Origin of the sequence: Paenibacillus sp. SZ31 (assembly GCF_012912005.1) — a bacterium.
GTDB lineage: Bacteria > Bacillota > Bacilli > Paenibacillales > Paenibacillaceae > Paenibacillus.
Window position 1 is genome coordinate 57,672 of record NZ_JABBEA010000007.1, and the last position, 115,343, is coordinate 173,014.

Below are 115,343 nucleotides of genomic sequence, written 5' to 3' on the forward strand. Positions count from 1 at the left end.
ACACGGAAGCCACGTTTGAGATCCGGGTTATTTTTACGCAACACGATAATGCCCAGACTTACGACTGCAAAAGCAAACAACGTTCCGATGTTCGTCAGCTCCGCCAGATGTCCCAGTGAGATGAACCCGGAGAACAGAGCAACGATAATGCCCGCAACCCATGTCCCTACCGCTGGTGTCTGGCTTTTGCCACTAATCTTGGAGAAGACCGGAGACAGTAGTCCGTCACGAGACATGGAATAGAGCAAACGCGTCTGACCATACATCATAACCAGCAATACGGTCGTAATGCCGGTAATCGCTCCAAGAGATACAATCCAGGACAATCCCTTCAATTGAACAAATTCAAATGCAAACGCAACGGGATCACTTACATTCAACATGTTATAAGGCACGATGCCTGTGAGGATCAACGATACAACGATGTAGAGAACGGTACAGATTGCCAGTGATGCAATAATTCCGATCGGCAAATCCCGTTGTGGCCGCTTAACCTCTTCTGCAGCAGTGGAGACCGCATCAAATCCGATGTAGGCAAAAAATACCGTAGCTGCCCCTGCAGTTACACCCGAGATACCAAAAGGCAAAAATGGCTGCCAGTTGGTTGGCTCTACATAGAAAACTCCTACACCAATAAAGATCAGCACCACGATAATTTTAATCGCGACCATGATGCCGTTCGCACGAGCCGCTTCCTTCACTCCTCGAGTAAGCAGGAAAGTAATAATTAACGTAATGATTGCAGCTGTGATATCAAAATAAGTACCCTTTTCCGGACTAAACGCACTCGTCAGCGCATGGGGTAACTCTAACCCAAATCCGGACAATAACGTTTGAAAATATCCAGACCATCCACTGGCTACCGCCGCACTCGCGAATCCATACTCTAATATCAAATCCCATCCCAGGATCCAGGCAATCACTTCGCCAAAAGCCGTATAGCTATACGTATACGCACTACCTGATGCCGGTATGCTTGATGCGAATTCCGAGTAACACAAGGCAGCGAAGGCACATATGATACCTGCCAGCAAAAATGATAATACAAGTCCGGGTCCGGCATACGTTGCGGCAGCTACACCGGTCAGTACGAAAATGCCTGTACCAATAATGGCACCTACCCCGAGTGTGGTTAAGTCCAACGGACCGAGTGCCCGTTTCAGTGCACTGTTGTTATCGCCCCCGGAGGCAATTGGTTTTTTACGAAATAATGAAGATCGTTGTTCGTTCTCACGCATAGTCATGTTCCTCTCGTCATGAATCTTGAATGTGCTATGGATGTAGCAGAGATTGGATGGCTTCCCATCTGTTCTATGAAAAAGTCATTTGTTCTATCTTATCGATCACCTATAAAAACCTAGCGAATTCTACACGTTATCGCGTTGCTTGGGTAAATTTATTTTTGGAGATCACTTATTTTGTTCTTTTTCCGCGAAAATTATCATGATCTGTTGCACGTGGTTGAATATGAAAATGGATTTAAAACAAAACTGCGTATAATTTATATTATGCGCAGTTTTTATGAGCCTATTTTCCCGCAAAAAACATCTTTAGTTCCTTGTTATCTGAAGTTAAGAAAAAGAGAGCTCTTTTCGTCTTTTTCCGCTGTATCTTCCTCCCTTATCCTGTCTAATTCCACGATATGAAGGCATGTCAAAGAGCCACATATCATTATGCGGCCCTTCATTTCTTACTATAGGTAGAATTGTATATAAAAATACAAACTGACTTCATTTCAGGTTTCTATGAAAAAGTAAATTATGAGAACGTAATTCTCTCCGCGTCCGACATCCGGTATTGGGATAACAGATAATCTTTGCTCTGCATCGCCGTATGACGGATTGCGTCCAGATCAACATGAAGCAGCTTGCCCTCTCGCTTCACGAGTCTGCCTGCCACAAATACCGTATCGACGTTGGACGGATTGGCAAATTGAACGACAGCACCGATCGGATCATGGACAGGGAATAGATTCAGATCGGTGGTACGAATCATGATCAGATCCGCTTCCTTTCCTGGTGTCAACGTTCCAACCTTCTGCTCTAGTCCCAATGCTTGGGCGCCAGCTGAAGTTGCAAATCTCAGTACTTGGCTGGACTGCAAGTTCAACTCACCGGGCATCTCACCCTGCTGCAGAAGTTGTTCATTCGCTCTCGATCGTTCAGCCTGAAGTGCAAACTTCATCTGTGAGAACATATCCCCGCCTGTTGACGTGACCACATCTACACCGAGTGTAGGGGTTCCTCCATGTTCGAGAAAATAGCCGGTTGCCGGATATCCATGACCCATCATCATTTCAACCTCTGGTGTGACCGACAGAGAAGCACCGCTATCCGCCAGCATTTTGTATTCATCCATGCCCATGGTGTTACCGTGAACAATATTCACTCGTGGACTTAACAGCCCCACTTCATACAAATGACTAACAGAGCGATCTACAGACCCCCAACTGCCAAATCCGGCATGCATGGAACAGATGGCATCCAGTTCTTGAGCTAACTCAATCTCCTTCACCGTTGTATCCCAATGACTGAACTCCGGACCACGAATAGCAAGTCCATAAGTAAGCAATTGATCCCTTGATGAAAAATATCGTTCTTTGACTCTTCTCACATCATTCGAATACGTGAGCAGACTATCCCGATTCCAGTAGTTCGTCTCACCAGGTACTCCATGAGCAAATACCGCCCGAATCCCGGCATCCTGAAGTCCACGAATCAGTTCATCCGTGTGCTCGGAAGAATACGGCATGCTCCAATCCAATACTGTCGTCACTCCTGCGTTAAGCGCTTCCAAGGAACCGAGCAGGTTGGCAATATAACTATCTTGTGGACGGAGCTTGCTTCCCATCGCACCATAATAGAGATTTTGCAAATAAACGGGCAACGACCAGTTGGTTCCCGCTGTTTTGACCAGTGATTCCCACACATGCCGATGTGTGTCCACCAGCCCAGGCATAATAATCATGGATGAAGCATCAATGACCTCCGCATCCGGAATATCCAGATCGGGCTGAACCGCCGTGATCAACGAATCTTGAATCAGAACGTCCGCCCTCTTATACTGTCCAACTCGAGCATCCATCGACAACACACAGCCATTTTTCAACAGATAACTTGTCCGCACAAGACACATCTCCCATCTGATTTGTTTTGAAAGACGATCACATCCTGCTTACGAATCCGCACTGCTTCTGACTATTGTTTCACTAGTATATATACATTATATAGTTTATGTTAATATTTTTCAATTTTGGGTTTTGCGTTTCGCTCGAAATCTTCTGACCTTCATCAGGTTTCCACACATCTTATCATCACAGTACTTCTGTGTTCTGCTTCGGGTATCATCATAGAACATCCAGCGACAATCCGAATTATCACAGATGCGAATCCTGCCCGCTTCTCCCTCCACCAAAGTCACAGCAAAGTCAGCAGCTACTTCAGCCATAACCTGATGCCAATGGGCTTCTACAGCTACCAGCTGGAGCTTCAGTCCCTGATCAATTGTAGTCAATCTTCTTCTCACATGCCCTGCTTCCATAAAGTCATTCAACCAATTACGTTCCTGTTCTGTTAAGGATGCTCCGGAAGATACACGAGATCCGAGAGCCAACAATTCATTTCTGAAGTTTCTCATCGACAACTCATCTTCTGGGGATGCGGGGACAGAAGCATGAAGTTGCCATCGATCCAAGAAATCTTGCTGCCAGCTTGCCTTTCCGAGCCTGTCCTCCGATCGATCTCCCCCACGCCAATCATGATAATCACTGTTTACAAAATCAGTCCATAACCTGTTCATATATACCTCCGCCCTATGTAACCACCTTAATTCAACAAAGAAGGTTACACTCAATCCTTGATGTGTTATATTAAGTGTAACCTTATTACGATGGTTTAGCTAGTTACATCAAAACAGCACTCAAGGAGGAATACTTGGATGACGAAGACAACAGCACTAGATGTGTTACTTATTCAAAAGGATGACACCTGGGATCAATGCAATTGGATTGTACCTTTGTCAAAGTCCTTGGAAGGACTTACAGCGGAGCAAGCAGCTTGGATTCCACCCGTAGGGGGATTAAGCATCTGGCAGTTGGTTAACCATATGTATTATTACAACCATCGCTTATTATGTCGCATCCAAGGTAAAGAGCCTGCACTTCCAGCCGTAGACTCCAATGAGTATACGTTTGGGAACCCCGGAGATTCAACGGATGCAGACGGATGGAATACATTACTGAAGGGTACAACTCGATTAGCCCAACAGTTGAGAGATCAAATGGCGACACTACAGGAGTCAGATCTTGAAGCCGTTTATATGGATACCGAAGAGAAATGGGCACACGAACTAGCTCGCTGGGTACTCCATGATGCGTATCACGCAGGACAGATCGTGCTTCTTCGCAGACAGCAAGGAAGCTGGAATATCATTTATTAAAAATAATGCTTGAACTGCTAGCGCTTACAGGAATAAGATGAACTTATTAATGTTACAGCTTGTTCAACACACTATATAATTGAATAGGATCTTCGGGGTAGGGTGCAATTCCCGACCGGCGGTGATGTTCTTCGGAACCAGCCCGCGACTCGCTATTTGTTCTTCACGAAGGACATGTAGCGACTGACTTGGTGTGAATCCAAGGCCGACGGTACAGTCCGGATGAGAGAAGATCAACACATTGACATGCCGTTCACGGGAAGGCCTCTTTCCTGACGCATGTCCTTGGATGAGCCCCCGTTTATTTGGTATATACCGAAACGGGGGCTTTTGTCGATTTTGCCAACTGAAGATTCCGTGTTCTGACGAAGGAGTCCTGAATATGGAAAAGACATCATCTGCATCAACCGTTTACCGCAAAGAACGAAGTAATACCGGATTCTGGCTTGTTGTTCTCGGCGCCGCCCTCTGGGGTGTGGATCCACTCTTCCGCATTATTTTGCTTAATACGATGACATCCACGCAGATTGTACTGGTGGAACATATCATCGTTAGTCTAATAGCGATTCCCGTGCTGTGGAAATTCCGGGCTGATCTGAAAAACCTGCGCGCTCGCCACTGGATTGCCGTGATCTTTATCTCATGGGGAGGATCAGCGCTCGCAACGGTATTGTTCACCATGGCACTTACACATAACGATCCGAACACTGTACTTTTATTGCAAAAAATGCAACCACTCTTCGCCATTGTACTTGCTAAGCTGTTATTGAAAGAAACGTTACCACGTCGCTTCGGCGGACTGTTCTTCATAGCATTAGCAGGAACGTACCTGCTTACATTTGGCTTTACACTGCCACTAGGTAACTGGGACAACTGGATTCATGCTGGCAGCTTGTTATCCCTTGGGGCTGCTGCCTTATGGGGAGGCTCAACCGTCATGGGCCGACTGATGCTAGGACAGGCGCGGTACGAAACAGTCACCTCCCTTCGCTTCGTCGTTGCTCTCCCACTCCTGATCTTTATGACGTGGAACGAAGGTGCAGCATGGACGTTTCCGTCCGGAACGGGTGAACAGACTGCTGTTATCCTCAACATTCTTGGTCAGGCATTGTTACCAGGTTTGCTCAGTCTTCTGTTATATTATAAAGGTCTGTCGTCGACCAAAGCTTCTGTTGCAACTCTCGCGGAACTTAGCTTCCCGATGGCGGGTGTGTTGGTGAACTGGATTGCTTTCCGTACGCTGATTACATGGGAGCAACTGCTTGGTTTTATCTTGATCTGGGTGGTCCTCTTCGCCATCTCCAGACAGCAGGAACGATCATCAACTGCGTCCGATGCAGCACCTAAGCTTCGAACTGAATAAGCGGATATATCCGAGGATCACATTTAAACAAATAATCAAATATAAAATAAAACCATTGCACATCGCATTTGATGAGCAGTGGTTTTTTATTTCCACTACTAATATCTCCAATCTTCTGCTCTTTTCCATCCCCTCATAGCGAATATCCAATTCATCGCACTACGTCCCTTCTATGTTTTGTCTTTTATCTAATCCGGTGGTACGATGACATATGGAATAACAGATGAACTATATTCAGAGAGGAACGATCACTAATGTCTTCATTCTCATATACCTCATACGACGCCGTAGGTTTGGCTGAACTGATCCGATCCCGGGAAGTATCCCCGGTTGACTTGCTGGAAGCGGCGTTTGCACGCCTTGAAGAAGTCAATCCGCAGCTTAATGCGGTCATTCGTACATATGAAACCCGTTCACGGGAGGAAGCCGGCTTGGTTCGCCCTGGAGAACAACCATTTGCCGGTGTGCCCCTGCTTCTGAAAGATATTTCGCAATCCTTGGAAGGTGAATTTCTAACTTCAGGTTCACGTTTGTTCAGCGAGCATCGCGCATTACGCAATTCCAATTTTGTCACTCGACTGCGTGATGCAGGCTTTATCATCATAGGACATACCAATACGCCTGAATTTGGTTTGAAAAATATTACCGAGCCCCGTCTTCATGGGCCAACTCGCAATCCATGGAATATCAATCACTCCCCAGGGGGTTCAAGCGGCGGTGCTGCCGCCGCTGTAGCTTCGGGTATTGTCCCTCTTGCCGGAGCCAGTGACGGAGGCGGTTCAATCCGTATTCCCGCTTCATTTAGCGGATTGTTTGGATTGAAACCAACCCGCGGACGCACACCTGTAGGACCGGGAGTTGGTCGTCAATGGCAAGGCGCATCGATTGATTTTGCACTATCCCGCTCGGTTCGGGACAGTGCAGCCCTGCTCGATACTTTGCAAGTCATTCAGCCTGAAGCTGCATTTCATGCTCCACTCTTTCCAGGCAGTTACTTGGCAGATATGAGCTATCCACATCAACGCAAACTGAAAATTGCGTATACAACGGATTCGCCTGTCGGCACACCTGTCAGCGCAGAAGCCAAAGAATCGGTATATAAGCTCGTTCGCTGGTTGGAAGACCAAGGTCATCATGTTGAAGAAAAACTGAGTCCGGTGAACGGAGTCCGGTTGATGGAGAACTACTATATGATGAACAGCGGTGAGATGGCCGCGATGATCTCTTCCATGGAACGATCCATGGGCCGGGCGCTGACTTCCGATGATATGGAGATTGAATCCTGGGTTCTGGCTGAAGCTGGAAAAAAGGTGTCCGCTGCGGAATTTGTTCATAGTCTGGCTGAATGGGATGTAGCTGCCGCTCAGATGTCCACTTTGTTTGAGCGCTATGACTTCTACGTCACACCCGTTAATGCTTTTTCTGCACCTAAGATTGGAGAGTTGACACCTCATGACGAACAGATTCGTAATCTCATGCGGATTAGTGAATTGGACAAGACCCAGCAGCAGCAACTCATCTATGAGATGTTTGAGCCAAGTCTTACGTATACTCCGTTCACCCAGCTCGCGAATTTAACAGGTCAGCCTGCGATAAGTTTACCTCTGCATATGACACCTGAAGGTTTGCCAATGGGCGTTCAAGTGATGGCAACCAAGGGACGTGAGGATTGGTTATTACATCTAGCTGCACAGCTGGAACAATCAGATCTCTGGATCGGGATGAAAGGTAATCCAATGTTTCCAGCTTAGAACGTTCAGCGTGTATCTACCTTTATCATTGAACGTTACCCACCTGAGTATGATGTGTTGCCAAAATAGTGCATGAAAGCCTCGTTTGCTCCGCATACTGAAAGCAAAAAATAGCGGAGGAATGTGACGAATGAATACCAAACAGCCTCATAAACAGTCTTTTCGTATCCCTCCCAAAACGGGATATGCCCTAAAAGTAAGCAAGGGTTCTTTATTACGTATAACAGATCTGGAGGGGCAGCAAGTCATTGATTTTGTGGCATACGATGCGCAAGATGCTAACCATCGCTTGGACCCGGGCGTGACAATGGATGTATTGCGCACTTACAGGATCAAGCCGGGACAGTTTGTGTATTCCAATCAATATCAACCCTTACTTAAGATTGTCCGTGACACCGTTGGGGTACATGATTTCTTCAACTCTGCTTGTCGCCCAGAGATGTATGAGGTGTTATACGACAAAAAGGATCACGCCAGTTGTTATCACAATCTGAATACGGCACTGGAACCCTTCGGCATCTTACCACCGGATCAACACTATCCGTTTAATCTGTTTATGAAATCTGTTGTAGACAGTCAAGGCAAAATTGATGTTGTAGCACCCGACTCACGTGCAGGTGATTATATCGAAATGGAGGCATTAATGGACCTTACAATTGGGCTCTCCGCTTGTCCTTGTGAGGAAAGTTCGTGCAACGGCTACCACTGTACTCCAATTCAATTGGATGTCGAATCTTCAATAGATTAACAAGGCCATAGGCAATATGATATAAATAGTTTGTTCTAATTCACTCCTTGCGGGAATACGATGACTTGTACCCATTTTCTGTGAGAACTGGTACAATTCATCGAACCCGTTAAGGAGTGAACGTGTTTATGTCTGTACTGTTCAGTTATATTATTCTGGGAATCTCATTGTCTGCTCCAATCGGTCCGATTAACGCCGCTCAACTTGACCGCGGAGCCAGGCACGGATTCATGCACGCATGGATTTTAGGACTCGGCGCCATGTTTGCAGACTTGGTGTATATGCTATTGATTTATTTTGGAGTTGCCCATTTTCTGGACACGCCGTTTATGCGCTCTTTTCTCTGGTCATTCGGCAGTTTTATTCTCATTTACACGGGAGTGGAAACGCTCTCGAAGCTGAAACAGGGGATTCAAGGTACATCTACTGCGGAAGCGACTGTTCGAAAATCGTTTATATCCGGCTTTTTGATGGCCCTGTCCAATCCACTGAATATTTTGTTTTGGCTTGGTATCTATGGCTCCATTCTCGCGACGACTGTGAAACATACGGATACCGCTCATTTGCTGCTCTACAGTTCAGGCATATTCATTGGCATCTTGTTGTGGGATGTTATTATGGCTGGCATGGCCAGTCGATTCCACAAACATAGCAGTGAGAACGTATTGCGCTGGATCTCCATTATTTCGGGAATCTGCCTGATCGGATTTGGTTTGTATTTCGGGTACGAAGCTGTGCGTTCCATATTTTTCTGACAACAAAATCAGGCTGGACAGTCACCCAACATCCTCCACATTAATACTTTAACGGTATCATGTGGAATGGAGTTGGGAATCAATGGCGGAGCTGTATAGTGCCGACGAAATAAACACCTTGTTTGAGCGTCTTCCATCTTGGCAGCAGGACGCTTATTCGCAATTTGGTAAAATGATCGCCGACGATGATAATACGTATCCATGTGTACCTGGACGAATGGGATTTCTGTCAGGACATTTGAGGTTCGGCTTTACGTGTGATCCCCGATCTGAACAAGCTGCCGAAGATATGGCGGATCTGCTTAGACAGTATGGTCCTGTATCCAGAGACACAGGTCATTACGCTTCCATGGTGGTCATCTGTGAGACGCCAAATGATCTCAAAGATCATACAACGGTAGAGCAATATCAGACCTTATTCTGGCAAATGCTTAATCGGGTAAGTTCACACGATACCGAGCCGTGGCCTGAACATATTTCAACCGATCCTCATGATTCATCGTGGGAGTTTTGCTTTGGCGGAGAGCCTTACTTTTGTTTTTGCGCAACTCCCGCACATGAACTCAGAGCTAGCCGACATTTTCCTTATCTCATGTTTGCTTTTCAACCACGGTGGGTATTCGAATCCATCAATGACAACACCCCTCTTGGCCGCAAAATGAAAACCTTGATCCGCAAACGTCTCGCTGCCTATGATGCTGTTCCTGCTCACCCTTCGCTGATGTGGTACGGTCAGCAGGATAATCTGGAGTGGAAACAATATTTCCTGCCTGATGATGAGCAGACACCTTCCAAGTGTCCATTCATGCGGATGAAGCAAGCTTTAGGCAAGTTGACGAAATAATCTTACAACACTTATTACGTACTCTTAGTACGCTGGGTAACCTCCACGAAAGCTACTTATGGCTTGGCTGGTGCAGACTGCGGCGGTTTGGAGCCACGTACTTTGTGAACAATATACGTGATGATGCCAAGGAACACCACAAGTCCCACACTTGCCAGCAGACCCGTTCTGCTGGCTTTTTCCATTGCTGTCCCAGCCACAGCAGCCACAATTAATACCATGGCAGTCCATACTTTGATGCGATTCCACTTCACAGGCTTCATTTTTTTAATATACGTGATGCAGATAAGCAGCCATGTATACATCAATACCAGACTACCTGCTGTCGTCACATATTCAAACAGACTCTTGGGCATCCATAATGCCATCAACGTAGACAGGAGTAATCCGGCCGCTGTGCAACATAATGCCTGAAGTGGCATGTCCTTTTTCCCCCAGGTCTTCGTAAACAGCTTCGGTGCATCTCCATCTTCTGCGAGTTTCACCAACATGGACGTAATGGCATATAGCGAAGCCACCATCGTTGAGAATCCAGCAATAATCAGAATTCCGTTGAGAATGTGGACCACTACGGTGAATCCAATGGTTGACATGGCTTTGACAAGCGGACTTTCATCTGGAGTTAACTGAGCTGAAGGCACAAGCAACAGGATCAAAGCAATCGCAATGACATAGAGTGTACTCACCGATAATAGCATTACACGACCTGATTTCACTGCATCTTTCGGTTCTTTCAGGTTAGCTGCCATCAAGCCCATAACCTCGATCCCGGCAAAAGCAAAGAATGCATAGATGAAACCGGTCCATACCCCTTTACCTCCATGGGGGAACCATTCATTCTTCAATTGTTCTGGCGTCACTTTTACAGGTAACCAACCCAGACAAGCCGCTCCTGCTATAGCTATAAATGCAACCGTTGCGGCAAGCTTAATTACCGCAAGAATATTCTCCGTTTTGGTTAATCCCTTCGCTCCCAGTGCAGCAATGAACAGACCTATAGCAGCATAGATCGCAACAAATGCCCATAGGGGAAACTTGGGAAACCAGAATTGGGAGAAGAGCCCAAGTGCTGTCAAAGAGCTGCCCATAATGAGCATTTCGGAAGCCCAGTACATCCACCCACTTCCAAAACCAGCCCAAGGTCCGAATGCTTCACCTGCATAGGTTCGAAAAGCACCTTCCTTAGGATCATCTGCTGTCATCTGCGCCAGCGCGCCAAATACAAAGTAAGTACCCGCCGCAGCGAGCACCAATAATACGAGTACGGATATGCCGGCCCAATGAATCGCGAGACTGGTTCCCAGGAAAAATCCTGTTCCGAGCGTGCACCCCGCGCCAAACAAAGATAGGCTGACCCAACTTAGCTTATCGTCGTCCTTTTTACCGTGTAGCTGACTTTTCATGAAGCTCCTCCTTCTGCCTTATCCCCTTACGATTTACAGGTCATGGAGGTTTTATGTCTGCATTACCAAAAGAATTAATTTTAGTTTACATAATAAATATTAAGTTATTTTATTCTGACGATGAATTTAAGCTGTACTTTCTTAAGCGTCATTTCTAAAAATTTATTTTCAATCCCATGTGAAATCTGTAAAAAAGTTTGTTGACTTCTATCGCTTATAATGATTTTCCTTTTTAACATGAAGGAGTGGTATCGAATCTCAATGTGATGTGGGAACTAAGGTGAGAAAATGATCTTTCTATTTTGAAATTTTCATATGTTGAATTATTATAATATAGTAGTTATTTCTTTCATTTCGAACGCTGGGCACCTCTATTTTTGCGAATCATTCTACCAGCTTCTTATTTTCGTGAAATTTCCGGTTGGCTAAAATTGAATGGCTCAATTTTGGGATTTTTCCTCTTTTCTCCGGTCTCATCGGTTTTTCGGGGACTGATGTATAGATATTCTTCTCTAGAAATTTTTCGCAGTCTCTGGTGCAATCATTATTATGAATTTTTCATATGATGAAAATATAATATATTAGCTAAAAAAAAAGCCGCCTTGATGGCGACTTTGGTATTATCCCCTCAAGGTAGACAGTGAAAAAAAGAGATCATGTTAAAATGAACTTAACACTGAAAACCGGAGGGGATTTTTGCTATGCCAGCGAAAAAGGGCCAAACTTTTAATCAATATAGTGAAGAAACGAAGAAAGAGGCTGTTCGTCTGCGATTGGAAGAAGGTTGGACATACAGTCGGATCATGGAGAAGTTTGGTATTAAGAGTGAGAGCCAGATTATTACTTGGGTACGGAAAAGCCAAAATGGAGAGAGCTTTGAGGATTACCCTGGACGTTGGACGAAGAAGCATTTTAGCAGTGCAGAAGAAGAAAATGCTTATCTGAAAGCGCAGGTAGAATATCTAAAAAAGCTCAATCCGAATTTGCACGGAGAGGGAAGCTGGATTTCGAAGCCCGGTGCCAGTCCATTCGAGAAATAAGTAAGTGGGCACCTGTGGTTTGGTTGTGTAAAATTGCTGAAATTTCTCGTGCGGGTTACTACAAATGGAAGAAGAATATCGTTCTCCGAGAGAAACGAGCAGATCGGGATGCAGATCTAAAAGCACATATTTTAGGCATTCATCGGCTTCGTCCTTATTTCGGCTACAAACGTATGCGAACCGCGTTAGGAAAAGAAAGCCTCGTGGTGAATCACAAAAAGGTACGCCGCTTAATGAGAGAACTCCAGATTCGTTCCGTGATTCGCAAGAAACGTCCATTTGCTGGCCGGAAACCGTCAGTTCTATTCCGTAATGTCTTAAATCGGGAATTCTCGGCGGCAGCTCCTGTGCAGAAACTCGTGACGGATATTACGTATGTCCGGATCGGGCATGATTTTGCTTATCTCTCGGTTGTGATGGATCTATACAACAACGAGATTGTAGCTTGGGAACTCTCCGAGCGAAATGACTTAAAACTTGTGATGGAAACGGTAAAGAAACTGAAATGTGGACCGGCCTTACTCCATTCCGACCAGGGATTCCAGTATACAACACAGAGCTATGCCAAATTGCTTGAAGAGAAGAAGCTAACAGGAAGCCATTCTCGGCGTGGGAACTGCTATGACAATGCATGTATTGAGTCGTTCTTCTCCCACTTAAAGACGGAGAAGTTATATTTGGAGAAGCCTCAGAATCTGGAACAAGCAAGGAACCAAATTACAGAGTATATGTTGTTTTACAACAAGGACCGTTTCCAAAACAAACTCGGCGACCTCTCCCCAATTGAATTCCGGGAAAAAGTCGCCGCTTAATGGAGTTTCTCTTTTTTTATTGTCTACTTGACGGGGCTATGACCACTTCACTCATATTTTTATAATTTTTTAAGTCCGGCCAGTCCAGTCAGCGCCGGCGATTTCGTTCCATCGTGCTCTAATTTCATCATATAGGTTCTGCGGAAGTGCCCCTTTAGCCACAAGATCGGCATTTTGCTGCCAGCGATTGGGCTTGGCTGTTCCTACAATAGCCGTGTCTACGCCTTCGGTACTTAGCGTAAAACGTAGTGCTGTTTCCACCGCTGCCTGGGCATCTTCACCCAGAAAACCATAGTTAAGTTCGCTTAAGCGTTTCCAGTATATAAATGGATAAGCCTCTTCTGAAAGTGTTTCATACGTCCAGGCCGCATTGGCAATAGGTCTTTTGGCGATGACACCCATGTTTCTTTTTCTCGCCTCAGGCAAAGTAAGTTCAATTGCCTCCTGATCTGCGATATTTAATGAGGTCTCCAGGCTGTCAAATACTCCGGTCTGAATCGCATATAGCGCATCCGTTGTATCCCCACTATATCCGATGAACCTGGTTTTCCCTGCTTCCTTGGCACGCTGTAGCACTTCGATAACTGCCCCTTGCCGAAGCACTTCTTCAGAACAGCTATGCAAATGGATGACATCCACATAGTCCGTTTTCAACCGCTTAAGACTACGGTCAATCGTTTGCTCCAGTACTTTGGCATCCCAATCGGGACCTTCGATCCCGGCAGCATGTCCACATTTGGTGAACAAATAGTAATCATCACGCCGATGTGACAGCACTTCACCGATTAATTGCTCGCTATCACCATAACATTCAGCCGTATCAATCACGTTTAAGCCTGCATCCAGCGCACTGTTCAGTAATGTCGCTACATCCGTTTTGGATACATTTTTGCCTATTTCCGCTCCGCCAAATCCAAGTGTACTTACGTTCATTCCAGTATTTCCGTACTTGCGCGTTTCCATGGTTATCTTCCTCCAAGTTCAGTGAATTGGGTACAGATAAATAGAAATACAGATTAGGGCGTGTCTGAACCTCCGCAGAAGTAAATTTTGCCGATTTTTCGTTCCAAACAAGGAAGTTTTCCGCAGTTGTGCCGGGGCACGTCAAGGAAAAAGTAACGCAGCAGGGGGCGAAAAGACGGTAAAAGATGCACTTCAGCGAGTTTTAGACACGTTTTATCTTCCAATATGTTATTACCCATACATTCGTTATGCCACCCACTTTTCCAGACTGCTACCAACTCAACTCATCTAGAATCCGTAGATGGACATCCCACCGTCAACCAATAACGTCTGACCCGTTATGTATCCGGCTGCATCCGATGCCAGGAACACGACAGGTCCTACCACTTCCTCCAGTTCTCCCACTCGCTGAAGCGGTGTGCGACTTACGATTTCCTGCAAATACTGGGGATCATCCAGCAGCTTTTCGGTCAAAGGTGTTCGGAAATACCATGGGCCTACTGAATTGACACGGATTCCATAATTGCCCCATTCCAGTGCGAGAACTTTGGTCATATGAATTAATGCAGCTTTGGTCGCACCATATACAACCCCTGTTCGAAGAGCCGTGTGCCCACCTACCGAAGAGATGTTGATGATCTTCCCAGTCCCACGTTCTTTCATATGCTGACCCGCCAGTTGTGAAGCGATGAATGCCGACTTCAGATTCGTTTGCATGATGGTCTCCCACTGCTCGTCCGTGACTTCAAGTGCGGGTGTCCGGATGTTCATACCTGCATTATTCACCAAAATGTCCAGACTGCCCATCTCCGAAATCGCCTCTCGAAACGTCTCTTCCAGTTGCTCTCTTGATGTCATATCCGCAGTTAGTGCGAGTGCTTTACGCCCTGTCTGTTCGTAGATGTAGGCAGCTGTCTCCTCAATCTCTCTCATCGTTCGGGATACAAGTACAACGTCACTGCCTGACTGGGCAAGTCCAATCGCAATTGCTTTTCCAATCCCTCTCCCCGCGCCTGTCACTAGTGCTGTCTGTCCATCGAGATGGAATGTAGGTACGTTCATGTCACTCACTCCCTTTATCAAATTTCAATATTTCAGCAATCATGCAAATACTTTATATGTAAGTGAAGCCCCGATTGGGATCAGGTTACAAAATACTGGCTTGGATTGCCCAGCTCTGGATGGAACTTTTCTCGAAAGCGGCCTCCTGTATACTCCCCTATAATTTTTCGCCAGAACGCCTGCGCAATGACATTGTTACGAACCTGAGTCACTTTCCATCTTCCTGGGAAACGTTTAAACAATTCATAGGCTGCCCGTGTGCCCACGCCACTGCGCCGATATTTTTGCATTACAAAAAATTCAGTCAAATAGTAGTCATTATCCTTACTTCCAGGCTCCAGTTTCTCCACCAAAGCAAACCCTGCAGGTGCCCCATCACTTGTAATCAAAAAAGGAAACTTGCGGTCCTCTTCTGTCCAGAATGCTTCCAAACCCGGATATTCCGGAAAAATACCGTTACTGTCCACATCAATATTCAGATATTTGGTAAAATCATAGAGATAAAATTGCATTAAATGCCGAATCACCTGACTGCGTTCCCGGGGAACCAGTTCTATTTGCATATTCATCCGGTTCACCTCCTCTGCTCTACGTATACTGATTACTTTAAAGGTTTACGCGCTGAAGGGCAAGGAAGCATCCGCTACCTGCTGCCTGCTTCAGTGAACAAGTTGTGAGCATGTAAATTATGGTACACTAGAGCATAGAATACTAACACATTGAATATTAATTTATATGTTTTTCACATGGAGGTGTCGAACTTGACCAACGTGCAAAAAGAGATTGATCGACGCAAGCTGGATGACAAACTACCTTCCATGCCTTGGTTCGTTCAGCAATTCATGGACTACAAGCTGCCTGACCTGTCCCCCTCTACCCTGCTCGAATATTTAAGAGATTACGAAGCTTTCTTCGGTTGGTTGCGAGCAGAAGGGCTATCCGACGCAAGCTCTAATAAAGAAGTTACGTTGACTGAACTTGAAGTCCTACGAATGGATTCGGTTACGGCCTATCGATTATTTCTAACAACCAAACGAGAAGGAACTAATTCCAGAATTACCGTCTCTCGCAAACTCTCTTCCCTTCGCTCCCTTTTCCATTACCTGAGCCAGATTGCGGAAGATGAAGACTTTTATCCTTTGTTGAAGCGGAACATTATGGCCAAAATCGAGATCAAGCGTACCCATAAACCCAAGGACACCGCTGCCAAACTCAAAGGTAAAATTCTGGAGGAAGAGGAACTTCTCGAATTTATCGGATATATCCTTGAAGGTTACGCTGTCGATATGGAGAAGAATAAGCAGGCCTTGTACTCCCATGAAATCAACAAAGAACGGGACGCCTGTATTGCCAGCCTGATTTTGAATTCCGGCTTACGTGTGTCGGAGGTCGTGAACCTGAACGTCGATGACCTCGATCTGAACAACAAACTCCTGTATGTTTATCGCAAAGGTAACAATGATGAGACGTACAAAACTCCCGTTTATTTCAGGGAACAGGCCAAGGACGAGCTTGCAACTTATATGAACCTGCGGCAATCACGTTACCGCACGCCCAAGCGGGAGAAAGGTCTGTTCATTGCCATGCGCAACGGAGATTCCGAAGGCAGCCGAATGACCAAGAGAGCAATTCAGGCCATGATCATGAAATACGCCAAGCGCTTTGGCAAACCATTCTTGACCGTACACAAATTACGCCATTCATTCGCAACCGACTATTATCTGCAAAATGATATCTACAAAACGAAGGAGCAGCTTGGACACGCTTCTACGGAAACAACCGAGATCTATGCTCACCTTACCGACAAAACGATGTCCGAAGCCATCGAACGTCGTACTGACGATGGGATGTAACATTCCTAACATAATAAAAGCAGCAAACCGCATCAAGGACTTCGATCCGAGAAAGGTCTGCTGCTTTATTTTGTTTTTTTACAACATTCAAGGAAAAGAAGCACCAATAATTTTAGTTTACATAATAAATGTTACGTTATATTAGAAATGGATCAATAATGCTCTCTGTACATTCAATCAGGTTTCAATCATGTGCAGCGACGATAATGTCCCACTTCTTTACGTTTCCACGATTCGATTTCAGCATTCTTCCTTCACTTGCTCTCAACCATCTGTAACAACGCTTGGGCTATATACTCCGTTTCATGAACCGAGTACCATGTTATATCCCTGTTTACGCCGCTTAGCTCCATCACCTGATCTAGAGATAACCATGAGATCATACCCACTACCCTTTCAAGGCGATCCACTAGTGTCAGATCTTTCTCTTCTCGAACCATCACCAACTTCGGATAAGAAGCCTCTTTGAATCCCTCTATAACAATCCAATCATACCCGGATAGACGACTTAACATATCCTCCAGCCTGGTTGCTTGTCGCTCCATAATGGCAGTGCGTTTCTCTGACATAACAACCACCGCCGCGGCCCCTGCCTCCCCAAATCGATACGAATCCGTTCCTTCTTGATCTATCTCGAAATGGTCGTGTCCATCATGCTTAATCGCGGCTACCTTTAGTCCCATGGAAGAAAAGTGATCAATTAGCGCGGCTGTCATGGTCGTCTTGCCCGTGTTCTTGTATCCAACTATCTGTATGATATGTGGTTTTGTTCCACTCATTTTAGTCATATACCAACTACCTCACATGACCTGAGGGCAGTTTGAGAATGCGCACCTGTTCCCCCGCAGGAATGCCTTTTTTCTCAGGAGGAATAACAATTAGACAATCACTGTCCTTAATCGTAATCATCACGCTGGATTCATCTACACGGGCAGCAGCGGGTATGGCATACACCATTCCGTTGCGGATCTCTGTGCGTCCACGTACGAATCGTGTGAAATTGTTTACTTTGGCGTACCCTTCTTCCAAGGTCGCAGTCCATTCTTCCAAATAAGGATGAGCATCGGCTTGCATGGAACGAATGGTTGGACGAACAAATAGACCAAAACCCACAAAACAAGCCCCTGGGTTACCCGAAAGCGCAAAAAGTAATTTGTCTTTGTACACAGCAGCTGTGGTTACACTGCCTGGTCGCATCGTCACTTTGTTAAACAACATCTCCACATGTTCTTCCAACACAAGTTCACCCATAATATCATAATCCCCGACAGACACTCCGCCTGTGGTCACCACGATATCATTATCTTGAATGGCTTCTTCCAGCTTCACCCTTGCTGTGTTCACATCGTCAGCAATGGAACCATACATTACCGGCTCTCCACCTGCTTCAACGACTAGAGAACGCAACATATAACTGTTGCTGTTCCGAATCCGACCTGGTTGCAGTGGCTCATCTACATCAAGCAATTCCGTTCCTGTGGCGAATATCGCAACCTTAGGACGTTGAAATACAGGTACTTCTGCAATGCCAAAAGTCGCTAACACGGACTGCTCTCCTGCCCTGATGATCGTTCCTGCTTCAAGCAGTTTCTGACCCTCCTGGACTTCCAGTCCGATTGGTGTGATGTTAGCGCCCGACAATATCTGTCGTTTCAATGCAATCCACTGTTCTCCGTTCTCTTCCTTACTCTCAGTCATCTCCATCATGACCACGGCATCCGCACCTTCAGGAACCTGTGCTCCTGTCATGATGCGAGCCGTTGTACCTGAAACAATGGTGTGGTCCGAGGTGTAACCGCAAGGAATTTCGTCAATTACCCGAAACCAGATTTGATGATCACTCGATGCATCTAGGGTATCTGTACTTATAATTGCGAATCCATCCATACCCGATCTGCGGAAGAATGGATACGGATGAGGTGCCTGAATAGTCTCTGCAAGTGTACGTCCATGGGCAGATTCGAGGCCAACTTTCTCTATGGAGCCTGAAGTCACGCGTGCAGCTATTTTGGCTTGGGCATCCGGTACCTGTACAGCTGTACGATTGAACTTGGCAGTTGTCATATCATATGAATGTGAGTTTAGTTTCAAAAGTATTCTTACCTCCTAGAGACATATCATCGTTTAAGAAAAGTGTAGCCCGAATGCGGTAAGATGACAAGTACATCGCTCACATCCAACATGAAAGCAAGCGTATATGCCCATAATACAAATGCAAAGGGAGGCGATACATCATGAGTGAACGATGTGAATTATGCGGAAGAGAACCTGTGGACACGACCATTCATCATCTGACACCCAAAGAAATGGGCGGAACTTTTCTGCCTACGGCCAATCTGTGCATCCCCTGTCACAAACAGATTCATTCGCTATACACCAATCGCGACATTGTAACTCTCGGTCTCACGGACCTGCAATCCTTGAGACAGGATGAACGAATGATGCCATTTATCCGCTGGATTCGCAAGCAGCCTGCTTCAACGATTCCCCGCGTACGCAAATCCAATCATGTTCGCAAATCGTAAACCAAAAAGAACAGCTCCAAGGTAATGTGCCGGCGAGATGAATCCGCCTTCCCTTTTCGCTGTTCTTAAATAAACTATTCGCTTGACAGCGACGCTTACGATTAAATGTTATCTACGCCTCATAATGCGGCCGCCGCCCACTCTGGTTTTTGGTTTTTTATAAGATTTCTTAGGTGAATCAAACAATCCGCCCAGGCCACCACTGCTTTTGTTGCGATCAATGGTTCCCTTGCTCTGATCCTTGTTACGGTTGAATAATCCTCCGCCAGATCCCACGCTTGAATCTTTATCGCTTCCGCGCCTTGTAATTGTACCTTTCCGATCCACAGTAATGGGTGGAGCAACCTTCTTGTCATTACTCGTTGGTGTACGGTAAGATCCTGCACTCGGTTTATACGTATCTTTATTGGTATAACCCCGATAATTACCATTGCCCCGTCCACCAAAAGAATCGAACAGATTACCTATTAATGTAGCAGTCAGGTAACCTTGTAAAAAAGATGAATCGTAGTTCTGCCGAACATACTCCTTTGAGTCCACCTCAACCAAGGTATCCTCCGGCTTATTCGGATCTTGTTGCAGATGATAATACTCGTCCTGATACACCAGGAACATACGCTCTGTGTTCTCTGCCGAGATCTGATCCGATTGCCTTTGGTCAGACAATTCCTGAGCCACTTCCGGAACCGTTCGGTCCGAGGCCCGGTACACATAGGACGTTGAGTTACCACTGCCACTAACCGATTCAAGCGGATATGTGTCCTGAACAGAAGGTGCTCCGCACGCGGACAACAGAGACATCACAAGGCTGAGGACCAGCATTAATTTTAATCCATGTGCCAAGCGTTTTTTCATTGGAACCTCTCCTAGCTCGAACGAATCACTTTGATATCCGCAGGAATAATGGACTCACCCTCATACAATGTAAATCTTCTGTCTTGCCACTCTACGCGAAGAAGCATATTATCATCCGACTGATACTGCCATACCAATTGTTCTCCTGCCTGGCCATACGGAGTTCTGCCTGCCGTAGATACCATGCCATCATATTCTTCCTCCAGATGATATGCGCGTCCATCCAGGTCCAGCAATGTAGGCACCTCATCAGGTGCATCTAGTCTGCCATCAATTGCTATATATAAGGCATAACGGGTAATTTCCCGTTCTTCGATATGCAAATATCGAAAGGCGGTACCATCCTGCAGCGTAAGCACAACTGCATTTCGAGCGCGATTTTGTACCCGACCAACGACTTCATAAGTGACGAGAGAAACCTCACAGATATCACCAGGTGCAAGCTGTAGCATGGTTTTCTCTGCCTGCGGCGGTTCAGGTTTCGTTAGTATTCCTTTAATTCGTTTCCATACACTCATGAGAATTACTCCTGTTCCTTATCTTATAAACAAGCTGCAATAATCAGTGCGCCCACGATATGTAAAGCGCCAGAGAACAACCCATATCCTGTTTTTCCTTGCTGAATTCCGGTATCCAGATCCAAAGTGGCCCATTTGCGAATCATAAAGTGTACGACACTCTCCAGAATCAACAAAATGATAAAGGATACAACGGAGACCAACAGTGCTTCTCCCAGGTGACCAGCCGTAGAAATAGACGTAGCGAGTACATACCCTTGTGCAAATAACTTCATAACCATACGTGTAGTAACGGCCATATTGCCAGCCTTAACTTCAGCAAAATCCTTATATTTCGTGAACAGTGAATCAACATACATCAGGACAAACAGCAAAACCGAACCAGATACGGTCCAGACCAGCATCGCCAAAATGTTCAAATCCATTTACACAGCCCCCACATATCAACATGAACCGCATTTAAAAGCGAAGGAGAAACGCTCTTCTCCTCCGCTGGTTAACCCTGCTGACAACCAAGGTGTTAGTTCTTATTATCGTACTGTTTCATCAATGCTGCGAGTTCGTCTTCAACAGCCTGGTCTTTACCCAACTTCTCGAACTCTTCGTCCAAAGACTTGCCTTTGGAGGACATTTCGTTGCTTGCTTCTGCCTGTGCTTCCATCTGCATCATTTTCTCTTCCATACGCTTCATGCCAGCACTTGCCGTATCAGAGCCAAACCCATTCAACGCTTTGTTGATTTCCGTTTGAGCTTTTGCTGCATTGTAACGTGCTACCAATGTCTCACGTTTGTTCTTCATTTGAGTCAACTGCTTACGCATCTCGTCGAGCTTGCCACGCAGGTTATCTGCAGAAGCCTTGTTCTGATCATAGCTGGTTTTGTACTCAGCCATCTTCTCTTCAGCAACCTTTTTCTCTTCTAAAGCACGTCGAGCCAGATCCAAATTCTGAGCACGAGCCGCCGTATGCGCCTGCTCTTCACGTTTCTTCACCAGAGCTTCCTGCTCTTCGAATAGCTGCTTGAATTTCTTCTCAATGGCAATCTGTGCGGCTACTGCTTTCTCCGCATCTTCCAGATCCTCTTGCATATCACGGATATATTGGTCCGTCATCTTGATTGGATCTTCCGCCTTGTCAATAATGGCATTGATATTAGACATTGTTAAATCACGCAATCGTTTGAAAATGGACATTATGTTATTCCTCCTAGTCGATATTACATCGTATATAAACATACATACGTAACAATCTACAACTCGTTTCAATTTTAGCAAATAAAATCAAAACTTGCGATTGCTCTTCATGTTAGGAAGATCCTTTATCCTTGTTCAGATGATCCTCCATTAGCCTCTCTGCAGTCTGCACGATTTCGTCGATCTGCATCCGTGTAATGGAATCAAAATGGATACCCATGATCACCGTAACGGTTACTTTCAGCTGCAGGGCGGCCTTTCGGGCAAGCCGCTCACACAGCTCTTGTTCCTTGTGACCCGGAATATGTACCGTCGTCCCGCTTACGCGCTCATGATCCACGTAGAACGTGGCTACAGCGCCAATATGCGCCTTTCCTCCGGTAACGAGAAAAACCTTATCATCTCCTGCCTCAATCACTTGTAAACGTATCGATTTCAAATCATATGTACTCATAACCATCCACCTATCCTTCTCTATATGTTATATATGGAGGAATTATGGCTTTAACAAGATAAATCCGCAATGAAAATTCTCACACTACGCATATTTTATGGACACCTCGGACATACCAAGGAGAACATCATTTTTGGAAAAGGAGGCCGTTATTATGCGCGTACGCCTCATTATGCTGATGGTTATCGTTATTTTTTTCGGAGGATACCATGCTCCAGCTTCATCGCGGGATGCTTCAAGCCCGCCAAGTGAATCAGTATCAGTTTCAGATTCCGCGGAAGAAGAACAACTGACATTGGGACAATTACGTCAAAAATATGCGGATACGTTCAAAACGAATGGTCCTTCAACGAAGCAGGTTGCCCTGACTTTTGATGACGTGCCCGATCCACGATTTACTCCACAGGTATTAGATGTATTGAAGAAATATAAAGTCAGAGCTACATTCTTTATCGTTGGTAGTCGTGCTGAGAAACATCCGGATCTGGTGAAACGTATAGTTAAGGAAGGGCATATTGTTGGCAATCACAGCTACAATCATCCGGAATTCAGTAAGCTGTCGATGAATGCCTTTCGCAAACAAATTTTACATACTGGGGATATCATTCATCACCTAGCAGGATATACGCCCAAGATGATCCGGCCACCTTACGGAGATATTAATGAAGAACAGCTGCAATGGGCTGCCAGACAACACTATAGCATTGTGAACTGGAACGTTGACTCACTGGACTGGAAAGGCCTCTCCAAGGAAGAGGTGAAGGATAACATCCTATCTGCCGTAAAACCCGGTTCCATCGTTCTGCAACATGCCGGGGGCGGTGTGGGTTCGAACTTGAATGGCACGATTGAGGCTTTACCTGAAATTATTGAGGAACTGCGTAATCGGGGGTATGAACTGGTCACCTTGGACGAGATGTTGGGGTTGCCAAAAGCCAAGGATTAGGATGTCCATGTAGGAAATGATGACGATGTTAAAAGGGTGCCTGTTCAATCGCAAGTAGCGACTGGCAGACACCCTGTTTGATTTCGGTTAGATGTAATTAATTTTCTACTTCAGAATATACAGCTCGATATCCTGGAAACCAAATGTGCTTACGGACTGCTTGCTACCAGGGATAAAGATATCAATCCGGTGACCCTTGATTGCACCACCAATATCACGTGCTGTCGCTACAAAAGCCTGCTTTGGCAATCCCGGATGGCTGTGACCGGTTACCAGTACTTTGGTTCCCAGTGGAATCACACTGGGATCAACCGCAATCGTACCCAATTCAAGATCATTCCCGAAGTAATCCACAGCACCCCATCCCCCATTTTCGGACGGATCTGCAGAGTATGCCGTTGCTTTCACGTTCACTGCTTTACTGTAATCGAACGTTTTTCCCCAGGCTTGAACAACTTTGTTATCTGCGTTAACGTCCAAGCTTGCTGTAGTAACAGTCTTCGCTTGGGTCTTGCTCTCCGTAGCCGCAGCAGCTGCTACATTGTTTGCCTTACCGGGAATCTTAATTTTTAAACCACCATAAATGTTGTAAGGCGAAATGTCGTTGTTTGCTTTAACCAACGTGTTGAGTGCTACTCCATACTGTTTCGATAAGGTGTAGAAGGTATCCCCTTCTTTGGCCACATGAACTGAATCTGCGTGAGCCGGAACGGCTTGAATGAGCATTGCTGTTGTCATTAATGCTACTGCTGTTTTGGCTATACGTTTCTTGTTAATCATGGTCTTCCTCCCTCATTATGCCTGCGAAGTTAGTTGTCGGATTCGGATGAGGAGCCACCCTATAGGTTCTTCGTTACATGTGAAACGTTATGTACCCCTAATTCACCCCAAGCAGTGTGCCTTAGATCTTCCCCCTGCACGGTCTGCATCGTTACATCCCCCGCACTCCCTGTCCGGAAGTTTCGGCAGAGTTCAATATATCACAATTTTGTAACCTGAACTTGTAGTAATTCTTACCAAATGGTTTTCAGCATGTCATCAACTGTAAGAATACTGGATAATTCAGAATAGTTTGACGAACCGATTTCTTTATATTTGGTAACAGAAAAGTTACTTTTCGAATCCTTAAGTGATTATTTCGCATAAAAAAATAGCGTCACCGACTCGAAGTCAGTAACGCTATTTGATCAGTTCTTTTAGAGTACTTTCGCAAGAAAATCACGTGTACGTGAATTTTTCGGTGCTCCAAACACCTCATCTGGTGTTCCCTCTTCTACAATAACCCCGCCATCCATGAACAGGATCCGGTCTCCCACTTCACGTGCAAAACCCATCTCGTGCGTCACAATGACCATGGTCATCCCGCCTTCTGCAAGACGTTTCATGACATCCAGCACTTCACCGACCATCTCGGGGTCCAGTGCTGAAGTAGGCTCGTCAAACAGCATCACATGCGGTTGCATGGCCAACGCTCTTGCAATGGCGATCCGCTGCTTCTGTCCACCGGACAGCTGATTTGGGAATGTATCTTTTTTATCGTACAAGCCTACCGTGTTAAGCAGATCAGCAGCAATTTTCTCCGCTTCCTGCGTGGATTGCTTCTTCACTTTAATTGGAGCAATCGTGATGTTTTGCTGAACCGTTTTGTGTGGGAACAGGTTGAAATGCTGGAACACCATGCCCATTTTTTCACGAGTCGCATTGATGTTGTGCTTCGGATCGGTGATTGATACGCCTTCAAAATCAATCTCTCCCGAGGTAGGCTGTTCCAACAAGTTCAGACAACGCAAGAATGTACTTTTACCTGAGCCGGAAGGACCGATAACCACGACAACCTCACCTTTGCCAATCGTCACGTTAATGCCCTTAAGTACATCGTTATTACCATAAGATTTGTGTAATTGTCTAACGTCTATCACTTGCACTCAACTTCCTTTCCAGTCGTCCCAGCAGCTTGGACAAAATGAACGTCATTACAAAGTAGATGGCTGCTGCAATTAGAAACGGACTCAACCCTTGGAACGTAATGTTCTTGACCACGCTAGCCTGATACATAATATCCACCATACCGATAACGGAGATAATGGAGGATTCTTTGATAATAGTCACGAATTCATTACCGATCGCTGGTAATACAGCTTTGAAGGCTTGCGGCAATATAATGTAACGCATTGCTGCCCCTCTGCCCATTCCGAGGGAACGCGCTGCCTCCAACTGACCACGATCCACACCTTGGATACCTGCACGGAAAATCTCAGCCAGATAGGCACCACTATTAATGGAAAGTGTGAGAATACCCGCTTGAAGAGCAGAGAAATTAATTCCAAACGTCAAGGAAATACCATAGTAGATAATCATCAGCTGTACCAGCATCGGTGTACCACGGATAACTTCAACATAAGCCGTACCGATCCAGCGCAAGATTGCAGCGTCATGCAAACGGAACAAACAGATGATCAATCCGATGATAACCCCAAATATTACACCAAGTGCAGATAACAGGAGCGTGTATCCTACACCTGTTGCATAGAAACTTTTGTACTCCCAGAATACTTGGAAAATATTTTGTGATTTGTTCGCTTTATCCGCCATCAAGAGGCTGGCGTCCGTCACCATCTGATTGATTTTATCTTCACTTTTCAGTCGCTCCAGTGTTCCATTTACTGCAGCTAGCAGCTCGGTATTACCTTTACGAATCCCGATTGCCGCTTCTGCTTGCTCTTCGTCCGGAACAGCAGCAGCAAGTCCAATGATATCGTCCAGATAACCTGCAGCAACCGTATCTTCAACGATTGCCGCGTCAATTCGTTTTGTTTGAAGTTGAAGCACGATATCCGAGATTTTATCCAGCGCAGTAAGCTTCGCTCCTGGAATACTCTGTCCGATCGTTTCCTGAATGGAGCCTTTCTGAACGCCAATCTTCGCATTTTCAAGTTCTGCCATGGTTGGATATTTGTCTTTATCCACATTGCGAACCATAATCACTTGTTTTGATTTATAATAGGTGTCGGAAAAATCGATACTTTTCTTCCGCTCATCCGTCGGCGTCATACCTGAAACCACCAGATCAACACGCCCGCTCTGCAATGAAGGCAGAAGACCGTCGAAGCCCATATCCTCAATCACAAGCTCAGCGCCAAGATCTTTGGCAATCTCTTTGGCGATCTCAATATCGAAGCCGACGATTTCATCTTTGCCATTAATCACTTTATGGAATTCATATGGTGCAAAATCGGCACTTGTACCGAGCACCAGCTTTTTACTGCTTGAATTATCTGTAGTTCCACTTGCAAATGCCACAGGAACGGCAGTCGTCAGCAGAATAACAAAGGTCAACAGCATCATGGTGTAACGACTTATCAATTTCAACCTTTTTCTCTCCCCTTACAATACTTTGTATGCTTCTCATGTTGATGACTGAGTCATTATAAAGTACAATGCATGATTATGCAATGCATTTTGACATTACAAATCTTGACTTGTTTCTGAAAAAATGAAGCAAACATGATATAATCAATGGATTATTTTCATTTTTGCATAAGGAGTTTACTAATGACATCTAATAAATCACAGATCCTGACGGTTATTGATCAATATACTTCCCGTTTTAAAGCCATTTCATCATATATCGGTGCCAACCCCGAACTGGGAAATGAAGAGTATCTCGCTTCTGCCCGTTTGAAAGAAGAATTGCTCTTCCATGGTTTCACTGTAGAGGCTCCAATTCTGGGACTGGACACAGCCTTTATCGGAACCTATTCGGCCGCCAAACCCGGCCCTACCATCGCATTACTGTGTGAGTATGACGCTTTGCCGGAGATCGGTCACGCCTGTGGTCACCATCTAATCTGCATGATGAGTCTTGGTGCTGCTGTTGGGCTGAAATCCATTCTGGATGAAGTAGGTGGAACGATTAAAGTGTTTGGTACACCAGCTGAAGAGACACGAGGTGCGAAAGTTCCGATGGCAGAAGCAGGCTTGTTCGATGACTGCGATGTCGCTCTCATGGCGCATCCGTATTATGCCTACGAAAAGTCCGGCAGTTCACTGGCTATTGATGCTGTACAATTTGAATTCCATGGCCGCTCTTCACATGCTGCTGCAAGTCCGCACGAAGGCATTAATGCACTTGATGCTGTCATTCAAACGTTCAACGGGATCAACGCATTCCGGCAACAAGTGAAAAGCACCGTTCGCATTCATGGTGTGATTAACAACGGAGGGCAGGCAGCAAATATCATTCCTGACTATGCTTCAGCCCAATTTTATGTACGTGCAGCAACTCGCAAAGAACTGAATATCCTCACAGAACGTGTGATTCAGATCGCTGAAGGTTCTGCTCTCCAGACAGGTTGCAAGCTGGTGACATCCAACTATGAAACGTCCTACGATGAGATGGTCACCAATGAAGCATTCTCAGCTGCTTTTAGTCAAAATCTAATGGAACTCGGCATCCCGCAAGAAGAGATTGTGAGTGGTAACGATCATGGCTCCATGGACATCGGTAACGTCTCCCTGAAATGTCCTGCCATCCATCCCTACATTCGTGTTGTAGACGAAGTGCACACACTGCACTCCATAGCCTTCCGTGATCTTGCACTCCAAGAGCGTGCGCTGGACGGGATGATTTTGGGAGCCAAGGCACTCGCTACAACAGCCTACGACGTCCTGAGCCAGCCGGAGTTGCTTCAATCCATCCGTACAGAGTTCGAGCAAGCTATTCGCTAAGAATCGCTTCAACATGCTATACAGGGGTGCCCTGAACAGACTTGAAATCCAAGCTTGTTCAAGGCACCCTTTTCTTGATTTAGCTGTGAGTATATTCAGTAAGAAGCTGGATATGCTGTGAAAGAAACCCTTGAAAACACTGAAAACAATACATTTTATTACAGGAATTGTGTTTCGTTTGCTGGCTAACTTGGTTAATTATAACTATAAGTGCGTGTTCAAAAGACCGGTTTTCAGTACCGAGAAGATGGGATAAAGCTAGAAATGGAGTAGCGGAGCGTAGGCAAAACTACGTGAGCAACGGACATTTCGGCTGAATTCCATATTCGATGCCAATGATGCCGATAGGCATCACTTTTAATCAAAAGCGGGCTTTTGAACAACCTCTATAACTTATCCTATATTCAGGAGGTGCTGTCATGCTGCTTGAAGCCATGTATCATGTTCCTCGTGACAAGTGGGCCTATGCCTATGATTCGTCTACCATACATCTACGCGTACGAACCAAGCGAAATGATGTGCAATACGTGACTGCACTGACCGGAGATAAGTACAATTGGAATGGAACTTACAAGGAAATTCAACTGGAGAAGGCTGCTGCCGATAGCATGTTTGATTATTGGGAGGCTGCCGTCAAACCTCAATTCAAACGCCTCACCTATATATTTCGGATAACCGCCGGTTCGGAAGATGTTTTCCTCGCGGATAACGGCATTCATTATGAGGCCCCCTATCCAACCGGAGGATATTATGAGTTCTCTTATATACATGAGATCGATGTGTTTAAGGTACCCGAGTGGGCCAAAGAAGCTGTATTTTATCAGATCATGACCGAGCGGTTTGCCAATGGAGATCCCAAGCTGAATCCTCAAGGAACCCACGACTGGGGTGGCAAACCTGAGCTGGACAATTATTTTGGTGGAGACTTGCAAGGTGTGCTGGATCATCTACATGACTTGACTGAACTTGGCGTGAACGCCATTTACTTTACCCCGTTATTCCAGGCTAATTCCTACCACAAATACGACACCATTGACTATAAAAAAGTTGACCCCCATTTCGGTGATAACGCCATGCTCAAACAAGTGACAGAAGAATGCCATCGCCTGGGTATCCGTGTCATGTTGGACGCGGTGTTCAACCATTGCAGTGAAGACTTCCCTCCTTTTCAGGACGTACTCCAACATGGAAAAAATTCAACGTATGCCGATTGGTTCCACATCAATGAATATCCGGTTCAGATCAAGGATGGTATACCCACCTACGATACGTTTGGGTTCTATGGCAACATGCCCAAGTTCAATACAGCCAATCCTGAGGTTAAGGCATATCTACTCGATGTGGCTGAGTACTGGATAAAGGAAATCAAGCTGGATGGCTGGCGTCTGGATGTAGCGAATGAAGTGGACAACCATTTTTGGCGTGATTTTCGCAAAGTTGTTAAAGCCGCGAATCCCGAAGCCTATATTGTTGGTGAAGTATGGAGCGATTCCTTGACCTGGCTTATGGGGGATCAATTTGATTCCGTCATGAATTATCCTTTTGCCGACAAAGTGCTTCAGTTCTTCTGTGGATCAATGGATGGTTATCATTTTGCCAACGAAATGGGTTCATTGATTATGCGATACCCACAACAAACGAATGAGGTCATCTTCAATATGCTGTGTAGCCATGATACCCCTCGCCTGCTCACCCGGTTAGGAGAAGACAAACGCCGATTAAAGTTGTCAGTTGTATTTCTCTTCACCTATATCGGTACACCTTGTATTTTCTACGGCGACGAAGTTGGAATTAGTGGTGATGCTGACCCCGATTGTCGAAAATGTATGGAATGGGACCCGGCCAAGCAAGACAGAGAACTTTATGATTTTTATCGTCTAATGATCGATTTACGCAAAAGCAATGAAGCCCTGCGCAAAGGACGTTTCCGTTTCCTCAAGGCTGATCATAATGATCCCTGTATCGTGTACGAACGCGTAGATGACAACCTCCACTTTACTGTTTGGATGAACAATACACCTCAAGATCGTACGCTCTCACATCCCATGGAGACGAAAGACTGGAAAGATGCGTTAACCGAAGAGCCTGTGTTTCCAACCGATGGATTGATGAATATTAAGCTCGACCCCTATGGGTACCGCATTTTGTACAGGCAGCTCGATCCGGCGACCATCCATTTTAACGATTCAGTCCAAGCATAATCATGGCAAAGGGAAAACACTTCTACCACTTTCAGATAAATGGAGTACGTTCATTCTGAAGTCTGGAAGTGTTTTATTGCATAAAAAAGCCACAGCATCACATGCTGTGACTCATTCACGACTGCATTAATTTACAGGTTCAAGCGTAATCCGGCGATAGATATCCATATATTCCTCAGCTGAGACGTTCCAGCTATATTCTCCGCCCATGGCATTCTTCACAATTTTCTTCCAGTGTTCTGGCTGTTTGTAAATCTCCTCTGCACGCCGAATGGTATTCATCATGTCATGTGCGTTAAAGCTCGTGAACGAGAAGCCATTCCCTTCTCCTGTAAACTCGTTATATGCCTGCACGGTATCGTTCAGACCACCTGTTTCCCTTACGAGAGGCACACTGCCGTATCGCAGAGCCAGTAGCTGGCTAATACCACATGGCTCGAATCTGGATGGCATCAGGAAGATATCACTGCCTGCATAGAACCGACGGGATAACCCATCGTTGAATTTAATCTGGGCAGACATTTTGAGCGGATAACGATTCGCAGCTTCACGGAACCAGTGTTCATACGCCTGCTCCCCTGTTCCCAGTACCGCAAATTGAATGTCATCATAGTATAACAATTCATCCAGGATGCGGCAGACCAGATCAAGCCCTTTGGAATCCACGAGCCTTGTGACCATGACCATGAGAGGTACATCCGGGCGAACAGGAAGTCCGAGTTCCTTTTGCAGCTCAATTTTGTTCTCCGTTTTCTTGGACAGACTCGTTCTGTATTTCACTGGTATCTTAGTGTCCGTTGCCGGGTTGTAGCTCTTGGTATCAATTCCGTTCACTATCCCGCTGAAGCGATCTCCAAGAGAACTGAGCAGTCCGTCCAGGCCATACCCATAGTAGGATGTCTGCACTTCCTCTGCATACGTTGGACTCACGGTCGTTACATGATCTGCGTACACAATTCCTGCTTTCAGGAAATTGACATTACCATAATATTCGGCCCCATCCACAGTGAAATATCGATCGTCCAGCTCAAGGATTTCACTGAATAACTCATGCGGGAATACCCCTTGGTACAACAAGTTATGTATGGTGAATACTGTACGTATCTCACTATAGAATGAGTCGTGTCTATAGTGAGCTTCAAGCAACAAAGGAATCATCCCCGCATGCCAGTCATGACTGTGCAGTACGTCAGGCTTGAACTCAATCTGTGGCAACACTTCGAGCACTGCACGGTTGAAGAAGGCGAAGCGCTCGCCATCATCCATATACCCGTACACTCCGTCACGCCCAAAATAATACTCATTATCCACAAAGTAAACTGGAATTCCATCAAAAACCAGCATTTCTATTCCACAATAGGGTCTACGCCAGCCAAGGGGCACATCTGTTGTAATGACTGGCTGTAATGCGTCTTTATACTCATCGGGAATTCCCTTGTATTTAGGCATAATCACACGCACGTCTGCCCCGCCCTTCTTCAAAGCGAACGGGAGAGCACCGATTACGTCAGCAAGGCCTCCTGTTTTGATAAATGGATGTACTTCAGCAGCAGCAAATAGAATATTCATGCCTTTGTCCTCCTCTTCGGTTTGAGCGTATTACTTTCATTCTTATTCTTCGTTTTTGAACTGACGGAAGTTATACTCGCAGGCGATTCATCCGTTTTCCGACGCGTGTTCTTTTTTAGAATCACGATGCTCAGCGGAGGCAAAACCAATTCGAGACTATATGGATGCCCATGAAAAGGAATCTTTTCGGTAGGTAGCTGCATATCATTAGTAATGCCTGAACCGCCGTAAACGGAATGGTCACTGTTCAGTACTTCGGTATACATACCGGGACGCATGACACCAATCCGGTAACGCTCCCGCTTGACCGGCTGAAAGTTAATGAGCACAAGGAGTGTATCCGCAGGTTTTTTTCCTTTGCGTACATATGAAATGACACTCTGGTCCTGATCATCCGGAGTGATCCATTCATAACCGTCCAAGGAATGATCAAGCTCCCACAAAGCTTTTTCGCCCAAGTACAGGTTAGACAGCTCACGCTCAAACTTATGCAAATTGCGGTGACTGTCATAATCCAGCAAGAACCAATCCAGTTGATCTTCATCTTTCCATTCGATGAACTGGCCAAAGTCTCCACCCATAAACAGCAGCTTTTTCCCTGGGAAAGTCATAAAATAGCCCAGAAAAGCACGCATGCCGGCAAATTTCTGTTCATAGGTTCCTGGCATTTTGTCGAGGAGTGACTTTTTGCCATGAACAACCTCGTCATGAGACAGAGGTAGCACATAATTTTCAGCAAAGGAGTATACGACCGGGAAAGTCAGCAAATGATGTTTGGAAGGACGCTCATGAAAATCAGATTCCATGTAATCAAGCGTATCATTCATCCAGCCCATGTTCCATTTGTAGTTGAAACCCAGGCCACCCTCATCTACAGGTAACGTCACCATTGGCCATGCACTGGATTCTTCAGCCATCATCAATGCATAAGGGAAATACTTGAACACTGTCTCATTCAGCTGCTGCAAAAAAGCTACAGCTTCCTTGTTCTCGAGACCCCCTTCATCATTGGTACGGTATTGTCCTGGCTGCTTCTCAAAATCAAGCCGAAGCATACTCGTAACCGCATCAACACGAAGTCCGTCAAAATGATACATCTCCATCCAATACAGTGCATTGGAGATCAGAAAGGAACGAATCTCAGGTTTCGAGTAGTCAAAACTGAGCGTACCCCAGCCTGGTTTCTCCGCTAACATCGGGTCTGCATACTCATATAAAGGCGTTCCATCGAACATACGCAACCCATGAGCATCTTTGGCAAAATGTGCAGGTACCCAATCCAGCAATACGCCAATTCCAGCCTGATGCAGTGTATCCACAAGATACATCAGATCTTGCGGGTGCCCGTAACGGCTCGTTGGCGCGTAGAATCCCGTATTCTGGTATCCCCATGAAAGGTCATAGGGATGCTCACTGAGAGGCATCATCTCAACATGTGTATATTTCATTTCTAATAAGTAAGGAACGAGCAAGTCAGCCATCTCACGATAACTAAAGAGGCTACCATCTTCTTTGCGCTTCCAGGTTCCCATATGCATTTCGTAAATATGTAGAGGTTTGTTATACATGGCACGTTGTTTACGTCTCCAAGCTCCATCATTCCATTTGTAACCTTCGATTGAACTGGTGACAGAGGCTGTCTGAGGTCGAACCTCCGCTTGAAACGCGTAAGGGTCCGCTTTGAGCAATTCTGTTCCATCTTCCGTTAATATACGGAACTTGTATAAAGTTCCTTCACTGATTTCCGGAAAAAAACGACTCCAAAATCCTGATTCGGGTATCTTATATAAAGGTTCCTGTTCGCCTTTCCAACCATTACGGTCCAGAGCGAGCCCTACTTCTGCGGCATTTGGTGCCCATACGGTAAAGCGATAACCCTGACGGCCATCGCAAGTCTCAGGCTGCGCGCCCAACATTCGATAACTGTGATGAAGGTTACCTTCATGAAATAAATAAATATGCTCCGGCAATATGTCCGGGTGTGCTAACGGTTGAATGGCCAAAAGATCACCTTCTTCTCCAGAAAATAGATATAACAGTAACCATTACCCCATTCTAGCCAAGTTGAAAAGAAAAATGCGGTGTTTTAAAAAATGTTGTATATTTTCAGAATTTTTACAGCAATCATCGTTTCACTTGCTACACTTTGCGTTAATGATGTACTACAATGCACAATATTTTGGGAGGGAAACGATTATGTTTAATAAAGATTGCATCGCTATGCTGTTGGCGGGAGGAGAAGGGAAGCGATTAGCCCCTTTAACCTCAAGTATCGCAAAACCCGCTGTACCGTTTGGCGGGCACTACCGGATCATCGATTTTCCTCTCAGTAACTGCGTTAACTCAGGGATCGACACTGTAGGTGTACTAACGCAGTATCAAGCGGATTCATTACATGATCATATCGGTGGAGGAGAACCATGGGGACATGGTAACTCAAGTGAGGCAGGAATCTCCTTGCTTCCATCTTATCATACAGGAAATGACGAATACTTGGGAACGGCGGATGCTATTTATAAAAATATCGACTATATTGACCAACAAAACCCCGAAAATGTTCTAATTTTGTCGGGTGACCATATTTATCATATGAATTATCGCGAAATGTTGGAGGCTCATCAAGCCAATAATGCCGCAGCAACGATTTCAGTTATGGAAGTTCCGTGGGATGAAGCACATCGCTTTGGGATCATGGCTGCCGATGCTGATCTGCGTGTAACCGAGTTTGCCGAGAAACCGGCTGAACCAAAAAGTAATCTGGCTTCAATGGGCATTTACATGTTCAACTGGGAGTACCTGAAACGCCATCTCTTGGAAGATGCTGCTAACTCTGAATCCAGCCATGACTTCGGTAAAGATGTGATTCCTCAGATGTTGAACGAGAATAATCCCCTCTTTGTCTATAACTTTAATGGTTATTGGAAAGATGTAGGTACAGTTAAGAGTCTGTGGGATGCACATATGGATCTGCTCTATAACGAAGAAGACTGGAGTCTTCAAAAAGAAAACTGGCCAATGTTTACTCGCGACTGGCGCTCCAAGCCAAGTGCTTACAAAGCTAGACATACGAAGATTGAACATGTGACGTCCATGATTCACGACTCTTGTGCCATTGAAGGTCGTGCAGAACGTTCCGTAATCTTCTGCGGTGCTGAAGTGGGTAAAGGCTCCGAGATTAAAGACAGTGTCGTCATGCCTAACGCACGCATAGGTCGTGGCGTTCACATCGAACGTGCCATCATCGGTGAAGGTGCGATTATCAAAGACGGTGCAATTGTGAAGGGTACGGCGGATGAAATTGTTGTCGTTGGACCTAACGAGATCGTCTCTGCTAAGCCGGCTGTCCGTACGCAACCTGTCCGTATATTGAAAGAAGTATATGAAAAAAGTGGGCGCCTGCGCGCTGGTGAACTTTCTTCATAATTAAATAAATAATATAAGAAAGGCGAGCCTCGGATGGCTCGCCTTTTTTTGTGTTGATATGAGTGTTATGGAGCGTGCATGCTCGATCATCACGTAGAAAAATCTCTTATCTTTTAAAACCTTAAGACTTTTCTAGATCCAATTTCACATCGCTTGCTGTTCGCTCATCTGCGACTTCAGCATCACCAGACTGGGTTACAGATTCCTCTGTACCCATCTCCTCAGCCACAGCCGGTAACGTAACCGTAACGGTTGTCCCCGATCCGAGTTCACTCTGCATCGTAATGGTTCCCTCATGCAGTTCTACCAGTTCCTGCGTAATCGCAAGCCCCAGTCCCGTTCCCCCATTCTGATGATTGACCTGGAAGAAGCGGTCTCGCACTTTAATTAGGTGTTCCTCACTGATTCCGATACCGGTGTCCTGAACAGCTGCAATAATCTGACCATTCTCCTCTTTGACGGATAAGAATATCCAGGAATTTTCATGTGAAAATTTGATCGCATTATCCACAACATTCAAGAAGACTTGTTTCAGTCTGTTGCCATCTCCATGGACATTATAAGCACGAGTCTCATCCGTTTCCAACTTGAGATGAACCTGTTTTTGTTCCGCTTTGGCCCAGACATTCAACATCGTTTCCTGTACAATTTCACGAATGTTGACGGTTCCTTTGACCAGCTTCATCTGATTCTGCTGCAATTTGGAGAAATCCAGCATCTCTTCAACAAGTCCAATCAGTCGTTCGGTTTCCTTGGAAATAATACCCATCCCGATACGAGTTTCTTCCGGATCATAACCGCCTGAGTCCAGTGTCTCACTCCAGCCCTTGATGCTGGTCAGAGGTGTTCTTAGTTCATGTGAGATCGAAGAGATAAAATCATCCTTGATCTGATTACTACGCACGATTTCATGTGCCATAAAGTTAAGTGTCGATGCCAATTCGCCCAGTTCGTGCTTATAATTCCCTTTAACCCGGACATCGAGCCGTCCCCTGGCCATTTGAGCAGATACTGCAGTGATGTTGTTAATTGGACGCACAATGGAATTCGCCATACCTATACTGATAATTAAGACAATCGTAAGCACGGCAACACCGACCGCAGCGGCTAGCAATCCCATATTCAGCAGCTTGGAGTTCACATCTTCGAGTGATGTCAGATATCGAATAACATACGTGTTTTCGCCGCCCAGATCAAACTTGTGTGAAACGGCCATGACGGATTCTCCAGTACCTGGTTGTCTTCCAATCCAGCGTCCCATATCCCCGTTCAAAGCCTGCATAATATCACTGGTTTGCAACACAGCACGGTCAGATTCAAAAGCAGTCGAACTCGCCAATACGCGCCCGTTCAGATCCAAAATTTCCAATTCAGTATTGGATAATGCCAAATTCACAATCAGTCTGGACAGATTATTACCGTCCTCCGTATTATTCTCACGGGCGATCGGTTCGAAAAAGTCCTTTGAATTGGAAATATGGGTACTAATCGTATTGTAGATACTTTCATAATAATACCTTTGTACTGCCAACATAAATACGAATTCGACCAACAGCAGAGCAAGAAAAACTACGAAGAAATAGTGTAGTACGATCTGCCGTGTAATGCCTTTTTTAATCATTGCTCCCGGCCCTTCCATTTGTACCCGTGACCCCATACAGTCTGCAGGTATTCGGGCTCGGAAGGATTGTTCTCAATTTTTTGACGGAGACGACGAATGTTTACATCCACAATTTTGGGATCACCCATGTATTCTTTGCCCCATACGTGATCTAACAACACATCACGGCTGAGCGGTGTATTTTCTTTTTCCAGGAAAAACTGAATCAATGAAAACTCCGTGGGAGTTAACTCAATGGCTTCATTCTGTTTTTTAAATTGTTTCGAGATCAGATCCAGTGAAAATGGTCCGGACTGGAACGTAACCTTTGCCGCAGTTTCCCGATGCACGTTCACACGACGTAACAAGGACTGAATACGTGCAATCAACTCTGTTGGGCTGAAAGGCTTGCTTACGTGATCATCTGCACCAACGGAGAGGGCGTATACTTTATCCTGTTCCTGAACTTTGGCGGTCAAGAAGATGATACCCAGACGTTCATTGGTTTCACGTATGCGTCGACAGACCTCAAATCCATCAATACCTGGTACCATGACATCCAGCAGAGCCAAATCAATATCCGGTACCGTTTGCAGTATGCGAAGCGCTTCATGGCCGTCTCCCGCTTCAAGCACTTCGAATCCGTTTCTCTTTAAATTAATCACTATAAAACTGCGGATGGATTCTTCATCCTCAAGAATAAGTACTTTACTCATTAAGTTCTCCCTTTCTATTCAGCTGAGAAGTATTACTCAGTGCATCTTTACCCGCCTCTGATTGTGCTACTCGTGAAGCAATAACTCGATCTTTGGTGCGCGTAATTTCCTTCCAGCTTTTACCCTTCTCCTGTTCCCACTGGGAAAGGGTGAAATATTTGATCTCTGCCACGGTTTCGTCCGTATCAATCATTTTAAATCGAATATATTTTTCCTTTTCCGATTTGGTATCAATAGTGATTTTACCGTACCACTCTGGCTTAAGGTTTAGATGAAATAAATCAGCATCATCCCGGAATTGGAATGAGACAAATTTCTTGCCGTCTTTGCCATCCCATTGATAATAGGTATAGAACCACAACCGAGAGTCAAAAACGTAATGCTCCCAACCTTTTGGAGTCTCTTTGAGTCCAAACTCAATAATACCATCATTATCAACATCACCGCTTAAAATTTTGTCATCTCTGTACGTTTGATCCGGTGATTTGAAAGCATTGACTAACTTATTATCCTTAACATACATAATCTGTGAGAAGGAACTCCGATCATCCAGCTCTGCATCCAGTACAATGCCCATTTGTCCTTCTGCGATCTCTCCGCCCAGAGCATTATAAACTTCTTTAACGGTATAATCGGTCTGTACCCGATCAACTTCCTTGAAGCTTCCATCTTCGTACTGGTATAACGCAATCGTTGCAAAACCACTGTTGTTCAGTGAAATGATAACAAAATCACTCTTGCCATCTCCGCTCAAATCCAGCGTGTTCCCTTGTGCATCATCAATGATATATTGATTATACGGGACTCCACCCAGAACCTGTTCCAGTGCCCCGCCCTTGTACGAATAGGCAGTCAAAGCTTTTTGCTCCTGTAAACTAACCCCAAGTATAATATCGGGATTACCATCATTCGTAATATCCAATACTTTAAAGGATTGCAGCTCATTTCCAGGCACATCAAATGTAAGCTTTTTAACCCATGTGCCTCCCTGCTCTTCCAAAATCATGCCATGGATTCGAACATTCTCATTCGGCGTTTCATAAAATACAATCGCTTCCCGAGTCCCATCCCCATTCAGGTCTTCCACTCGAATCATACTGGTATTATTCATATCCTTGGGACGAATCAACGTGCTCTCTGGCGGCAGTTTAACCTGAACCACGTTGTACAGTTTTTCCTTATCTGTAGACATCATTGGTTTTCTCATCAAACCCTTGGGGTCACTTATGACAGTACATCCGCTTAGAACAGAACCAAGCATAATCGCCATCGTTCCTGCTGCAATGAAGCGTCCCCACCGTGAATTAAACAATCTCATCACTCTTTTCAATAGTTTAAATCTGGTTTTTTTCTTGCTGTGTCAGTCTGCGTCCACGAATATCAAAAGCAATCTTGCCGTCTGCCAATCCCCAGATCCGTGTGGCATGTTTCTCAGCAAGTTCAATAGGCAATACTGCAATAACCGTTGCACGTTCTTCTTCACATAATTTGCGTAGCGTTTCCAGCACCGAATCCGCTGTGTGAGGATCAAGACCAATCACAGGTTCATCGGCCAGAACCACTTTGGCACCATGAGCGAGCGCTCTTGCAATGGCCACACGTTGCTTCTCGCCACCACTCAGCTTCTCTGCAATCTGATGTGCTTTATCGAGTAATCCCAAGTTTTCGAGATAATCCATCGCACCCATATAATCATCGGAACGTACCATACCGGTCACCATTCTCCATACGGGAGTCTGACCCGATCGTCCGATTAATACATTTTTAAGAGCTGTACGTCTAGGAAATAATTCTGGATTTTGTTCCAAGTATGCCCATTCCCGTTTGATTTTCCGTTTACCTGACCAGCCTTCTTTTAAAATCTCGGCACCATCCACCGTAAACCGACCAGAATCCCATTTTTCCATCATGGCCAAACATTTGAGCAACATGCTTTTCCCACTACCGCTTGAGCCAACTACAGCAATCATCTCACCTTGTTGCATATCAAATCGAATATCCCGTAGAACGGGAACGCGGTCCACGCCAACGGATTTACTCAAGTTCTCTACTCTGATCATCGCGATGTCTCCTCTTGTCCATGTTTTTCCCTACCACTAGTGTACTCGGAAATGGACATCAATTTCCATGCGAACACCAGCTTCTATTTTAACACAGATTCGAACTCAGGTTTACGACGAAATAATATACCTGCCGCGCCGAAAAGAAGGTACATGATTCCCAGCAACGTAAACATGCTTCCAGGTGAAATCCAGTTGATCATCTGACCGCCCAGATTCGGTCCAATAATACTTCCAATCGTGAAATGAAAGGAAGCCACGACGTTGGCTGCAGGCAGCAATACTTTAGGCAAAATATCTGCGGCATAGGCAAGTCCCAGTGAGAAAAATGAACCGACCAGGCCACCTGCGATCGTTAACAATACAAGTGTCCACCAAAAATGCGTACCTGCGACTGGAACCAGCATGAAGATGATTCCTCCGCTGATGCCCGCAAACATTAACACCTTCTTTCGCCCATATCGGTCACTCAACATACCCAGAGGCAATTGAAGGAACAACCCTCCAATTCCGATAAAAGGAAGCAACGAGGAAATCTGATTGGTATCGAATCCAATACGTAGACCATACACGGGGAAGTTACTATTCATACCCGCCTCCATATATCCGTATAAGAGTGCTGGTAAAAGTGCATACCAAGCCCATGCCAGACTACGACGGAAGCGACGTTCCGGCAGTTGGCCATGCTCTGCTTTTTCCGGCTTCGTATCTGGAAGCTTCATTAATACCAGTATAAGCACTGCGGCAATACATACGAATAACACCCAGAAAGGCACTGCATCACCGAATCCAAGCAGCTTGATGCCCAGCGGACCAATGCTGAATCCCAGACCATAGGACATGCCATATAGCGATATGTAGCGTCCACGCTTTTCAGGTGCAGTAACGAGCAGCACCCAGAGCTGAGCCGCATAATGAAGTGCGCTGTCTCCTATTCCAACGACCAGACGCAAAATGAACCATATTTTAATATCTGGTAAGTACGGAAACAATATTAAAGGGACCATGACCAATATCAGGCCACCCACAATCAGCTTTTTGAACCCGAGTGCTCCCAATAGTCGCTCCGCAACTAAAGTCATGGCAAAAGAGCCAATGTACAACGCGGCGGCATTTAAGCCGTTTAAACCTGGTGAAACCCCTTTTTGCTCCAAAAAAATCGAAAGCACAGGCAGCAGAAGCCCCTGACTAATTCCCGCTACCACAATAACCATAATCAAAATCAGATAATTGGCTGTCGAGTGTGATAGTTTGGGGCGAGTAATCGATGACACGAATTCATTCCTCCTGCGAGCACACAAAGAAAAATCGCCATCGCTGACGACTTTCGTATGGTATACATATGGTTTTGAACTGCTATTCATGGATCAGGGCTTTGCCCCGGACTTGAACATTATAGTGGACAACGCCCTGCAAAACAAGCCATAATAGAGGTTGTTCAAAAAGTTCACTTTTGATTACGAATCATGCCTAGTGGCATCATCAGCTTCGAAGATGAAATTCAGCCGAAATGTCCGTTGCTCACGTAGTTTTTATACGCTCCGCTACTCCATTTCTATCTTCATTCCATCTTCTTGGTACTGAAAACCAGACTTTTTGAACACGCACTAATCGTACTTAAGTCGCTGCGTACATTTAGATGTGACGGGAGGATTCTGCAACATTATGGCTTATCATGTTAAAATTGATGTTTCACCGATATATGAAATGCTCAACAGCTTTCTGGTTTATGTCACGAAAAAATGGATTCAGCATCTGGATATTGGTCCTGAATGGATTCTGGAAGTGGAAGGTAAACTAAGTTCCAATGTCCGAGCTGCGCTCGCACCTGCTGCCACTTGGCCCTTTGATGATTTTGATGTCTTGTTTGCATGGGCAGCATATCAAAATGATACATCGGAGAATCGTGATTTTCTGGACATGCTTGCCGGAATGACAGCGGAAGACCTATATGCACGGGTCTCTCCACTTTTGCCCGCTCTTACAATAGAAGAATCTACGCGTATTCGGAACAGTTATGTCCCATTATTGCGACTATGGGATCAACACTACTGTCAGAATATGAGTGAAGATCAGCGCGTATGGCTAGAAGAAGATGCCGAAGAAAAACGCATTTTGCTTGATAAAATGGGACCCGAACTGCTTATTGAATATGCTACAGCCGGCGTTCTTGTTGAACCGATGCCTGGACTGAACGAAGTCATCCTCTTCCCCACAGTGCACAATCGTCCTATTAATATGTACTGCTTCTATGAGGGTATGATGATCATTCAGTATCCCGTAGATGTCCCCGAAGAGAATGAAGACCAGCCGCCAACATGCCTTTTACGTTTCACCCACGCACTGGCTGATCCCGAAAGACTTCGTCTGCTTCGTTACGTATCGGATGAACCCAAATCCCTCGCTGAGATGTGTGAAGAATTGGGTAAAGACGAAGACACGGTCAAAGACCAGGTGATGGCGCTACGTATCGCTGGCCTGCTACGAACTCATTTGCTCGGAAGTAACCGTAAAGAGAAATACAGTATTCGACCGGATGGCGTATCTGAATTGAATATGTTCCTTGAATCTTATATTCGCATATAATTTAGTTGAACCATTGTGGAGTTACTGGCTACAAGGAGTGAGTTAGAACATGAAAATAATGAAGCAACATATTTTGTTTGACCTTGATGATACACTCGTATATTGTAACAAGTATTTTAACCTGATTTTGGGGGAATTCTTCGAGAATATGCAGGAGTGGTTTGATGGACATTCTCTGACAACGCAAGAGATTCGCGAAAAACAGCTGGAGATTGATGTAACTGGAGTGAACAAGCTTGGATTTGCAAGTCATCATTTCCCGCAATCCCTGATTGATACCTATCGTTACTTCTCCGGCAAGTTCGCGAGATTAACTTCTCCCAGAGAAGAGTCCTATCTGAGCAAGTTGGGCATGAGTGTGTACGATCAGGAGGTTGAACCCTACCCTCATATGGTTGAAACGCTTGAGAACCTTAAAGTAGCTGGACATTCCCTCTACTTATATACGGGCGGCGAAACCGTGATCCAACAGCGAAAGATTGATCAGATGAAGCTCTCAGCTTATTTTGATGATCGGATCTATATCCGACAACACAAAAACATCGAGGCACTGGAAGGCATTCTGTCTAACGGTCCGTTTGATCGTCGTACAACATGGATGATCGGCAACTCACTACGGACAGACATTATGCCCGCGGTAAAAGCCGGAATTCACAGCATATATATCAAACAACCGAATGAATGGCAATATAACATCGTAGAACTTCAGCCTAATCCGGAAACATCGATGTATACCATCACTGCACTGGAAGAGGTACCGAAGGTCATACACGAAAATATACAACAGCAGCAACAGAAAAGGACCCTTGGTTAAGGGTCCTTTTGCTTTATGTTAACTGTTAACTAAGATCAAGCATCCTGCTTCTCGCCAGATAACTTGCCTGTTACTACGTCCTGCAAAATAATACGAGCTTTCACCGTACTTCCGTCTTTTCGTTTGAAAGACAGCACTTGCGTACTCCCCTTCTCAATCAGCGATTTTAACATCGTACTGGTAATTTTTTTGCCCGCATACTCTTTCCAGACCACAAATGAGCAGCCTTCCTTGAAACGAGAACATCCATAGCCCTTCTTGCCCTCTATGATCTGGCCTGTGCATCCGGGAGAAGGACAAGGTGCCAGTAACTCTCTCACTCCGGATGGACTCGCAGTTGAGGATGGCGCCTTGGTTATCGCGCTTTTCCCACTGCCAGATCTGGACGAAGATACCGAAGTCTGACGGGACGTTTTTACACTTGAACCGCTACCAGCTGTCTTGGCAGATGTCCTCGTATTGCCAGCCTGGGTTCTGGCTCCCTTGCCTTTTCCCCTACCTGCACGCGAATCTTCTCCAAAAGCATCTGCTGGAGCCGGAGCTTGTACACGCACTTTCTCAATGATGGACAAGGTGAATTTCTTGACGTTCTCCATGAACTTGTCCTGACCCGCCTCACCTTTGGAAATCTGATATAACCTTCTTTCCCATTGTCCGGTCATCTCAGGTGAAGTTAACAGATCTACGCCCGCGCGGCGAATCAATTCAATCGCGGTTCTGCCTTTGAGCGTTAACTGCATTTTCTTCCCTAGCAGCGTAATGTAACCTACGTTTTTGAGGCGTTCAATCGTAGCCGCACGTGTAGCCGGAGTACCCAGACCACTATCTTTCATTGCATCTCGCAGCTCTTCATTCTCGATCTGCTTGCCTGCACTTTCCATCGCTTTCAGCAATGTTCCTTCGGTATAACTTTTGGGAGGCTGGGTCGCCTTCTCCTTGAACTCACTCTTCGTACATTGAACAGGCAAGTCAGGTTGTACAGCAAAAGCCTTGTCCGTCCACTCTTCAGCTTCCTCATCCTCATTGCCGTTTTTCTTGGTCTTCTTCTTGCCTGCACCGCCCTGTTCCTGATCTCCAGAACCGAGGACCACTTTCCATCCAAGGGACAACAGCTCTTTGACAGATGTCTTAAACTGATGTTTCTCCACTTCGGTGAGCACCGTATGCTGTTTATACTCCGCCGGAGAATAAAAGTGGGACAAGAACCGTCTTACAATCAAGTCATAAATGTTCTGTTCATCCTTGGATAAGGTACCCGGTCGCTTCAATGTAGGCAAGATCGCATGGTGATCTTCAACCCTGCTCGGATTACATACCCCTTTATTATTCTTATGAACAAGCTCCGGCTTGGCCCCTTGCGCAAGCTCACTATAGGTACCGTTCTTGAGCAGGTTCAGCGTTTTGTGCATACCTTCGATATTCTGTTCTGTAACATAGTTGGAGTTCGTCCGCGGATACGAAATTACCTTGTGTCTTTCATACAAGGCCTGCGCAATATCCAGTGTTTTTTTGGCACCGTATCCGAACTTGGCATTGGCCTCACGCTGTAGTAGGGTCAGGTCGTACAAACGATACGGATACTCCTTCGTCTGCTTTGCTTCGTATTTAGTGATCTGTCCTGTCTTGCCTTTCACACTGGCTGCAATGGCCTCCGCTGCCTCGGCATCGGTCAGCTTGTCGCCTTGACGCAGCCCCCGATACTCGACACCTTCCTGCCGAAACCAGGCGGCCACTTCATAAAAGGTTTGCGACTGGAATGCTTCAATCTCGATTTCCCGATCATAGATTAGCGCCAGTACTGGCGTCTGCACACGGCCTACAGACAACAATGCATTATGGCGGGTTGTAAACGCCCGTGAGGCATTCATACCGATCAGCCAATCGGCTTCACTTCTGGCGCGAGCTGCATGGGTTAAATTTTCAAATTCAGAGGCATCCTTCAGACCATCAAAACCACGTCTAATGCTCTCTGCCGTCAAATCCGATATCCATAGACGCTTTACAGGCTGACGCAGCTTCAGTTGCTGTTGAATGAGGGCGAAGATGTACTGTCCTTCTCTCCCTGCATCGCAAGCATTAACGATCGCTGAAGCCCGTTTTGCCAGTTCTCTAATCATTTTGAGCTGATCTTTCGTTCTCGGATTGGGTACAATCTTGAACTGATCGGGTATGATCGGCAGGTCCGCTATGTTCCAGCGCTTGTACTTCGTATCATAGGCATCCGGTTCAGCCAGTCCAAGCAAATGCCCAATCGCCCAAGTGATGATGTAATGCTCACCTTCCAGATACGTACGATTGTTCTTGGCCTTTGGTTCTATGACGGCGGCAATGGTTCGACCCATGTCGGGTTTTTCCGCTATAACCAGTGTCTTCATCCGTCCATCTCTCCTCCTTCACCGTCCGCATGACGGCAAAAAGGGGCCTTCCGTCGACGGAAGCCCCTTGCTTCTAATACTCATTATATCAGATTTTGAATTCGGGAGCACCCTCCCGAAATGAATTATCCTGCTGCCTGTTCTTTCAGTACATGCTTTTGTCTGCACTCTTTGCATACACCTTGGAAATCCAGACGATGATCTGTAACTGCAAAGCCATACTGACGCTCAATTTGTTGTTCCAAACGAAGCAGCCCATCTTCCATAATTTCTTCTACTTTGCCACATTCTGTACAGATCAAGTGATGGTGATGATGGGAGCCATCCGTACTTCGCAGATCGAAGCGCGCAGCACCGTCGCCAAAGTTAATCTTTTCAACGACCTGAAGGTCACTCAGCAATTCAAGAGTTCGGTATACGGTAGCCAATCCAATCTCAGGGAACTGCTCCTTAACCAGAAGAAACACTTCCTCTGCGCTAAAATGATCCTTCTCATGTTCAAGCAATACACGTACAGTAACTTCTCGTTGTTGAGTTAACTTATATCCTTTTTCAACCAATTGATTTTTAATGTGAAATATCTGTTCTGAAATGGACTTGTCCCGGTTACTTGCCATAGCAGGTCGCACCTCCGGTTTATATTCATTAGATTTTACTTTTATCGTACTGATTGTTGGTTTCAGTGAATCCTTATTTATAATCATTATAATATAATAATAAATCTTTATCACTCAAAAAGCAATGCTATTGCTCACACTTGCGTGAAAGATGTAGTCTTTTCTAATCAAAGACAACAAACAACCCCCGCTGAACGCGAGGGTTGTCACTTATATCTAATCTATACTTTTACTTGTTTAGTATTCATGTAAATCCGTTCTTGTTGTAGAACGTTACACCAGAACCGTAGCACCCATCAAGTATTTGTCCACTTCACGAGCAGCCTCACGGCCTTCATTAATCGCCCATACAACCAAGCTTTGGCCACGACGCATGTCACCTGCTGCAAATACTTTATCCACATTAGTATTGTATTTGCCATAACGTGCCTTAACGTTCGTGCGACGATCTGTTGCAAGTCCCAGTTGCTCTACCAACGTTTGTTCCGGTCCATCAAAACCAATCGCAATCATGGCCATTTGAGCCGGGAATACACGCTCCGTACCTGGAATCGGCTGATAAATCTTGCGACCTGTCTCATCCACAATACGCTCAATCTGCACCGTATGCAATTCTTTGAGGTTACCCTCATCGTCTCCGACAAATTTGGTTGTCATGATTGAGAATTCACGCGGATCTTGACCAAACAACGCTTTGGCTTCCTCTTGTGCATAATCAAGTGTATACACATTCGGGAATTGCGGCCAAGGGTTGTTAATGCGATCACGCTCCATCGGAGCTTGTGTATGCGTACCGAATTGTGTAACAGTACGACAACCATGACGCAGCGATGTAGCTACACAGTCAGATCCTGTATCACCGCCACCAATGACGATAATGTCTTTTTCCTTAGCGGACAGATATTGGCCGTCTTCCAGATTGGAGTCCAGATAGCTCTTAATGCTGCCGTTCAGGAAATCCATGGCGTAATGAACGCCTTTCAAGTCGCTACCTTCAATGTTGAATTCACGTGGTTTGGTTGCACCACCGCACAATACAACAGCGTCATAATCATCTACCAGTTGTTGTGCTGCAATATCTTTACCGATCTCGGTGTTCGTGATGAATTGGACACCTTCTGCTTCAAGCAGATCAACACGACGTTGAACTACATTTTTATCCAATTTCATCGTCGGGATACCATACATCAGCAATCCACCGACACGGTCCGAACGCTCATACACGGTTACCGAGTGTCCTGCTTTATTCAACTGAGCCGCAGTAGCCAATCCCGCTGGACCTGAGCCTACGACAGCTACACGTTTACCCGTACGTTTTTCAGGAGGTTGGGGAACCACCCATCCTTCTTCGAAACCTTTTTCAATAATAGCTTCTTCAATGGTTTTGATGGTTACAGGCTGACCGATTAAGCCAACTGTACAAGATCCTTCACAAGGAGCAGGACAGACGCGACCTGTAAATTCCGGGAAATTATTCGTTTTGTGGAGGCGCTCAAGTGCTTCTCTCCACAGTCCGCGATATACAAGATTATTCCATTCTGGAATCAGGTTATGCACGGGGCAACCTGACGTGCCGCCAATCATATCTATACCTGTATGGCAATACGGGGTACCACAATCCATGCATCGTGCACCTTGTGTTCTGAGCTCTTCTTCTGCCATATGTTTATGAAACTCTTCCCAATCTTTAATCCGTTCCGCTGGCTCTCGATCCGCTGGCAGTTGACGTTTGTATTCCATAAATCCAGTAGGTGTAGACATCTTACGTTTTCCCCCATCCGTTCTTGTCTTAATCCCTTCATGTGCATGGTTCTATATGAAATGGATTACTCATTACTTGAGTTTTTGTCTATTGTATCACAAAATCTTCTCGAAGATATTTCAATTATAGTAGCATTTCCTGTACTGAATATTAAATGGATTATCCGCATAATTATTTGTATTTTATACATCATATCTTTCAAGTCTACCTATGGTCAATACCCTTATTTTGGTGTTAAATACGATTTTGAACTGCGAAATTTGGTGTTTGATAGAGAGACAAAAGGTCGAAACGTTATGTAAATGTCAGATAATTTGTCATCAAATTCAACATATTTTGCTATAAATAGTTCTCATTTCCGAATATTAGCTCTATTTTAGGGCTTCACAACGTTAAAACCTCAAAACTTTTACACTTTTTTACTCTTATATGCTAGGTCGTATGTATAATATACATACGCATCATTTATTCATGTTATATTAATGTAATATGTCTTCCGCTCTAAACGAGTGACTCATTTTTTTTTTAAAGAAAAGACGCTGTTCACGAATAATTCGCAATCAGCGCCTCTCATCATACAAACACGGACGAAGTCAGGATTCTCTTATGCAACATTTACCGTTTACGTTCATAAAATTCGAATGTATACGCGTGAACATTTTTTTCATCCTGCTCGCCTTCAATCTGTTCAATCAGTTCCCATTCCGACCAGTCCACTTCAGGGAAAAAGGTATCTCCCTCAAAATTCTCATGAATTTTGGTCACCACAAGACGATCTGCAAGTGGCAAGAACTCACGATACACTTGGGAACCCCCAATTACGCACAGTTCCTCACCTTTGGTTACACTCAGTCCCTCTTCAATCGTATGCACAATCTCAGCTTGTTGCACTTTGTAGTTCAGATCTCTCGTCACTACAATATTACGGCGCTGAGGAAGCGGCTTACCACCAAAAGATTCCCATGTGTTACGTCCCATGATAATCGTTTTGTTCAGCGTACGTTGTTTAAAAAAGGCCATATCTTTGGGTAAACGCCATGGAATCGAATTATTCAATCCAATCACACCGTTCTCCCCCATTGCCCATACAAGTTCAATACTCAAGGGTAATACACTCCTTCAATCCAAGTCTCTTATCGAGATTGAACACGTAATTAGACTGCAATTGGAGCTTTAATGCCTGCATGATGCTGATAGTTCTCAAATTCGAAGTCTTCAAACTTATAATCGAAAATAGAATCTGGTTTACGCTTGATTACCAGCTTAGGTAAAGCATAGGGTTCACGCTCCAGCTGTGTTTTAACCTGGTCCACATGGTTAGAGTAGATGTGAACATCCCCTCCAGACCAGATGAAATCACCCACTTCAAGATCACATTGCTGCGCAATCATATGCGTCAAGAGCGCATAACTCGCGATGTTAAACGGCAAGCCGAGGAACGTATCCACGGAACGCATCGTTAGCATACATGATAACTTACCCTCTGCAACGTAAAACTGAAACGCGAAATGACAAGGCGGAAGCTTCATATGATTAATCTCCGCCACATTCCATGCGCTAACAAGATGACGACGTGAATCCGGATTGTTTTTGATCGAATCAATGACCGCAGCGATCTGATCAATTTTTTCTCCGTTCGGTGCTTCCCATGTACGCCACTGCGAGCCGTATACCGGACCGAGATCCCCATTTTCATCCGCCCAGTCGTCCCAGATCTTCACACCGTTTTCTTTCAAATAAGATATATTGGTATCGCCACTCAAAAACCATAACAGTTCATGAATAACCGATTTGAGATGAATTCGTTTGGTTGTTACCAGCGGAAATCCTTCGGAGAGATCATAACGGAGCTGTCTGCCGAATACAGATTGTGTTCCTGTTCCGGTACGGTCTCCTTTATGCACGCCGTTGTTCAGAATATCCTGTAATAAATCAAGATAGTTTTTCATGTTGTTATCTCCTCGCACTTTTATTCGTACTAAACTAAAGATTATTTACACTTACCACTCCGATGACAGAACAACCTTCCGATCGCTGTTATCCCCAGATTTTTTTGATTTCCTTTTCCAAAGGTAAAATCCGGGGATAAAGGCGAAGCGTATGCTTCCGATGCAGCTTTCCTTCAGAAAGCTTTTAGCTCCGCTTCTTCAGGTTCTTTCTGTCCTCTACGTTCTCATGTAAAAGATTAGTTTAACTTCAATACTAATTGCATAGACCATGATTAGCTTGGAGCCACATCATGACTGATCATTACAACAGTGTACCACAATTGAGTTGTTGGATAAAATCAATTCAATGAAACTTTTAAGCATGTAACTTTTCTTCATATCATACACAATAGTATCTTTATTTCTCGGCTTTTGCTCAGAAAAAAAGACGAACAACGCGTTAGCGTCATTCGTCTCTTCTGATATACGTATAATGCCGGACGGATCCGAAGCTTAGATGATCTTAACGGGAGATGATGTGGATCGGGTGACCCATTACCAATTCCGCAGCTTCCATCACGATTTCGCCCAATGTTGGGTGAGCGTGAATTGTAAGAGCCAGATCTTCCAAAGTAGCGCCCATCTCGATTGCCAAACCAAGCTCTGCAATCAGGTTGGAAGCTTCCAGACCTACGATTTGGCAACCCAATACGAGGCCGCTTTCTTCGTCAGCTACGATTTTCACGAAGCCTTCAGCGTGGTTCAAAGATACAGCACGGCCGTTACCCGCGTAAGGGAATTTGCCTGCTTTTACTTTGTGACCTTTTTCTTTAGCTTCTTTTTCAGTGTAACCTACGCTGGAACACTCTGGATCTGTGAACACAACAGCTGGCATACATTTGTAGTCAACTACAGATGGTTGTCCTGCGATTGCTTCAGCAGCCACTTTACCTTCATAAGAAGCTTTGTGTGCCAGAGCCAAACCAGATACGATATCACCAATTGCGAAGATTTGCGGGATGCTAGTACGGCCTTGGTGGTCAACTTTAACGAAACCACGCTCGTCAACGTCTACGCCAATCAGGTCCAGACCAAGCTCACCATCTGTATTTGGACGACGTCCAACAGTAACGAGCAGATAATCTGCAGTTACTTCTTTGGATTCACCATTTACAGAGTATTTAACAGTTACATCTTTATCCGTTTGCTCAGCACTTTCAGCTTTTGCACCCGTTACGATTTCGATGCCTGTTTTCTTCATGTTTTTAGCCACGAGGCTAGTCATGTCTTTATCGAAACCTGGCAGTACTGTATCCAAACCTTCGATGATTGTTACTTTTGCACCGAATTTGGAGTACATTTGGCCAAGCTCAGCACCAATATATCCGCCACCGATAACGATCATGCTTTTTGGTACTTCAGGCAAGTTCAAAGCTTCTGTTGAAGACAGAATGCGTCCGCCAAACGGGAAAGGTTTCAGTTCGATTGGACGGGAACCTGTTGCAATGATTGCATTTTTGAAACGGTAACGCGGAGATTCGTGATCGTTGAATACACGCGCTTCGTTTTCGTTGATGAACATGCACTCACCGTTGAAAACTTCTACTTTGTTGCCTTTGAGCAAACCAGCTACGCCGCCAGTCATTTTCTTAACAACGCCGTTTTTGAATTCTTGAGTTTTGCTGAAGTCCACTTTTACGTTCTCAGCAGAGATACCAAAAGCTTCACCGTGAAGTGCAGACTCATATTGGTGTGCAGCCGAGATCAGGGCTTTGGATGGGATACATCCGCGGTTCAAACAAACGCCGCCCAGTTCGGATTTATCTACGATCAATACGCTTTGGCCCAATTGAGCAGCACGGATGGCAGCCACATAGCCACCAGGTCCTGCACCAATTACTAATGTGTCGATATCGAGAGAAGCGTCGCCTACTACCATATCTTACACCTCCATAACAAGCAGCTCAGGATTAGCGAGCAGCTGTTTAATGTAATTCATAAAGTTTTGTGCTGTTGCGCCATCGATAATACGGTGGTCAAAGCTCAGGGAAAGAGCCATTACAGGTGCTGCAACTACTTCGCCGTTTTTGATCACAGCTTTTTCGCTGATGCGTCCTGTTCCGAGAATAGCAACTTCAGGGAAGTTGATGATTGGAGTGAAGAACATACCGCCAGCAGAACCGATGTTACTGATGGAGATTGTGCTTCCTCTCATTTCGTTCGCACTCAATTTGCCGTCGCGGCCACGAGCTGCCAGATCACGGATAGAATCAGCGATCATCCAGATGGATTTACGATCAGCATCTTTGATAACAGGAACGATCAAGCCGTTGTCTGTATCTGTAGCGATACCGATGTTGTAGTATTTTTTGTAAACAATTTCGTTAGCTTCTTCATCAATCATAGCGTTCAGAGCCGGGAATTGGCGGGAAGCCGCAACCAGTGCTTTAACGATGAATGGCAGATAAGTAACTTTTGTTCCTTTTTTCTCTGCGATTGGTTTCATACGAGTACGGAAAGCAACCAACTCCGTTACGTCAACCTCGTCCATGATTGTAACGTGAGGTGCTGTGTACGCCGATTTAACCATTGCATTAGAGATCGCTTTACGGATACCTTTGAATGGTACGCGCTCTTCTTCAACGTGTTGATCAGCTGCAACAGCTGTTGGTGCTGCAGATTTTTTCTCTTCTTGAGCCGGAGCTTCGGAAGATGCTGCTGCGGAAGAACCGCCACCGTTTTTGAAGGATTCAACATCTTCTTTGGTCACTTTACCGTTGTTGCCAGTGCCGTTAACCTGAGCGATGTCTACACCTTGTTCGCGAGCAAACTTGCGCACGCTTGGTGTTGCCAGAACGTCTCTGGCAGGTACTGCCGGAACGCTGTTGTTTCCGCCTTCTTTAGCTGCATCCGAGCTGGAAGCTGCTGCAGAAGAACCGCTTGTGTCAGCTCCGCCTTGAGCTGCATCTTTCTCTTGCTCGCCTTGATCGCCAGCAGGAGCGTCGTCTTGCTCAGGAAGTTCGCCTTCTGCATCGATGATAGCTACAACTTCACCAACGTGGCAGATTTGACCGTCTTTAGCGAATACTTCTGTAACTGTTCCGTTAACCGGACAAGGTACTTCAACAACCGCTTTGTCGTTCTGTACTTCCATGATGATATCGTCGTCAGTTACTTTGTCACCGACTTTGATATGCATCTTGATGATTTCGCCTTCGTGTAGGCCTTCGCCCAATTCAGGGAATTTATATTCAAATTTAGCCAACTGAAAAACCTCCTTGATTATGTGCTCAATCCTGAAAACAACCCTTAACTCCAAGAAACAACTGTTACTGCTAATGCAAATAACTGTTACTCAAGGGGCTAATGGCTGTTTACAGTGCAGCTTGCGCCGCGGTGTGAATCACCATACTGCGCCTTGCGGCATGTCAGATGATTAAATTAGAAATTTACGACTTTGTTAACCGCAGCAACGATACGCGCTGGGTTAGGCAGCCAAGAATCTTCGATTTGTGCAAAAGGATATACAGTATCCGGACCAGCTACACGCAGAACCGGTGCTTCCAAGTGCAGGATTGCTTTTTCATTGATTTGGGCAATGACTTCAGCTGCAACACCTGCGCTCTTTTGAGCTTCCTGTACAACAATTGCACGGTTTGTTTTCTTAATAGAAGCAACGATGGTATCGATGTCGATCGGGCTAACCGTACGAAGGTCGATAACTTCAACTTTGATTCCTTGTTTTTCGAGTTCATCTGCTGCTTTCACAGAAGTGTGAACCATCATACCGTAAGTAATGATCGTTACATCAGAACCTTCACGAACAACGTTCGCTTTGCCCAACTCAACAACGTAATCTTCTTCAGGCACTTCTGCACGGAAAGCATGGTACAAGTTCAAGTGCTCCATGAAGAATACAGGATCGTTATCGCGAATAGAAGCGATCATCAGACCTTTTGCATCGTAAGGGTTAGAAGGAACAACTACTTTGATACCTGGTGTTTGCGTAAGCAGACCTTCCAGGGAATCTGTATGCAATTCTGCCGCTTTTACACCGCCACCGAATGGTGTACGGAATACGATTGGAGAATTGTATTTTCCACCGGAGCGGAAACGCATACGAGCAGCTTGTACTACCATTTGGTCAAGGGCTTCGAAGATAAAACCAACGAATTGGATCTCAGCAACCGGACGGAAGCCTTGTACACCCAAACCTACAGCCAGACCACCAATAGCGGACTCAGCCAATGGTGTATCAAATACACGCTCTTCGCCAAACTCTTTTTGCAGACCTTCCGTTACACGGAAAACGCCGCCTACATTACCTACGTCTTCACCGAAAAGCAGAACGTTAGGATCACGTTTCAACTCCACGCGAAGCGCATCACGGATTGCTTCTTTCATGTTCATTTGTGCCATTTGCTTCATTTCCTCCTTAAACATTGACAGTTCACATTTGAATTCGTACATGTATACCGGGACATTAAAGTCGCGGATGTTTATGCTTTATCGGAAAAAACTTATTGGAAATCAGCTTTTTGCTCTTCCAAGTGCTTAGGCGTTTGTTCGAACATGCTGTCGATCAAGCCTGAAATCGTCATTTTCTCGGTTTTTTCCGCTTTTTTGATCTCTTCATTTACTTTAGCTTTTGCTTCTTCTTTCACACGTGCTGTATCTTCTTCAGTCCACAGACCTTTTTTCTCCAGATATTTAGCGAAACGTGCGATAGGATCTTTAGCAGACCATTCTGCCTCTTCTTCTTTTGTACGATACTTGGAAGCATCATCCGAAAGGGAGTGAGGACGGAAACGGTATGTTACTGCTTCGATCAATGTTGCGCCTTCTCCGTTACGTCCACGCTCAGCAGCTTCCTGAACAGCTTTGATAACAGCGAAGATGTCCATACCGTCAACTTTAACACCTTTGATGCCTGCTGCTACCGCTTTGTGAGCGATGGACAGAGCTGCTGTTTGTTTAGCAAAAGGAGTTGTGATGGCATAACCATTGTTTTGTACGAAGAAGATAACAGGCAATTTGTATACACCAGCATAGTTCAGACCTTCATAGAAGTCACCTTCAGAAGAACCGCCATCACCTGTGTATGTGATAACAACTTGTTTTTGTTTCTTCAATTTGTAACCCATTGCGATACCCATTGCGTGCAGGATTTGTGCACCAATGATGATTTGTGGCATCAATACATTAACGCCATCTGGAATTTGTCCACCATGTTGGTGTCCACGGGAGTACAAGAATGCTTGATAAAGAGGAAGTCCATGCCATACGAGTTGCGGAATGTCACGATAGCCAGGACATACAAAGTCTTCTTTTTCAATTGCAAATTCACTACCAACCATTGTAGCTTCTTGACCAGATACTGGAGCATAGAAACCAAGACGACCTTGACGGCCCAGGTTTACTGCACGGTCATCCCAAGTACGGGTAAATACCATGCGGTACATAATTTCTTTTAATTGATCATCGGAAAGTGTAGGCATCATGTCTTTGTTAACAATTTCGCCGTCAGGAGACAGCACGGACAGAGCTTCTACATCCTCTGTATACACTTCATAAGGAACCTTGCTCATTTTTTTCTTCACCTCAACAAAAAATTTGAATATCAAGTTCCGCTGTTATAATATTATTATACACCTGTTTCACTCCATACGTCAAAGAAATCCGTAATTTTTTTATGTTTCCTGCCGGATTGTATGTATAACAGGGGTTTAATATTGGTATAACAGCATAATACATGATTGCGTGTTTGACCTAACCCCGCACAAGGGTAATCTTACCGTATTGCGCGGTCGAATGCAAAAAATTAACCGAGAAAGGTGACGTTTTATGACGGATTCCCGCTATTTGAAACGTACGATTGTGAAGGAAGAGATTGAAAGTCGCTATCTCGGAGAGAAACGAACGCTCCGTATTTACCTTCCTCCGGGCTATAACGAATTACTCAGCTACCCTGTCGTTTATTGTCAGGATGGCGAAGAATTTTTCAATTTCGGGCGAATTGCTACAACAGCTAACCGAATTATTTTGGACGAAGGAGCCGAACCTTTCATTATTGTAGGGGTTCAGGTAGATGTGTCTGTGAGAACGCAGGAATATGCTCCATTTGGAGATCGGTTCAAGGCATATACCGCTTGCTTCGCTGAAGAGATTATTCCCTATATAGAAGAGAAATATCCTGTGCGTCGTTCTCCGCAGGAACGTGTTCTTGCCGGAGACTCGCTCGGTGGCAGTGTTTCGCTTCATCTTGCTCTGTTATATCCTGATCTGTTCACACGTGTCATTAGCATGTCTGGTGCCTTCTACTCCGCTTCTCAGGAAATCTATGCCGCAGGCGAAGATCTGTCCTGGCTCTCGATCTGGATGATCGTTGGTTTGCAGGAGACTGCCTTCCAAGCAGACACCGGTACGTATGATTTTGTACAATTGAACCGGGATACCCGTGATTTGCTGGAAAAACGAGGTGCTCTCGTCTCCTACCAGGAGAAAGACGGGAACCACCAATGGGGTTTTTGGCAAAATGAATTGCCAGAAGCATTGCTTTATTTTCTCCAAGAAGGATAAATGGACCACATCAACAGGCGGCTGAAATGCCGCTTTTGTTTCCTAACTAAATGATACCGCTTACATATGTAAATTGAAAAAGAAGCAGGATGTCCTGCTTGCTTGAGTACTCACTCCTGCTTCTTTGTCCGGCTACAAGTTAAGTATGAGTTCGTGTTATTAACTAGGCTAATGAATGTTCAGCTTCAATCTTTCTCAACAAAACATCGCAACCTGCATTAACCAACTCGTACACCTCTTCAAAATTGCCTGTGTGATACGGGTCTGGTACTTCTCTAAGCTTCTCATCCGGAAGCATGTCCATGAACTTGATGATGTCCGCCTCAGCTCCGCCTGGAACGTTGCGCACATTATCTGCATTAGAATTATCCATACACACAATGTAATCAAACTGAGTAAAGTCTTCGCTGGCGAATTGTCTCGCTGCCATGTTGGCATAAGAAATCTGGTATGAATCCAGCAAGTTCCGAGTCCCTTCATGCGGAGGTTTACCTACGTGCCAGTCCCCTGTACCCGCTGAGTCCACACGAATCTGATGTTCAAGCCCCTTCTCCAGAACTTTGTGACGCAGGACTGCTTCAGCCATTGGTGATCTACATATATTGCCCAGACATACAAACAAAACGTGAATCATATTAATCCCCCTTACTTAGCGTACCTTGAAGTACCGACGATGCTGGCTGTGTTACGATGCTCTCCGGCTGAGGATTGACGTTCCCCGTCCCCGATGGCACGAGCGAACGACGTGGCAGCTTCCATTTATAATGTACAGAACACATCCGGAAGAACACAACGGCCGCAAAACAAAGTAATAGCCCCACATTCGTTGTTAACCAACCCATACCTATGACAAAACCGGCTGTCATTGCCCATACAGCATAAATTTCATCACGCAATACAAGCGGTTTACGTCCAGCGAGCACATCACGAATAACGCCTCCACCAATACCGGTCATTACTGCTGCAACGATAACTGCACTAATGGGATGTCCCATATTTGCCGCGTATAATGCGCCTTGAATTGCAAATGCTGCGAGTCCGATTGCATCGAACAACGCCTCTGTTCGCTTCCAGTGACCAATCCACTTGAGTGGCAGCACAAACGCAATCGCGACAGATACCAAGGCCAACATAATAAGTGATCCCTGACTCCATAGTGTCGTTACAGGTATACCTATAAGTACATTCCGGATAATCCCGCCTCCGAATGCAGTCACAAGTCCAAGTACCAGTACGCCCAAAATGTCATATTCCTCTTCCATTGCTACGAAGGCACCGGACATTGCAAATGCGATGGTACCTATAATGCTGAATACTTCAAAAATGTGTAAGTCCAACCTGTTCAAACCTCACTTTTCAAGTCATCTCCGTGTCGCTCTACCCATTGTATCCGCGAGCACTGAAATTGTGCAACCACATTTTGTGGATTATACTGGTTTGGTGAAAGAATTAGGAAGGATGAAATAAAATGACGGTGAAACGGATTGTTATTTTTACAGGCGGAAATCTATCTGCGGAGTTACTTCAGGAAATACGAGATGATGACATGATCATCGCAGCTGATCGCGGTGCATTATTTTTGATCGAACATGGCATTCGGCCTCATATTGCAGTTGGAGATTTTGATTCTATTACTGAAGAGGAACTTACGATTGTTAGCAACAATAGCATTCAGTTTATTTCATGCGACCCTGTTCATAAGGATCTTACCGATACGGAAATGGCTTTTGAGACAGCGCTGGATCACGAACCTTCTCACATTCTGATGTTGGGTGCTACAGGTACTCGAATGGATCACACACTCGCTAATGTACATATTATGGTTCGCGCGATGCAGCATCATATTTCCTGTGTCATTCAGGACAAGCACAACTACATGACACTGACAACATCCAAAGCTGTGGTAGAACACCGGGACTATAAATATGTTTCTCTACTCCCCCTCACTCATGAGGTTACAGGAATAACTCTGGATGGTTTTATGTATCCACTGGATCAAGCCACCATTCGCATGGGACAATCCTTGGGTGTAAGCAACCAACTCTTAGGCACTTCCGGTACAGTCACCATCGATAGTGGCTTACTACTGATTATTCAGAGCAAAGATTGAATCTATTTGTGTGCTTTGTCGTTATTTATTACGTTTTTGTAACCAGTGATTTCGTGAAGAAAATAGGTTCCTACACAACAAAGACCCTTGATAACCAAGGGTCTTTTCTATTTCATCTTTGTTTACCATTCGTCAATGATTAATTTTTTGACATTTTTAATTGTATTTTAATAAACATACCCAAACCACTGTGGCGCAAGGGATCACACGTCCCTATCCAATTTCTAGGCTGTTACAAAGCTGTTATACTCGCTCTAGCAACTTAACGAAAACGAATTTTGGAGGTACTAACTAATATGAAAACAAACATCTTTGTCCAAAAGGCCGTAACCGTCGGGTTGTGCGCTACACTAGGTTTTGGAGCTGTACTAATGACTAACGCACCTGTTGCACAGGCCGCAACTGCATCTGTATCCACAGGTCAACAGATTGTTAACTATGGTAAACAATTTACTGGAACTCCATATAAATTTGGTGCTTCAACAACAACAACCAAAGTTTTTGACTGCTCTTCTTTTATGAAATATATTTTCAAAAAGTATGGTGTAGACTTGCCGCGCACTTCCGTGAAACAATCTAAAGAAGGCACAGCTGTGTCCAAAGCTAATCTGCGTGTAGGCGATCTGGTATTCTTCTCCAGCGGTAGCCGTTCTACTGGCTCCAACATCACTCATGTAGGCGTGTACGCAGGGAACGGAAAGATTCTGCATACGTATGGATCTCCAGGCGTAACCCTTTCGGATCTGAATTCCGGTACTTGGGAAAGAACGTATATTAAAGCTCGTCGTGTACTTTAGAATTATATATTGCTAAGAAGTAAAGACCGGACGAACTGTTCCGGTCTTTTTAATTACCCTTTTTTCGCCACACTCTAAACTGGAGTTTCATGGAATTCGATGATAAATCTAATTTTTATCATGAAGCATGTAACCGATCCCACGCACGGTATGAATCAGTTTCACACTTCTTCCCTTGTCCACCTTAACCCTCAGATGTTTGATATACACGTCCACTACGTTGGTATCCATGGCATACTCATACCCCCATACTTCCCGCAAAATATCACTCCGTGTACATGCTTCATTCACATGCAGGGCCAAGAATTCTAGCAATTCGTACTCTTTTGGCGTTAATGTCAGGTATTCACCCCCACGATTTACCCGCCTTGAACGCAAATTCACTTTAAGATCATGGACTACAATAACTTCTTCCCCCTCTGGTGTTGCATTTGCGAAAACACGCAATAAATTTCGTATTCTAGCCAGCATAACATTCAAGTGAACAGGTTCCTCCATTACATCATTAGCTCCATAATCCAGCCATTCCACGATGAATTGAGGAGATGCATTTGACGTGATAACCAGTAGAGGTACAACCTGACCTTTACCTATCCATTGTTTCAACTCTGCCTTCTGATCTTGTTGCCGATATACCTCCCCCTCATCCAAGTCTAGCAAGATGATCAGGTTAAATTTTGATAACGAATCCTCGACGGATTGGTTTAGTTCAGACCCTTTCTTTCGTTGCACCTCATACCCTTCGGCACATAATATGTCTTGAATAAGGCTGACCTGTTCTCCTGCTCCAATCAGCAAAATGGCTGTTTTCACTGTTTTTCACCCGGCCTGTCTCTGTCCCGCTGCTCGCAGCAATGGTTGGTACAGTTAGCATGCCGTAAAATGAAAAAGTCCATTCCCTCTAGGGAACAGACTTTGCTTCTTTCTTGCTTTAACCAAAGTAGCGGTGAACAAGCGTACGTGCTTCAGCTGTATCTTTGGTTCCGTGTACGAGTACACGTCCATCCTGGAAAATGACCATTCTGTGGACTCCTGTTGTAAAAGAAACCAGAAAAGGATTGGACTCCACTTTACCTTCCTGAAGTCTATCCAGGCGATCCGCCGTATGTTGAAGATCCAGATTCATGCGTCGAGCAGGTCGGATCTGAACCGTATCCCTGCCACATAGCACATCGGTTTTCTCCAGATTGGACGCAGAAAGATATGGATACGTTGCCGAATCTCCGCAGGAAGGACAGTCTTGCTTTTTCGCACCATCCACATTGATGGATATGTATTCGTTCCTCCACACGTCAAATGACAACAACTTGCGTCTCAAAGCATTCGCATTGCCGCTAAGCAACTTCATCGCCTCTGCGGTCTGATTCGCCGTTACCATCTGTACCGCTTGAGGTATGATACCAGACGTATCACAAGTATCTCCTCCCAGAGGGACTTCACCCAGCAAACAATTTAAACAGGGCGTATCTCCAGGCATAAACGTATAGGTAATGCCGTAACTGCCCACGCATCCACCATAAATCCAGGGAATACGGTACTTCTGTGCCATATCATTAATGAGTAGTCGGGTATCAAAGTTATCCGTTGCATCCATGATCAAGTCTGCATGCTGAATGAGTTCTTCCAATTCATCCACTCTGACATCCAACACTTTCCCTTGCACATGAACCGTGGAATTAATGGCAGATAAACGTTTTTCCGCCGCCATCGCCTTCGGCATCCGTTCAATTGCGTCCTGTTCTACATATAATTGCTGTCGCTGCAGATTACTCCACTCGACATAATCACGATCCACGATCGTTATGTGCCCGATTCCTGAACGAACTAACGTTTCTGCAATTCCTGTTCCCAGTGCACCAGCACCAACGATTAAAACTCTGCTGTCGCTCAATCTGGCCTGACCTTCCTTGCCCAGCGGCGCGTAGCGTTCCTGTCTGGAATACCGATCGGCCTGCTCGGAAGATGTTGATTGTTGATCTATCATGTATGAACCATTCCTTCCACCGGACTGCTGGCTGCTGCATAACGCTTCACAGGAATCATGCCTGCCTCATATGCCAGTCTACCTGCCTCTACCCCCATTCGCATCGCTTGAGCCATGCTCACCGGATCTCTTGATCCAGATACGGCTGTGTTCAACAATACGCCATCTGCACCAAGTTCCATCGCATAAGCAGCATCTTTGGGGGAGCGTAACCCTGCATCCACAATTACAGGTACAACGGCCTGCTCAATGATGATCTCAAGGTTATAGGGATTGATGATGCCTCTGCCAGCTCCGATGGGAGAAGCGCCTGGCATTACAGCATGTACGCCAAGCAGTTGCAGCCTTTTGGCCAGAATGACATCATCCGAAATATAAGGCAATACAGTGAAGCCCTTTTCAAGCAAAATTTCGCAAGCCTTGTACGTTTCAATCGGATCTGGGAGCAATGTAATTCCATCTCCAATGACTTCGACTTTTATCATATCACAAAGTCCCGAAGCCCGCGCAAGCTCGGCAATTCGCACCGCCTCTTCCGCAGTGGAAGCCCCAGCTGTATTCGGAAGAAGCGTGTATTGGTCCAGATCCAACGTATCCAGGAAATGCTTCTGGTTACGCTCCTCCAGATTCAGACGACGAACAGCAAAGGTTAAAACTTCCGTTTTAGAAGCTTCCACAGCCTGACTTTGCACTTCCAGATCCGAAAACTTGCCTGTTCCGAGCAACAATCTGGACTCAAACGTATATTTCCCAATGTTCAACATCATCAACCGCCTCCTACAAAATGTACAATCTCGATTCGATCGCCTTCTCTTAATGCCGTCGTCTCATGATACTCACGCGTTAAAATATGCCTGTTCAGCTCAACAACTACAGTCTTGACTTGTAGGTCAAAAGATTGGAGCAGTTTATCCACACGATTCAATCTGTCCTCTATCTCCATCCGTTGACCATTAACGATGATATTCAATGCACCACTCCCTTTCTGTTTAATCGCTCAGGGCTCAGCGCCTCAATTCCGAGTTCTTCTGAGCTTTTGCCCACGAGCAATTCAGCGATTAATCTGCCAGTTATCGCACTGAGCAAAATACCGTTACGGTAATGTCCAAAAGCGGCAAACAGCCCGGGAACACTTTCGCAAGCACCTATATAAGGCAGCCCATCCGGAGTTGCCGGCCTTACGCCTGCCCATGCTCGCAAAAATTGTGCTTCTTTCATCCCAGGTACCCAGTGGGTAGCCGCTGTTAACAGCTTCTGAACACCCTGTACAGAAACATTCAGATCCGTTCTGCCTGACAGACTGGTTGCCCCGAGCCAAACCTCTCCATTGGCTTTGGGAACAATATAGATATCTTCTGCGTACACCGTTCTGTCAGGTCTGTACCCTGCATGTTCAGCTGAGAACTGCACGGCGGCTATTTCTCCTTTTACCGACCACACAGGCAAGCTTAGATTCATATGTCTCATCAAATCTTCACTCTGTAATCCAGCCGCTATAACGACATGTTTGCATGTCATCTCACCGGTCGATGTGGTAATTCCCTGCACACCGTATTCGTTTGCTTGCACACGTATATCCTTTATGCCCTCCATAACCCGCGCTCCCATTGCTTGAGCGGATTCAGCGTAAGCCTTTGTTAGATGGACCGGAAGAACCTCACTCTCGTAAGGCCTATAGTAGGCTCCATACGTATCTCTGTTAAGCCATGATGCCTCCTGCTGCACAGCGTAACGATCCCACCACACCTCATCAGCAGACAACGCAGACCTCCGATTGTCCTTATAACTGCTTAATTCACTGTATGAACGAAAAGGGGTTAGGAATCCATGGCGTTGCAGACCAGTCTCTACCTCGCTGAGGGTAGTCATTAGCACCTGTTGCTCATGAAGTAACTGCCTGCTCTGCCTGGCAAGCTTAGCCATCAAAGGATGGGCAAAATCCTCACTGTCTGCCGCCAGCATTCCAGCTGCTGCGCACGAAGTTCCTCCCGCGATTGCTGAACGCTCTACCAACAATACATCCTGTCCACGGGAAGCAAGCTCATATGCAATGGCACATCCAACAACGCCTCCGCCTACAACAATCGTTTCGGCATGAATCTTATTCGGTCTATCAGTAATGATCTCTTTCACCATCTCATCTCCTTGATTCAGCGGATCAGACTTTTTGTATCCACGATAGCCTGCCTTAATGATGCAGCGGCCCGATCCGGTGAATCGCTCGCCCACACATTCGAGATCACGGCGACTCCCTGTGCCCCTGCGGAGCGAATCGCGTGAATGTTTCCCGGTTCAACGCCCCCAATCGCAATGACAGGAATGGAGACTCCCCTGCACACCTCAGCAAGAGCAGATAACCCTCTTGGTTCAAGATCCGGCTTACTGTTAGTTGCGTAGACATGCCCGAAGAAAAGGTAATTGGCTCCCCGTTCTTCAGCGTTTTTTGCCTCATCGATTGAATGAACAGATACACCCAGACGAACTCGCTGCACATTGCTTATGCCATCATTGTTGTAGTTACGTATAGCCTCTTGCCCCCAGTGCACACCACCATAAATTTCATTTTGTGGGGACAGCTCTGATCCATTGATAACAATGCGGCAAGACGGAACCCCAGCACCACACAGAATTTCAGCCCAACCGACCTTTTCTTGCCATGTGAGTTGTTTCTCTCGTATGTGAATATAGTCTACCCATGGCCAAACGTCCTTTGCAGCTTTTACAAAAGATGCTTGATCCCCTGCACCCGTAGATACAACATGCAATTCAAATGATTCTTGAACATGTTCATGAGAAATTACCATACTGTTCATCTCCTTCCATGCGTGAATGCTATGAAAACACAAAAAAGCCACTCCCGTAGGGGAGTGGCTGCGTATTAATTATTGGACCAGATGACTGACTGATGCATACAGTTCATTTCGTGCGATACAGTTATAGACCTTATAGCCATAACGTTATACACGCAACTGCATGTTTCAATTCGTTAAGCAGACGGTTGAAATCCTTCGAATTGCCGTTTGCTAACGTCATTCACTGAAAAACGCGCTCGCCACTTCCCTACGCTGGTATGATCCAGATCAGGTGCAAAGGGTCCGGAATCGCATTCTTCCATCTCAGCCGCATCGTGCGGCCCCCCTAGTGTTCATATGAAGTTGTAGCCTATATTACCATAGACGGATTTTTTTGTCACCGTTCATTTCTGTTAAACGTTGCTTGAATTGTCTAGTTTTTCTCAGACCATTCTTCAACATTCCATGTTTTCGTGACCCAACCCTCGTAGAAATCAGGTTCATGAGATACCAGCAACACCGTTCCCTTGAACTCTTGCAAGGCACGCTGTAACTCAGCTTTAGCTGTGACATCCAGATGGTTCGTCGGCTCATCGAATAGAATCCAGTTGCTCTCACGCATCAAGAGCTTGCATAAACGGACCTTGGCTTGTTCTCCACCACTCAGCATGTTAAGCGGACGAGTAATGTGCTCATTTTTCAACCCACAGCGAGCGAGATGACCCCGGACTTCATTTTGAGTCAAATGTGAAAACTCATTCCAGACATCCTCAATCGGCGTGATATTCCCAGCACGAACTTCCTGCTCAAAATAGGCCGTTTCGAGATAATCTCCCAAGAAAGTCTTTCCACTGAGTGGAGATATTTTTCCCAAGATGGTTTTCAGCAGTGTCGATTTACCCACACCATTACAACCTACGATGGCAATTTTCTCACCGCGTTCAATCGTCATTGTCATCTTAGGCAGTAAAGGATACGTATATCCAATTTCAAAATCAATACCCTCAAAGACCGTTTTACTGCTCGCGCGGGCATCCTTGAATTTGAACGTTGGTTTGGCCGCCTCATCTGGACGATCAATACGTTCAATCCTGTCCAGCTGCTTCTCCCGGCTCTTCGCTCGACCTGAAGTTGAAGCACGTGCCTTATTACGCTGAATGAAATCTTCCTGCTTCTTGATGTACTCTTGCTGCTTCTCGTACGCATCAATATGCTGGGCTTTATTCATATCCGCCATCTCCAGGAACTTGTTATAGTTCGCTGCATATCGAGTTAATTTAGCAAATTCCAAATGATAAATGACATTTACGACTTCATTCATGAATTCCGTATCATGAGAGATTAGAAGAAACGCATGAGGGTAGTCCTTCAGGTAACGCGACAACCATTCAATGTGCTCTACGTCCAAATAGTTGGTCGGCTCATCCAGCAATAGAGCTGTAGGTTTCTCGAGCAGAAGCTTGGCAAGAAGCACCTTCGTACGTTGTCCACCACTTAGAGCTGCGACATCTCGATCAAGACCAATTGCAGACAAACCAAGACCATTGGCCATCTCTTCAACTTTTACGTCAATCAGATAAAAATCGCCCTGCTCCAGTTGTTCCTGAATATCACCCATCTCTTCCAGTAACTGCTCCAGCTTATCTGGATCTGCGTCTGCCATCTGGTCCGTAATATTCATCATTTCTTTTTCCAATTCAAGCAACGGAAGGAATGCATCCTTAAGCACGTCACGAATGGTTTTGCCTGGCGTAAGCTTCGTGTGCTGATCCAGATATCCATAACGGACCTTAGGTGTCCATTCGACTTTTCCACTGTCTTTAAGCAATTTACCGGTAAGGATGTTCATTAGTGTGGATTTACCTACACCATTGGCACCCACTAGTCCTACGCGCTCTCCTGCAAGTAAGCGAAACGATACATTTTTAAATAACGTGCGATCTCCAAAATTGTGACTCACGTTCTCTACTGACAATAAACTCATAAGATGAGGTTGCTCCTATCTATTAACATTACTTTTGTTATTGTTCCGAAACCCTATTCTAGCACAGGTCCCGTCTTTTCTGAAAGTAATGTAAACATAACAGGAACCTCTTCCATGATTTTGTCATTCAGGCTACGCTACCGATTAGAGCAGTTATATTCGAAATAACCTTGTGCAGCTGCTTGTCTTGCGTCTGTGAACACCTCTTCGGCACGGTAAGCATTACCACATGTGGAGGGATAGTAGTACTTGATACCCGTTAAAGGATCTATCCCACCTACAATGGCCGTTTTCTTCACTAGTCTGCCTCCACCAATCGCATAATTGTTGATCTTCTGATCACCCACACCTATACCCTGGATAAAGGCCATAATCCCTGTATCGTTAATGGAGTTGTACCAATCTTCCTGCGCAATCAGGGGCATCGTAAACGTATAGGAAATACCGTTCTTTCTGGCAAACTCATTATGACGGTTAATCACATCAGCCAGATCATCCTGCACAGTGCTTACAATTCGGCTTCGTCTAACTTGCTCAAATACATCGGCATCCTGAAGTAAAGGAATTTGAGTGCTAGCAGCGAGTTCTTTTTGAAACCCCTCAACCCATTTCCCTGCATTTGCGTCATAGGCATATACGTAGTCGTCCAGTGTAAAGTTAATACTGCTGCCATTTGAATCTGAGTATGTATAAGGTTTCTTGGGGCTCCACACTTGCCGGAAAGAATCTTCACGGTTACCTGTCAACTCTGTTTCTGTGGACAACATATAAAAGCCGTCGTAATCCATAATAACTACGGCAGGAATGTAATTAAACATGTTTCGAATAGCTGCAGGATCATCCTGAATCCCCATATTCAAAGCCAGCGTCTGCGTAAATGTCAACAAAGCAAGCTCCTTGTCCGCTTTAACAAACTTGGTTGAATCATAACCTGCTTCATCATTTTGTTTCTCATTCTGATGCATGACTGCACCTGCATCCATGACTGCGGTTTGAAGTGCAGATCTGTATCGTTGGCCAAGATATTGAGCCTCCTCGGCATCTTGCGTATGGAGTGAGATGATCCAGAAGAGCGGGAAGAAGATCAGTACGAATACAATGGATAGCTCAGTAATCTTCATTAAGGACCATACCTCCGTATGTGACAAATACCGCTGAAGCCTGTGTTGTACCACTCAACCATTCACGAATGAGCATTGAAGGTGTACGATTTGTATTTTGGAGCGTCACGGTGAAAAAATCCCCTGTCGTCAACGTATATCTTCGGCCAGGATCATCAGCTGGTATCACACCTGAGGATGGGAATAGCCTATCTCGAATCTGAGCTGAATAATATCCATCCTGTACAACCTCGTAAGTTCCGGTAAAACTGTTATTGTCCATCGGGTCTGTATAGTGAGGTACATATTTCTTATGTAAATGTTCCATCGACACCTCATACACATTGCCCGTCTGAGCCAGTTGCTCCTCAAACTCAGCCAACATTCGAGGTGAAATATACCCTTTTGTTCGAACAGCATCGACAAAACGTGTTACATTCTGAACCGCCGTCATACGTGCTATATCATCCTGCCGATCCGCTGTTTCAGCAGTTGGATACACATAGAGCAGAAGGACTGCGAGCAATACGGCGAATAGCTTGGATGCGGCATTAATCAATTCACACTGGCCTCCTTCCAAAAAACAATCTTGAGCAGTTCTCCAGTTTCATTTCGTATAAACTCAGGGCTGTAGGTGGCATCGAGCTGGACAGGAATTGTTGCTGTTTTGCTGACAAGAGGATCGATCACATACGAAGTCCCATCTACCTCCACAGGAATGCCTGTACCTGTCATCTGCCTCACGGTATGCAACACTTCTGCACCACTATACTGATCCGGATCAGTGGTATGCAGTGTTGTTGTCAGTCGACCTTCCAAACCTGCTGTTGTCTGTACTCGTTCGTTCAAAGCCGCTGATAAAATCTTAACATTCTGTTGCCCGTACAGGCAGGCTGTCACAAACAGGACAACCGCCGTACAAAACAACATAAGATGCTGGGTATTCTGGGACATGTGAAACCAACTCCTGTCAGGATTGCTGGAAGATCAGCCCTCTTACCACGTTGGAACGGTCTTTTACGATAATGGCTTTGAATTTACCACTTGGATTGACATATTGATTATCTTTTTCACTCATGGTCTGGTTAATAATCCCCACTTTATCGTCAGGTGCAATAACCGAGCCGTAGTCCGCATTATTGAGATCCTGTGAAATATTCAATTGATTGCCGTACCATTGACCCGCTTTATTTTTACCTGTAATAACTTGAATACCGAACTGATCCTTGTCCGCATATTTACGCAGCGCATTGGTAACCTGTGATCCACTGATCGTTGTTCCGTCATACACTGTAAATGCAGCCTGGGACAACTCGGTCTGGATATCAGCAAAATTGTTCTGGGCCGTCTTGGTTGCCTCCTGAGCCGAAATAAATAATAGAACTACAATTGTGATCAGAGCGATCGTCAAGAATATCCCTGCTGCCACCTTTAAAGCGCTTGATGCATTGTTCATGATAAATCCTCCCAAGTTATAAGTGATTAAACTATTTCAGACTGTTACACAGATGAATTGTGCTACAGTTTCTGAATTTGCTCATAATAAATGTTCATCTGCAAGAAGCTCATACCAACCAATGGAATGACCAGATACAAAAAGATAAGGGCATACATAGGTGTAAATCCGATGGTTCTCCCCCATGATGCTTTTACATCAATCATTTTGCTGTATTCCTGCTTGCGTTGTTCAAAATAGAATGCCATCATGCTCTCAAGATCATCGAAGGCTTCACGTATTGAGATTTTGCCAAGGGCAAGCTGCAATTTATCCACCAGTCGCTGAAACTCGGGCAAGCCCGCCTCTTCCTTCAATTGTTCAAGTGCAAGCTCTGGCCCATGTTCAAAATGCAACAAACATTTTTGCAGCGGACGCTTGAAAATGACGGCAAATCGATTAAGCCACTCCAATATCTCCTCCACTGACATCCGGTCCATCTCACGCAAAATGGAAATCACCGTCTGAAATTGATAGATTTCATGTCGCATATCCAACCTGCGCATTTTCCGCTGAAATAACATGAGCCATACGGGCATGTAGTACCCTGCTACACCCATGACAATCGCTATAATCATCTCCCACCAGCGTACATATTGCTTGTTATACACCTCAAGTTTTTGCATAATGCGCGCGATCGTCTCAGCCTGGGTGTCATGGTCCAGCTGAACGGGAGATAGCTGTTGTAACGCTTTGGAGATGTCTTCGTATGTAGCTCCTCGGTTCATTTCTACACTTTCAAGCACGGATTGATCCAACGCTGTTTTTTCCTCAGCCTTCCTGAGATCCGCTTCAGCCATTGCTCCAAACATTCGGTCATCCCGGATCGGATCATGCAAGATGTGATTACGTTCAACCTGATGCAACAGCAAGATACAGCCCATTGTAAGAACCAAACAACCTGCGAATAACATCACTCGACGAATGGCAAGCCATTCGTATTTCAGCTCCGAGCTGCTCTCCCTCATCAGTCGTATCGTTTGGCTGTACTGTGTACTGCCAGGTTTCGCCGCAAACAACATCGCCAATTTCCGTATGAAAGTTTGCTTGTACAGAAACTGATCCAACCATGAATGCTTATGCCCTGACCGGTAACGGGTCTCATCGTATTGCTGGAGCCTTTGGAGAAGCAAATAAGCAAGGATAATGATCACATAGATCGATATTTTGGTAACAAAACCGATTTTACTGCGATAAAATTCATCCATCGTTGGGAAACTGACTCTAGCCCAGCGTTCGATCGGAGCGGTGAATAATACCGGAGCGAGCGCGATGATATTAAGTCCTTTGAGCAGGTAATCCAATTTATCACGCCGCAAAATCTCCAAATGAATCTCCTGAGTCAGATTACCAAGTCCCTTGAGATAGATAGATCCTTGTGCTCTGTCCTTATCCCCGAACTCCATGACCATATAGGAAACGCCTGCAAATCCTTTTAGAAAACGGTTAGGAGCCACTTCATAATAACGCTCAAGTGCTTCATTCGGATCTGGAGAAGTTAGGGCTTCATAGATCAGTCTTACCTGTTCCGCTGCTTCTCCTGTACCTGCTTCAGCAGCTTCATAGAGCGCTTCCTCAACCATGCCATGCTGATGATACCGATGCCTTACATCTGCAAATAGATCCAGCATCTGCACCAGCAACCTTTTCTCCATACGACTGAGGCACATATCCAACACCAGGCTGTTTAGCACCACAGCACAGAGCACGGACAATATTACAAAAGCGATACCCGGCTGCAGAAGAAACAGAATGACACTTATGCCTCCATAGCCACCTAGGATAATGAGAACTACTGTCATCGTCAGTCTTCGGAGTGAAGGCTCATCCCCAATGTGGCGAAATGAAATACGCTTCTGTACTTGTAGAATATAGGCTGATAACAGTGGGACTTTCATTCCAAAGCGGTAGGACTGTAACAATAGGGATCCCAGTCCCTTGAATCCCTTGCCGCCGGGAGTTAGAATAACGCCGGATTGACTTGTTGGACCACCTCCTCTGCGACGTAACACACCTAAAACCAGAAGTGTGATCAGCAGTCCTCCTGCACAAATACTTAATACGAGGAGCAGAATCCATTTAATTGTCATGCTGATCACCCCAGTGTTGCTTCATAAACTGTTCAAATCTCTCAGCATCCTGCAAAGTCATCTGTTCTCGCATATCCATCATGCATCCCGCAGATATTGGAGCTGTCGCAACGTACTCTCCATCTCTGTACTCCACAACATTACGAAATGTAAAACCTGCCCTCTCTTCCACGCTGTCACCTTGATTCGCACGAGGAAGACACTCCGTAATACGTTCGATATATCTTCGTCCCTCAGCATCTTTCTTCATATGAACATCGAAATTAATGACACTTACAACCTGCTCCTCAGCAATATGTTCATGTTGGAACATGCCTGTCTTGAGCAAGGAATTACGCAGGGAGAAGACCAGATCACGAAATGTTTTGGCATGGTGGGTAAACAGAGTGAACAGACTGGCAACCTGGGACATTTGAATCATCCATGCAGCTACTTCATCGCTCGCAACCTCACCGAGAATATTGACGGTACCATCCGTCTTTTTCTGCAAATCAAGCCCTTGTTGACCTGAAATGTGTTCGGTCTCTCGGAAACTCAAAATATTACGTCGGCTATAGATCCGTCTTAATTGAAGTTCGAACGCCATCTCCTGCACCCGAAGGGTATACGATGCATAGATGTGTTTGACCATAGCCATAAGCAACGTCGTTTTACCAGATCCCTGTGCCCCGGTTACAGCTGTAATCCGACTTCCTTTCATCAGGTATTGAAGCAATGTAATTGGCAGATTTGCGTTGTTACCCGTAACCAATTGTTCAAGTGAAGCATTCGGAATATCGAACTTCCGGACGAAGAACGCCCATGATTCTGCAAAAGGAGGACGAACCACAACGACACGAGAGCCGTCCTTCATCTCATTCACTTTGTATCCACTAGCTTCCGACAACTGTCCCGGATAATTGTATTTGTATATATTCTGGCATACCCGTTTCAGTTCACGGATGCTGCCGAAGGACAGAAAGGACAGATGAATGGACTTACCTTTATAGAAAACCCATACACTTCCCATCCCGCTAAGCGGTTCTTCATGTGCATCATCCTCAAGTCCCTGCTCCAGCAAATCATTCCATGATGCGGGTTTTCGAATTCCCATATTATGAACAGTATCCAGCATACCGCTGACACCACCACTAACGCCGTCAATACGTTGGTCTCTTATCTCATCAACAACAGAGAATCCTTTATAATGCTGATAGATACGTTGCACGATGATATCCGTCTTTTCTCTGAATCCAAGCTCCCGATATTCACACTCGAACACATACTGAATATCCTCCTCAGAGATATAATAACTTCCTCCGTCGTCCGAACCTTCCTCCATTCTCAGCCTGCCAAGATCGTAGGTATCAATCATTCGGGAAAGAGCATCCACACCGAATTGCTGTCGGTACAGATAGAACACAATTTCGAATCGGTCCTGGATCGTCAACAAATCTGGTTCTGCAAACAAAATTACTTCATCTACATTTGATTTGTTCAGGCCTATGCTTCGGGTCAGCAGATCCCCTATCAAGTTTTTGACATATGTTTTGTCGCTGACACTGCCTGAGACACAGCTTTTCAGGGCTTTTCTCATCTCGGCACGTTGATTGATTCTTCGACGATATTCTTCTTCGTGCAGACCCGCATCCGCGAGTTGACTATGACTAAGCTCGTGAAGTGAGTTCTTCACCTTCTCTATCAACATATCAATCGTGAACGATTCCTGTTCAGGAACACGAGCATTTTTTTCACGAAGAAACGTTCTATACTTGAACCAGAGATAGGTCAGACACAGAATCAAAATTAAACTTATCCATATGGTATTCCAGAGCATTGGAGGTTCAGGCTCCCCTTTCCAGCCTCTTCAGAACAGTACGCATGCCTGCGCCGTCCATAATCAGGCGAGCGAGTTCGCTCATGCTTGCACCAAAACTTCCTTTACGAATATCCTTATTCTCGCTCAAACTTTCCAACTGCAAGTACTTAGCGACATCTCGCCGATTCATTGCATCGAGGTATCCGGTTGTGTACGGTATAGCAGATATCGTGCCTTTGTATCTGAACCGGCGCCGAATATTGGAGAGCGTTGCACGGGATTGCGGATCGTATTTGTTAATGACAACATGCATATTCTGTTTGTCCATTCGTTCTGGCAGGATTTCTTCAAAAAACAACTCCAGATTTCGCATATTTTGATCAAGATTAATTACAACATAGTCCGCTTGTTGCAGCTTGAGCTGCGAATCCACACCAGCATGATCCGCATCCAGAAGAACCAGATCATAATACTCGTTAGCTACATTCAGCAGCTTTTTCACAGTCTCACCATGTTCGTGCGGAGAGCTATCCATCTCATTCATGCTTCCGGTCAGGAAATCAAGTCTTTCCTTCAGAAGTGGCTTGGTATAATCCCTGAGATTGTGCTTGTTCAGACTTCCGCTCGAATGCAGCCGTTCAACTGCATCCCAGCCACCCTCCTCGAAGGAGAACACGGAATCTGTGGAATCCGTCTCATTGGATGGCAGAGCAGCTTCTGTACTAGTTCCGACAAGACCTGTATTAACAAGTAACACTCTTGTCCTATAGTGAAGTGCCATTGCATAGGCACTAATTAATGTGCTTGAGGTGCAACCTGTTCCTGCAAAAGGGCTCCAAAAGGTAATGGTGCTCATGCTCTCATCCTCTCTGCTTCTTTCATCGCACGACGGCTGCGAACACTTTCCCAACCTGTTAACTGCTCGACCACACGACACAACGATTTTTTGTAATTTCGTGACAAAGGTCCAAGATGAACTCGGCGATGATGCTCATTCTCAAGCTTAACCGCCGCTGTTAACTCATCCCATGGAAGCACTAAGGATTCTCCTGTCCATACAAACGGGCTACCCTCCAGATAAGCCCACAGATAACGAGCTTCAAGCTTGCAGTCCACCCCGTTAATGAAGAGCCGCTGAAATGAAAGCTCACCAGGCAATGACTGTTCTTCAAGCAACCGCTTCAGCCAGCCCTTGCCTCGTTCCAGATTGTAACGCTCATAATCACTCACCCAGACTCTTACATCGGCGTTCAGCCAGAGATTACGCGAAGCAAAGTGTGAGGTCTCCATGTCATATAACACATAATCATAGCTGTCCAATCGCTCTCCATTTACTTCAAGATGATTCTCTACAGCTGCTGAAGTGACAAAATGACAAGCAATATCAAAACCTTCAAATTCCGTAATTCGCAAAGACTGCTGACTGTCCCCTACACCGTACCCGTACTTCTGTTGTAAGGTTCCATCTACGAGCAAGACCTTATTGCCTGTCGAGGCCAATATCTTGCAAAGATACAGCATCAGATCATTCTTCTCACATAAACCTGCAAAGATCCATGTATGCATAGATGTCATAACTCCCTTCTATTTCTTTAAACCTTTGTTATCTGAATTATCTTAATATGAAAACCTCAGATTGATCTCTACTCTCCACCCGTTAGCAGGCTCTGTTGTTCTGTTTGTGAAGCTGCAGCAGGATCATTCACGCTTCCAGAATTAGCTCCAGCTCCGTTTCCTGAACCATCATTCCACATCACACCATCCGATGTTGCCGAATTATTCGCTGATGGACGACTGTTATAGGTCACTGAGGATTGTGCCACATCCTGTTCAACCCCTTTTGACGGTGCTGTCATGGAAGCGGCCAGTGAACTTTCAAGCGAACTTCGCACCTGTCTGGATAACTCCTGTTCGGCTCGTCGAACAATATTCGGATCACTCTCCAGCAGTTTTAACACTTCTGAATTGGCAGGATACGTCGCAATTGCAGGTGTCTGAAACTGTGGTTCTACATAGGTTAAGGCATAGATTGAAGCTTTATGTAAATAGGCATCTACAATTGCACTTGAGAGTGACAGAATCTCTTCCTCTGTCATCGTAATCCATAAGGTAGCTGCATTGATTCGTTCCACTTTCTTCTTCGATAAGAGAACATAATCCTGTCCTGTGGGGAACTGGATACGAACATCAATAATATCTCCCTTTACGAGTGAGGATGGCAGTAGTACAACTTGCAGCTCTCGATTTCTTAAGTCGGGTGGAGCCGGTGTATCCTCGTACACCATTTCGGTGGTAATCGCTGTTCCCTTTTTCAACTCTATTTTAGCCACTTGGCCTTCCATCTGCTTGGTACTGGACCAGAGATTTCGGGGCGCCTGTGCATCCGGGACTGCAATGAGCTTCAGATCCTCAGGCAATATCGGTTCACCTGCTTCTACATCCCGAATGGTAACCCAGCCTTGTGCCCCCGAATTCCATTGTTGCTTTAATTCAGCTTCCTTTTCCTCATATACCGATAAATAACGGGCTTCTACAGCTGACCTGACATCACCCATCGTTTTGACATTGTAAATAACATATCCTCCGAACACCAACCCTACAGCTCCTGCTCCGATAAGCCCAGCATAGATCAGTTGACGGCTTTGTTTTCTTAATTTAGACAAAAGAGGCTCTCCTTCCGTAATCTCCTCTAATCATGTACTTTCCTTCGTGAAAAGAACGAACGTTTCTTGGGTTGCTGTGCCATCATATGCGTTAAAATATGAGAAAACACTTTATCCATCTGTGCATCCTTGTCAAACGGGTCAATATGTAACGGCAGCCCATATACACTCGATGTATCCAGAGCTTTACGAATGCGCTGAACTGCTTCAGTTGCTGCCAGGGGCAAACAATATATCCATTTCTCTCGTGGATACCGATGATGTGATCGAACAAAAGCGCCAATCTCCGCCTGTCTCCATTCGGCACCTGAGCCTATGACAATGGGCAGATCTGCACGCAGAAATTCTTCCAGACGGTTCTGGTCTTGACCACTACCGAGGTCCATCACAATGAATTGATAGCTCCCCCCAAGCAAAGACAAAATATCCGCTCGCCCGGACTGTTTCCAATAATGCACACCATCCACAGCAAACTGTCTGCCTGCCGGCACCGGTTTACCCGCTTGAGCGATTTGTTGAATCCTTGCAAAGGATTGAGAGCGAGGTGACATTTCAATCACAGCTACTTTGAAGTTTTGCCTTTCGAGATAATGACTGATAGCTATAGCCGTATGGGTAACCCCTACACCTGATGAAGCACCAGTCAGGGCAATAACTCTTGTTCCCCCATTCAAGGTCATCGTTGTATCTCCACCGGGCATTGTTCCGCCGGGTATTCGGAGCAGTTCCTTCCTTACCTCATCGGCAGATTGGAATCGCTCTTCGGCATTATACCTTAACAGTCTTCTCGCCACAGGGATGTATGTCCGTGGAACATCGCTCCGGATAGAACTTTCCACACCTTGAATCCATTCCGTATACGCCCCACTTGTCATAAGATAGAGCAGCAATGCTCCGAGTCCATATAGATCCGAACGAGCATCGGTCTGACCTGAGCCATATTGTTCAGGTGCAGCGAAGCCAGCGGTTCCCAACTTAACGGTATCTTCAGCACTTTGCGGTTTGTAACTTCTGGCGATGCCAAAATCGATTAATCTTACTTCATGTTCCGGGGTGATCATGATATTTGATGGTTTCAGATCCCTATAGATAACAGGTGGATTCAGATTATGCAGATAACTCAACACATCCAGTAATTGAAGCACCAGCTCCGTTAACTGCTCCATCGGGATCTTCCCGCGGCACTGCTTGAAATACTCACTGAGCGTTAACCCTTCGATGTATTCCATCACCAAGTACGTGTACCCCTCTTCATCCGGTACAAAAAAATCAACGATCTGCGGTAATCTTGGATGGCGAAGGGATGTCAGTAGAGCCGCCTCCGACTCCATGCTGCCTTCATATGGCATAGCTGTTACGCTTTCTTTAATTGCCCATATCTTGCCCGGCAACTTCAAGTCCTCCGCCTCGTATACATGGCTCATTCCGCCTGTACCCAGAATGGATACGATACGATATCTCCCTCCCAGCAGGCTTCCACGTTCCAGCCTGGCCGGATGTCTCATATCAATTCCTCCTTCAATACACAACAAAAAAGGGAAAGCCTCACCGAAGAAGAACAGACCGGATATCCGGTTTCGTTCACTTCGGGATGCTTTCCCTCAGGTTTGTTATGGTTAATATTGGTATCATTATAGTACAGGCAGGAATAGATTGTAAAGCACAATATTTAATGGGCTTAATCAAATCAATTTCATAATACCTTTAGCTGCTTTAATCAAGGCTAGATCTCTTAATATTTGACCATATAAAGTGTAATCTCTTCCCGATTATGGAACAACTGCTTGGAACGTTGAATCTGCATCCGTGAACGCTCAAACGTATCAATCACATCTTTAATGAGCGCGAGCGGTTTTTTATGCAATAACTTCACGGTAACGATGGCTGTTCCTCCGGGCTGAAGGCTATATAGAAGATCCGATACAAGTCGGCTCATCAGCTTCGGACTCCAACTCATATCACATACGAGCAGATCGAATTCTCCTTCGCGGAAACGAACATCCCCTGCATTCTTTTTCAAGAAAGTCAGTTTTGGTGATGCCAGCAGCGTCGCATCCATCTTCGCCGGATCTACCGCCGTTACTTCAAGCCCGCGTTCAAGCAGGAATGAGGTCCATCCACCTGGTGCTGCACCGATATCGAGTGCTTTATGGAATGAAGTAAAGTCAATACCAAACGTTTGCTCGGCTTCAAGCAATTTGAATTTGGCCCGCGAGATCTGTCCGTCTTCTTTTTGAAAACGTACGGCTCCCCCGCTCCAGTCTGACAGATTCTGTTCAGGTCTGGACACGCCAGCATACAACATATCATTTGCAGCAAATACGGAAATGACATAATCAGCATCACGTACAACCCATTCACAGCCTAGCTCATCCAGCTTTTCTGTCAGCAATTGCTTCAATGAGGCCGCATTTTCTTGCCAAAAAGACCCTTCTGTCTTCCGTACCTGCAGCACGACAGGGGTACCTGTCAGTTCTTTATGATTCAGCACGAATGCAATCAATTTCTCGATAGACTGTTCCGAATCTTCTGTATTCTCCTGAAACTGAACAGGTTGAATATGACGTAAAAACGTTGGATACTCTGCCCACAGCTTACCTGCAACTTCTTCCTCCGCTACAGGCAGACCCGCAAGCAAAATTTCTCCTGGTACGAGTACCGTGCTCTTCACCGCACCAAACGTACGGCGCAATTCTTCCTGAGCATAAGGGGCAAAGCCGTGATTGGCTGTGCAGATAAAACGGGAGAAGTTGCCTTCTTCCCAAGACGATTGTGTACTCAAATTGTGTTACCCTCCAGAACGCACGCGTATCCACGGACGACCGTCATCCCACTGGATATCGACCGGGACATCGTACGTATGCTTAATTGTATCTTGTGTCAAAACTTCATGTTTGGGGCCTGCCGCAGCAATACGTCCATCGCGGATCAAGGCCACATGCGTAAATAAAGGTACGATCTCTTCAACATGATGTGTCACATACACAACTGTAATGTTACGCTGGCGCAGACGATCAATCTCAGCCAGCATTTTCTCACGTTCATATAAGTCTAGCCCGGCACAAGGCTCGTCCATAATCAGCAATTTTGGCTCAGCCATTAATGAACGAGCGAGCATGACTTTTTTGCGCTCTCCTTGGGATAACGTACCCAGCGAGTTGTTGGCAAGGTTGGCAAAGCCCATATCATCCAGCAAACTCATTGCCTTTGCTTTTACTTCATCAGGAATCGTCTGATAAAAACGCAAAAAAGCATACGCTCCTGTAGCGACGACTTCCCATACCGGATCTCTGGGTGTTAGTTTCTCAATCAACGTTTGGCTGATATAACCGATTTCCTTACGTACTTCCCTGACGTCACATTGTCCATACAGATTACCCAGTACTTCAATGCGTCCCTGGCTTGGAAACATATATCCGTTCATCATTTCCAGCAACGTTGTTTTGCCAGAACCATTCCGACCCAGAATAACCCAATGTTCGCCTTGTTCGATGCGCAAATGTACATTATCTAAAATCTGATTCTCTTCTCGTCTAAGTGAGACATGTTCCATCGAAATTATACTCATTTCAGCACCACCTTCCGGATCTCAGAGAGCAAGTGCTCTACAGAGCTCATCCGATAAACCATTTTTGGAACATCTTGCTGACCATCAAACAGCATCACCGCTGGCACGCTTGAAATTTGAAATTGTTGTACAAGTTCAGGAATGTCATGAATGTTCATTTCGGATAAAATACCTTCTGGCAGCATGTGCTCAACGACCTCCAACATACGCCGGGCTGCCGCACATGTCCCGCATAAAGGGGTATATATAAATACAGCCTGTGGCATGCCTTCCCATACGCCGCGCATTAACATTTTGGATGTAATGGGCTTCATTGACTTTCTTCTCCCGCGGCAACACGCAGCATGACCTCACCCGTCATTGGTCCATTATGAATGGTTACCGAATCGGGTTTATTGCTATATAACATCTCGTACATCTGGCGTTTCCCAAACATACTGGACGTATGCAAATAGATTTCGCGCGGAAACAGCCCTTCTCGTACAATGGATGCCGCAACCTCACCCCCATTGGGCGAATCCGGACCAAGCTCATAATCCAGCGACAAAATGTCCACGTCACCTTCTCTTAGCAGCATCAGGCACTCTTCTGCATTCGTTGCCAGAACAAATCCTTTCGGACACGCCCGATAGTCATCCAAAAAAACATGCATACAATCGCTCCTCTCCCCATTATAGCCAGGAACGCATGAGCGCTATATCATCATGGTGCGTTCCATCTTCGCCCGTTTCTGTCTCGAGCACAACAACCGCTTTTTGGAACTCAGGCGCAGTTAACAATGCTTTCATTGATTCATTTCCGATATACCCCTGTCCGATCCTCGCATGTCTATCCTTACACGAACCGGATGCATATTTGGAATCATTAAAATGTACAGCAGCAACCTCATCCCAGTATCCGAGTATCCTGCCCTTATCGAGCATCGCCGCTTCGTTGCCTGACGACCACATACCTGAAGCAAAAGCATGGCATGTGTCAAAACAAAAAGCAATATGCTCCGGATATCGGCTTAATTTGCGAATCTGTATCATTTCTTCCATTGTCGTGCCCATGGGGCCATGATCACCTGCCTGATTTTCAAGCAAAACTTTCGAATGACCATGCCAATTCTCCAAGGCGGTATCCAGACAATGAATGAGGTTCTGATAGCCCTCCAGCGGATCGCTCGTTTTGATATGTCCAAAATGGACAACCGTCCCGACAGAACCGCAAGCATTCGAAATTTCAAGATCATTGCGAATAGAAGCTATTGTAGCATGAAAGCCCGCCTCTCCACGGGTCATGCCCAACGCCGGATTCGTGAGATAGGGTGAATGTGCAATCGAAGCAAGTCCCTGCTGTTCACACCAATCCCTGCACTGCTCAGCATCCTTAAGATCCAGACTTTTCAGACCAAGACTACGCGGGTTCTTCGGAAAATACTGAAACGCCGTTGCCCCCATCTCATTCGCTCTCTTGGCTGCCTGAAGAAATCCGCCTCTGGTGCTGACATGTGCCCCGATTCCGTTTTTAGGCCTCATGCTGGCATTTCGGACAGAAGAACGCCTTCTTGCCCGTAATTTCCACTCGTTCAATCGTTCCCCCGCAGCGCGGACAATTCTCGCCTTCCCGATCGTATACGCGACACTGCTCGTCAAAGCTTCCTGTCTTCGTATCCCCTTGCATCAGCGGCATTTCCATATAACCACCCTCAGAAGCTGCTTCGCGCAACACGGACTGCATCGAATGGAACAAGCGCTCCGTCAGCTCTGGTGAAGTCGCGATGTTCTGCGTTTTGGAGCTTGGTCTCAGACCAGCAGCAAAGGCAATCTCATCCGAATAACAGTTGCCGATCCCCGCAATAATATGCTGGTTCACCAACGTTGTCTTGAGCGTACCCCGACGACCCTTCAATAGGGAAGCAAACCGTTCCACGTTCATCCGTCGATCCAAAGGTTCAGGTCCAAGATCAGACATCGCCTCTTCAGTTTCTTTCGAAGTAAGCAGATGTAAATATCCCAAGCGCAGACCGATAAAGAATAAAATGTGGTCCCCAAACTGGATTTCCACCTGTGTGGAACGATCAGGACGTTCCTCTTCCGTGCCCCAGAAAATCATACCACCCAACATGAGGTGCAGCACCAGGCGTTTACCATTAGCCAAGTGGAAAATCAGATGCTTCGCTCGGCGCTCAACAAATATGATGCGATTACCTGTAAGTTCATTGATGAATAGATCAGGCTCCGTATTTATCGTTTTATCGCGGTTAATTACCACACCTGTAATCAGTAGATCAAGTATTTTCTCGGACAGCAAGGTCCGGTAATTTTCCATTTCCGGTAGTTCCGGCATCGTACATTACCCCTTTTTGGAAGCTTGGTCTGCCTCTTGCGACAGCCACTCCATCAATTTATGCAAATCTTCAAACACATGATCAGGTCGAGCCTTCGCTGCTTGAATGTGTCCATCCATATTATCCCGTGTTGTCACACCGGTAAGTACCAACAGCGTCTCACACCCTGCTGCCACTCCAGCTGCAATATCGGTTCGCATATTATCTCCGATCACTGCCACTTCATGAGACGCCAGGTTTAGCCGGCTAATGGCTGACTTCATTATAACACTCGATGGCTTGCCTATAACTGTAGGATGAACTCCGGTCGCGGCTTCAATTGCTGCTCCAATAGTCCCCGCCCCAGGTGTCAGTCCATCATCGGAAGGAAGCTGCAGATCCGGGTTGGTCATGATGAATTTTGATCCAGCATTAATCCACCTTAACGCCTTAGTCAGTTTATGATAGGAAAATTCACGGTCAATCCCCTGTATCACGTAATCTGGTGCATCGTCTGTCAGCTGTAATCCAGCTTCTTCTATGGCTTGCAGCAGTCCTGCTTCTCCAATACATGCCACTTTTGCACCCGGGGACTCTTCAGCAACGTATTCAGCAGCAGCCACAGCAGAAGTACATACCTGTGACGCGTCGGCAGGTATCCCCATCCCGTTCAGATGATCTGCCACGCCTTGTGGTGTACGGGATGAATTATTCGTTACGAATAAATACGGCTTTCCTAGCTCCTGCAGTGTTCGAATAAGCTGATCGGCTCCTTCGATACGATGTCTGCCATGATAGAGCGTACCATCCAAGTCAATCAGATAGGCCTTAATCACACACAGCACTTCCTTTCTTAATTCCATTAACTTTTCATAACCTTAATTATTTACCTTGTACTTAACGCGAACCTATGTATTCAGGCAAAAAACAACGGCTTGCTGACATCTGCACACAACAAGTCGAACCGGATCGAACACCGACGGTTTAACTCGCGCGTCTTCTGTACAAGCTTGTCATTTCCTGCGCTTTCCCGGAAAATAATTTGAATCATTTCCCTCTTCATATTGCCCATCCTACACGCTTTCTGACCAGATTGCAAAAGGGACCGCGGGAGTTCCTCTCCCTCAGTCCCGTGCAATTACCCGGTTCTTCATGTGGCGTGTTTAGCCGTGCACTGGTTCGCATTCATCGTTAAGATTCTTGCTTGCGATGCACAACAGGAATAAGCTGATGTTCGTTTGCAAGTCTGGTATTCGGGAATACGGACTGTGCCTCTTCCAAAAGTGGCTGCAGTTGATCTTCGTCTTTATAACGTGAGCTGAAGTGAGTCATAATCAATTGCCCAACATTCGCCGCTCTAGCCGCTTCTGCCGCTTGTTTTGAAGTACTATGATAGTACTCGTGCGCTGTATCGGCCAGATCATGCATGAATGTAGCTTCATGCACAAGCACATCTGCATCTATGGAAAGAGGCTGTACATTGTCACATGGACGTGTATCACCCAATATGGTGATCACCATGCCGCGTTTTGGCACTCCCAATACATCTTCTGGACGAAGCGTCTGACCGTCATCCAGCGTGATGGTTTCTCCACGTTTCAGTCGGCCGAACAATGGGCCGGGTTTCAAACCATATTCCGCCATTTTGGCTGGGTCCAGGCTGCCTGGACGATCTTTTTCCGTAATCCGGTATCCATAGCTGTCAATCCGATGCTCAAGCAAAGCAGCTTCCACGATAAAACTGTCATCTTCGAATAGGACGCCGCCCGTATGTTCCACGATATTCAAATCATAGTTCACCCGGGATTGACTAAGCTCCATCGTTGTACTAATCATTCGATCCGTACCTGGCGGACCATATACCGTTAATGGTGTGGTGCCACCTTGATAGGCTCTGCTCGAAAGCAGCCCTGGAAGACCAAATACATGATCACCATGCAGGTGAGTAATGAATATTTTCTCCAATTTGCTTAGTTTAAGCGGAGAACTTAAAATCTGGTGCTGCGTTCCTTCCCCGCAGTCAAACAACCACAAAGCTCTGCGCTCATCCAACATGCGTAGCCCAATGGAAGTTACATTCCGTTGAAGCGTAGGTACACCAGCATTAGTTCCCAGGAAATATAGTTCCATTCTGGATCGCACCTCTTTCTGTTGCCAGCAAAAAACCTCCGACAATGCGGAGGGCTTTGCCTGACACTCTACTGATTTATGCCTTTTCTACGTTAAAATACTTGGCTTGCGGATGGCTGAATACCATCGCTGATACGGATGCTTCAGGTTCCATCATGAAACCTTCCGTCAATTCCACACCGATATCCTCAGGCTGCAGCAACTTGAACAACGGCCCTTGATCTTCCAAATCCGGACAAGCCGGATATCCAAAGGATACCCTGATCCCCTGATAGCGTGCACCGTGACGTTGCTTCATGGTCATCTGGGCAGAATCAGGGAATCCCCAGATATCTCTCATCATATGATGCACACGCTCAGCTAATCCCTCTGCTACTTCGAGTGCTACGGATTGCAGAGCATGCGAACGAAGGTAATCCCCTTGATCTTTCCACGCTGTGGATAGTTCACGCACACCATGTCCGGCAGTAACAACCATGAAACCAACGTAATCCATCTGACCGGATTCAACAGGCTTCAGGAAGTCGGACAGGCATAGGAACGGCTCGACTTTTTGACGTGGGAACGTAAATGTATGCAAAATATTACTGGTATCCTTTGGATCATAAATAATGACGCTGTTACCACTGGACTGAGCCGGGAAGAAACGATATATGGCATGCGCCTGAATTATCCCGTCACGAACAGCTTCTTGCATAATATCATCCACGACTGCTTTTAGGTCGGTAGCCTTCTTGTCTCCTGAAGCAAGCAGTTGTTCTACTGAACCGCGCAACCCCAGATGATGTCCAAGCAACATCTGCATGTTAACGTATGGCAGGATATGTGATAACGGATAGTTGCGCATCGTATGCCGCTCCAGATCAGGCGGGACAAGTACCGGATGATCTACAGCGATATCCGAACGCTCCACTCGCGTAAGCTCAGGAAGAGCCTGAACAGCTACAGCACCTGAAGCATCAGCTTCTTTTTCAGCTTCCATCTCCAGTTGCATCACTTCACGTGTAACGGGATTCATCAATTTGTTCGCCAGATCCAGACCATCCATCGCATCTTTGGCATATACAACCATTCCGTTATATTCAGGACGGATACGATTTTTGGTGAATTTACGTGTCAACGCCGCTCCGCCAACCATAATAGGCACATCAATACCTGCTGTTCGCAAATCCTGAGCGGTAAGAATCATCTGTTGCGCTGATTTTACCAATAGACCCGAGAGGCCGATCGCATCGACTTTTTCTTCTCGGTATGCCTCAATGATACGTTCTGGTGGTACTTTTATACCCAAATTAATGATACGGTAACCGTTATTGGACAGGATGATCTCTACCAGGTTCTTACCGATGTCATGCACATCGCCCTTGACCGTGGCCAGAATGATCTTGCCTTTAACCGAAGTTTCGTTCTTCTCCATGAACTGCTCCAGATATGCTACAGAAGCCTTCATGACTTCCGCACTCTGTAACACCTCAGCTACAATCAACTCATTGTTGTTGAAAAGACGACCTACTTCCTCCATACCCCGCATCAGTGGACCGTTAATCACTTGAAGTGCTGTGTATTTGGCAAGTGCCTGTTCGAGATCCGGCAGCAATCCTTCTTTGCTTCCTTCCACAACATATGAAGCGAGACGCTCTTCTAATGAAAGGTTCGAGATTTTTTCCTTCTTCTCAACCTTCTTGTTACGGAACGCCGCTACGAACGCCGCCAGTGTTTCATCATTCGTGTTATATAAAAGCTCTTCCGAGAGTCTGCGTTCTTCTTCCGGAATGGACGCATAACGCTCCAGTTTCTCTGTGTTTACGATGGCATAGTCGAGACCAGCTTTGGTACATTCATACAAAAATACAGAGTTCAGCACTTCACGGCCTGCTTCAGGCAGTCCGAATGAAATGTTACTGATCCCGAGTATCGTATGACATTCTGGCATCGCTTCCTTGATCACTCTTATACCTTCAATGGTTTCTTTGGCTGAACCGATGTACTGTTCATCTCCCGTACCTACCGGGAACACCAACGTATCGAAAATGAGGTCTTCTGGTTTGAGTCCATACTTGTTCACCAGCAGATCGTAAGAGCGCTTGGCTACGTCCAGCTTGTCCTCCCGGCTAATCGCCTGACCCCGTTCATCAATCGTTCCGACGACAACTGCACCACCGTACTTATGAAGTAACGGCGTGATCAGCTCAAATTTCTCTTCGCCATCCTCAAGGTTAATGGAGTTAATTATCGCCTTACCTTGAGAGTACTGGAGGGCCAGATCGATTACGGAAGCATCTGTCGTATCGATCATGAGTGGTACTTTTACTTTTTTCACAACCAGTTCAAGGAACTTCACCATGTCTTCAGACTCTTCACGGTCCGGGTCTTGTACACACACATCGACAATGTGCGCTCCATTTTTCACTTGAGCACGGGCAATTTCCGAAGCTTCTTCGTATTTACCTTCTACAATAAGCCGCTTGAATTTTCGTGATCCCAGCACGTTCGTACGCTCACCAACCATGTATGGACGATTGTCCTGTTCGATATAGATTGGTTCTATACCAGACAATGCAGGTGGATGTGTTCCGTTCATTTCTCTTGGGGGGTACTGGGCAAGTGTGTCGCGCATAGCCCGAATATGTGCAGGGGTTGTCCCGCAACATCCACCAGCAATATTCAACCAGCCCTGTTCGGCAAAAGCACCAATTTTCTGAGCCAGAGAGTCTGGTGACTCATGGTAATTACCGTTCTCATCGGGTAGACCCGCGTTCGGGTAACAACTAACGGCAACCGATGCCATTCCGGAAAGCGAGCGAATGTGATCACGCATGAACTCCGGACCTGTAGCACAGTTTAGTCCTACCGAAATTGGGTTAAGGTGTTCTAAGGATATATAAAAGGATTCGATGTTCTGACCCGCAAGGGTCGTTCCCATCGGTTCTATCGTTCCTGAAATCATCAGGGGCAGTGTAACACCGCTCTGTTCAAAGGCCTGCTGGATTCCGATACTGCCTGCTTTTACATTGAGGGTATCCTGAGAGGTTTCAAGCAGTAGCGCATCAACGCCTCCCTCTATTAAAGCAAGCGCTTGCTCCAAATAACTGTCGATAAGTTCCTGGAACGTTACACCACCAGTAACAGACAGAGTTTTGGTTGTTGGTCCCATTGCACCTACCACATAACGTGGAGATTCCGGTGTAGAGAAACGATCAACCGCGGCTTTCGCAATTCTGGCTGCTTCCAGGTTGATCTCGCGTGCCCGATCCTGAATATCGTATTCAGCAAGCACGACAGATGTCGCACCAAATGTGTTGGTTTCAATTAAATCGGCGCCGGCCTCCAGATATTCTTCATGAATGCGCTGGATTATCTCTGGACGAGTAAGTACTAACATTTCATTACATCCATCCAGATCTTCGCCGCCAAAATCTTCACCAGTCAGATCAACTTGTTGAATCATGGTCCCCATTGCACCGTCGAGGATTAATATTCGTTGTTTTAATGCATCGTGTAGACTAATCTTATCCAATATCTTCACCCCCGCAAAACGTTAAATCTTAGTTTAACAGAAACTAACTTAATGTGAAAGATCGGGTTTGCTCCCGAAAGATGGCGGGTTTGCTCGAATATGAACGGAATTTGAGAATCGACAAAAACAGAGCAATCCGATATAATTCAATTAAACCAAGTGGAAAAGAGGGAAAGAACATGGCTGAAATTGTAATCCGAAATACGAACGAACGCATCACTGGTGACGAAAACGTTCGAAATTTCTTGAACAAATACGAAGTATTATATGAGAAGTGGGACGCATCCAAACTGAACACGGATCTGCAAAATAACTTTGGATTGACTGATGATCAGAAAGCCGAAGTTTTAGAAACTTACGATTATGAAATTAGAGATTTGGCTGCACGTCGCGGATACCAGATCTGGGATGTCATCACGCTGTCCGAACAAACTCCAGATATTGAAGAAAAGCTGGCCAAGTTCGAAGAGATCCACACCCACGCTGAAGATGAGATTCGTGCGATTGTCGCTGGTAAAGGAATCTTTGTGATCAAATCTACAGATGATGTGGGCTACTTTAATGTAGAACTGTCTCCTGGGGACGTCATCTCTGTACCTGAGAATACACCCCACTTCTTTACTTTAATGGAAAACAAACAAATTATTGCTGTACGTCTGTTCATCGAAAAAGATGGCTGGATTGCAGATCCATACCCTGATCCTACATTTATCAAACAAGCCTAACACTCTCGTGTGACGACTTGCTTAACCAAAACCCCTGTTCAATTGAACAGGGGTTTTCGCATATCCATATGGAGAGTATCATACAACATCGGTGCATTATATAAAATAATGCGGGTATTTCGCTTTTATCGATTCCTGTTCAATAACAACCAGTCTGAGATGAGCTTCCATCACCTGAACCGCTTGCTCCGTCTTACGCTCTGTGATAAGTCGATAAATCTCTTTGTGTTGTGAGATAATGACCTCCAGGTTGGAGTCTTCCGCTAGACGTAATAAACGTAACCGATTAAAAGGGATGTTCAATTGTTGCAACATTTTCCACGTTCGCAGCTTACCTGTGCCCTGAAATAAAATCTGGTGAAACTCTTCATCCAGTTCAAACAGTCGATAGAAATTGTTTTTCCCTATACATACTTCCTGCATTGCAATGTTGGTTTCGAGTCTGAATCTGAACTCTTCAGGAAAAGAAGCGCAAGCCAATGTCACGATTTCCTTCTCCAACTTTTCCCGCATGAACCTGCCTTCTTCCACATGCTCCAGATTGATATGAGAGACTATTGTTCCACTCTGTGGAATAATGTCCAACAGTTCTTCTTCAGCAAGTTTCATGAATGCTTCTCGCACGGGTGTTCTGCTCACCTGCAGTTCATCTGCAATCTCTTTCTCTGAAATCTTGGTACCAGGCTTAAGTTCCAGATGAAGAATTCGTTCTTTTAACAGATTATATGAATATGCTCTGGTCGAGCCTCTTATTTTTTGATTAAGTGACATGCCTAGACCTCTTTCTCTCAGCCGTATTCATTTATCTTAGCACAAATTACCGTTCCACTTAAATATCGGAGTGAAACGGTAATTCGAACAGCATTAGCTTTGTTATTGCTTATTTTCTTTGTAGGCTTTGTACGTGTCATTTGCCAGCTTCAGATAATTGGATAGACCTTGACTGTCCAGCTCTTTGGCAAACGTATCGAATTCAGACAAGTCCCGCTCACCCAATATAAATTTAAGTGTATTTTGGTCAGAGTAGTCTTTCAGTGGTGTACTCAGAAGTGTTACCCGTTCACGATCCTCGGAAGAGTATGGGATAGGCGGTTCTGCCGGGATAACTTCCTTGGTATCCTTCATGTCTTGCTGGAATTTCAACTCTTCTTCACTAAACATCGATTGCAACAGATCTGTAGTACCGCCGTAGGCAAACACGCCACCAGAGAAGCCAAAGTCAATTCTCAGATCCTTCGTACCTTTCGGATTCAAGCCATTGTAGTTTACGTCTTCTACCAATTTACGTGTTCCACCCTCTTTGGTAAATGTTTCGCCTTCTACACCCCACTTGGCAAACTCTTGACCTTCATCACTGTAATATAACCAATCAACAAATTGCATAATGGCTTTGAAATTTTCGCTTTTTTGAATTTTCCCGGATATCATGACACCGTTTTCAAGTCTGGACCCGGACATCAGCTGGCCTTTTGGCCCACCAGGTACTGTAATCTTCGCAACAGAGAATTCACCCTCTCCGAGCGTTTTGTTCATATCATTTCTGTGCAATACAACGGTCTGGGAATTACCGTTAATCATGAAAGATTTGCCGGATACAAATTTCTGTACAGCCTGATCATCATCCTGCGTGAAGCTCTCCTTATCGAGCAACCCTTCGGATACCAACTTGTTAAAGTACGTTAGCATTTCCTTATACTCTGGTGTAGTAGCCGTGTAAACGAATTGATCCTGATCTTCCTTATACGTCAATCCGTTACCAAATCCCCATCCACCCTTAGTTCCAAAGCCGGTAGCAGCGATGTTCAACGTACTATTGAATTGGAAACGGTCCGAAAAAGGAACGGAATCCGGATAGATTTCTTTCAATTTCTTCGCTGCATCATACAATTCGTCCCATGTGGTTGGGATGGCAATGTTATTTTCTTCAAAAACATCCGTTCTTACGAGTAATGTGTAATCTGGCCATACTTCTTCATGCAGACCCGGAAGTACATAGTACTTTCCATCTTCCTGTCGAAGTCCTTCAAGTTCATCTTCCAATCCCCATTTTTCCACTTTATCCTTGAAGTTCGGCATCAAATCAATGTAATCGCTAATCGGTAAGATCGCACCGGAAGATACAAATGCAGACTCTTCACCAGGATACGTTTTAGGAATAACCAGTGGTGCATCGCCGGAACTAATTAACAAAGATCTCTTCTGAGAGTAATCGCTCATCGGTACAATCGTTGGCTCAAGTGTTACACCCGTCAGTTCGGTGATTTTATCAAAAAGTAACCAGTCTTTTTTATATGGATAACTAGGTTGATCACTATAGAGTATGGAGAGATTAAATGGCTCTGTCGCTTTAAATGTATCTCCCACATTGTACGTCTCCATCGCTGCATTGGTCTGAACTTCTGTGACGTCACCTCCAGTTCCAGTGCCGCTGCTACATGCTGCCAGAACGACGGTCATCATTGTTGCCAAAACCATTTTACCGACAAACTTACGTGGCTTTTGATTCATTTAGGTTATCCCCCTGAATTTGGTTTAGGTTGACCTTGCCTTTAAACTGTTAAACAACCTCTAAAAGTTAATCACGTGAATTTTTCTAGCTTCTACGTATTACTGCTTAACAGATCCCAACATGATACCGGTTACAAAGTATCTCTGCACAAATGGATAGATGGTGAGTATCGGCAAGATGGTTAATACCATCGTTACTGACTTAATATTGGCAGCAATCTGTGTCAGGTTATCAGCTGAGGTTGCACCGGCAGATGCTCCACTCGTTGCTCCTGCAATCATATTGCGCAAATAAATGGTGACCGGAAACAGTTCTTTTTTGTCCAAATACAGAAAGGCTGGAAACCAGGAATTCCAATGGCCCACTGCGTAGAACAGCACCATGGTTGCCATAACTGCTTTACTAAGTGGCAATATAATGCGTAATAAGATCCCGTAGGTATTCAAACCATCAATGGAGGCAGCTTCCTCCAGTTCTTCAGGCATATTTTCAAAAAATGACTTCATGATCAGCATGTTGTATATGCTTATTGCGCCAGGAACCACAAGTGCCCACATGGTGTTATTGAATCCAAGGGAATTAATCAAGACATAGTTTGGAATCAATCCACCACTGAAGAACATCGTGAACACGGCGAACATCGTCAGAAACTTGCGGCCCATTAACCTCTTTTTGGATATGGCATAGGCGAAAATAGTCGTCATGAACATGGAGATTAACGTACCTACCACGGTGTAAATAATCGTATTTTTATAATTAGTCCAGAACATGCTGTCACGTGAGATGGTCTTGTATGTCTCCACATTAAATCCTCTTGGGAACAAACTTACCTTGCCCGAATTGATATAGGACTCACTACTGAAAGATTGTGCTACGACATTTAAGAATGGATAGAGCGTTATAAATACCACAAACAGCAGAAAGATGACATTGAATACTTTAAATACCTTGTAAGATCTGGATTCCTGCATGGTGCTCCTCCTTTACCATAAGCTTCTTTGTGTCAGTCTGCGTGAAATGGCATTTACGGAGAACACCAGAATCAGACCGATTAGCGATTCGAACAAGCCGATTGCGGTAGCATAACTGAAGTTACTGGATTCCAGTCCGACCCGATACAGGTAAGTGGAGATCACATCAGATGTCTCGTAGATAAGTGGATTGTACAAGAGTAAGATTTTTTCAAATCCAACAGCCAGGAAATTACCCATGTTCAATATTAACAACGTAACAATCGTTGGCAAGATACCTGGAATCGTTACGTGAATCGTCTGCTTCCAGCGGTTGGCACCATCAATACGAGCTGCTTCATACAAAGATTCATCAATGGTTGTCAGTGCAGCCAGATACAGAATCGCTCCCCAACCCATACCCTGCCATACTTCTGACGTGATGTAGATTGTTCTGAACCACTCAGCCCGCTGCATAAAAGGAATACTGTCTCCGGTGAAGAAAGCCACCAGTCCATTAATGGAGCCATTCACTGCTGTCAGCTGCAGGATCATGCCCGCAACGATAACGATGGACAGAAAATGAGGCAGATAAGACGCGGTTTGTACAAACTTCTTGAAACGTTTACTCTTCACTTCGTTAAGCATTAAGGCAAAAATGATGGGAACCGGGAATGTAAAGAGCAACGCGAGGCCGCCCAACATCAGCGTATTACCGAATACTCTCCAGAAGGTAGGGTCTTCAATGAACATTTTGAAGTACCTTAATCCAACCCATGTTTCTCCAAATATACTGCCCCCTGGAACAAAACGTCTAAACGCAATCACATTACCAATCATCGGTCCATATTTGAAAATAATGAGGTAGATGATAGGAAGGATTAATAGTGAATACAGTTGCCAGTCTTTGCGGAACAAGGTTGCTGCCGTTCGTAATCTGCTCTCTTTACGTAAAGATGTCATGGTTAGTGTTGTTTTAGCGGTTTCCGACTCCATGTGTTTTCACTCCGATCCAGGACTTGATAGGTAAAGACGAATTCATGTACAACTCCCATCGCTTCTTCTTTTGTAGAAGACAACCAATCCTTCAACTTCACCCCCACTACGAAATAGATAATAGCTAAATGTAAGCGATATCATTTTGGTGTGTTATGTAGAATCACACAATCCAAGGTGCTTCACAACATTCATTAGCACTTACTAGGGGGTGTGATATCCAAATCGAAAGAAAGTCTTCAAAGTATGTAAAGCGCTTACAATATACCGAAAATAATAAGCAACAACTCCTGCTTCCATTCAAATGAAGTAAGTCAAAAGAAATTGCTTTAGGACAATCTAAATACTAGTCATACTAGTATGTTAGTTATATTTTAATCCAGCTTCCCCCTAATTTCAATAACTTTTAGCAAATAAAATTATTGTCTCATTTAACAAGGTAAATTAGCTAACCTGCCCAAATAAAAAAACATTGGTAACTTCACGAACGACATCATCGTTCATTGAAGCTTCCAATGTTTCAGGGTGCTGAGGAAAGATGTTATAGCTGATCTGCTCAGAACTTAGCAATAAGCTGATCTAATTCCGATAAATGCGTTATTTCATGGTCAGGCGCATACGTTTCATTGTTGGTCTTGTGCTCACGATTAATCCATACGGATTGGATGCCAGATGATAAAGCACCACGAATATCAGTCGTCAACTTGTCTCCAACCATCATGCTCTCTGCGGGTTTAACACCCAGTTTACTCAAAGCATGTTCAAATATGGACGGATCCGGTTTTCCTTTTCCAAAGTTACCCGAGATAATAATCTCATCAAAGAAAGGAGTCAATTCAGGCACACCGTCCAACTTCTCTTGTTGCAAAGCAGGACAACCGTTCGTTAACAACAACAGTTTGAATTTGCCTTGTAATTGACGCAAGGTATCCATCGTTTCTTCGTATACATGAGGTCTGGATCTCCGTTCTACTCCAAACTGCGAGGCAAGCTGTTCAGCAAGATCTTCACGATCTACACCCAACTTCAACAAGCCACGACGCCAGGATTCTTTACGGTAAACAGGAGCAAGTTGTTCCAACTGACGGAACTCAGGTTGATCCCCACCGGTAAAGTTAGCCCATAGGCCTTCAAACGGATTGATTCCAATCATTTTGGTAAAAGGAAAGGTTTCATAGGATTCATACAGTCCACGTGCCTCGTTACGAACGGCTTCTTCAAGTTCTTCGGGTTTAACCCCAGTCTCTTGCACTGCGATTAGACAAGTCTCATGAAAAGCTTCTCGAACACTACGCTCATCCCATAATAAAGTATCATCTAGGTCGAACAAAATCGCTTTTAACGCCATTCCGATCATCTACCCCTTTATGCAATAATTACTTTTCGACGGTTTCCACGGTGATCTGGTGTGCTTTTGCAAACTTCAACAAACGTTCTGCAATCGCATCTGTATCGTAGCGGTTCAATAACTTGGTAAATACCCATCTTTTACCGCGACTGTTATGTTCGATAACGATTGTACCTGGTTCAATTCTGAATTTGACGATATCGTCAACCCCGATTGAACGTTCACGATTACCCTTTGTCGTTATAATCCGATTACTGCTAATCTTGATGTACGGACGACGAAGCATGAAGATGACTGCCAAAAATACGTAAAGCAGCATAGTCACCCAGTCCCAAGTTGTCATCGGAGCTTGTACAAGGAATGTGCTCATGAACAGATACAAAAAGGCGAGACCGATCAAAAATATGGGGAACAACAGGCTGCGTCCTTTAAATACTTCTTCACCTGGTGTACCTGTGATTGGTTGACCACTTTTTTTGCGTTGCTGATTTAACTGCTTGGAATTTTTCTTAACCGTTCTCTCGAACGAACGCGACATGAGAATCCCCCTTATGTGTCTTTGTATCGGCTTACATAACTGTAAACCAACATTTCCCCCTATAAATTGCACTCTCAAATAACAGGAAGAAACCTAAATATCATAAATGATATCATTAGGTTTCGTTAGTGTTTGAGTTTGCCTTGGTGGCCTTTGTCATTCTCATCATCAACAATCTCAATGGTATCCAGTTGCTGTCTGAAATTGCTGCGAATATTACTCAAATAAATCTCTCTAAGCTCGGCACGTTCAGCTAGTTCTTCCTCCGACAAACCAGTGGACTTTTGCTTACGAGCCAATTCGTTAATGCGTGCTACCAGACTATCTATATCCAAGCTTGTCCCCTCCAAAAATACAAAGTCATATTAACTTTGCCATGATAAAGGCAGCTTGTCAAGCTGACACGTGATAACACTCATTGATGTGCATTTTATTCTGCAAATTGCGGTAGAGTTAATACTTGTCCCACTTGGATCGAAGTCGTATGAAGTTGATTCACTTTCTTAATTGCTTCTATATAAATACGTGTATCCATATTCGTCGGTTTATGTTCCAAAGAAATACTCCATAATGTTTCCCCTTGTGAAACGGCTATCTTCCCTCCATGAAGGACATCATTCTCATTGCCAGCAAATACAGTTAAAACGGTGCTGCATCCAATAAATATAATTAAAGAGGTAATCGCCACCTTTAACATCCATGAAGAAATCTTGAAACGCGCTAAAACCTTCTTGTAGTTCCCTATGTTAGACTTCACCAGTTCCGAATTCATCGGTTCATAAATGCTTTGATAAGTAGAATATCTCATTAAATACCCGCCTCCAAACGTTTGTTCCTATCTGTTGGAATCAATATAACACGAACACTTGTTTTGTTCAATAGGTTTTCAGAACAATTGTTCCCTTCTTTTTCGAAAGAGAAATATCTGAATTGATGTCCTTTTGCAAAGCATTTGCAGTATTATGCTCCGACTTTTGGACAAATTCTGTTCTAAAAGTAAAAAAACACTGATTTAATGCCATTTTATTTAGAACTTATGTTTGTACGAACGGAGGTTCTATGTTATAATTTTCCCAAACGTTACTAAAATGGGGTTGATACGGTATGTCGAAGATATCCAGCAGGCAGCAGGCTATTCTGGAGTTTATACGAAATGAAGTCCGGTTGAAGGGGTATCCTCCTTCCGTACGGGAAATTGGTGAAGCGGTTGGACTGGCTTCCAGCTCAACAGTACATGGACATTTGGATCGTTTGGAGAAAAAAGGGTTGATCCGACGCGACCCTACCAAGCCAAGAGCCATTGAGCTTTTGAGCCAGGAAGAATCTGAGCATTCTCATCAATTTGCTCATAGCGTTGCACGCATTCCTGTCGTTGGTAAGGTTACAGCGGGTGTTCCAATCACTGCCACCGAGAACATTGAAGATTACTTCCCTCTTCCTACGCATTATGTAGGCGAACAGAAAGTGTTTATGCTTTCGGTAGTCGGAGATAGTATGGTGGAAGCTGGAATCGTTAACGGAGATTATGTTATTGTCCGTCAACAGCAGACTGCTGATAACGGTGATATCGTCGTTGCAATGACTGAAGACGATGAAGCTACAGTGAAAACGTTCTATAAAGAGAAAGATCATATTCGCCTTCAACCGGAGAATGCGACCTTCGAACCTTTACGTTTGAAACACGTTAGTATTCTGGGTAAAGTCATTGGCCTTTTCCGAGATATTCATTAATATTTAACATGAGTAACAAAACTAGATGTAATGTAATGAAATACGAAAAGAGGTTGTCCTGTTGAACAGAACAACCTCTTTTTCATGTTTATTGTTATTTTATCGGCTAATTATTAACTGCGTTTCAGAACACTTTTGTGATGTGAGAATACATCAAAGCTCTGTTGTCCGTGATATGAGCCCATACCGCTCTCTCCTACACCACCAAACGGGAGATAGTGTGAAGTCATATGAGAAAGGGTGTCATTAATACATCCACCACCGAAGGACACTTGATTCAGAACCAGTTCCTGCAGTTGCTCGTCCTGTGTGAAGAGATATAACGCCAATGGTTTTGGCCGGCGAACAATCTCCTCTAGCATTGGGTTCAGGTCACTGTACGTTAATACAGGAAGAATCGGACCGAAGATCTCTTCTTGCATGACAGGCGATTCCCAGTTCACATCTCCAAGTACAGTCGGCTCAATAAGCAACTGCTCACGTACAGAACGTCCACCTATGAGCGTTTTACCATCTGTGAGGAATTTCGATAACCGATCAAAGTTACGTGCGTTGACAATATGCGGGAAATCAGCATTCTGTAGCACATCATCTCCAAATTTATCTTTGATCTCTGTGCTAATCAGATCGATCAATTCGTCATGAACTTGTTCATGTACAAGCAAATAATCCGGAGCAACGCAAGTTTGCCCTGCATTCAGGAATTTACCACGTACAATACGCTGGGCCACCAGCTTCAGATCTGCATCATTATGGACAATAGCAGGACTCTTACCTCCCAACTCAAGAGTTACAGGAGTCAAGTGCTCTGCAGCTGCCTTCATAACAATGCGACCAACACCCGTACTGCCTGTGAAGAAAATATAATCGAACTTCTCTTTCAACAATGCTGTGCTGGCCTCAACCTCCCCTTCCATCACGGCAATATACTCTTGAGGGAAGATCTCCTGAATCAGATCATACGTTAGACGAGATACTGCTGGTGTTAATTCAGAAGGCTTGATAACTGCACAGTTACCGGCTGCAATTGCTCCAATCAGTGGACCGAAGGCCAGTTGGAAAGGATAGTTCCAAGGTGCAATAATAAGAGCCACTCCGTATGGTTCCGGGTAAATGGTGCTCACCCCATCCGGCATAGCCGAATTGGTTGGGACTTGTCTTGGGGCAGCCCATTCCTGCAGGTGCTCTAATGCGAAATCCAGTTCACCCAGCACAATGCGAATCTCGGAACCGTAAGCTTCTGCCTCAGATTTGTTCAAATCTGCCCGAAGTGCATCTTGAATCCGTTGCTGATACTTTTCGATTCCTTTTCTAAGCTGTTGAAGAGCATTAATCCGATACTCGATATTTTTAGTTTGACCTGTATAAAAAAATGCACGTTGTTCTGTAACCAGTTGTTTTGCTTGATCCATATTAACATCTCCAATTAATTATTTAAAATTAAATTGCTCAAAATTTAATTAAAGTATACCTCTTATATATGAAACTTTCAACATATAAATGAAAGATGACATATGTTAAAATTCTAACGCTGTGGCAATCATTTCACTTGCGACTGTTCATAGTTAGTATGATTTGTATTTTCGTCATCTCTTTTTTGAAAATAATAGCATTTAGAGGTAATAAATCTCTATAATTCTATTTAATCCATTAAAACACAACTAACAAACGAGGAATTTCTTTAAGAAAAGTTTTGACACCAGGCACCCTACAATACTTAAAAATTAAACCTTGTGGCTGTATCTGCAGGTTCTCCCTTTTCTAAAGGAGTATAGCTCTCCAAGATCACAATGTAGCTGCGTACGATTTGTCATCACGCTTATTTGTAATTAGAGTCACTAATAACGTAATTTCCCGCATCTTTACCTTCAACAAATAAGCATTTTATCATCCTCTCAATATTTTTTATGAATAACGAAAAAGCCGTGCTTTGCATGAACAAATCTATGCAAAACTCGACTTTTTAAAATACTATTGGCTTTCAATACTCTTAAATTCCTTTTATCCAGCAATCACGGATATATAAGAATAGAAATATCAAAAGTTGTACTTCTTTCGTAAAATTGATTCAAGAATCCTCCACATCTTTATGTACACGAGAGAACATTAATAATTACTCAAGAAACATTAAGACAACTATATCTCTGACTAAGATAGTCTTTTAGTAAAGGACATTCATCGGCAAAACGCGAGAGTTCAGACAAGAAATTTACTCTTGTTATATTCAGTTTCACTTTAATCTTTGAAGGAAAAATCTCATTATCCCCTTCTTTAGCCAAGCTTATTATTTTAACAAGAAACCATCTTAAAAACTCGATTTCAAATTTGCCTCTAAAACGTTCTCTCATACGCATTTGGGAAAACTCACGCATTTTATTTGTTAGCAAATCATCTTCGATTTTTGCTGTTATATTATAATATTCATATAGGGAGTCTAAATCATATTTAGCTGAAATACGATTCATGCTAAGATGGAATAAATCTGTTATCTTAAATTCACCTAAATTCAATTTGTTATTTGATTCCTTACTGTGTCTTTCCTCATACCTTTGGCATGCAATAAAAACATTTAATAAAAGACTGGCATCGTGATATTCGGCTTGTCTATCATGAAATAAACTCATACATTTTTCAAAGGATTCGTCAGCTCTAGTTAATTTAAATTCGTTCAATAGTATTCTTTCCAGAACGGAGTTAGAGGTATAAAAATTTTCAATTGAGTAACACGGCGTTTCATATAATTCTTGAATATTCAATGAGTCATCAAAATCCCGATCAACAAAGAAAAAAGGTTTAAGCTCGATGAACTCTTCTATTCCCTTTGTCTTTTCGAAAAACTTCAGAACCCCTTTCTTTCCACCGGATTCAATAAAATTTGCAGTACCTATCAAACGCTCAATTCTGATACCATAGTATTTTATATCCTCTCCTTCAACAAAACATATTGGGTCATCCTTAAATCTAGCATACAACTTAATAAATTTTGCCCAGTGTACGGAAAAGTTATTTCGTTTTGCTCTTTCCTTCTCTATCTTCGAACTCATATAAACACTTCCTTAATCAGCATCAGTCGACTTCACGTATATACATTTCAAGTCCTCTAGCAAAATCATCAAGATCATTTTCGAAAATGAATGGTGAATGTGTAACGGCAAGCAAAAAAGAACATTTTTTTGATTTTAATATGTCTGGTAATAATCTATTCTGCCATTCAGTAGATAATGATAATTCAGGTTCATCGAATATTATAATGAATTTTGATTCTGTGGGATCTAGATACAGCCGAGAAAATAAGGAGACTATTTGTTTTTCCCCTGAAGACAAAGTATTTAATGTAAGTTCTTCCCGGTCACCATTACCTTTTTTGCGATATAATTTCAGTTCAACATTACTCTCATCGTAAACAAATTCTTTCTTACTAACTTTTAAATATTCATTACATGCATCTGCAAAATTCTTTATAGCATTGTCGAGTTCTTTCTGTTGATCATAAATTTTAATCAAATTAGATAAAAAATAAACAAGAGGATCGTGTCCCTCTCTAAGATAAAAATCATCAGCTGATACTAAATTATATATTTTCTCTTTATCTTTCATTTTCAAATTACTACCTATTCTTCCAAGGACAATTTTCAAAGTTTCTTGATTTCTTACGCTTTCTCTCATCTCTTCTGTAACTTCAATTCCTGTAATTAACTGTGATAACATCTCACCATTAACTTTAGAGAACCATTTTATGGAGATATCATTAATCTCATTCTTTATTTTTTCTATTAATTTTTCTACATCGGTTAATCCGAATTTTATTAACAATTCATCATTTATTTTTGTTTTATTCGATATTCCTAGATTGGATAAATCTTCTTCTATTCTTCTATAAGTTGGAAAGTATAAAATTTCATCTTTGATAGCATTTTTTATGATTTCTTGGTGAGCAAAGAAGAGCTTTTCATCGCTTTTTTTAATTCCCATTTCTCTTAATTCACTATACAAGAGTCTAGACGGATATGGGAAATCATGAAATTCATCTTCAATGGTTTCTTTGAATTCACTAAGTCTCTGAGTTCTAGCAAGTATTACGAGCCGACTTATTTCTTGTGGATTAAGCTTTGCATATATTTTGTGTGTTAGGAAATGATCATTATCTAGAATGAAAAACCTATTTAAATCGCTCTTTTTTATCTTGAGAGATTCTCCTGTTCCAAAACTAATTTCTACACTTTCAAATGGCAATTTTACTAACTTAATATAATTCAGCGTCAATGAATAATAAAGAATGTTAAGTATCGTTGTTTTCCCTGTACCATTTTCCCCCATTAGTATCTTAATCCCATTGTCCATAGGTATATCCACATTTTCTGATCCAAATAGATGTGTTATTTTAAGCCTTGTGATACTTTCTTGTAATTCTGAATACATTTGTTCACTCCCTTTTTATAAATTCTTTTACATAATAACATACTATGAACACATGGAAATTCATAAGAAATTTAATTCAATTAGATTTCATTTGAATTTCAACTGTTCATCAAGTCAAAGCACTTCCCTTGTTATTTTCAATTTTTCTCTAATAACACAAGGATATCAAGAAGACCTTAACTATAGATATGCCAATAACATGTTTTAAGAATTAGTTCATTTTACCCTAAATATCTCTGCAGTTAATCCTTTAAGTGAATCTTTTCACCTTACCTCCTCTTTCTTTATGCAATTTCCTCCTCCAAAATATGTATATAGTCTTAAAACTATTTCGACACTGAGGACTATTTTCCTGCAGGAACAAGCCAAGGGGAAGAATTAAATTAAATTCAAATCTCAACTTTCTAAGCTCTTGCATTCTTTTATCAACTTCCAATCAAATCAATAAATCTTCTTAAAAACGTCACAACTGGAGTTGCCGTTAATATCCTCTTCAGAAATATTCCTGATTCGTGGCAAAGTTAGACGTTTAGTATTGCCTCAATTTAAACCCCGGCGTAATTTACAATATATCCCAATATAACATATGGTAACGTTCAGTTGCAATACGATTAAACTCACTTAAAATCACCTGATCGTACCAATTCTTCTTCGACCTGAACTTTATCTCGTTGAATGTCCGAGAAAGTGCGCTACATCTAAATAAATCCAATAATACAGCTCACGAAATACGCTACTTTCATGAATGCAAAATACTATTTATAATTATAAGAGCTTTTTCAGCCTAGAGGGGAATATATTTACTGAAGTACTGATATACATTCTGTGTCATCCTCTCGATAAGACGGTTGAATTAATACATCCAAAAATACATTACACCCTATAAAAAGTAGTTAAAATTGAAAATATCGGAGACACTCAAGTTTAAAAATCTTAATAGAGACTAGTAGATGAAAAAGTGAGGCCAATACGATAAAGCGGTCTGAGTTCGTTAGAAAATTAGATTATAACTATTATTAAATAACTTTAATTTTATTAGACGGATTGTCAAACCAAGTGCGACAGTTCTTCTGCAAAAGATTCGTGAGCGGTTTTCCAACCCAGCATTTTCGTGGTCTGTGATTTATTAGATCGAGTGAATGGGCAAGATCATCATCATACACCCTCGCGAGATCGGTACCTTTAGGGAACAATTCTCGAAGTAATCCGTTCGCATTCTCGTTGCCAGGATGAATACGGATCAGCAAAATAAACGTGTAGGTTATGGGTGATTTCCAGATGGGCATAGCATGCAAACTCCTTGCCTCGGTCAGCCGTGGCTGTGAGGAAGGTTCCCGTGGGATACTGTGAGATCGCTACACCGAGCGCAATCTCCATCGACAAAGCGGTGCGATCAGGCATGAGAACAGCGGTATATAGACGTGTCTTACGTTCAATCAACGTCGCTACGCAGCCTTTACTTTTCCCACGACCCGATACAACGGTATCCAGCTCCCAGTGTCCAAATGTTTCACGAGTACGGACTTCTTTTGGGCGATCTGAAATCGTCCTTTCAATGGCGAATTTACCGCGCGTTTCTGCGGGTTTCTGACGCTTCCCCTTATGCCGAAGAACCTGTAATACGCCTCGAACCAGGCGCCCTGCATAGATCCAGCGATAGATGGTTTTGAAAGAGACGGCATGCCGCCCTTCGATGCGGAAACGTTCGGTGATTTGTTCCGGAGACCACGTTGCCTCCAATTTTTCCTCCAGTGAAGCAGCCAAGGCATCGGACCAATTCCCTGGAGAGACCGAAGCCTTACGACTCTCCTCATAAGCATTCTGAGCTTGTTCTGCCTGATAAGGATGTGATGAAGCCACACGATCTAACTCACGACAAATCGTCGATGGATGCCTACCCAGTTCTTTCGCAATGGCTCTTGAGCTTCTACCTTGTCTGTGGAGGACTTCTAGCTTGCTACGTTCGATTATGCTAAGATGTCTGTAGCTCATGGTTGGATTCTCCTTGTGTGAATGGTGTTGTGGTGACTTCATTCTACACGAATCCGGCCATGGGCCATTTTTAATTTATTTCCAGTAGGTGTCGCACTTCATATTACAATTCGTCATTACAAAAGACAAACAAAAATTATTACATGAAATCCAAACATCCGTTCTGGGAAACATTCAGATTTCTCTATGACTGACCAATGATTTAAGATATCACAAAGAACGACGGGAGCAAAACAAGGGATGTTTACAAACAAATAACATTAAAGTACTAAAGCGGTGAAGTTAATAACTTTGTTCCATATACTTACTTCTTAAATTATATAAAGGGTCCTGTGTAACAGAACCCTCATGCATTTTATTTAATTAAACGAATACGAGGAGCATCAATGGGATAAAGACTTTGAAATTTAGATTCATTTAATGAGGTTACTCAACTTAAATCTTTCGAGGTATAACTCAATTCGGTTTGATAAATCTGCATTTTTTCTTTCAACATAGCTGCTTTCTCATAAGGCAATTCTAATTTTATGGGTTCCTTAACCCTGTATCCTGCTTTGCTCATCTGAGTCCATAAATATCTTGACTGCCTTTCAGTATCTTATTGAGATCAGTTCGTTCAAGAACAGTTAGGTCATGGAAATATTCAGATCACATCAGATGTATATGCCCATACCTCTGGCAAGATCCAGAAAAGCAATATAGATAGATTTGAGAAATTCACTGAAGAAATTTTCGAACAGAAAAATATTTTGTGGGCATTTTGTGGGCACTTTGGTATTTCATAAAATATATAGGTACTTGCCCACAAAAAGAAAAACCCCTCAGCGCTAGAGCGCCAAGGGATTGAGCTATTAGTACAAAGTAATATATTGATCGCGTTCCCATTGGTGGACTTGTGTGCGGTACATATCCCACTCAATTTCTTTCAGCTCATAGAAGTGAGCCAAGGCGTGGTCGCCGAGAGCATCACAGATGACTTCGCTGCGGATCAATTCATTCAATGCTTCTTTCAGGTCAGCTGGCAAGCTTGGAATGCCTTCTTCCACACGCTCTTCTTCTGACATGATGTAGATGTTACGGTCAATTGGAGTTGGTAAGGAAAGCTCACGTTTGATTCCGTCCAGACCTGCTTTCAACAAAACAGCCAAAGCCAGGTAAGGGTTAGCAGCCGGATCCGGGTTACGAACCTCAACACGTGTACTCAGACCACGGGAAGCTGGAATACGGATCATTGGGCTACGGTTACTAGCAGACCATGCTACATAACAAGGAGCTTCATAACCTGGTACAAGACGTTTGTATGAGTTCACAGTTGGGTTAGTAATTGCTGCAAACGCACGCGCATGCTTCAGAGTTCCAGCCATGAAGTAACGTGCAGTTTTGCTCAGACCCAGCTCGTCAGATTCGTCAACGAATGCGTTCACATTGCCTTGGAACAAGGATTGGTTACAGTGCATACCGGAACCGTTCATACCAAACAGCGGTTTCGGCATGAAGGTAGCATGTAGACCATGCTGACGTGCAATCGTTTTAACAACGAGTTTGAACGTTTGGATCTGGTCTGCTGCTTTCAGAGCATCAGCATATTTAAAGTCGATCTCATGCTGACCTGGAGCTACCTCATGGTGAGAAGCTTCGATCTCAAAGCCCATTTCTTCAAGTGTGATAACGATGTCACGACGACAGTTTTCACCAAGATCCGTAGGCGCAAGGTCGAAATAACCACCTTGGTCATTCAGTTCGTTAGTCGGGTTTCCTTTTTCGTCTGTTTTGAACAAGAAGAACTCTGGTTCAGGACCAACGTTGAAGGAAGTGAATCCCATTTCTTCGGCTTCTTTCAGATTTCGTTTCAAGATGCCACGTGGATCTCCTGGGAAAGGATTACCATCTGGAAGATATACGTCGCAAATCAGACGAGCAACCCGGTTCTCTGCTACCCATGGGAAAATAAGCCAAGAATCTAGATCTGGATAGAGGTACATATCGGATTCTTCAATACGTACATAACCTTCGATGGAAGATCCATCGAACATCATTTTGTTATCCAGAGCCTTAGTCAACTGGCTCACAGGAATCTCAACGTTTTTGATAGCTCCAAGCAAATCAGTAAATTGCAATCGAATGAATCGTACGTTTTCTTCTTTCGAAATGCGGAGAATGTCTTCTTTTGTATAACTCACTATAACCTCTCCCTTTCTTATCTGCGTATTTGGCTTGCCTGTTATATTTGTACATTAGAAAGTTCTACGGGTCAAGGAGTCTGCCATCACAAGTGCATGATTTCCCCTCACTCGCCAAGTTATGCGAACTTACTTTTTATTAAAGAATCGGGAAAGCTCTCCCTGAATGAGAGATACTTGTCCAGGTCTCTTACCTGATACAAGCTGCTGCTTCAGCAAGCGATGCAACTGCGTATCGGACAGCTCTCTACGTTTGACTTCAGTATCTGGCGTGATCACTGTAGCTTCCTCGGATTCTTTCGAAACAGGATTCATCACTTGTTTGATCCCCGCGATGTTAACTCCTTTTTCAATCAAAGCCTTGATCTCTAGCAATCTCTCTACGTCATTAAAAGAAAACAAACGTTGATTACCTGACGTTCTCGCAGGAACGATCAAGCTGTGCTGCTCATAATAACGAATCTGACGTGCAGACAGATCCGTAAGTTTCATTACAATACCAATCGGGAATAAGGCCATATTTCTGCGAATTTCATCACCCATGTTCATCAACCTTCCAGTCATCTATTCTTCTCCCTATTGTACATTTAGTTGTTACCAAGTGTCAATGACGTGTTAGATAAACTCACAATAATTTACGATCTTTCATCGTCTGTAACGCCATTAAAACGCCATATTTGACATGAGAGTACGTTAATCCGCCTTGCATGTACCCAATATACGGCTCCCGTATAGGCGCATCGGCTGACAATTCCAGACTTCCGCCCTGAATAAACGTACCTGCCGCCATAATGACAGGATGCTCATAACCAGGCATGTCCCATGGTTCAGGAACCACGTGGCTATCTACAGCGGCTGCACGCTGGATTCCTTGAACGAAGGCGATCAGATGCTCAGCAGAGCTGAACTGAACAGCCTGGATCAGATCTGTACGAGCTTCATTCCAGGCGGGTTTGGTTACAAATCCGGATTCAGCAAACATCGCAGCAGCAAACGTACTTCCTTTGATAGCTTGTCCTACAATTGTCGGAGCCATGTAAAGTCCTTGGTAGATGCTACGTGTTGTCCCCAGCATGGCTCCCACCTCTCCCCCGATTCCCGGGGCTGTCAGACGATAAGCTGCCAGCTGTACGTACTGTTCCTTCCCACATATGTATCCACCGGTTTCCGCAATGCCTCCACCAGGATTCTTGATCAGTGACCCGGCCATCAGATCAACTCCGACTTCTGTCGGTTCACGCTCCTCCGTGAATTCACCGTAACAATTATCTACGAATACGATAACATCTTCCTTCAGCTCTTTGACACGCGTAACCATCTCAGCGATCTCAGCAACGCAGAAGGAAGAGCGCCAGTCATAACCACGTGAACGTTGAATTCCAATGACTTTCGTAGCCGGTGTAATGCTTTTCTCAACTGCTGCCCAGTCCACTGCGCCTTCAGCAGTTAAGGCTGTCTCACGGTAGCCGATGCCAAAATCACGTAACGAACCTGTACCATCGCCGGGTTTGCCAATAACTTTATGCAATGTGTCATAAGGCTTACCCGTGATGTACAATAATTCATCACCTGGGCGCAACACGCCAAAGAGAGCTGTACTAATCGTATGTGTACCCGAAGCAAAATGAGGGCGTACCAACGCAGCTTCAGCGCCAAACACATCAGCATATACTTCATCAAGCACTTCACGCCCACGATCGTTATACGCATAACCTGTTGAACCTGCAAAGTGAAAATCACTTACTTTTCGCTGTTGGAAAGCATTAATGACCTTCCATTGATTGTGATCTGTGATCCGATCAATCTGTTTCAGTTGTCCTTCAATCTGACGCTCCACTTGATGTTGAAGTTCAGATATTTCTGAATCAAAGCTTACCATCTTACTTCATTCCCCTTCATAGCACGAATCTGATGTTGAATATCTATTCTCGTGTCAACTTATCACACAAATATGTCATGAATATTACAATTCAATGAAATCTTCAAGCACATAACCGAATTTCTCATATTCACCTTTTTGCAATTCTACTTCATAAATGACATCATTTTCTTCAAAGCTGGTATCCACTACATCACCAATTTTGTAAAGTACCGACGTAAGATCTCCACGTTCTGCCGGAATACGGAAACGCTTCGTGTCACCAGTCAGCTCTGTCTGAATCAATTCACGAATTTTAAGTAGATCGTCGGAGTCCAATGCACTTACTTTGATATGGTCCTTGTCCAATGGAAGCATCTCAAGCTGTTCAGGTGTACATGCATCTTTTTTGTTATACAGGACTAACTGTGGCTTGTCCCCTGAACCAAGTTCTTGCAGAATCGTGTTAACAGTTCGCATCTGATCTTCACGCATAACCGATGAGGCATCCACAACATGCAGGATGAGATCTGCTTCATTCACTTCCTCCAGTGTTGCCCGGAAGGCTGCAATCAGATCATGCGGGAGATTTTGAATAAATCCTACTGTGTCGGTAAGTACGATTTCTTTACCACTTGGAAGTTCCATCGTGCGTGATGTTGGATCTAGGGTAGCGAATAGTTGATCTTGAATATACACATCTGCAGCAGTCAATTGCTTGAGCAAGGTTGATTTGCCAGCATTGGTATAACCAACAAGGGCCACCTGAACAATACCTGTCTTTTTACGCCGTTCACGATGCAGCTTACGATGACGTGTCAGTTCTTCCAGATGACGTTTCAGATCATCGATACGACCACGAATGTGACGACGGTCCGTCTCCAGCTTGCTTTCACCCGGACCTCTTGTTCCGATTCCGCCACCGAGTCTCGAAAGGTTCTTGCCATGACCCGACAAGCGCGGAAGCAAGTAGCTATGCTGAGCCAATTCCACTTGAATGATACCTTCTCTTGTGTTGGCACGTTGTGCGAAGATGTCCAAGATCAATTGAGTACGGTCAATAATTTTGAGATCGAGGGTTTCTTCCAGATTACGAACCTGCGCACCTGATAATTCCTGATCAAAAATAGCAGTAGTTGCTCCGAGTTCCTCCGCGATTGCACGGAGTTCTTCCACCTTACCTTTACCAATAAACCATTTGGTATCACGTTTTTCCCTGTTCTGAGAAAGTACACTTAGCACTTCCACTCCAGCTGTCTCCGCAAGTTTCACCAGTTCTTCTAAAGAATACTCAGGATTGATACCTGTACGTTTTACATCATCCGTAACAAGACTCACCAAAACGGCGCGATCTTTTTTGACCATGTCTGTATCATGTGTGCCATTTGTCATGTATATGTTCACTCCCTCTAATTACTAATCCGTTGATATTCATTGCCACGAATATGCCATGGCATGCCTTAAGCCGAACCGGTTGGCCCGGCCGGCTGGTGTAAAAACTATATTATCGCTTACTTTCGCTCAAAGTTCAAATCCTCTGTACGGATTGTCATCAGCTCCAGTTTTCCTGGACTGCCTTCCGTATATTGTTCCAACAATCGAACCGCCTGATGTCTGATCGAACGCTCAATGGCATTACGAACGTATCTGGCGTTACTGAACGCATGCAGCGAATCATTTTTTTCCTGTAGCAGATGTTGCTTCAACTTGAGTATAGTCTGTGGCATTAGAATATAATCACGCTCTTTGGCCATAATCTCAGAGATTTGAATCAACTGATCAATGCTATAGTCTGGAAACTCTACCTGGATGGGAAAGCGTGAAGGTAACCCCGGGTTCGTCTGGAGAAAAAAATCAATCTCTTCCGAGTAACCGGCAAGAATCAGTATAAACTGATTTTTATTATCTTCCATGGACTTAACAAGCGTATCGATTGCTTCCTTGCCAAAATCTTTCTCACCACCGCGGGCCAAACTGTATGCTTCATCAATGAACAAGATCCCACCGAGTGCCTTCTTGACCAGATCTCTTGTTTTCTGCGCCGTGTGACCGATATATTCTCCAACCAGATCCGCACGCTCTACTTCAATAAGATGGCCTTTACTCAACACACCCATCTTCTGAAAGAGTTTGGCAACAATTCTGGCTACAGTTGTCTTACCGGTCCCTGGATTGCCTTTAAAGATCATATGATACACGTGCGCGCCACTAAGTAAGCCTGCTTCGGTACGCATCTGAGCAATCTGTAAGAAAGCATAGATTTCAAATACCAAGTCTTTGATATTTTCAAGTCCAACCAGTTGCTCCAATTCACCCTGTATCTCCTGGAAGTGCGCATGTTTGGTTATACTCTTAGCTGCCTGTACTGCCGCTGCTTCGTCTTTGACCAACATCTGAGGTTCCTGGTTACGCAACACAATATTAATTTGTCTGGATGGTCTGCCTCCCGGTTGCTCTCCTGCAGCCATGACCCGTCCGTTCATTCGCCATCACCTCTATTTTATCGGGCTGAACTCTCCTGATTATTAATGTATTCTATCAGGTGCTCCAATATTAGAAGGATCATGAAGAATTCTGCGGATAAGTACATGTCTCAAATCTGAATGTTTTTTCGAAACTCTCCGTTCTCAAACAAACTCTGCCTGTGCTTCAGCGATAACTGAAAGTACGGAAACACATGTGCATCAATGGCATGAAGCAGTTCTTTTGCTGTCTTGTTCGCCAAGTCATAATCACCCGTCGTTATATGCTTCCGTGACAGTGCATCTTCAAGCTCATCTTCATCCAGCAAAAATACTTCTCCATCTTTCAGTACCACGACATCCAGATACAGGTCATCAAACCAAGGCACACCCTGATCGGTTATCCCCTGACTACGGCATGTATCAATGTACCATTCCACAATCCGTTCCTGATCGTCAAACATCGCCGTAACTACAAAGTGTTCTCCCTTCGGATAGTATTGCAGCCAAGAATAACCTTTATCTGCGATACAGAAGGTACTACCTCCATATGTTTTCCACAGAGGTTCTTTCAAATCCTGTATGGTGTACAACGTAATATAACCTGTGAAAATTTTGGATTGAACGAACCGGCATGTGAATTGTCGGTTCGTAATCCGGCGCCAGTTCGCGCGGTCCCCGAATTTCCGTTTCATACGAACCCCTCTTTGCCGACTACAGGCCCGTGACCTGCTCTCATATTGGTGAACAATGTAATAACGTCCGCATGATGGGTTCCAGCGCTCTGGACCCGCCTTGCACAACGTATTACGAATAGTTACAGCTTACCATATTTAAGGTATACACTCAAAATCAAGCTTTGTCCCATCTATTCATGAAATGAGCTTCTATTAAAGATGGTTCCGTATAACACAAAAAAACTGCTTCACCGGTTTTCCGGGAAGCAGTTTTTCAATGTAGCTATAATGTAGCTATTAAGTGTTCAATGGCTTAGCCGCCAGTTCCAGCTTGAGAATCTGCAGGTGCATCTGTTCCTCCAGTATCCCCACTCGTTCCACTGTCCGGGGGGGGTACAACTTCGCCAGGCGTCGTTACGGACCCATCATCGGAACCTTCATCGGTACCACCTGGATCTGTTGTCCCCTGACCAGGCGGGGTCGTATTTCCTCCCCCAGGTTGACCGTTTCCGCCGTTTCCGCCATTACTTCCGTTACTTCCGTTACTTCCGTTATTACCGTTATTTCCATTTTCATTCCCGTTACCGTTATTTCCGTTTGAGTTGCCATTATCCGGTGAACCATTATCCGGATTCTCTGTACCTGGCTGCTCAGGATCTATCTCTGTTCCAGGGTCTATGCCAGGATCAGGTTCCTCCGGTGGCACTTCCTGCGCTTCAATCATCAGAGAGATGGTATTGGAAGGATCCGTTTCAAGTCCTGATGCCAAGTCGTAAGCTGTCACATAGTACTCATAGGTCAGACCAGGCAACGCACTTAAATCTTGTGCATTGGTCGCACCTACTGCATCAATGAGATGAGTAAACTGCGCTTCAGAAGTTTCTTTACGATACACACGATATTGTGTGCTCGCGTCACCCGTTCCAGCCCAACTCAGTGAGACAGTTTGAGCAGATGGATCGTATGATCCACTCAGACCACTAACGGACAGAGCTGGCTGCTCTGGTTCTTCTACTGGCGGAGGTGCCTGCCCTCCAGCAGGTGCTTTGAATTGCTTCACGGGAACGCCTTTCATTGCATCTCCCATGACTTTGGCAAAGAAAGCTGCCGACAGCTTACTACTGTTCTTAAGCATATGATTCGCATCCGGATTGTCATACCCCATCCAGACTGCGGCAGTCCACTCCGGTGTATATCCAACGAACCATACATCACGGTTGGCACTATTGCCTGAGATACCACTTTGAACAGTTCCTGTTTTACCCGCTACCGGACGATCCAGACGCGCTGAACGTCCCGTACCGTCATTAACAACGTTCTGTAGCATCTGTGTAAGCTGATACGCATTTTGTTCACTCATGACACGCGTTGTGTCCGAGTTATCGTGTTTATACGTGGTTTTGCCTGCGCTATCCTTAATTTCCTTAATGGAATAGGCTGCTCGGTATTCTCCAAGGTTAGCAAATGCACTATAGGCTTGTGCCATTTCCAATGTATTTGTACCTTTACTTAGACCACCAAGGGCAATCGCCAGGTTTTTGTCTTCATCCGCAAGCTGTATACCTACACTCTTGGCAAAATTAATACCTGTATTAACGCCTATTTTATCAAGTAGCCATACTGCAGGAATATTTTCCGACTTCGTAATGGCTTCCGTCATACTGATGGTTGAAGAATATCCATGCAAGTTACCAGGACAGTAGTTACCAAAACATTGCTTCGCATTACTCAGCGAGGAGTTGGCACTGTAATTCCCTGATTCAAGAGCCGGTGCATAAGACACAATCGGTTTAAAAGCTGAACCGGGTTGTCTCCGACTCTGCGTAACACGGCTATAACCTTTGGTCTGATAATCACGTCCACCCAGGAGGGCAACGAGGCTACCATTCTCATGGTTCATGATAACCATAGAACCTTGAACCTGTTGATCATCTTTACTTGCCTCGAATAGACTATCATCTGTAAAAGCAGTTTCCATGGCTGTTTGAGCCTGAGCATCCATGGTTGTATAGATTTTGTATCCGCCGATATTCAGATCATCTTCCGTTTTGCCTGTTACACGTTCAGCTTCACGGAGCACATAATCAATAAAGGCTTGATACTTCTTCTCTTTCTCTGGTCGTTTGTAGTTATAGTTAATCTCTTTTGCTTCATCCATCTCCGCCTTGGTAATGTAGCCTTGTTCATACATCAGCTGTAATACCACACCACGGCGTGCTTTGGAATCGTTTGGATTGCTCACCGGATTGTAGGCAGAAGGGCCTTTAGGCATAGCTGCTAAGGTCGCGATTTGCCATAGCTTCAACTGACTCAAATCTTTTTGTCCAAAGTAAAATTCAGATGCTGCTTTAATCCCGTAACGCTGATGACCGAAGAAAATCCGGTTCAGGTACATCGTCAGGATCTCGTCTTTTGTGTACTTGCGCTCTAATGCCATTGCAATCGATACTTCCGTTGCTTTCCGGAAGAACGTCTTGTCACGAGACAAGAACATGTTCTTGGCAAGCTGCTGGGTTAGTGTACTACCACCCTCCACCATAGAACGGGCCATGACGTCTTTAACCGCCGCACGCCCAATGGACCAGATATCCACGCCCTGATGATCGTAGAATCGTTTATCCTCCGTTGCAACAAAGGCTTGCTTCACCAGCTCAGGAATATCATCCTCATTGACGGGTTCCAGCTTCTGAATGGACAGCTCCCCCATTAATTGTCCGTTGCGATCATATACTTTTGAAGTTTCATTAATTGTGGTTTTGTCCATGTTGGCTTTGAGTAGATTTTCGCCACTCACCATAATAAATAAATATCCGCCAAGTGCACAGAATATGGCGATTGCCATTGTGAAAAACAGTGTCCATCCAACGCGTTTACCCGTAATTTTTTTCTTTTTAGAGGTCTTTGGCTTCGCTTTTTTGGGTGACTTGTTATTGTTGTTGCGATTGTTAGACCTCGACAACGGATCGTTTGGCATGTTACCTCCTGACTCCCTTTCGGTTGCATAATTTCTATTCGTCTGTTGGCTCAGGCTCATATTACACATATTTTGCCCGGAATGAAAAGAACAACCCTTTATTCAGGTTGCTCTGTTTCAATACCTATACTTGTAGACGAAATGGTTGGTGAAAAGGTTTCGTAATTTTTTAAGCTTCGCCGCTGTTATCTTGCTGCATCAGCGATACGCTGCGTTGCGGCGTGAACGTGGAGATGGCATGCTTGTAGACCATTTGCTGGCGTCCGTCGCTGTCAATGACGATCGTAAAATTGTCAAATGCCTTGATCGTCCCGCGGATTTGGAAGCCATTGGTCAGATAGACCGTAGCAGGAATATTCTCTTTCCGCAGTTGGTTCAAGAACGTATCTTGGATGTTGATGGACTTGTTCATTAGCCGTACCCCCATTGGTTCATTTGAATTCGTGTTCAAGTAATATTCAATATCGCTGAGTAGCTTTCGTGCTATTATATCATGAACAGTTTCATATAATCCACAAAAACCCCTTGTCTGCTATTTTGCACCCAATCTTGGCTTGGAGTACAACTAGAAGACTTATCCATTATACACCGCTTGCCAGATTTGCAAAAGAGGGACAAAATCTTCGTTTCTCAGCACATTTCTTGCTTGTTTGATGAACCTATACTCACTTCCATTTGTTCTAGTAATAAACGAAAACCTCTACCTTTTGAAATATCAAAAAGATAGAGGTTCAGATGTCGTGATCTACTCCAAGCGTACTGATCAATACTTATAATTATGAAAATCAGTTAAATTTTCGTGTAATCAAGTCACTTACCTGCTTGTAGTTTCCTTCAAAATCTTCGGTATCCGTCATGTCCACCCATTCAATATCCTTCATATGGCGGAACCAGGAAAGCTGACGTTTGGCAAAACGACGTGTATCTCTCTTCAACCACTCAACCGCAGCTTCCCAACTCACTTCTCCTTGCAGGAACGCTGCAATCTCCTTATAACCCAGTCCTTGCATGGAAATATGACCTCTCGCCACTCCACGTTCCAACAGAGATCTCACCTCATCCACCAGACCTTGTTCGATCATCAGGTCAATCCGCTCTTCCACCCGGGCATACAACTTCTGGCGATCCATCGTCAAACCAACAATAAGAAGGTCATAGGGCGACTCTTTCTTCTGTACTGCCAGCTGATCAGACCACTTCTCGCCTGTGAGGTGATGGATCTCAAGGGCACGTACAATTCGCCGCTGGTCATTCGGATGCAGACGATCCGCACTAACCGGATCAACTTCCCTCAAACGATCATGAAGGGCCTGTGCTCCATGTTGCTCCGCAAAGCTAAATTGTTGCTCCCTGAATACATCATCCGAACCGCTATCCGAGAATTGGAAGCCGTAACATACTGATTCCACATATAGACCGGTGCCACCTACAATAAAAGGCATTTTACCGCGTTCGTGGATTTCACTAATCAATCGTGTGCAACTCTCTTGAAACTCGGCCACAGAATACGGATACTCCGGTTCATGGATATCAATGAGATGATGGGGTACACCCTTCATTTCTTCAGATGTAATCTTGGCTGTTCCGATATCCATTTCACGATATACCTGCATCGAATCCCCTGAGATAATTTCACAATTAAATGCTTGGGCAAGCTCGATGCTCAATCTCGTTTTGCCTACTGCTGTTGGTCCAACCAGCACAAGCAGTTTAGGTTTTGGTTTAACTTCCGCTTTCAACATTAATCACTCCGTACAGGGTTTTTGCATTCGCCCGATCAAGTATTTCAAATCCGAGCCTGTCAAACTCCGCGCTGCCGCGCTTTTCTTTCATCACTACCCGTTTACGGGCAACCCGTTTCGCTTCCATAATGCTCTGTTCATCCAGCGCGTGGGCATTCGCATAATCTCGCAAGGGCTGTATAGCACTTGAATCCATCATCGGTTCACGGAACATGGGGTCAAAATATACGGTATCACAGCTTTGATCTGGCAACGATCGAAGCAAATCGAGATGATTCGCATGATGCAGCTCAATACGCCGGAAAGCTTCATTTACCGCTGGCTTGATCGTCTCATATTGAGACATGCCCTCCACTAATAGTGTATATAGCGGAAGAGAGCTCTCACATGCAATCACCCGTCCACTTTTGCCCACCGCAACCGAGAACACCAGTGCATCCGTGCCCAGTCCGGCTGTACAATCGATGATAGTATCCCCTTCATTCACCGCCCCCGCCTCCAGCAGTGGATCAGGTTCTCCTCGCAATATACGTTTGGCACGAACAAATCCCATGCTGGGGTGGAACTCCAGCAACGGTGAATCCTTCCGAAATAGACGCACTTTACCCTGGAGTACAACCAGAACCTCCTCCGCCTCATAGTGTTCAATCATCATGGGCAGAGACATTTTATTACGGCGCACGTAAGTCCCCCCTGTTGTTTCAGCAAGGTTTCGGGCCCGCTCCACAAGTAAAGCCGCTTCCTTTTCACCGGTTGTAATATACATAGATTCCTCCTAAATAGCTACATAACACGTTTGAACAATTTTTCCAGATCATATGTTGAAAATGAAATCACAATCGGCCGCCCATGTGGACAAGTGTAGGGCTGACGACATGAACCCAGACGCTGAATCAGCACTTCTGCCTCCTGATCCGTCAGCTTCTGGTTGGCTTTGATAGACGCCTTGCAGGAGCACATAATGGATGCAGCTTCTCGCATCTTGGCCACATCTATGCTGCGTTCGCTAAGTACCCATTCGGACATTTCTTCAATAATGTCTTTCTCGTCCCCTTTGGGGAACCAGAACGGGTGGGAGCGCACACGGAACGTCTGTCCACCGAAATGCTCCAAATATACACCCGCCTGCTCGAACCAGGCCAGTCTTGTTTTCAGCTTTTCCGTCTCCGAAGGTGTAAACTCCAGCGTAATCGGCAGCAGTAACTCTTGTGAGGCCTGGGCAGGGTTACCGAATTGCTCGTAATAATACTCATAATTGACACGTTCATGAGCGGCATGCTGATCAATCAGATATAAACCTTGGTCATTTTGCGCGATCAAATACGTACCATGATGCTGTCCGATCAGACTCAGCTCCGGAAATGCAGGCATGGATGCATCTGATTTAATGGCAGCAGCAAGTTTAGTGGCATCAGGCAATCCTG

At 44.7% G+C, this 115,343-nt stretch carries 104 protein-coding genes, 1 pseudogene and 3 riboswitches (2 of these 108 cut by a window edge); of the genes and pseudogenes, 20 read left to right on the forward strand and 85 right to left on the reverse strand.

Annotated elements, in window-relative coordinates; all coding sequences use genetic code 11:
- The 3 genes from bcaP to HF638_RS15400 all read right to left on the reverse strand — a co-directional run.
- Positions 1-1,238, reverse strand: partial view of a branched-chain amino acid transporter BcaP gene (bcaP, locus tag HF638_RS15390; protein ID WP_211175666.1) — the 5' portion only. 199 nt of this gene lie to the left of the window's left edge; the window shows 1,238 of its 1,437 coding nt (coding positions 1-1,238); its start codon is at positions 1,236-1,238; its stop codon lies off the left edge, out of view.
- A gap of 520 nt (positions 1,239-1,758) precedes the next feature.
- Complete coding sequence (locus tag HF638_RS15395) at positions 1,759-3,126, reverse strand: amidohydrolase family protein (RefSeq protein WP_481856158.1); 1,368 nt, start codon at positions 3,124-3,126, stop codon at positions 1,759-1,761.
- Between the two features lie 120 nt (positions 3,127-3,246).
- Positions 3,247-3,798, reverse strand: a complete 552-nt coding sequence (locus HF638_RS15400; RefSeq protein WP_169480996.1) for a CGNR zinc finger domain-containing protein — start codon at positions 3,796-3,798, stop codon at positions 3,247-3,249.
- A 138-nt stretch (positions 3,799-3,936) separates the two neighbouring features.
- On the opposite strand from HF638_RS15400, the gene HF638_RS15405 reads away from it, so the two are divergent.
- From HF638_RS15405 to HF638_RS15430, 6 genes are all read left to right on the forward strand, one after another.
- Complete coding sequence (locus HF638_RS15405) at positions 3,937-4,437, forward strand: DinB family protein (protein ID WP_169480997.1); 501 nt, start codon at positions 3,937-3,939, stop codon at positions 4,435-4,437.
- A gap of 84 nt (positions 4,438-4,521) precedes the next feature.
- Positions 4,522-4,675: riboswitch (FMN riboswitch) on the forward strand.
- 144 nt (positions 4,676-4,819) lie between these two features.
- Positions 4,820-5,800 (forward strand): DMT family transporter, encoded by a 981-nt coding sequence (locus HF638_RS15410; RefSeq protein WP_169480998.1) that lies wholly within the window; start codon positions 4,820-4,822, stop codon positions 5,798-5,800.
- A gap of 254 nt (positions 5,801-6,054) precedes the next feature.
- Entirely contained in the window at positions 6,055-7,551 is a 1,497-nt protein-coding gene (locus HF638_RS15415) for an amidase (protein ID WP_169480999.1), read from the forward strand.
- A gap of 130 nt (positions 7,552-7,681) precedes the next feature.
- The gene (locus tag HF638_RS15420; RefSeq protein ID WP_211175667.1) at positions 7,682-8,299 is read left to right on the forward strand and encodes a DUF1989 domain-containing protein; all 618 of its coding nucleotides are present in this window, start codon (positions 7,682-7,684) and stop codon (positions 8,297-8,299) included.
- A gap of 128 nt (positions 8,300-8,427) precedes the next feature.
- Entirely contained in the window at positions 8,428-9,054 is a 627-nt protein-coding gene (locus tag HF638_RS15425) for a LysE family translocator (RefSeq protein ID WP_062834846.1), read from the forward strand.
- Positions 9,055-9,136: 82 nt separating this feature from the next.
- Positions 9,137-9,898, forward strand: coding sequence for a YqcI/YcgG family protein (locus HF638_RS15430; protein ID WP_062834847.1), 762 nt, complete (start codon positions 9,137-9,139; stop codon positions 9,896-9,898).
- A gap of 56 nt (positions 9,899-9,954) precedes the next feature.
- Here the strand turns inward: HF638_RS15430 and HF638_RS15435 are convergent, their stop codons facing one another.
- Positions 9,955-11,301 carry an amino acid permease gene (locus HF638_RS15435; protein ID WP_169481000.1) on the reverse strand — a complete coding sequence of 449 codons (1,347 nt, stop codon included), beginning with the start codon at positions 11,299-11,301 and terminating at the stop codon, positions 9,955-9,957.
- Positions 11,302-12,002: 701 nt separating this feature from the next.
- Here HF638_RS15435 and HF638_RS15440 point away from each other — a divergent pair.
- Positions 12,003-13,153, forward strand: a protein-coding gene (locus HF638_RS15440; RefSeq protein WP_169481001.1) for an IS3 family transposase whose coding sequence is annotated in 2 segments (ribosomal slippage) — positions 12,003-12,264 and positions 12,264-13,153 — 1,152 coding nt in all. Because the reading frame shifts where the segments join, the coding sequence is not laid out codon by codon here.
- Between the two features lie 69 nt (positions 13,154-13,222).
- Here HF638_RS15440 and HF638_RS15445 read toward each other — a convergent pair.
- From HF638_RS15445 to HF638_RS15455, 3 genes are all read right to left on the reverse strand, one after another.
- A complete protein-coding gene (locus tag HF638_RS15445; RefSeq protein WP_169481002.1) occupies positions 13,223-14,116 on the reverse strand; it encodes an aldo/keto reductase in 894 nt (297 codons plus the stop codon).
- 288 nt (positions 14,117-14,404) lie between these two features.
- Positions 14,405-15,178 carry an SDR family NAD(P)-dependent oxidoreductase gene (locus HF638_RS15450; RefSeq protein ID WP_169481003.1) on the reverse strand — a complete coding sequence of 258 codons (774 nt, stop codon included), beginning with the start codon at positions 15,176-15,178 and terminating at the stop codon, positions 14,405-14,407.
- Between the two features lie 80 nt (positions 15,179-15,258).
- The gene (locus HF638_RS15455) at positions 15,259-15,747 is read right to left on the reverse strand and encodes a GNAT family N-acetyltransferase (RefSeq protein WP_145148348.1); all 489 of its coding nucleotides are present in this window, start codon (positions 15,745-15,747) and stop codon (positions 15,259-15,261) included.
- 177 nt (positions 15,748-15,924) lie between these two features.
- Between HF638_RS15455 and xerS the strand changes: the two genes are divergently transcribed.
- Complete coding sequence (gene xerS, locus HF638_RS15460; protein WP_169481158.1) at positions 15,925-17,031, forward strand: tyrosine recombinase XerS; 1,107 nt, start codon at positions 15,925-15,927, stop codon at positions 17,029-17,031.
- Positions 17,032-17,285: 254 nt separating this feature from the next.
- Here the strand turns inward: xerS and mobB are convergent, their stop codons facing one another.
- Complete coding sequence (gene mobB, locus HF638_RS15465) at positions 17,286-17,819, reverse strand: molybdopterin-guanine dinucleotide biosynthesis protein B (protein ID WP_169481004.1); 534 nt, start codon at positions 17,817-17,819, stop codon at positions 17,286-17,288.
- A 7-nt stretch (positions 17,820-17,826) separates the two neighbouring features.
- Entirely contained in the window at positions 17,827-19,095 is a 1,269-nt protein-coding gene (locus HF638_RS15470; protein ID WP_169481159.1) for a molybdopterin molybdotransferase MoeA, read from the reverse strand.
- A gap of 170 nt (positions 19,096-19,265) precedes the next feature.
- On the opposite strand from HF638_RS15470, the gene HF638_RS15475 reads away from it, so the two are divergent.
- Positions 19,266-19,556, forward strand: coding sequence for an HNH endonuclease (locus HF638_RS15475; protein WP_169481005.1), 291 nt, complete (start codon positions 19,266-19,268; stop codon positions 19,554-19,556).
- A gap of 108 nt (positions 19,557-19,664) precedes the next feature.
- Here the strand turns inward: HF638_RS15475 and HF638_RS15480 are convergent, their stop codons facing one another.
- The 5 genes from HF638_RS15480 to lpdD form a co-directional block, all read right to left on the reverse strand.
- Positions 19,665-20,411: a DUF4247 domain-containing protein gene (locus HF638_RS15480; RefSeq protein ID WP_169481006.1), complete on the reverse strand. Its 747-nt coding sequence runs from the start codon at positions 20,409-20,411 to the stop codon at positions 19,665-19,667.
- Between the two features lie 11 nt (positions 20,412-20,422).
- Positions 20,423-20,929 (reverse strand): DUF4178 domain-containing protein, encoded by a 507-nt coding sequence (locus tag HF638_RS15485; RefSeq protein ID WP_169481007.1) that lies wholly within the window; start codon positions 20,927-20,929, stop codon positions 20,423-20,425.
- Between the two features lie 23 nt (positions 20,930-20,952).
- On the reverse strand, positions 20,953-21,354 hold the full coding sequence (locus HF638_RS15490; protein WP_169481008.1) for a DUF350 domain-containing protein: 402 nt from the start codon (positions 21,352-21,354) through the stop codon (positions 20,953-20,955).
- A 95-nt stretch (positions 21,355-21,449) separates the two neighbouring features.
- Entirely contained in the window at positions 21,450-22,121 is a 672-nt protein-coding gene (locus HF638_RS15495; RefSeq protein ID WP_076331579.1) for a PspA/IM30 family protein, read from the reverse strand.
- Positions 22,122-22,233: 112 nt separating this feature from the next.
- A complete protein-coding gene (gene lpdD, locus HF638_RS15500; RefSeq protein WP_169481009.1) occupies positions 22,234-22,575 on the reverse strand; it encodes a prenylated flavin chaperone LpdD in 342 nt (113 codons plus the stop codon).
- Positions 22,576-22,729: 154 nt separating this feature from the next.
- Between lpdD and HF638_RS15505 the strand changes: the two genes are divergently transcribed.
- A complete protein-coding gene (locus HF638_RS15505; RefSeq protein WP_169481010.1) occupies positions 22,730-23,521 on the forward strand; it encodes a polysaccharide deacetylase family protein in 792 nt (263 codons plus the stop codon).
- Between the two features lie 105 nt (positions 23,522-23,626).
- Here the strand turns inward: HF638_RS15505 and HF638_RS15510 are convergent, their stop codons facing one another.
- The 3 genes from HF638_RS15510 to HF638_RS15520 form a co-directional block, all read right to left on the reverse strand.
- A complete protein-coding gene (locus HF638_RS15510) occupies positions 23,627-24,301 on the reverse strand; it encodes a 3D domain-containing protein (RefSeq protein WP_169481011.1) in 675 nt (224 codons plus the stop codon).
- Between the two features lie 2 nt (positions 24,302-24,303).
- Positions 24,304-24,499, reverse strand: a riboswitch (cyclic di-AMP (ydaO/yuaA leader).
- A gap of 218 nt (positions 24,500-24,717) precedes the next feature.
- On the reverse strand, positions 24,718-25,440 hold the full coding sequence (locus HF638_RS15515) for an amino acid ABC transporter ATP-binding protein (protein WP_017688094.1): 723 nt from the start codon (positions 25,438-25,440) through the stop codon (positions 24,718-24,720).
- Positions 25,427-26,890: an ABC transporter substrate-binding protein/permease gene (locus HF638_RS15520; protein WP_169481012.1), complete on the reverse strand. Its 1,464-nt coding sequence runs from the start codon at positions 26,888-26,890 to the stop codon at positions 25,427-25,429. The genes HF638_RS15515 and HF638_RS15520 overlap by 14 nt, the downstream gene beginning before the upstream one ends.
- 183 nt (positions 26,891-27,073) lie before the next feature.
- Between HF638_RS15520 and HF638_RS15525 the strand changes: the two genes are divergently transcribed.
- Both HF638_RS15525 and HF638_RS15530 read left to right on the forward strand, forming a co-directional pair.
- The gene (locus HF638_RS15525; RefSeq protein ID WP_169481013.1) at positions 27,074-28,249 is read left to right on the forward strand and encodes a M20 family metallopeptidase; all 1,176 of its coding nucleotides are present in this window, start codon (positions 27,074-27,076) and stop codon (positions 28,247-28,249) included.
- Between the two features lie 419 nt (positions 28,250-28,668).
- Entirely contained in the window at positions 28,669-30,450 is a 1,782-nt protein-coding gene (locus HF638_RS15530; RefSeq protein WP_169481014.1) for an alpha-glycosidase, read from the forward strand.
- 126 nt (positions 30,451-30,576) lie between these two features.
- On the opposite strand, the gene glgA is transcribed toward HF638_RS15530, so the two are convergent.
- Positions 30,577-32,019 (reverse strand): glycogen synthase GlgA, encoded by a 1,443-nt coding sequence (gene glgA / locus HF638_RS15535; protein WP_169481015.1) that lies wholly within the window; start codon positions 32,017-32,019, stop codon positions 30,577-30,579.
- Positions 32,016-34,022, reverse strand: a complete 2,007-nt coding sequence (gene glgB, locus HF638_RS15540; RefSeq protein WP_169481016.1) for a 1,4-alpha-glucan branching protein GlgB — start codon at positions 34,020-34,022, stop codon at positions 32,016-32,018. The genes glgA and glgB overlap by 4 nt, the downstream gene beginning before the upstream one ends.
- Before the next feature lie 193 nt (positions 34,023-34,215).
- On the opposite strand from glgB, the gene HF638_RS15545 reads away from it, so the two are divergent.
- The gene (locus HF638_RS15545) at positions 34,216-35,442 is read left to right on the forward strand and encodes a glucose-1-phosphate adenylyltransferase (protein WP_169481017.1); all 1,227 of its coding nucleotides are present in this window, start codon (positions 34,216-34,218) and stop codon (positions 35,440-35,442) included.
- Between the two features lie 121 nt (positions 35,443-35,563).
- Here the strand turns inward: HF638_RS15545 and HF638_RS15550 are convergent, their stop codons facing one another.
- The 5 genes from HF638_RS15550 to HF638_RS15570 form a co-directional block, all read right to left on the reverse strand.
- Complete coding sequence (locus tag HF638_RS15550) at positions 35,564-37,063, reverse strand: sensor histidine kinase (RefSeq protein ID WP_169481018.1); 1,500 nt, start codon at positions 37,061-37,063, stop codon at positions 35,564-35,566.
- The gene (locus HF638_RS15555; RefSeq protein ID WP_017688086.1) at positions 37,060-37,758 is read right to left on the reverse strand and encodes a response regulator transcription factor; all 699 of its coding nucleotides are present in this window, start codon (positions 37,756-37,758) and stop codon (positions 37,060-37,062) included. Before HF638_RS15555 ends, HF638_RS15550 begins: the two co-directional genes overlap by 4 nt.
- Complete coding sequence (locus HF638_RS15560) at positions 37,751-39,070, reverse strand: hypothetical protein (protein WP_169481019.1); 1,320 nt, start codon at positions 39,068-39,070, stop codon at positions 37,751-37,753. The genes HF638_RS15555 and HF638_RS15560 overlap by 8 nt, the downstream gene beginning before the upstream one ends.
- Before the next feature lie 22 nt (positions 39,071-39,092).
- A complete protein-coding gene (locus tag HF638_RS15565) occupies positions 39,093-39,818 on the reverse strand; it encodes a phosphonate ABC transporter ATP-binding protein (protein ID WP_062834868.1) in 726 nt (241 codons plus the stop codon).
- Between the two features lie 83 nt (positions 39,819-39,901).
- The gene (locus HF638_RS15570) at positions 39,902-41,092 is read right to left on the reverse strand and encodes an MFS transporter (protein ID WP_169481020.1); all 1,191 of its coding nucleotides are present in this window, start codon (positions 41,090-41,092) and stop codon (positions 39,902-39,904) included.
- Positions 41,093-41,483: 391 nt separating this feature from the next.
- Between HF638_RS15570 and HF638_RS15575 the strand changes: the two genes are divergently transcribed.
- Together HF638_RS15575 and HF638_RS15580 are read left to right on the forward strand one after the other, a co-directional pair.
- Positions 41,484-42,404 (forward strand): ArsR/SmtB family transcription factor, encoded by a 921-nt coding sequence (locus HF638_RS15575; RefSeq protein WP_169481021.1) that lies wholly within the window; start codon positions 41,484-41,486, stop codon positions 42,402-42,404.
- Between the two features lie 49 nt (positions 42,405-42,453).
- Entirely contained in the window at positions 42,454-43,218 is a 765-nt protein-coding gene (locus HF638_RS15580; protein ID WP_169481022.1) for an HAD family hydrolase, read from the forward strand.
- Positions 43,219-43,253: 35 nt separating this feature from the next.
- Here HF638_RS15580 and HF638_RS15585 read toward each other — a convergent pair whose 3' ends face one another.
- The 9 genes from HF638_RS15585 to pdhA form a co-directional block, all read right to left on the reverse strand.
- Positions 43,254-45,593 carry a type IA DNA topoisomerase gene (locus HF638_RS15585; protein ID WP_169481023.1) on the reverse strand — a complete coding sequence of 780 codons (2,340 nt, stop codon included), beginning with the start codon at positions 45,591-45,593 and terminating at the stop codon, positions 43,254-43,256.
- A gap of 125 nt (positions 45,594-45,718) precedes the next feature.
- Positions 45,719-46,210, reverse strand: coding sequence for a ferric iron uptake transcriptional regulator (gene fur, locus HF638_RS15590; RefSeq protein ID WP_036613667.1), 492 nt, complete (start codon positions 46,208-46,210; stop codon positions 45,719-45,721).
- Positions 46,211-46,483: 273 nt separating this feature from the next.
- On the reverse strand, positions 46,484-47,971 hold the full coding sequence (locus HF638_RS15595) for a glutamate synthase subunit beta (protein ID WP_169481024.1): 1,488 nt from the start codon (positions 47,969-47,971) through the stop codon (positions 46,484-46,486).
- Positions 47,972-48,587: 616 nt separating this feature from the next.
- Positions 48,588-49,076, reverse strand: a complete 489-nt coding sequence (locus HF638_RS15600) for a dihydrofolate reductase (RefSeq protein WP_062834874.1) — start codon at positions 49,074-49,076, stop codon at positions 48,588-48,590.
- A gap of 50 nt (positions 49,077-49,126) precedes the next feature.
- Entirely contained in the window at positions 49,127-49,921 is a 795-nt protein-coding gene (gene thyA / locus HF638_RS15605; protein ID WP_169481025.1) for a thymidylate synthase, read from the reverse strand.
- 502 nt (positions 49,922-50,423) lie between these two features.
- The gene (gene lpdA / locus HF638_RS15610) at positions 50,424-51,839 is read right to left on the reverse strand and encodes a dihydrolipoyl dehydrogenase (RefSeq protein ID WP_169481026.1); all 1,416 of its coding nucleotides are present in this window, start codon (positions 51,837-51,839) and stop codon (positions 50,424-50,426) included.
- Positions 51,840-51,842: 3 nt separating this feature from the next.
- Positions 51,843-53,165 (reverse strand): dihydrolipoamide acetyltransferase family protein, encoded by a 1,323-nt coding sequence (locus HF638_RS15615; protein WP_169481027.1) that lies wholly within the window; start codon positions 53,163-53,165, stop codon positions 51,843-51,845.
- Positions 53,166-53,341: 176 nt separating this feature from the next.
- Positions 53,342-54,319, reverse strand: a complete 978-nt coding sequence (locus HF638_RS15620) for an alpha-ketoacid dehydrogenase subunit beta (RefSeq protein ID WP_017688073.1) — start codon at positions 54,317-54,319, stop codon at positions 53,342-53,344.
- A gap of 101 nt (positions 54,320-54,420) precedes the next feature.
- Complete coding sequence (gene pdhA, locus HF638_RS15625) at positions 54,421-55,488, reverse strand: pyruvate dehydrogenase (acetyl-transferring) E1 component subunit alpha (protein ID WP_017688072.1); 1,068 nt, start codon at positions 55,486-55,488, stop codon at positions 54,421-54,423.
- A 256-nt stretch (positions 55,489-55,744) separates the two neighbouring features.
- Here pdhA and HF638_RS15630 point away from each other — a divergent pair, with 256 nt between their 5' ends.
- The gene (locus tag HF638_RS15630) at positions 55,745-56,479 is read left to right on the forward strand and encodes an alpha/beta hydrolase (RefSeq protein WP_169481028.1); all 735 of its coding nucleotides are present in this window, start codon (positions 55,745-55,747) and stop codon (positions 56,477-56,479) included.
- 163 nt (positions 56,480-56,642) lie between these two features.
- On the opposite strand, the gene HF638_RS15635 is transcribed toward HF638_RS15630, so the two are convergent.
- Both HF638_RS15635 and HF638_RS15640 read right to left on the reverse strand, forming a co-directional pair.
- The gene (locus HF638_RS15635; protein WP_169481029.1) at positions 56,643-57,113 is read right to left on the reverse strand and encodes a low molecular weight protein-tyrosine-phosphatase; all 471 of its coding nucleotides are present in this window, start codon (positions 57,111-57,113) and stop codon (positions 56,643-56,645) included.
- 1 nt (position 57,114) lies between these two features.
- Positions 57,115-57,816: a trimeric intracellular cation channel family protein gene (locus HF638_RS15640; RefSeq protein WP_169481030.1), complete on the reverse strand. Its 702-nt coding sequence runs from the start codon at positions 57,814-57,816 to the stop codon at positions 57,115-57,117.
- 131 nt (positions 57,817-57,947) lie between these two features.
- Here HF638_RS15640 and HF638_RS15645 point away from each other — a divergent pair, with 131 nt between their 5' ends.
- Both HF638_RS15645 and HF638_RS15650 read left to right on the forward strand, forming a co-directional pair.
- Complete coding sequence (locus HF638_RS15645) at positions 57,948-58,589, forward strand: thiamine diphosphokinase (protein ID WP_169481031.1); 642 nt, start codon at positions 57,948-57,950, stop codon at positions 58,587-58,589.
- Positions 58,590-58,885: 296 nt separating this feature from the next.
- Complete coding sequence (locus tag HF638_RS15650; protein WP_169481032.1) at positions 58,886-59,386, forward strand: C40 family peptidase; 501 nt, start codon at positions 58,886-58,888, stop codon at positions 59,384-59,386.
- Between the two features lie 108 nt (positions 59,387-59,494).
- Here the strand turns inward: HF638_RS15650 and HF638_RS28910 are convergent, their stop codons facing one another.
- The 27 genes from HF638_RS28910 to metH all read right to left on the reverse strand — a co-directional run bounded on the left by HF638_RS28910 (position 59,495) and on the right by metH (position 86,818).
- Positions 59,495-60,199, reverse strand: a complete 705-nt coding sequence (locus HF638_RS28910; RefSeq protein ID WP_169481033.1) for a winged helix-turn-helix domain-containing protein — start codon at positions 60,197-60,199, stop codon at positions 59,495-59,497.
- 118 nt (positions 60,200-60,317) lie between these two features.
- Positions 60,318-61,370 (reverse strand): ThiF family adenylyltransferase, encoded by a 1,053-nt coding sequence (locus HF638_RS15660; protein WP_169481034.1) that lies wholly within the window; start codon positions 61,368-61,370, stop codon positions 60,318-60,320.
- Positions 61,367-62,134, reverse strand: a complete 768-nt coding sequence (locus tag HF638_RS15665; protein WP_169481160.1) for a thiazole synthase — start codon at positions 62,132-62,134, stop codon at positions 61,367-61,369. The genes HF638_RS15660 and HF638_RS15665 overlap by 4 nt, the downstream gene beginning before the upstream one ends.
- Before the next feature lie 2 nt (positions 62,135-62,136).
- Positions 62,137-62,340 (reverse strand): sulfur carrier protein ThiS, encoded by a 204-nt coding sequence (gene thiS / locus HF638_RS15670; protein ID WP_062834883.1) that lies wholly within the window; start codon positions 62,338-62,340, stop codon positions 62,137-62,139.
- Positions 62,337-63,599, reverse strand: coding sequence for a glycine oxidase ThiO (thiO, locus tag HF638_RS15675; RefSeq protein ID WP_169481035.1), 1,263 nt, complete (start codon positions 63,597-63,599; stop codon positions 62,337-62,339). Before thiO ends, thiS begins: the two co-directional genes overlap by 4 nt.
- On the reverse strand, positions 63,521-64,174 hold the full coding sequence (locus HF638_RS15680; RefSeq protein WP_169481036.1) for a thiamine phosphate synthase: 654 nt from the start codon (positions 64,172-64,174) through the stop codon (positions 63,521-63,523). Before HF638_RS15680 ends, thiO begins: the two co-directional genes overlap by 79 nt.
- 236 nt (positions 64,175-64,410) lie before the next feature.
- Positions 64,411-64,520, reverse strand: a riboswitch (TPP riboswitch).
- Between the two features lie 75 nt (positions 64,521-64,595).
- The gene (locus tag HF638_RS15685) at positions 64,596-66,146 is read right to left on the reverse strand and encodes an ABC-F family ATP-binding cassette domain-containing protein (protein ID WP_036613631.1); all 1,551 of its coding nucleotides are present in this window, start codon (positions 66,144-66,146) and stop codon (positions 64,596-64,598) included.
- 137 nt (positions 66,147-66,283) lie between these two features.
- A complete protein-coding gene (locus HF638_RS15690; protein ID WP_169481037.1) occupies positions 66,284-67,267 on the reverse strand; it encodes a hypothetical protein in 984 nt (327 codons plus the stop codon).
- Positions 67,254-67,805 carry a hypothetical protein gene (locus HF638_RS15695; RefSeq protein ID WP_169481038.1) on the reverse strand — a complete coding sequence of 184 codons (552 nt, stop codon included), beginning with the start codon at positions 67,803-67,805 and terminating at the stop codon, positions 67,254-67,256. The genes HF638_RS15690 and HF638_RS15695 overlap by 14 nt, the downstream gene beginning before the upstream one ends.
- A complete protein-coding gene (locus HF638_RS15700) occupies positions 67,802-68,200 on the reverse strand; it encodes a hypothetical protein (protein ID WP_169481039.1) in 399 nt (132 codons plus the stop codon). The genes HF638_RS15695 and HF638_RS15700 overlap by 4 nt, the downstream gene beginning before the upstream one ends.
- Positions 68,201-68,216: 16 nt before the next feature.
- Positions 68,217-68,702 carry a hypothetical protein gene (locus HF638_RS15705; RefSeq protein ID WP_062834890.1) on the reverse strand — a complete coding sequence of 162 codons (486 nt, stop codon included), beginning with the start codon at positions 68,700-68,702 and terminating at the stop codon, positions 68,217-68,219.
- Positions 68,703-68,764: 62 nt separating this feature from the next.
- Positions 68,765-70,831: a hypothetical protein gene (locus HF638_RS15710; RefSeq protein ID WP_169481040.1), complete on the reverse strand. Its 2,067-nt coding sequence runs from the start codon at positions 70,829-70,831 to the stop codon at positions 68,765-68,767.
- Positions 70,821-72,647 (reverse strand): ATPase, T2SS/T4P/T4SS family, encoded by a 1,827-nt coding sequence (locus tag HF638_RS15715; protein ID WP_169481041.1) that lies wholly within the window; start codon positions 72,645-72,647, stop codon positions 70,821-70,823. Before HF638_RS15715 ends, HF638_RS15710 begins: the two co-directional genes overlap by 11 nt.
- A 7-nt stretch (positions 72,648-72,654) precedes the next feature.
- Positions 72,655-73,485, reverse strand: coding sequence for a ParA family protein (locus HF638_RS15720; protein WP_169481042.1), 831 nt, complete (start codon positions 73,483-73,485; stop codon positions 72,655-72,657).
- A complete protein-coding gene (locus HF638_RS15725; RefSeq protein ID WP_169481043.1) occupies positions 73,482-74,195 on the reverse strand; it encodes a hypothetical protein in 714 nt (237 codons plus the stop codon). Before HF638_RS15725 ends, HF638_RS15720 begins: the two co-directional genes overlap by 4 nt.
- Before the next feature lie 77 nt (positions 74,196-74,272).
- Positions 74,273-75,292, reverse strand: coding sequence for an SAF domain-containing protein (locus HF638_RS15730; protein ID WP_169481044.1), 1,020 nt, complete (start codon positions 75,290-75,292; stop codon positions 74,273-74,275).
- Between the two features lie 26 nt (positions 75,293-75,318).
- Positions 75,319-76,797 (reverse strand): serine/threonine protein kinase, encoded by a 1,479-nt coding sequence (locus HF638_RS15735; protein ID WP_169481045.1) that lies wholly within the window; start codon positions 76,795-76,797, stop codon positions 75,319-75,321.
- A gap of 227 nt (positions 76,798-77,024) precedes the next feature.
- A complete protein-coding gene (locus HF638_RS15740; RefSeq protein WP_169481046.1) occupies positions 77,025-78,074 on the reverse strand; it encodes an SAM-dependent methyltransferase in 1,050 nt (349 codons plus the stop codon).
- Between the two features lie 6 nt (positions 78,075-78,080).
- Entirely contained in the window at positions 78,081-78,854 is a 774-nt protein-coding gene (locus HF638_RS15745) for an ABC transporter ATP-binding protein (protein WP_169481161.1), read from the reverse strand.
- Between the two features lie 2 nt (positions 78,855-78,856).
- Entirely contained in the window at positions 78,857-79,174 is a 318-nt protein-coding gene (locus tag HF638_RS15750; protein WP_169481047.1) for a thioredoxin family protein, read from the reverse strand.
- Positions 79,171-79,512, reverse strand: a complete 342-nt coding sequence (locus HF638_RS15755; protein ID WP_169481048.1) for a cyclic-phosphate processing receiver domain-containing protein — start codon at positions 79,510-79,512, stop codon at positions 79,171-79,173. Before HF638_RS15755 ends, HF638_RS15750 begins: the two co-directional genes overlap by 4 nt.
- 19 nt (positions 79,513-79,531) lie before the next feature.
- The gene (locus tag HF638_RS15760; RefSeq protein WP_169481162.1) at positions 79,532-80,380 is read right to left on the reverse strand and encodes a deoxyribonuclease IV; all 849 of its coding nucleotides are present in this window, start codon (positions 80,378-80,380) and stop codon (positions 79,532-79,534) included.
- On the reverse strand, positions 80,370-81,191 hold the full coding sequence (locus tag HF638_RS15765) for an Fpg/Nei family DNA glycosylase (RefSeq protein WP_169481049.1): 822 nt from the start codon (positions 81,189-81,191) through the stop codon (positions 80,370-80,372). The genes HF638_RS15760 and HF638_RS15765 overlap by 11 nt, the downstream gene beginning before the upstream one ends.
- A gap of 6 nt (positions 81,192-81,197) precedes the next feature.
- Positions 81,198-82,007, reverse strand: coding sequence for a TIGR01457 family HAD-type hydrolase (locus tag HF638_RS15770; RefSeq protein WP_481856159.1), 810 nt, complete (start codon positions 82,005-82,007; stop codon positions 81,198-81,200).
- Positions 82,008-82,087: 80 nt separating this feature from the next.
- Positions 82,088-82,234: a hypothetical protein gene (locus tag HF638_RS15775; RefSeq protein ID WP_169481051.1), complete on the reverse strand. Its 147-nt coding sequence runs from the start codon at positions 82,232-82,234 to the stop codon at positions 82,088-82,090.
- Between the two features lie 128 nt (positions 82,235-82,362).
- A complete protein-coding gene (gene rnz / locus HF638_RS15780; protein ID WP_169481052.1) occupies positions 82,363-83,301 on the reverse strand; it encodes a ribonuclease Z in 939 nt (312 codons plus the stop codon).
- Between the two features lie 76 nt (positions 83,302-83,377).
- The gene (metH, locus tag HF638_RS15785; RefSeq protein ID WP_169481053.1) at positions 83,378-86,818 is read right to left on the reverse strand and encodes a methionine synthase; all 3,441 of its coding nucleotides are present in this window, start codon (positions 86,816-86,818) and stop codon (positions 83,378-83,380) included.
- A gap of 179 nt (positions 86,819-86,997) precedes the next feature.
- Here metH and HF638_RS15790 point away from each other — a divergent pair, with 179 nt between their 5' ends.
- Positions 86,998-87,543 (forward strand): cupin domain-containing protein, encoded by a 546-nt coding sequence (locus HF638_RS15790; RefSeq protein WP_169481054.1) that lies wholly within the window; start codon positions 86,998-87,000, stop codon positions 87,541-87,543.
- A 96-nt stretch (positions 87,544-87,639) separates the two neighbouring features.
- Here HF638_RS15790 and HF638_RS15795 read toward each other — a convergent pair whose 3' ends face one another.
- The 8 genes from HF638_RS15795 to HF638_RS15830 all read right to left on the reverse strand — a co-directional run bounded on the left by HF638_RS15795 (position 87,640) and on the right by HF638_RS15830 (position 94,692).
- A complete protein-coding gene (locus HF638_RS15795) occupies positions 87,640-88,314 on the reverse strand; it encodes a GntR family transcriptional regulator (RefSeq protein WP_169481055.1) in 675 nt (224 codons plus the stop codon).
- Between the two features lie 102 nt (positions 88,315-88,416).
- Positions 88,417-90,051, reverse strand: a complete 1,635-nt coding sequence (locus HF638_RS15800) for an ABC transporter substrate-binding protein (RefSeq protein ID WP_169481056.1) — start codon at positions 90,049-90,051, stop codon at positions 88,417-88,419.
- A gap of 99 nt (positions 90,052-90,150) precedes the next feature.
- The gene (locus HF638_RS15805) at positions 90,151-91,023 is read right to left on the reverse strand and encodes a carbohydrate ABC transporter permease (RefSeq protein ID WP_169481057.1); all 873 of its coding nucleotides are present in this window, start codon (positions 91,021-91,023) and stop codon (positions 90,151-90,153) included.
- Positions 91,024-91,035: 12 nt separating this feature from the next.
- Positions 91,036-91,965: an ABC transporter permease gene (locus HF638_RS15810; protein WP_481856160.1), complete on the reverse strand. Its 930-nt coding sequence runs from the start codon at positions 91,963-91,965 to the stop codon at positions 91,036-91,038.
- Positions 91,966-92,554: 589 nt separating this feature from the next.
- Positions 92,555-93,346: an HAD family hydrolase gene (locus HF638_RS15815; protein ID WP_169481059.1), complete on the reverse strand. Its 792-nt coding sequence runs from the start codon at positions 93,344-93,346 to the stop codon at positions 92,555-92,557.
- A 28-nt stretch (positions 93,347-93,374) separates the two neighbouring features.
- Positions 93,375-93,884 carry a hypothetical protein gene (locus HF638_RS15820; RefSeq protein WP_062834910.1) on the reverse strand — a complete coding sequence of 170 codons (510 nt, stop codon included), beginning with the start codon at positions 93,882-93,884 and terminating at the stop codon, positions 93,375-93,377.
- A 125-nt stretch (positions 93,885-94,009) separates the two neighbouring features.
- The gene (locus HF638_RS15825) at positions 94,010-94,219 is read right to left on the reverse strand and encodes a DUF896 domain-containing protein (RefSeq protein WP_017688036.1); all 210 of its coding nucleotides are present in this window, start codon (positions 94,217-94,219) and stop codon (positions 94,010-94,012) included.
- Between the two features lie 95 nt (positions 94,220-94,314).
- Entirely contained in the window at positions 94,315-94,692 is a 378-nt protein-coding gene (locus HF638_RS15830) for a LysM peptidoglycan-binding domain-containing protein (RefSeq protein WP_169481060.1), read from the reverse strand.
- Positions 94,693-94,988: 296 nt separating this feature from the next.
- On the opposite strand from HF638_RS15830, the gene lexA reads away from it, so the two are divergent.
- Positions 94,989-95,615, forward strand: coding sequence for a transcriptional repressor LexA (gene lexA, locus HF638_RS15835; RefSeq protein ID WP_017688034.1), 627 nt, complete (start codon positions 94,989-94,991; stop codon positions 95,613-95,615).
- 113 nt (positions 95,616-95,728) lie between these two features.
- On the opposite strand, the gene HF638_RS15840 is transcribed toward lexA, so the two are convergent.
- The 15 genes and pseudogenes from HF638_RS15840 to mutL all read right to left on the reverse strand — a co-directional run.
- Positions 95,729-97,027, reverse strand: coding sequence for an aldehyde dehydrogenase (locus HF638_RS15840; RefSeq protein ID WP_169481061.1), 1,299 nt, complete (start codon positions 97,025-97,027; stop codon positions 95,729-95,731).
- Positions 97,028-97,732: 705 nt separating this feature from the next.
- A complete protein-coding gene (locus tag HF638_RS15845; protein ID WP_169481062.1) occupies positions 97,733-98,659 on the reverse strand; it encodes a DUF4435 domain-containing protein in 927 nt (308 codons plus the stop codon).
- A gap of 22 nt (positions 98,660-98,681) precedes the next feature.
- Positions 98,682-100,034: an AAA family ATPase gene (locus HF638_RS15850; protein ID WP_169481063.1), complete on the reverse strand. Its 1,353-nt coding sequence runs from the start codon at positions 100,032-100,034 to the stop codon at positions 98,682-98,684.
- A 1,047-nt stretch (positions 100,035-101,081) separates the two neighbouring features.
- Positions 101,082-102,026 (reverse strand): annotated as a pseudogene (locus HF638_RS15855) (IS30 family transposase).
- 851 nt (positions 102,027-102,877) lie between these two features.
- Positions 102,878-104,206 (reverse strand): type I glutamate--ammonia ligase, encoded by a 1,329-nt coding sequence (gene glnA, locus HF638_RS15860; protein ID WP_169481064.1) that lies wholly within the window; start codon positions 104,204-104,206, stop codon positions 102,878-102,880.
- Positions 104,207-104,335: 129 nt separating this feature from the next.
- A complete protein-coding gene (locus HF638_RS15865) occupies positions 104,336-104,749 on the reverse strand; it encodes a MerR family transcriptional regulator (protein ID WP_056689944.1) in 414 nt (137 codons plus the stop codon).
- 82 nt (positions 104,750-104,831) lie between these two features.
- On the reverse strand, positions 104,832-106,085 hold the full coding sequence (locus HF638_RS15870) for a methionine gamma-lyase family protein (RefSeq protein WP_169481065.1): 1,254 nt from the start codon (positions 106,083-106,085) through the stop codon (positions 104,832-104,834).
- An 84-nt stretch (positions 106,086-106,169) separates the two neighbouring features.
- Positions 106,170-107,456, reverse strand: coding sequence for a GTPase HflX (hflX, locus tag HF638_RS15875; RefSeq protein ID WP_169481066.1), 1,287 nt, complete (start codon positions 107,454-107,456; stop codon positions 106,170-106,172).
- Positions 107,457-107,575: 119 nt separating this feature from the next.
- Positions 107,576-108,547, reverse strand: coding sequence for an AAA family ATPase (locus HF638_RS15880; protein ID WP_091011956.1), 972 nt, complete (start codon positions 108,545-108,547; stop codon positions 107,576-107,578).
- Between the two features lie 110 nt (positions 108,548-108,657).
- Complete coding sequence (locus tag HF638_RS15885) at positions 108,658-109,221, reverse strand: ribonuclease FAU-1 family protein (RefSeq protein WP_062835000.1); 564 nt, start codon at positions 109,219-109,221, stop codon at positions 108,658-108,660.
- Between the two features lie 295 nt (positions 109,222-109,516).
- On the reverse strand, positions 109,517-112,177 hold the full coding sequence (locus HF638_RS15890) for a PBP1A family penicillin-binding protein (RefSeq protein WP_169481067.1): 2,661 nt from the start codon (positions 112,175-112,177) through the stop codon (positions 109,517-109,519).
- Between the two features lie 169 nt (positions 112,178-112,346).
- Complete coding sequence (gene hfq, locus HF638_RS15895) at positions 112,347-112,589, reverse strand: RNA chaperone Hfq (RefSeq protein WP_017687918.1); 243 nt, start codon at positions 112,587-112,589, stop codon at positions 112,347-112,349.
- 373 nt (positions 112,590-112,962) lie between these two features.
- The gene (gene miaA / locus HF638_RS15900; RefSeq protein ID WP_169481068.1) at positions 112,963-113,919 is read right to left on the reverse strand and encodes a tRNA (adenosine(37)-N6)-dimethylallyltransferase MiaA; all 957 of its coding nucleotides are present in this window, start codon (positions 113,917-113,919) and stop codon (positions 112,963-112,965) included.
- Positions 113,900-114,685 carry a class I SAM-dependent methyltransferase gene (locus HF638_RS15905; protein ID WP_036613556.1) on the reverse strand — a complete coding sequence of 262 codons (786 nt, stop codon included), beginning with the start codon at positions 114,683-114,685 and terminating at the stop codon, positions 113,900-113,902. Before HF638_RS15905 ends, miaA begins: the two co-directional genes overlap by 20 nt.
- 17 nt (positions 114,686-114,702) lie before the next feature.
- Positions 114,703-115,343, reverse strand: partial view of a DNA mismatch repair endonuclease MutL gene (gene mutL, locus HF638_RS15910; protein ID WP_169481069.1) — the 3' portion only. The gene runs 1,585 nt beyond the window's last position; 641 of the gene's 2,226 nt are visible here — the last part of the coding sequence; its start codon lies beyond the right edge, outside the window; it ends in the stop codon at positions 114,703-114,705.

Excerpts from the sequence above, each read along its gene's own strand:
- HF638_RS15475 (WP_169481005.1), top strand. The coding sequence starts at position 19,266 with ATGAGTGAACGATGTGAATTATGCGGAAGAGAACCTGTGGACACGACC.
- HF638_RS15415 (WP_169480999.1), top strand. The coding sequence starts at position 6,055 with ATGTCTTCATTCTCATATACCTCATACGACGCCGTAGGTTTGGCTGAA.
- HF638_RS15420 (WP_211175667.1), top strand. The coding sequence starts at position 7,682 with ATGAATACCAAACAGCCTCATAAACAGTCTTTTCGTATCCCTCCCAAA.
- HF638_RS15720 (WP_169481042.1), bottom strand. The coding sequence starts at position 73,485 with ATGAGCACCATTACCTTTTGGAGCCCTTTTGCAGGAACAGGTTGCACC.
- HF638_RS15660 (WP_169481034.1), bottom strand. The coding sequence starts at position 61,370 with ATGATAGATCAACAATCAACATCTTCCGAGCAGGCCGATCGGTATTCC.
- HF638_RS15450 (WP_169481003.1), bottom strand. The coding sequence starts at position 15,178 with ATGAACGTACCTACATTCCATCTCGATGGACAGACAGCACTAGTGACA.
- HF638_RS15525 (WP_169481013.1), top strand. The coding sequence starts at position 27,074 with ATGACATCTAATAAATCACAGATCCTGACGGTTATTGATCAATATACT.
- HF638_RS15715 (WP_169481041.1), bottom strand. The coding sequence starts at position 72,647 with ATGCTCTGGAATACCATATGGATAAGTTTAATTTTGATTCTGTGTCTG.
- HF638_RS15435 (WP_169481000.1), bottom strand. The coding sequence starts at position 11,301 with ATGAAAAGTCAGCTACACGGTAAAAAGGACGACGATAAGCTAAGTTGG.
- HF638_RS15480 (WP_169481006.1), bottom strand. The coding sequence starts at position 20,411 with ATGAAAAAACGCTTGGCACATGGATTAAAATTAATGCTGGTCCTCAGC.
- HF638_RS15490 (WP_169481008.1), bottom strand. The coding sequence starts at position 21,354 with ATGGATTTGAACATTTTGGCGATGCTGGTCTGGACCGTATCTGGTTCG.
- HF638_RS15470 (WP_169481159.1), bottom strand. The coding sequence starts at position 19,095 with ATGACAACTGCCAAGTTCAATCGTACAGCTGTACAGGTACCGGATGCC.
- HF638_RS15455 (WP_145148348.1), bottom strand. The coding sequence starts at position 15,747 with ATGAATATGCAAATAGAACTGGTTCCCCGGGAACGCAGTCAGGTGATT.
- HF638_RS15700 (WP_169481039.1), bottom strand. The coding sequence starts at position 68,200 with ATGTCCCAGAATACCCAGCATCTTATGTTGTTTTGTACGGCGGTTGTC.
- lpdD (WP_169481009.1), bottom strand. The coding sequence starts at position 22,575 with ATGAGTACATATGATTTGAAATCGATACGTTTACAAGTGATTGAGGCA.
- pdhA (WP_017688072.1), bottom strand. The coding sequence starts at position 55,488 with ATGAGCAAGGTTCCTTATGAAGTGTATACAGAGGATGTAGAAGCTCTG.
- HF638_RS15555 (WP_017688086.1), bottom strand. The coding sequence starts at position 37,758 with ATGAGTAAAGTACTTATTCTTGAGGATGAAGAATCCATCCGCAGTTTT.
- HF638_RS15750 (WP_169481047.1), bottom strand. The coding sequence starts at position 79,174 with ATGAAGCCCATTACATCCAAAATGTTAATGCGCGGCGTATGGGAAGGC.
- HF638_RS15790 (WP_169481054.1), top strand. The coding sequence starts at position 86,998 with ATGGCTGAAATTGTAATCCGAAATACGAACGAACGCATCACTGGTGAC.
- HF638_RS15630 (WP_169481028.1), top strand. The coding sequence starts at position 55,745 with ATGACGGATTCCCGCTATTTGAAACGTACGATTGTGAAGGAAGAGATT.
- HF638_RS15545 (WP_169481017.1), top strand. The coding sequence starts at position 34,216 with ATGTTTAATAAAGATTGCATCGCTATGCTGTTGGCGGGAGGAGAAGGG.
- HF638_RS15760 (WP_169481162.1), bottom strand. The coding sequence starts at position 80,380 with ATGAGGCCTAAAAACGGAATCGGGGCACATGTCAGCACCAGAGGCGGA.
- HF638_RS15430 (WP_062834847.1), top strand. The coding sequence starts at position 9,137 with ATGGCGGAGCTGTATAGTGCCGACGAAATAAACACCTTGTTTGAGCGT.
- HF638_RS15880 (WP_091011956.1), bottom strand. The coding sequence starts at position 108,547 with ATGAACGGACGGGTCATGGCTGCAGGAGAGCAACCGGGAGGCAGACCA.
- mobB (WP_169481004.1), bottom strand. The coding sequence starts at position 17,819 with ATGACTAAAATGAGTGGAACAAAACCACATATCATACAGATAGTTGGA.
- HF638_RS15635 (WP_169481029.1), bottom strand. The coding sequence starts at position 57,113 with ATGATTCACGTTTTGTTTGTATGTCTGGGCAATATATGTAGATCACCA.
- HF638_RS15905 (WP_036613556.1), bottom strand. The coding sequence starts at position 114,685 with ATGTATATTACAACCGGTGAAAAGGAAGCGGCTTTACTTGTGGAGCGG.
- HF638_RS15410 (WP_169480998.1), top strand. The coding sequence starts at position 4,820 with ATGGAAAAGACATCATCTGCATCAACCGTTTACCGCAAAGAACGAAGT.
- lpdA (WP_169481026.1), bottom strand. The coding sequence starts at position 51,839 with ATGGTAGTAGGCGACGCTTCTCTCGATATCGACACATTAGTAATTGGT.
- HF638_RS15620 (WP_017688073.1), bottom strand. The coding sequence starts at position 54,319 with ATGGCACAAATGAACATGAAAGAAGCAATCCGTGATGCGCTTCGCGTG.
- HF638_RS15685 (WP_036613631.1), bottom strand. The coding sequence starts at position 66,146 with ATGAGTTTATTGTCAGTAGAGAACGTGAGTCACAATTTTGGAGATCGC.
- HF638_RS15705 (WP_062834890.1), bottom strand. The coding sequence starts at position 68,702 with ATGAACAATGCATCAAGCGCTTTAAAGGTGGCAGCAGGGATATTCTTG.
- HF638_RS15400 (WP_169480996.1), bottom strand. The coding sequence starts at position 3,798 with ATGAACAGGTTATGGACTGATTTTGTAAACAGTGATTATCATGATTGG.
- HF638_RS15565 (WP_062834868.1), bottom strand. The coding sequence starts at position 39,818 with ATGATCAGAGTAGAGAACTTGAGTAAATCCGTTGGCGTGGACCGCGTT.
- hfq (WP_017687918.1), bottom strand. The coding sequence starts at position 112,589 with ATGAACAAGTCCATCAACATCCAAGATACGTTCTTGAACCAACTGCGG.
- HF638_RS15830 (WP_169481060.1), bottom strand. The coding sequence starts at position 94,692 with ATGAGATATTCTACTTATCAAAGCATTTATGAACCGATGAATTCGGAA.
- HF638_RS15650 (WP_169481032.1), top strand. The coding sequence starts at position 58,886 with ATGAAAACAAACATCTTTGTCCAAAAGGCCGTAACCGTCGGGTTGTGC.
- HF638_RS15755 (WP_169481048.1), bottom strand. The coding sequence starts at position 79,512 with ATGCATGTTTTTTTGGATGACTATCGGGCGTGTCCGAAAGGATTTGTT.
- HF638_RS15795 (WP_169481055.1), bottom strand. The coding sequence starts at position 88,314 with ATGTCACTTAATCAAAAAATAAGAGGCTCGACCAGAGCATATTCATAT.
- HF638_RS15665 (WP_169481160.1), bottom strand. The coding sequence starts at position 62,134 with ATGTTGAACATTGGGAAATATACGTTTGAGTCCAGATTGTTGCTCGGA.
- HF638_RS15530 (WP_169481014.1), top strand. The coding sequence starts at position 28,669 with ATGCTGCTTGAAGCCATGTATCATGTTCCTCGTGACAAGTGGGCCTAT.
- HF638_RS15550 (WP_169481018.1), bottom strand. The coding sequence starts at position 37,063 with ATGATTAAAAAAGGCATTACACGGCAGATCGTACTACACTATTTCTTC.
- HF638_RS15510 (WP_169481011.1), bottom strand. The coding sequence starts at position 24,301 with ATGATTAACAAGAAACGTATAGCCAAAACAGCAGTAGCATTAATGACA.
- HF638_RS15445 (WP_169481002.1), bottom strand. The coding sequence starts at position 14,116 with ATGGAAACGCGCAAGTACGGAAATACTGGAATGAACGTAAGTACACTT.
- HF638_RS15885 (WP_062835000.1), bottom strand. The coding sequence starts at position 109,221 with ATGAAACGGAAATTCGGGGACCGCGCGAACTGGCGCCGGATTACGAAC.
- HF638_RS15850 (WP_169481063.1), bottom strand. The coding sequence starts at position 100,034 with ATGTATTCAGAATTACAAGAAAGTATCACAAGGCTTAAAATAACACAT.
- HF638_RS15405 (WP_169480997.1), top strand. The coding sequence starts at position 3,937 with ATGACGAAGACAACAGCACTAGATGTGTTACTTATTCAAAAGGATGAC.
- lexA (WP_017688034.1), top strand. The coding sequence starts at position 94,989 with ATGTCGAAGATATCCAGCAGGCAGCAGGCTATTCTGGAGTTTATACGA.
- HF638_RS15680 (WP_169481036.1), bottom strand. The coding sequence starts at position 64,174 with ATGGTAATTTCTCATGAACATGTTCAAGAATCATTTGAATTGCATGTT.
- HF638_RS15725 (WP_169481043.1), bottom strand. The coding sequence starts at position 74,195 with ATGCATACATGGATCTTTGCAGGTTTATGTGAGAAGAATGATCTGATG.
- HF638_RS15890 (WP_169481067.1), bottom strand. The coding sequence starts at position 112,177 with ATGCCAAACGATCCGTTGTCGAGGTCTAACAATCGCAACAACAATAAC.
- HF638_RS15690 (WP_169481037.1), bottom strand. The coding sequence starts at position 67,267 with ATGAAGATTACTGAGCTATCCATTGTATTCGTACTGATCTTCTTCCCG.
- HF638_RS15595 (WP_169481024.1), bottom strand. The coding sequence starts at position 47,971 with ATGTCTACACCTACTGGATTTATGGAATACAAACGTCAACTGCCAGCG.
- HF638_RS15765 (WP_169481049.1), bottom strand. The coding sequence starts at position 81,191 with ATGCCGGAACTACCGGAAATGGAAAATTACCGGACCTTGCTGTCCGAG.
- HF638_RS15810 (WP_481856160.1), bottom strand. The coding sequence starts at position 91,965 with ATGACATCTTTACGTAAAGAGAGCAGATTACGAACGGCAGCAACCTTG.
- HF638_RS15735 (WP_169481045.1), bottom strand. The coding sequence starts at position 76,797 with ATGAGACATCCGGCCAGGCTGGAACGTGGAAGCCTGCTGGGAGGGAGA.
- HF638_RS15870 (WP_169481065.1), bottom strand. The coding sequence starts at position 106,085 with ATGGTAAGCTTTGATTCAGAAATATCTGAACTTCAACATCAAGTGGAG.
- glgA (WP_169481015.1), bottom strand. The coding sequence starts at position 32,019 with ATGAATATTCTATTTGCTGCTGCTGAAGTACATCCATTTATCAAAACA.
- HF638_RS15575 (WP_169481021.1), top strand. The coding sequence starts at position 41,484 with ATGGCTTATCATGTTAAAATTGATGTTTCACCGATATATGAAATGCTC.
- HF638_RS15425 (WP_062834846.1), top strand. The coding sequence starts at position 8,428 with ATGTCTGTACTGTTCAGTTATATTATTCTGGGAATCTCATTGTCTGCT.
- HF638_RS15845 (WP_169481062.1), bottom strand. The coding sequence starts at position 98,659 with ATGAGTTCGAAGATAGAGAAGGAAAGAGCAAAACGAAATAACTTTTCC.
- HF638_RS15710 (WP_169481040.1), bottom strand. The coding sequence starts at position 70,831 with ATGACAATTAAATGGATTCTGCTCCTCGTATTAAGTATTTGTGCAGGA.
- HF638_RS15485 (WP_169481007.1), bottom strand. The coding sequence starts at position 20,929 with ATGAGTGTATGGAAACGAATTAAAGGAATACTAACGAAACCTGAACCG.
- HF638_RS15775 (WP_169481051.1), bottom strand. The coding sequence starts at position 82,234 with ATGAAGAGGGAAATGATTCAAATTATTTTCCGGGAAAGCGCAGGAAAT.
- HF638_RS15865 (WP_056689944.1), bottom strand. The coding sequence starts at position 104,749 with ATGGGTGATGAAATTCGCAGAAATATGGCCTTATTCCCGATTGGTATT.
- HF638_RS15585 (WP_169481023.1), bottom strand. The coding sequence starts at position 45,593 with ATGAAGACACTGGTTATAGCGGAAAAACCCGACATGGGTCGAACCATT.
- hflX (WP_169481066.1), bottom strand. The coding sequence starts at position 107,456 with ATGACAAATGGCACACATGATACAGACATGGTCAAAAAAGATCGCGCC.
- HF638_RS15800 (WP_169481056.1), bottom strand. The coding sequence starts at position 90,051 with ATGAATCAAAAGCCACGTAAGTTTGTCGGTAAAATGGTTTTGGCAACA.
- miaA (WP_169481068.1), bottom strand. The coding sequence starts at position 113,919 with ATGTTGAAAGCGGAAGTTAAACCAAAACCTAAACTGCTTGTGCTGGTT.
- HF638_RS15820 (WP_062834910.1), bottom strand. The coding sequence starts at position 93,884 with ATGTCGCGTTCGTTCGAGAGAACGGTTAAGAAAAATTCCAAGCAGTTA.
- rnz (WP_169481052.1), bottom strand. The coding sequence starts at position 83,301 with ATGGAACTATATTTCCTGGGAACTAATGCTGGTGTACCTACGCTTCAA.
- HF638_RS15805 (WP_169481057.1), bottom strand. The coding sequence starts at position 91,023 with ATGCAGGAATCCAGATCTTACAAGGTATTTAAAGTATTCAATGTCATC.
- fur (WP_036613667.1), bottom strand. The coding sequence starts at position 46,210 with ATGGCAAGTAACCGGGACAAGTCCATTTCAGAACAGATATTTCACATT.
- thyA (WP_169481025.1), bottom strand. The coding sequence starts at position 49,921 with ATGAAAAACTATCTTGATTTATTACAGGATATTCTGAACAACGGCGTG.
- HF638_RS15645 (WP_169481031.1), top strand. The coding sequence starts at position 57,948 with ATGACGGTGAAACGGATTGTTATTTTTACAGGCGGAAATCTATCTGCG.
- xerS (WP_169481158.1), top strand. The coding sequence starts at position 15,925 with ATGGAGGTGTCGAACTTGACCAACGTGCAAAAAGAGATTGATCGACGC.
- HF638_RS15495 (WP_076331579.1), bottom strand. The coding sequence starts at position 22,121 with ATGTCCATTTTCAAACGATTGCGTGATTTAACAATGTCTAATATCAAT.
- HF638_RS15840 (WP_169481061.1), bottom strand. The coding sequence starts at position 97,027 with ATGGATCAAGCAAAACAACTGGTTACAGAACAACGTGCATTTTTTTAT.
- HF638_RS15505 (WP_169481010.1), top strand. The coding sequence starts at position 22,730 with ATGCGCGTACGCCTCATTATGCTGATGGTTATCGTTATTTTTTTCGGA.
- HF638_RS15580 (WP_169481022.1), top strand. The coding sequence starts at position 42,454 with ATGAAAATAATGAAGCAACATATTTTGTTTGACCTTGATGATACACTC.
- HF638_RS15815 (WP_169481059.1), bottom strand. The coding sequence starts at position 93,346 with ATGGCGTTAAAAGCGATTTTGTTCGACCTAGATGATACTTTATTATGG.